This window comes from Pseudoalteromonas rubra (genome assembly GCF_005886805.2).
In the GTDB taxonomy this organism is placed as follows: domain Bacteria; phylum Pseudomonadota; class Gammaproteobacteria; order Enterobacterales; family Alteromonadaceae; genus Pseudoalteromonas; species Pseudoalteromonas rubra_D.
Window position 1 is genome coordinate 3629777 of sequence record NZ_CP045429.1, and the last position, 115343, is coordinate 3745119.

A 115343-nucleotide genomic window follows, 5' to 3' on the forward strand; every position below is an offset into this window, starting at 1 on the left:
ATGAAGTTGGCCAGGTCGTGTCATCCACCAGCGCACCGTTTGGCAAGGGTTACAATCCCAGAGTGAATTACAAAGAAATGCTGATGAGTAAAAACCTGCTAGAGAATGCGGCCAACTCTATGGGCATGACAGCCAAAGCGTTTGGCCGTCCAAAAGTGCGTCTGACTGAGCAAACCTCAATCCTGAAAATTGAGATCACCGGGGCCAGCCCGCGTATCGCCGAGAAAAAAGCCTGGGCTTTATACAACGCATTGCAGGACCAGCTTGATCATCTTCGCGCCGATGAAGTCCAGCGTCGTGATGCCAGCATCAAGTCAGTATTAGATCAGTACAGAGAGCGACTTAATCTTACCCGCAGCAACATTACCGATTTTCAGCAACGCTCTTTGCTGATCAGCCGGGATCAGCTTGACCAGCAAATGCGTACGCTGACAAACCTGAAAGAACAGGTTGCCATCGTTAAAGCCGAAATTGGCCGTGCTGAGTATTTTGTCGGCCAGCTCAGTGTCGATTTAGGCGTATCCCCTTCCATGGCGGGTCAGGCCTTTGTCCTGCAATCTGATGGTGAGTTCAGAGCCTATTTGTCTGAACTGGATAAAAGTGCCGCTCAATTAAGCGAATACCGCTCTCGCTGGGACGATGGTCATCCCATGGTAAAAGCGGAGCTGGCGCGTTTCGAGCAGTCAAAACTGGCGCTCAGAACCCGCTCGGAAGGTCTGGTCGGGATCAATGCAGCCCATGCATTTCACACCACAGATCTGGCGTCTAACCCGAATCGCGCACAACTGTTTGCAGATCTGATCAGCGCGTTTGCCGCCAAAAAAGGGTCTGAAGCAAAATTGATTGAGCTGGAAAATGAAGTTCAGTTACTCAATGAAAAGCTCAAAGTGTACGCCAGAGAAGCTGCCGAGCTGGAGCGCCTGGAGCGTGAATTTGATTTGGCAAAAGCGGTGTTCACCTCAGCGGTGGCGCGTCTCGAAGCCGGTAAAGCGGATATTTTTGCATCGTACCCGGTGATCCAGCTGATGTCACCACCGTCGTTGCCTGTGAACTCGTTCTCACCGAAAAAGTCCATTGCCGTAGCCGCAGCACTGGCCGCAATGATCTTCTTATCAATGGGCGTGCTAATGATCAACAAACGCCGGGTGATCATTTCCGCTGTGATGAAACAGCCAGACTAGCCGGAGGCAAGCATGCTATTCACCGCCTATTTACCCTTCAAGGACAAGCGCTTTATCAGCACAGAAGAAAAATTGGTCTGGGCGGGTCTGGTGCTTACCTACCCCACTTTTATGCTGGGCATGCTGTACGTGATGGGCTCCATCATCGGCTGGTTGATTTTTATGGTGGTCTTAATGCGCTGCTATCTGGACCTGCGTGCTAAGCCTCGCCCACTGTCACCGATGATATGGATGTGGATCATCGCCATGTTACTGATGCTCGTGGCTTTGCTAGTCGCACACAGCGAATGGTCTTTGGGCACCGGACAAACCATTAAGTCCACCATTGGCTGGATGAAGGGCTGGGCACTGCTGGCTATTTTTCCTGTCATTGCGGCACTTGCAAAAATTCGCAAAGAAGTGGTGATCCGCGGGGTCTGTATTGTCGCCATTCACACGCTGATTTTCTCTTTTATTTCAGTGGCATTTTATGTCGTCAAGTTACCCGGTGATATTTTCCTGTCGCCATTGAAGGTCATCGGCGGACCAGGGGAAAGCTTTTTCATGGTCAGCTTTTACGGCATTAACCCCGAGACGGGCGCCGGGCGTTGGCGCTTCTTTACACCCTGGGCTCCGGCGGCCGGATTTATGGCCTGCATTTACTTGGTCTTTTGTCTGCAAGAAACAAATAGCCGAATTCGCCGTTGGGCCATTGCTGGCTGCTGGGCCATGCTATTGTTATCGCAATCCCGCGCTGGCATCGCCATTTTCATTATGCTGTTTCCATTGGTGCTGTTCAGCGATAAGTTTAAAGAGCCCTGGATGCTGCTACTGCTTGGGATTACCATCCCTATCATATTGCTACTCGGTGAACCCATCTACAATTCAATCATGGATTCTTACGAGGCCGTGAAACAACAGCGCCCGGGCTCTACCAGAGTGCGCAAAGCGCTGGCCAACATTGCCATTCAACGCTGGCAGGCAGAAGCGCCTATCTGGGGCCATGGCATTGTTGAGCGCGGGCCCAAAATGGTGGAATTTATGCCGATTGGCTCACACCACAGCTGGTATGGGCTGTTGTTTGTCAAAGGTATGGTTGGCGCGGTTGCGCTGGCTGTCCCTATGCTGGTTTCGAGTGTCTATTTGCTGTGGGCATCGCAAGATTCAAAAACAGCGCAGACTGCGCTGTGTCTGATGGCAGTGTTGGTCTGCTACAGCTTTTTTGAGAATTTGGAGATCCTGTCGTATCTCTACTGGCCTGCCCTGTTGTGGTTTGGTTTTGCATTTAGCAACAAACGCTCATCAATGGCAATGTAACGGGTGGCTGCGCGCTTCAGCGAGTTAGCAGTGAGCTGAGGCACGCCGTACACTTCGACCTCACAGTTATGACGGCTGCGAATACGCTCGGCGAGTAAGTCAAAGTCGCCATCCCCGGTCAGCAACACCACCACATCACAATGTGGCGCACACTCCATGGCATCCAGGGTGATCCCCACATCCCAGTCACATTTGGCCGAGCCATCGGCGCGCTGAATATAGGGCTTTTGTTTAACCTCAAAGCCGATGGCTCTGAGAATATTCTGAAACTGTTGCTGCTTAGGCGCGTTGGGCTCGCTGGAATAGGCCAAAGCACGATACAAAGTGCGGTCTTTTAATACCGTCTCCCAGAAGCCGTTATAATCAAAGCTTCTGCCATAAGCCTGCCTGGTGGTGTAGTAAATGTTCTGGACATCGACCAGAATGGCGATTTTTTTCATGCTGTTACGGACCTTTTAGGTTCATTCATGATGACGGCCGTGCACCACACTGAGTGTCAATGAATGCATTTATGCCCTCGTAATAAAATTGCTTGCCCAGCTCGGGCTGTTGCGTGATTGCTTTACCCAGTGCAGCCAGTAACGTGTCCGGGTTCCAGGCTTGCAGACACTGGCTATCAACCCCATGCGGTGGATTCAGTTTGAGCGCATCAAGAAAGCCAAATAAATAACCCTGGCAACCCTGCCTGAGTGCACTGTGCTGCTCGGAGCGACAGTCATCGACAAAGTGCATAAGCCGACTTGGCTGATAAGCCTCACTATGAAAACTTAACCAGGCCAACGTAAAGATCACTCTTACCCGCACATTAGGCTCCCTCTCATCAGGCTGCGTATCGGCTGCATAATGACCCTACTATATCACAGACCCCTGCCAGTGGGGGTCATAAATAAGACGTTAAAAATTCACAACGTTTACATTCCCAATACACTTGTTCCCCGGATAATCCCGCGTTTCGTTTAATTACCAAGGAAACTACTATGACCTATTCTCTACGAATACTGTCTCTGGGCCTGGTGCTGACGCTCGGTCAGGCACACGCCCACACCGAAGGGCTGGCAGTCCACCCCTATTTGCAATCTGCAACCCCGACCAGCATCTGGATCAAATGGGAAACCAGCAGTGGTGATGAGTCCATTGTAGAATGGGGCACCACCGCTGAGCTGGGCCAGCAAGCCAGCGGCACCAGTGAAACCGGTTATCTGCTGAGTCGTATCCATGAGGTCCAATTAACAAATCTTGCACCGGATAGCGTGTATTTCTACCGGGTCAGAACCGGTGATACTTACAGCCATATTCACCAGTTCAGAACCCCACCGCTGGCCTCTGCCGAGAAGAGCAGCCGTATTCTGGCAGTCAGTGACATGCAGCGAGACTCGGGGAACCCGGGCAAATTTGGCGAGATCATTAATCAGGGTGTATTGCCTTATGTGCAACAGGCATTGGGACTTGCGTTACACGATGGCCTGAATATGACCCTGATCCCCGGCGATTTAGTCGACAATGGCCAGGATTACAACAGCTGGCGCACCAGCTTCTTTTCCCCCATTGCAGCGCTGGCCAGCTCCGTGCCGCTGTATCCTGCCCCCGGCAATCACGAGCGTGATACTCCAACCTACTTTAAATACTTCCGGCTGCCAGAAAACGGCACACCCGGCTATGAAGAACACTGGTGGTATCAGGACCATTCCAATATCCGGGTGCTGTCACTCGACACCAATACCAATTACCGTATTGATGAACAGCTCGTCTGGCTGGATAAAGTACTGGCTGAAACCTGTCTGCGTGCGCAAACCGATTTTGTCTTCGCGCAGATGCACCACCCGCATAAATCTGAAATGTGGATTGCCGGTGAGACCGATTACAGCGGCAAAATTGTTGAACGCCTTGAGGCCTTTTCAACGCGCTGCAACAAACCGAGTATTCACTTTTTTGGCCACACTCACGCCTATTCTCGCGGCACCAGCCGAGATCACAATCACACTATGGTGAATGTGGCTTCCGCAGGGGGCAACCTGGATTACTTTGGCGAGTTTGCCCAGCGCGACTACACGGAATTCTCTGTCAGTGAAGACGAATATGGCTTTGTGGTAGTAGATGTTACCGCCGGTGACAATCCGGCTTTCGAACTTAAACGCATTTCAATGGGCGATGAGCAGGTGCCACTGAACAGTCAGATCAAGGACACACTGACTGTAAGGTTAAACAACACTGCACCGTTTACGCCTGAAATATTGGCCCCCACAGGACAAGTCCCGGCCAGTTGTGCCAACGCAGTCGCAACCTTATTTGCAGATCCCGATAAAGATCTGTTTGGTGCTGCGCACTGGCAATTGAGCAGTCACTGCGATGACTTCAGCCAGCCGCTGATCGATACCTGGTATCAGCATGAAAATATCTGGGATGGGGTTGATACCCGTGCAGGCCTCGCACCTAACCGCTTTGCACTGGGTCAGCTCACGCCTGGCGCGCAGTATTGCGTTCGCATGCGCATGCGAGACCGCTCGCTGGCCTGGAGTGACTGGTCACAACCGCAGTCATTTACCACCACTGATAGCGCACAACTGACCGACAACCTGCTACAAAACCCAGGCGCAGAACTGGGCACCGACAGCTGGCTAGGTGAAGGGCCGTTGGAAAGCCTGACAGATAAAGCCTGTGGTTCCGTTTCCCCTTATCAGGGTGAACGCTTCTTTGCCGTCGGTGGTGTTTGTGATAATGAACGCCAAAGCGGACGCGCATATCAGCGTGTTGATGTCAGCAACTGGGCTGCCAATATTGACAATGGCACCCTAAAAGCCCTGTACTCGGGCATGCTACGTAGCTGGGGTGGCAGCGATATTCCCGCGTTTGCCCTTGAATTTCGTGATGCAGATCTGGCGCTGTTGAGCAGCACACCTGAAGTTAAAGGCGGGACTGCCAGCTGGCAGGCCTATGTCCAGGAAGCGCCGCTGCCCACCAATACCCGTTATATCGATTTCGTCCTGACAGGCCAGCGTACCAGTGGTACCGACAATGATAGCTATTTTGACAACTTAGCACTCAAGCTGGCCGAGCAAAGTGACTGCGCCACAGTGTCGGATCAGGGACCTGCTGGCGTGGCGGAAGAATACATTACTCAGCAACCAGGCAACTCAGCCAATCTGCTGCAAAACCCGGGTGCTGAAGCCGGTATCCAGGGCTGGAGCGGCGCAGGTCCCATAGAGTCTCTGACAGCTCAACAATGTGACTCTATTCCCCCTGCGACTGGCGAGCGGTTTTTTGCCGTCGGTGGCGTGTGTACAGGGGAGTCGGCTCAGGGCCAGATCAGTCAGACACTGTCTGTGCAGCACTACAGCCGATTAATCGAAGCAGGCCGGGTCAGCGTCAGTTATGGCGGTCAACTTCGCAATTACAGTGGTAAGGATGTGCCCGCCATTCAGCTGCGTTTCCTCGATAACCGTCGTCAATGGGTGAGTGACAGTGAAAAGCTCGACACAACGGCTGCACAGTGGACAAGCGTATCCGGGCAAACACAGCTACCCAAGGGCACAGCCTATATTGAGTTTGTCCTACAAGGGACGCGTAATCAGGGCAGCGACAATGACAGCTACTTTGATGATTTAATATTACAAGTGCTTGTTGATTAAGCCATCCGCCGCCGATCCACATCGGCGGCATCTTGAACTTTTCGCATCATGACACTTTTTTGATTGTTTTTTACACTTTCCCGGTCCGGTATCTGATACATTCAATTTGCGTAAAAATCATCCCATTTACGTCCCCTCATTTTATACAACATAAAAAGGAAGTGTTTATGGAACACAATAAAAAGCAATCAGGCGAACATATCGCCACCTCACGACGTCATTTTCTCAAATCATCCCTGGCTATGGGCGGTGCCGTTGGTGCAGCCCCACTGATGCTCAGCAACCCCGCTGCCGCCAGTCCTCAGTATGGTCAGTATCACAAAGTGTATGCCGACGACCCCAGATATCTCTCTATGCTCACCGGTTCTAACCTGAGGTTTCCCAATCAGCCTGGCTATATCGCGGCATGCAGCTCTGCCCATGAAGTGTACATGGCTGCCACAGAGGCCGTGGCAAATAACCTCAGGCTCACTGTGCGCTCTGGGGGACATTGCTATGAAGGCTTTGTGGTGAATGATCAGGGTGTGGTTATTGACCTCAGCAATATGGATCGAGTCTATCGCAGCGATGATCACTATGTCGTTGAAGCAGGCGCTTCTTTAGGACATACCTATAAAACCCTGTTTAAGGAATTTGGCGTGATCATTCCTGGCGGCTCCTGCTTTGGCGTCGGTGTTGGTGGTCACGTTTGCGGTGGCGGATTCGGCATTCATTCCAGACAATACGGACTCAGCAGTGACTACCTGGTGGGAGTGGAATTAATCACCTTTGATCAATGGGGCGGACAGGCCAACTATCCGCGCAGCTATTTTAAAGGTCAATCAGCAAAAGCTGACGAAATTGTCTGGGCACATCAGGGTGGTGGGGGAGGCAACTTCGGCATAGTGACTAAGTATTTCTTCAAAGACCTGCCCCCTGTGCCGGCATATATCCACCTACAGGAAATTGCCCTGCCCTGGCACTTGTTCGATTATAATCAGTTCGCCCAGCTACTGCGTAATTATGGCGAATTCTGGTACACACATAACGGCCCCGATAGCCGATTTAATGCATTACACACTTCCATGGCACTACCCAACTCAGTGGCTGGCAGCGGCGACATTCGACTATCCCTGTATTGTAGTGGCGATCCTGCCCTGATTGATGAATTTATCGATGCCTTGTTTACCCCAGAACAACTCACGGAGGCAAAAAAGGGGCTACGTACCACCAATCATATGGGCTTGCAGGAACAGGAAAACGCCCCTCAACGTCCGGTGCCGCCGGGCAGTTATTTTAGCATGCCCTGGTGGTATGGCACTCAGTATGGCGCTGGGACACTGGTTGGCGCACGGGGTAAGAATAAATCGGCTTATATGAAACAGCCTTTTCCCGACACACAAATTCAAACACTCTGGCAAACACTGCGCCATGGCGACTACCTGAGCCCAGGCGGCATGCTACAGTTGTCTTCTTATGGCGGCCAGATCAACGCGATATCGGATACCGACACTGCCGTTTCCCACCGCGATTCCATTATGAAACTTCAGTATCAAACCTACTGGTTTGATGCGGCCCAGGACCCCTATCACATAGGCTGGATCAATGGCTTTTATCATGCCATGTACGGCGCTAAGGGGCCGCTGGCCGACGAAGTGATGGATGGCTGTTATGTGAATTATGCCGATGTCGATATCCCGAACTGGCAGCATTTATATTACAAACACAACTATGCTAAACTTCAACAAGTTAAACGCAAGCTAGATCCTCATAACAAGCTCAACCATGCTCAGTCTATAGAGGTTTAGCAGATTATTTTGAGGCCTTCCATGGCCTCTTTCTGCCACTGCTCTACTTAGCTTGTGTCATATAGTCCAGAGTAAACTGGGTGAGTGCCTGTGTGCCCAATTTAAACGCAGATTCATCTGCCATAAAATAAGGGGAATGATTGCTGGCCGCATTTCGGGGGTCAATGCCTTTTGCCGTTCCGCCCAGAAAAACGAACAACCCGGGTACTTCCATGGCGTAAAATGAGAAGTCTTCGGCCCCCGTCACTTTAGGCATTTCAATCATACCCTGTTTACCAAACACCTTCTCTAACGTTGGTAACATTTGCTCAGTCAGAGCCGGATCGTTCACGGTTACCGGATAACCCTCGATGATATTCACTTCTGCGGTGTTGCCAGAAGCCTGTGCAATGTGCTCCGCTGTGTGGGTAATTTTATCGAAGATCTGTGCCCGGTTGTCCATGTCAAAGTTACGAATGGTCCCCACCATATTCACCTCTTCGGGAATAATGTTATTACGCACCCCACCGGCAATTTTGCCAAATGACACAATAGCTGGCTCTTTGGTGATATTGATCTGACGGCTGACGATATGATTCACCCCGGAGACAATTTGCGCAGCGGCGGCAATGGGATCGGCACCTGCCCAGGGGGTGGAACCATGGGTTTGCTCTCCTTTCACACTGATCTCAAAACGATCGGCACTGGCCATAGTCGGGCCACTGCGATACCCCAGCTGACCGACATTGAGCTTAGAGGTAATGTGTAAACCAAATGCCACTTCCGGCTGATACTTTTTAAAAATCCCCTCTTTGAGCATCAACTCAGCCCCGCCTTCTTCCCCTTCTGGTGCGCCTTCTTCAGCAGGCTGAAAAACAAACATCACGTTACCGGCCAACTCACCACGCATCCCTGCCAGCACCTCAGCGGCGCCCATTAACATGGCGACATGGGTGTCATGCCCGCAGGCATGCATAATGCCAACATCCACCCCACGGTAATTGGTCGTCTTAGTCGATTTAAACGCCAGGTCGTTCTTCTCAGTCACCGGCAGTGCATCCATATCGGCACGCAACATGACTGTGGGCCCTGGCTTCGCGCCTTTCAATATGCCTACCACACCGGTATAAGCAATCCCGGGTTCCACTTCCATACCCAGTGATTTAAGATGCTTAGCCACCTTAGCTGCGGTTCGCACCTCCCGGTTACCCAGCTCCGGGTTCTGGTGAATATCCCGACGCCACTCAATCACTTTAGGTTCAACCTGTTTTAGCAAACTGGCATGATCCGATGCCAGGGCAGGCATGCTCAATGCGCCCAGAATCGACGCCAGACTCAGAATAGATTTGTTCATTTCCCTTCCTTTTATATTTGTTATTAGTCGCCATCCAAAATAACAGACAAAATCATTAGGAGAAGAGATTTGCGACAGAGCCTGGGTGAGTGCGATGAGCTAGTCTGAACAAGCGGGATGATAGTAATCGCACTTGGCTCAATCGAGGCTTATTCCGCGCCATACAGCCACAACTTGTGGCTGTGACAGATACCGCCAAGGCAATTCTGACTAAACCTTGAATTTGAGTTTGAATTTTAATTGCCAAAAACTTTGACAATAAGTTCATTGTTACCAATTCAGGTGCCTATGACACAGCGTTGCCATGGAGCTGAAGGGTCTAAGAGCCAAGATTTAAACGAATATCTTCAGATTCAATCTGGCGGGTATCCCACGCTTATACTTTGCCGGGTTATGGGAGTCAGATCCGGTGCTTACTACGATTGGTGTAAGCGGCTAGCACAAGTAATAGATGCAGAAATGCTTCGCCTTTTTCGCCGTATAAAGGCGCTATTTAAAGAGAGCAGGCAAAGCCTGAGATCCCGTCAAATGATGAAACAGCTTCTTAAGGAAGGCTCCAAAATTGGGCGTTTTAAAGTACCCCGTTTGACGAAAAAGTTAGGGCTTGTCGTAAGGCAAAGGCAAGCCTACAAAGTGACGACTCATAGCAAACATAACACTCAAATTGTAGATAATGTTTCGGCAGGCAGCTTAATTTATCAGCACCGAATGGTGCGTGGGCGAATAACTTGACTTATTTGCGCACGGCTCAGGGTTGAATATACTTGGCTCTTGTTATGGATTTACATTTTCGTCGCATTATTGGTTGGGCTTTAAGCAAGCGAATGACCGTTTAGTTGGTAGAACAAACTTTACATATGCCAATCAATCTGAGGAAACCACCAAAAGGAGATATATTTCATAGTAATAGAGGTTCACAGTACACAAGTATATGTTATCAGACGTTACTAACGAAGCTCGGGTTTATTGCTTCAATGAGCGGCAAAGAAGCGTGCCTCAATAATGCAGTTGTCGAGCGTTTTTTTGGAAGTTTAAAAATGAATGATTGCTAAATGTTGGGCATTCAAAATGTTATTCTATGCGCTCTGATGTAGAGAAATACATCAGATATTACAACAAGATCAGACTGCACTGTCTCGCTGGATGATATGAGTCCAATCGAGTATGTAAATTATAAATAGAAAGCATCCGGTTGGATTTGACCAGTACAAAACCACAAATATAAAAAATCCGACCTGTTTTAGCCGGATTTTTTAGCTTAATAAGAGGTGAATTCAGAAGCGGCCCTAGGCCTAGCACACGCACCCGATAAGCAATCTGTTATTAATAGCACAATACAAATTGACGCAGTTTATGATCTCAGGGCAGACTACCATCCTCGCTGCCGCCTGAGGTGATAACACAACGTCCGAATTGACAGCCCACTACAATTCAACATTACGAATCCCTCATAAAGTGGCCCCCAACAAGGGATATACCTACCGAGTTAGGGCTCTATTCATACCTCAACGATACTACTGGCTGACTTTTAAGCATTTTCTTAATAGGTATCAAAGTTGCGACAACCACAATAGCCGATATTAGGAACATTACAAAAATGATCATACTAACCAAAACAACCTGCCCGGTCCCTAGCAAAGCACCAAGCATAGACGCGATCGTTCCCCCCAAAATAGCGCCAGGGATCAGGCCGAACGACATTTGAGAAATACTTGATTTGAGGAAACCCATAATAATTTTCTCATCCGGTATTCCTAACGCCCTCCTAACTCCAATCTCTTGGGTTTTTCGTATTATTGAATTAGACATTACACCATATATTCCACTCAAGGCCAGTAAGAGAGCAATCAGAGCCAGCAATAGAAATATTTTACTAACAAAACCCACACTCGCGGTATTCTGATCTATCCGTTCTCGATATGATTTCATTGAGAAAGCAGCTACATTTGGATCAATTTGATTGAGTACCTTTCTCAAGCTTTGGACCAGTGTTTGAGGGTGAGAATTCAACTCCATTGCGACAAACAAGCCTTCTCTGGATTGTTGGCTAAATGGTCTAAAAACAGTTGGAGAATTTGCCACTTCAGAGAATGGCTCACCTTGAATGGTATTTTTTACGACTCCAGAAATTGTAATCCAGTTAACCCCATCACCATCATTCTGAACAACCCTTAGCCTTTTACCAATAGCACTTTCACCATTGAAGTACCTCTTAGAGAATGATTCCGTTACTATTGCCGTACTTTTATTATAACCAATGTCACTACTATCAAAATAGCGCCCCTCCACAAGCTTTACGCCAATTTTATCTAATGAGCCAACAGTAACAGAAGTATAATTAATCCGAGGATAACTGTCTGATGTATCATAAATTTGGCCTTCTATAGCCATAGTGGGTCTCCAGGAATAGATCCCCGGAATTTCCGACATCACGGCAACTTTACCCATGCCGTTTTGGTTTTCTAACCGCTCTTGTAATTGGTGGACAAAAGCCGTTTTTTTCTCACCACTGTTATAAGATTCATCTGGTAATCGAATCCTCGCTGTATAAAACTCATCCACATCTGCACCATAATCTGCATTAGTAGCAAACCATGTACCAATGACCATTACACCCGCGGCAATTAATAATGTACTAGAGAGAAAAATCTGGCTAATAGTGATTATTTTCGCAAGTCGACTAGATTTACGACTTAATGCGCCTCGGGTACCATCTCTCAAAACACTATTAAAATCTCCACCAGTGGATTTAAGAGCGGGCAATAAACCAGTAACGACAACTGTGAATAGTACGAACATGAAGAAAACAACTAAGGTGTACGCATCAATCCCCATCTTCCACCAGAAAAGTGGCTTATCATCACTAAATGTTGCTGTAACGGCCTCAGTTTGACGCAAACCAATTGCGACAGCCAGCAAACCGAGCCCTCCCCCAACAGAACAAATGATAATACTGTCCCACATCATTTGCATAACTAGCCGAGCTTTAGGTGCCCCCAGGGCTACACGAATCGCAGTTTCCTTTGTCCTTTCAAGCGCACGGACAAACAGCAAATTACTCACATTTATTGCTGCTAATATAAGTAAGCCTGTTCCAGCGATATAAAGTGCGATTAGAAAGCTGTTAGCATCTTGGCCAAGTGCAGCCAGTGGCAAAGAGGTAAAATAAGCGCCCACACCCGCGTTAGTATAAGGGTACAGCTCCGCATTTCGCTTCATAATAAGAGACAGCGCAGCCTGAGACTTTTCTTTATCTGAATTGGGCAAAATCCGCGCTAGCATATAACCTGTGCTGCTGCCCCTTGGACTTGAAAAATCAGGCTTTAGTGGTAACCAAATTTCAGCTGTGCTTGGAAAGTAGTACCCTTTAGGCATTACACCAACAATTCGGGTTGATTGGTTATTAACTGTAAACATCTGATCAATGACATTTTCATTGCCACCAAAATATGACATCCACATATCATAGCCAATCACAGCAACAGGTTCCGATCCTAATTTATCGTCCGACTCCAAAAACCCCCTACCTAAAAGGGGCTCTACCCTTGTAAATTTGAACATATTAGATTCGGTTTTAATGACATTGAACTGCCTAGCGCCATCTCTTCCAGTAACATTTCCAATAGTTTGCTGATAGATAACAAACTCTTTGAAACCCTGAAGATTTTCTCTAATATCACGGCTATCTTGAATATCAAGGTCACCACCTTGATTCCATACTCCGTTTAGCGCACGGTCAAAAACAACAATCTCATGTCCATTTTCAAATGCAAGTGGCTTAGAAGCCATGGTATGTAAAAATGAAAATATATAAACACTGATCGCTAACCCAGAAGCCATTACCATAATTGTTAATAGAGTAAATTTCGGCTTTTTAAACAACATCCTAATAGCGTATTTAAACTCTTTCCAAGACGGCATAATCAACTCTCCTCTATCAATTGAGCCCGCTTGCCAAGTGATTTTTCTGGTGTTTTGACAACCTCATCACTGACTAATTTACCGTCTAAGATATTAATTACTCTCTTTGTCATAGCTGCTGACTTTGGATCGTGCGTTACCATACAGATAGTGGCACCGGCTTTATTCAGCTCGAGTAGCAAATCCATAATCGCAGATGCATTTTTAGAATCCAGGTTACCTGTTGGTTCGTCCGCTAATATAATAGTAGGAGAGCCTGCGATTGCCCTCGCTATCGCTACCCTTTGTTGCTGACCGCCAGACAATTGGGAAGGGAAATGCTTCGCGCGATGCTCCATACCCACTTTTTTAAGAGCTTCACTCACTAACGCTGCACGTTCAGTTTTGTTTATATCGTGGCGATAATCGAGAGGTAATTCAACATTGTCTTCTACACTCAAATCACTAATCAAATTAAACGACTGAAAAATAAATCCTATTTCTTTATTCCGGATCGCAGAACGCTCAGAATTTGAGAGTGATTTTGTATCATAGCCTGCTATTTTATATTCACCTCCACTGAAAGTGTCCAGCAACCCCATTAAAGAGAGCAAGGTAGATTTTCCTCCCCCTGAAGGGCCTGTTATAGACACGAAGTCACCCTTATTTATTGAGAGAGAAATATCACTCAAAGCATGTGTTTCAACTTCATCAGTCAAAAAGATTTTTTGTATTTTTTTTAATTCTATAATTGACGTGTCTGTCATATTCCTTTCCTCAATTAATCAGTACCTTCTCATACATTTCCCATTGTGATGGGTCTGAAACTACTATTCTATCGCCTATATTTAAGCCACTTATGATTTGTACTTCACCTACTGAACCTACACCAAATTTCACACGGGTACGCTCGACAAACCGACCATCCGATGACTCTTTATATACATAGGCATCACTTTGGCTTTGAGTGTAAATTGGTTTTTTTACATATAGTGCTTGATCTATATTTGATACAGTAATAATTCCATCAACTGTTAAATCTGGTATTGCGTCTGGTGATAAAGGTAAGTCTAGCTCCACGTCAATTTGCACTTTTCCATTTATTACTGAAGGTGCGACCCTAGCAACTTCCCCTGTCATTTTGTAATTTCTTGTGTCAATAGTAACCAGCTGACCAATTGTGACGGATCGGACCTGAAGCTCTGGAATTTGAAGCTCAGCTATTAGTTCTTCTTTTTGAGCAAGTTTCGCTATATTGTCACCAATACGGACTCTTTGACCACTTTCAATTGCCACATTTTGAACAACACTGTCCATCGTCGCTATGACGGACAAATTATCAACTTGATCTTGGGCACGCTCAGCTATCTTTTTCATTTTTTTCAACCGAGCCTTGAGAGCTTGAAGTTGTGCTTGGTTATTTTCCAGCATCTTCTCATATCGTTTTTGCTGAATTTTCCACCGCTTCTCAGATTGTAATGTTTCTAAACGATTTTTTAAAAAATCAACCTCAGCTACAACTCCTAAATTCTTCTCTCGCAATTGAATCTGACTATTATATTGAACCTTGCTTTTTTCAAAATCGAGTTTTGCATTGAGAACCACTGCCTCTAAGTCTAATAAAGCCGACTCCCCTGCAATTTCACTCGCTATTGCGTCAGCTTCAATGGCCTCTAGTTCCCACTGTGTCTCTTTCAACTTCTGCACAAGTTCTGGATTATCTAGTTTGGCAATCAAGTCACCTTTTTTAACTATATTGCCAGGCTTAACATATAAAGTTTCTACGCGCCCATCTACATTTGAAGCTAGCCAATTAATTTCTTTCGGTTTTAACACACCGCTTCCTCTGACGGAAACAGTAAACCTTCCATTTTTTACTTCACTAAAAACAACCCTGTCAGCATCTGCAACATAAATATCATCAGAAATGAGGTTACTAATAAAGTAGAAAACCAAAAACGCAATAAAAAACACTGGTATATACCAATATTTTTTAATCACCCCCCGCTCTTTCTTTTGTCTAACTATATCCATAAAAACTCTTCTAAATAAAAACTTAACACAAAACACCTCCCATTGCGGGAGGTGTCTTTAAAGATATAACTATCTATCAATTAAAATATTTCATAATGATTAGAGTTCATTAATGAACGATTTGTGAAACGATAGTAAAGTTGAGACAAAGAAATCATTGTATTATTAATAATTCGTGGAGTTTTACTATCACTTCTTGCATACGGACTATGGCACCCTCCTCTAAACTTAGGCACAAAGAACGTATTCAAAGATACTGAATCAGCTGTTATGCCTGTCGCACAATGATAGGCTGCATTTGGTATCATAACCGCATCACCGGGGTTAAGTATGATGTCATAATAGTTTTCAGGTTTAATCCATGGATTCCCTTTTTTATTCTCTTCAGCAGGAATATCATGGTTCAGTGGCAAATTAACATAGTGCTTAGACGATATCTCATCATTTACTTGGGTTTTAAATATTATAATTCTTTTTTGACCATGTAACTGAACTAAGAAATTATCAAAGAAATCGATATGCAAGGTACCAGGAGACATACCAAGCCACATATAACTAAGCTGATGTCTATGCAACTTTGCCACATCGCCCTTAACGAGATTTTTATTTAAAACCCTTTTTGCGTTGAGATTTGCATATAGAGTCGACTTTTCAGCGAGATCTAAATACCTTTCATTTCCCACAACACCATCAGTTCGAGAAATAAACTCAGACATATCTATACGCCGGCTATTAAATACCCCGTTCTTTAACTTGATATCAGTATTAACAGGTACCTTACTATGGTGCTTGGCTAAATAATCCATGGACCAGTCAAACACCGATTCATCGAATAACTCTCTCCCAGGCACCGAACGAATTTCTCCCTGTCTGAACAACTCTGGCAGGTCGCTTAAAGATCCTACTTCTTGTAACATTTTTGCACTCCATCTATAACCTATTGAAGCAATTTATTTACCATACCTTTATCACGCTTCAAAATCATCAAAAAAACAGCACTCGCCTAAAGATAATTAACGACTATCTAAAGGCAAGATCCACACTATTGCATTAATTTCAATTATATAATTAACATAATCAATACTTATCTAAGTTCTCGTATGCACATTAAGAACATACTTGGCAGCTTATTTTTTAAATTGACATTGAATTAATTAATTTATCAGAAATCAATTTTAAACTTGCCCCTTTTAAAATCGTATAGTGATCCGCAGGTACCACATCGATAGTCATGCCTCCCGTGGAGAACTTAGCCCAATGCTTCAACGGACTAGACTCATCCTCATTGACTTCTTCTGATGCCATTATCAAACTTAACTTACCTTGATAAGGTTTTGGATGATATTGACTCAAAGCTTGAGTATTTGCCCTATAGTTAAGCCAGCGTTTTCTAAACTCATTTAAATCAAGGTCCATTGATAAAGTGTTGGACGATTGTAGTTTCTTAAGCGCCCCTTCTATTTCATTATCATCAACAGTATCGTTCTCACTTTCCCAAGCAAAATCATCAGTCCCTTCGTTTAATATCGATACCTCACGGACAAAACTGCCAAATAAACTAGCCTCGTTTAAATCATTATCTTTTATCTCATGATCATATGGGTAGCTATCAATTAAGTTCAGACTTTGTACACTCACTCCCATTTTTTCTAACTGCTGAGCAACCTCAAATGCAATCACTCCACCCATAGACCAACCCATCAGGTTTACTGGCTGATGTTGGTTTAATGACTTTATGGCGTATGCATAATGTGCCGCTAGCAGTTCAATTGTTCGACTTTCACCACCATTTAAATTGCTTGGCAATTGCAGTCCATAAATGGGCCTATCCTGTCCCAATCGACGTGCGAGCTCAACATATGCGGTTACTTCACCAGAAACTGGGTGAATACAAAATAGAGGCGATAGACCGCCCTTTGACTGGAATGTGACGAGCGACTTTCCTGCATTAAGCTCATCAACTTTAGGTAATAACCTGTCATCATCTCCCTTATCTTTCCTGCGTTTAGTAAACATCCCCAAGATCTTTTCAAGGACCCCTTTTTCCTCTTTAACTTCGGCCAATTCCACGTCACCAAAATACTGCTCACCTTCAACAACTTTATCTTCAGATGTTTTAATTGAAGTTGCTAAGTTTTTCAGTGTTGCATCTTCAAATAAATTGACCAAATTTACGTTAACGCCAAATTTCATTCGAATTTCAGATTTTAAGGTCATAGCTAAGATTGAATGACCACCACGCTTAAAGAAGTCATCACCCATAGAGGTTACTTTGTAGTTAAGAAGTCTTCCCCATATTTCAGCTAGCTCCTGCTCAAATCCATCGTTGATTGGAATAATTGAAGCCTCGTCATCAAAACGCTCAGCACTAGGTAGTGGTAACTTAGATTTATCCACCTTGCCATTGACATTTTTCGGTAACTCATCCATGAAAACGATCGCACTTGGTAACATATAAACAGGAATTACTTGTTTTAGCGCTTCTAATAGTTCGCTTTCTGTTAACTCCGCAGACTCACTTAAAACAACATAAGCAATAATATGCTGATTTTGAGATACTTCTTGTGTTTGAATAAAAGTTTGCTGAACCTCATTCAGGTTATTAATTGCTTTTGCTACTTCTCCAAGCTCGACACGGAAACCTCTAATGCTAATTTGGTCATCCATACGGCCCAAAAACTCGAGCTCGCCATTCTTGCGGTATCTGACGAGGTCTCCCGAGTGGTAGAGCTTTTCTTGATCGTTGAAGGGGCTGGCTATAAATCGCTGCTCTGTTTCTTCTAGCGCATTTATGTAGCCTTGGGAAAGGTTCATGCCGCCAATATAAAGCTCACCAACAACACCTACCGGCACCGGAGACAGAGCACTATCTAATACATAGACTTGGACGCCATCGATTGGGGAACCAATGGATGGTGTTTCTTGAGATTCTTCAATTGAAGGGACTACCGTGAAAGTTGTAGCGACAGTATTTTCAGCTGGCCCGTATACATTATAAAGCTTAAATGATGCACTTGCTGAAGGCGCTTTTGTGAGTGCTGCGCCACCTGTAATTACCGCTCTTAGTTCAGGTGTCTCTGGCCATTCTTCATTAAGGCAAGCTTCGGTGAGAGGTGTCGCCATTTGAGCGATCGTAATCTCGCTCTGTGTCAATGCATCAATTAAATCGTTCGGAGATTTTGTAACTTCATCACTCAAAATATATACGCTTGCTCCAGATATTAGATAAACCCATATCTCGAGCATAGACGCATCAAATGAGGCACCTGCTATTTGAGAAGCTCGGTCCTTAGATGTAACTTTAAACTCTCTTTTTTGCCAATTCACAAGGTTCATCAGTGCCTTATGCTGCACCGAAACATTTTTAGGATTGCCAGTAGAGCCTGAAGTCGAAATAACATAGACCAAGCTATTCATGTCTATTTTACGGGCCGGTGCGATATTAGAATGAGCCGTTATTTCTTCTTCGGCGATATCTAAATGAATAACCTGCGATATGTCATCAGGTAACAGATCATTAAATTCCGATTTAGTTACCACCACACTAGAATTTGAGTTATCTATTATGTGTTTTATTCGGGCTTTTGGATTCTTAATATCTAAAGGTAAGAACGCAGCCCCTACCTTTAAAGTTGCAATAAAGCTCACGATCATATCCATAGAGCGGTTCAATGCGATCGCGACGATATCTCCGGAACCAATTTTTTTGCTACTGAAGTAATTAGCTAATTGGTTTGAACGCTCATCAACTTGACGATAAGTCATCATCTTATGATCTTCAACCAAGGCTATTGAGTCGGGACTCTGCAGGGCTTGCTGTTCAAATAAACAACAAACATCCTCCGCAGATGGCTGGACTACTTCTCCTTTACCCCAAATATTTATGATCTGCTCATATTCATCTGGCGTCAGTAGTGACACTTTAGAGATAGGCTTGTCTATATCCTCCACTAAGTTATGCAGCAGATTTTCAAAGTGTGACACCATACGCTTGATTGTAATTCTGTCGAACAGATCTACGTTATATTCAAATGCAGCATTAAGGCCCCCATTATCTTCATGCATAACAAGAGTTAAATCGACTTTTGAGGTTTTGTTTTCAAGCGCAACTGTGCTTAAACGTAATCCAGGCAACTCTATGTCTCCGGTAGGAGCATTCTGTAAAACAAACATCACTTGAAAAATAGGTGAGCGATGCCAGCGGTGATCTGGACTAACTAACTGGACTAATTGAGCAAAAGGCAGATCCTGATGCTCATATGCACCTATCGCCATATCCCTAACACGCACCACTAACTCATTAAACGTCGGGTCGCCCTCTAAATCTGTGCGCATTGGTAGCATATTGACAAAAAAGCCTATGATATTTTCCAGCTCTTCTTGATTTCGGTTCGCAACAGGCGTTCCAACAACAATATCATTTTGCCCACTATATTTACTAAGCAGTATTTTGAAAGCACCCATTAACACCATAAACATAGTGGCATTATTTTTAACCGCAATTGATTTTAGTTTCGCAGTGCATGTTTCATTGATATGAAACTCAACTACGTCTCCATCCAAGCTCTGGTTCGGCCTTCTTGGTCTATCAGTCGGCAAGTTTATCTCTTTGGGCGCATCTTTGAGTTGTTGTAACCAGTATTGACGAAGCTGTATAAGAAAACCAAAGCGAAGCCTTTGCATTTGCCAAACTGAGAAATCACCATACTGAACACTGATGCTTTTTAGCAGGCTGGGGCGCTGCTCAATGTAGGCGCGATAAAATTCAGATAATTCATCAAACAGAATTCCCATTGACCAACCGTCTGTAATGATATGGTGAATATTGAAAAGCAACACATGTTCTGTTTGAGAATACCGCACTAGATTTATTCTAAATAAGGGGCCTGTAATAAGATTAAAAGGCTGTTGTGACTCTTCATTTAAGAATGTTTTTAGGTGCGATTCTTTTTGTTCATCAGTAATCGTGTCCAAGTTGGTCTGCACGATTATTGCTGGTTTTGCCGCAGAAATAACCTGAAAAACGTTATGCTGTTGGTCAATACTGAATGTAGTACGAAGAATTTCATGACGCTGTATCAATTGATCAAACGCATACTGCAGCGCAGCTACGTCCAGGTTACCACTAAGGCGATAGGCACCGGGCACATTGTAGGTCGGTGTATTAGGATCGAGTTGCTCTAAAAATAACAGTCTTTGTTGTGAGAAAGACGGTGTTATATTCTCTCTTTCTGAATCTTGTAGTACGACGATAGGTGATGAAGCTGCTTTATTTTCATCCCAACGCTTGTTATCAACCCCTTTAGCCAAAGCTGCTATCGTTGGCTCGTCAAATAGACTTTTCACAGGTAACTCAGTCTTTAGCACACCTTCAATTCGGGAAACCACTTTTGTAACCAGTAATGAGTGCCCGCCCAATGAAAAGAAGTTATCGTGAATTCCAACTTCCGTAATACCTAAAACGTCACCCCAGATTGAAGCGATAATTTCTTCTGTTGGTGTCGAAGCATGTATCAACTCAGCATCAGTCGAGACTTCTTTTGGAATAACCAATGCATTACGATCAATCTTTCCATTATTTGTCAGAGGAATACTATCTAAAAATACAAATTGAGCCGGGAGCATAAATGCTGGTAAACGAGTTTGTAAAAACGCTCTTACTTCTTGAGCTGTTTTTTTATTGCCAGCTAAAAATTCAATAAATGCGACTAATTTTGTTTCACCATTCGATGATGTATCAGTTATCACCACTGCTTTTGATATGGCGTTATATTCATACAGAGCAGCTTCTACTTCAGCTAATTCTATGCGGTACCCTCTAAGGCTAACTTGATGATCAACCCTTCCAATGAAGTCTATATCTCCATTATCAAGTAACCTTACTTTATCTCCTGTTTTATATAACCTAACTTTTTCGCCTTCCCCTGGGAGTGATATCGACTCAAACTGAGTTTTTGAAAGTTCCGGTTGATTTCTAAACTGAGCCGTTAAGCCAACACCGCCAACATACAGGTCACCAATAACACCGGGGGGAACAACCTGTAAATGTTTGTCTAACACCAAAGCTCTTACATTATTTATAGGCTTTCCGATTGGTGGTTTCATCGCTTTGCTCATATAATGGCTAAGCTCTTTGTAGCTCGTTACGACCGTATTTTCCGACGGACCATATAAGTTATACAGTTTGAAAGGTGTTTTCGGTGTTGGCAGATGGTGCAGCGTATCACCGCCGGTTAATACTGACTTTAGAGGCGTATCAGATGGCCACGTTGCGTCCAATATCGAACTCACTAACGGCGTCGGTACAAATGCAATGGTGATTTCATTGTCTTGTAGCCACTTGACTAACAAAGAAGGCGACCTTTTGATATCAGCATCAGCAATATAGATACTTGCTCCTTGGGTAAAATAAGCCCAAGTTTCTAAAATTACTGCATCAAACGATACTCCAGCTAATTGAGTACTTCGGTCATTTTCTGTGATCTTGAACTGTTCTTGTTGCCAGTGCACTAAATTACTCAACGCCTTGTGAGATATCTCAACACCTTTTGGTTTTCCTGTAGAGCCCGAAGTATATACAACGTATGCAATAGCTTCAGGGTCTAAAGAAACTGGCGGTCGAGCTTTCAAATCCGTGCTAGCTGTTATTGCCACATCTATCACGTGAGCAAAGTCCGAACATAAAGACGTATACTGCTGTGTACTTAAAACAACCTTGGCATTTGCATCTTTAAGAATGTATGACAGTCGCTCTTTTGGACTATTAATATCCATCAATAGGAAAGCAGCACCAGATTTTGTTATAGCAAGCATGCTGGCGATTAGATCTGAAGAGCTCTCCATACAAACAGCAATGACATCTCCTGTTGTTACATTTTGCTGCTGCAACAGCTTCGAGATATTGTCAACCTTATCAGCTAGCGCCTGATAACTACTTGATCCAGAGCTATCGACTACCGCAACAGCATCCGGTCTTTCTTGAACTTGCTGTTCAAACCTTTGAAATTCATTTCCGGCAGGGATTTCTACCACCTTCCCCTGACTCCAATCAGAAATGATATCTTGAACTTCTTCATCGCTCATTAAAGATAACTGAGAGACAAGTGAATCTGGAGACGCTATCCCTTCAATTAATACTCTTTGATAATGATTTAATAAACGCTGAATTGTTGGAGCATCAAATAGCTCGGTACTATATTCAACCGCAATTTGGACCGAATCTGCTTTTTGTACTACGTCTATGCTAAGGTCGAACTTAGATGTCCTTACCTCAGTTGGAATGTAATGAATCCTTTCATCAACGCTGGCTGAATCTTCACTAAAAGAGAACATAGTGTTAATCAGTGGGGTCTTACCAGATCGCCGTTCAATACCAACTTCATCAACTAAACGGTCAAATGGCAACTCCTGGTTAGCAAAAGCAGCTAAATTTGATTCTCTTACTCTTGATAGTAATTCGGAAAAGCTGGGGTCACCAGACAGATCCGTTCTTAGTGGCAAAGTATTGATAAACAGGCCAATAAGTGGTTGTAACTCTTCCCTGGTCCGACTGGATACTGGGGTACCCACAACTATATCTGTGCTGCCGCTGTATCTAGACATTAAGGCATTAAATGCTGTGAAATACACCATAAATGCAGAAGCATTATATTCGCTAGCTATCTTTTTAACATTATCCGCAACATCAAAAGGGATATTGATAGCAATACTTGCTCCTGCCTGAGTAAGTGCGCCATGACGATGATAATCTACTGGTAAGGTCAGTGAATTAGGAGCACTATCTAAGTAAGACTTCCAAAACTCAATCTGCCCCTCTAGTTGCTCGGATGAAACACTGTCTTTTATCCACTCTGAAAAGTCAGCGTATTGTATAGTTAGTTTTTTTAACGGTGCTTCAGAACCTTCTAAGGCATGCTCGTAAATCGAAATCAACTCATCGATTAGTACTTTGAATGACCATGCATCACCAATAATGTGATGAATAGCAATAAAGAGAACAAAGTCATCTTCACTGATATTGATAATAGAAATACGAAGCAGTGGTCCAGTACGTAAATCAAACGGTTTTTGTGCTTCTCTATCAACAATTGCCTCAATTTCTGAATCAATACTTGACGCATCTGAATCCAACAGATCAAATAAATCAACTTTAACGTCAAGCTCTGACTGAATTATTTGTACAGGCTCTCCATCTACCTCATCGAAGTGAGTGCGTAAGATTTCATGGCGCATTACCACCTTATTAATGCTCTCCTCAAGAACATTAAAATCAAGTTTGCTCTTGATCCGGATTGCAAAAGGCATGTTATATGTTGCGTTACCTGGATCTAAACGATCTATAAGCCAAAGCCTTTTCTGTGCATCAGATTGAGCATAGTAAGGCTTGTTCTCTCGCACCTTGATAGTTGTTTTTTTAGGTAATGCGATACCTTTTTTTGCAAGTGTTAGTTCCAGTAATTTCTGTCTTTCTATTGTCATTATTTTTTCTCTCAATATAAAAGTGAATGACTATTTAGCTTCCATTTTTAAGTTGTTCTCGTTCAGAATAGGCATCTAAAAATCATCATCCTGCTCCTCAAGCAGCAACATAACTTCCTCTAAAGGTAAGTCCGCAACCAAGTCGTATACCCATGCAATGTCATTAACAATCTCGCTGCCACCTAGGCAATCTTCGATTAAATTAGTTAATCCCAATACATTGGGTTCGATAAAAAATTGACGTAAAGTGATATTACATTTAAAGACACTTTGTACTTTCGATAGAATTCGAACTGCAAGCACCGAGTGCCCACCTAGTGCGAAAAAGTTGTCATTTATACTTAGGTGATCTAAATGGAGCACTTGTCGCCAGATATTTGAAATTAGAATTTGTGCTGAAGTTTGCGCGGTGTTCTCGACTTCGTCTTCATTAGACTTTGTCAATCTCAATAGTGCATGACTATCCACTTTGCCATTGGGTGTAAGCGGCATCTCATCTATAAACGTCAGTGTCTGCGGCATCATGTAATGAGGCACTGCCGCTGCCAATGCTTTTCGAAGCGCTACGATGACCTCTGCGTTGTCCTGCGCAACCCCTTCGCTGCGTGTTAAAAACGCCACCAGTTTCGGCGTCTCTGCCTCACTGTTATCCAGTAAAACCACCGCTGAATTGACCTGAGCATGGCGTTTTAAGTGGTACTCAATCTCCCCCAGCTCAATGCGATAACCGCGATATTTAACCTGGTTATCTGCCCGTCCAATGTAAATGAGTTCTCCCCACTCATCGTACCTAACCAAATCCCCTGTACGATATATTCGGCTGCCTGCTTCACCACTAAAAGGGTTATCAATAAAGCGCGTCGCTGTCAGCTCTGCCTTGCCTAAATACCCGCTCGCCAAACCTGCGCCACCAATGTAAAGCTCTCCTTCTGCCCCAAATGGCACCAGCCGCTGCTCGCCATCACAAATATAATGTGCATAGTTCGCAAGCCCTCGCCCTAACGTGATGGCCTCCCCCGCATTTCGGGTATTCATCTCCTTTACCAACGAGTAAATGGTGCACTCTGTCGGACCATAGCAATTCCACAGCGAAATAGGATGCGCCATGAACTGCTTCAATAAGTCCTCCGTTAACGCTTCTCCGGCCGTCAGTGCCACTAAATCCGTTTTACCTCGCCACTGTGTGGCCAGCAGCTGCTTCCATCGCGATGGCGTCGCCTGCATCAGATCAATGTCATGGCGACAAAGCAGCTCATTGATCAAGACCGCGTCCATCTTCTCGGCTTCACTGGCGATAACGCAGCGCCCCCCGCTGGTTAAGCACCCTGCCCATTCAAAGAACGCTATATCAAATGCAACACTGGCCAATAAAAGCCAGGTCTGACCGCTTTCTATGGGCAGTTTGTCGTGCATTGCGGCCAATAAATTGGCTGCTGAGCCATGCTCGATCACCACACCTTTTGGTTGCCCCGTCGAGCCTGAAGTATAAATAATGTAAGCACTGCGACTGAGATCATGACCGGCATATCCCGCTTCCAACGGCACATAGGACGCTAACGCCTGCTGCTGTGTTAACTCGTCCAGGACGATTGCCTGAAGGTTCGTAAAAAAGCCCACATAACCTTGCTGGGTGATGACGTGAGTGATGCCACTATCGGCAACAATGTAATTCAGTCGTTCCTGCGGATAATTGGGGTCAAGTGGGACATACGTCCCCCCCGCCTTCAGGACGGCAAACAGCGCAATTAACATCTGTGGTGAGCTTTCAAGGCACACACCAATGATGGTCTCTGGGCCAACTCCTTGCTCAACCAGGTATGCTGCCAGCTGCCCTGCCTGTTGATTGAAATCAGCATAGCTCAGTGTTTGCTCACCATATATCAGCGCCGTGGCATCCGGGGTTTTACTTGCTTGTGCTTCAATCAGCGCATCCACAGTGAGAGTTGGTGCATCGAGGCTTGCGCCCGCATTCAGGGTATTGACTAAGTAATGCGTCTCATCCTCTGATAACATCGCCAGTGCACTGAGTGGCGCGGTTTCTGATACCACCATCGCTTTTGTTAATGCCATGAAGTGCTGCGCCATCGCTTCAATGGTGCCCTGCTCAAACAAGGCGTCGTTATACTCAAACTCAAATTCAAGCCCACGAGGCGTCTCGGTAATATTCAACGCCAGCTCATACATCGCATAAGCCGTATGTCCTTTACGCTGTACTAAGGTCGCATCACCCAGCTCCACACGCTCTGGCCTCGCCACATTCATACTCAGCATGATTTGAAACAATGGCGCATGGGCATTACTGCGCTCAGGGTTCAAGCGCTCCACTAATAAATCAAACGGGATATCCTGGTGCGCCATCGCCTCGACATTCACGGCCTTCACCAAAGCCAGGTAATCCCGCACTGTCAGCGCTTCTGAAAACTCAACACGCAACACCAAGGTATTGACGAAAAAACCAATTAAATCGGTAAATTGCTGACGCGGACGGTTGGCCACCGGGGTACCCACAACGATGTCCTGGCTATGACTATAACGGGATAAGAATAAACAAAACGCCCCATGTAACAGCATAAACAAGGTCACATCGTTGTTGTTTGCGCAGGCATTTAAGCGTTCATGCCATTCATTATCTAAATTAAAACGATGGCTGGCACCCTGATAACCCAGTTGTTGACCACGACTTTTCGCCAACGGTAACGTATGCACAGGGGGGGCACCTGCAAGCTTGTGTTCCCAATACGAGAGTTGAGATGCCAACACCTCCCCTGTAAAGCGCTGCCGTTGCCAGCAAGCGTAATCTCGGTACTGTGTCTGCAGCGGTGCAAACTGCGTATTCCCGTTACTGATGGCCTGGTAATGCGCAGCAAACTCCTGTTGTAATAGCTCTAAAGACCAGCCATCACTGACAATATGATGTACCTGGTACATTAACATACCACGCTCATCCCCCAGGTGGAGGTAACACGCTCGCAGCATGACATCGTGTGCTAAGTCGAAGACCTGATGTGCACTGTGCTGAAGACGTTGTGTTATTTCTCGCTGTTGCTGCTGTGCTGATAAGGCGCTCAAGTCCACATATGTCAGCGTAAAGTTGGGCACGTCGTTAACGTGTCTGTAAAACCCTTCCGAATCAGCTTGAGCAATAAACACCGTACGTAGCGACTCATGTCGGGCAATGATGGTTTCAAAAGCTGCCGCTGCAACGTCCAGGTCTAATGTGCCCTGTACTTCAAATAGCTCAGATAAGTTGTAATGAGGACTCCCCCCATCCAGCGCATCCACCAGAGCCAGACGTTGTTCAGAAAAAGAGAGCAAAGAAGCGGTGTCAGTGCTGTCGACCGGGGGACGCTCACTATCTCTGCCCGCACTTTTAACCGCCGCACTGACTCCGGCAATCGTGGGCTCAATGAAAAAGTGGCTCATATTCAAATCAGCATCAAAACACTGGCTTATCTCACTGACAATTTGCATCGCCAGCAAAGAGTGACCTTTCAGTGCAAAGAAATCATCATAAATACTGATCCGATCAAGCTGGAGCTTACTTTGCCACAACGCTTGAATCTGACGCTCGACATCACACCTTGGGGCAGTGAAAACCGAGCGGTCAACCGCGCCAGTTAACGCCAGCAGTGCATGACTATCCACTTTGCCATTGGGTGTAAGCGGCATCTCATCTATAAACGTCAGTGTCTGCGGCATCATGTAATGAGGCACTGCCGCTGCCAATGCTTTTCGAAGCGCTACGATGACCTCTGCGTTGTCCTGCGCAACCCCTTCGCTGCGTGTTAAAAACGCCACCAGTTTCGGCGTCTCTGCCTCACTGTTATCCAGTAAAACCACCGCTGAATTGACCTGAGCATGACGTTTTAAGTGGTACTCAATCTCCCCCAGCTCAATGCGATAACCGCGATATTTAACCTGGTTATCTGCCCGCCCAATGTAGATGATTTCTCCCCGCTCATCGTACCTAACCAAATCCCCTGTACGATATATTCGGCTGCCTGCTTCATCACTAAAAGGGTTATCAATAAAGCGCGTCGCTGTCAGCTCTGCCTTGCCTAAATACCCGCTCGCCAAACCTGCGCCACCAATGTAAAGCTCTCCTTCTGCCCCAAATGGCACCAGCCGCTGCTCGCCATCACAAATATAATGTGCATAGTTCGCAAGCCCTCGCCCTAACGTGATGGCCTCCCCCGCATTTCGGGTATTCATCTCCTTTACCAACGAGTAAATGGTGCACTCTGTCGGACCATAGCAATTCCACAGCGAAATAGGATGCGCCATGAACTGCTTCAATAAGTCCTCCGTTAACGCTTCTCCGGCCGTCAGTGCCACTAAATCCGTTTTACCTCGCCACTGTGTGGCCAGCAGCTGCTTCCATCGCGATGGCGTCGCCTGCATCAGATCAATGTCATGGCGACAAAGCAGCTCATTGATCAAGACCGCGTCCATCTTCTCGGCTTCACTGGCGATAACGCAGCGCCCCCCGCTGGTTAAGCACCCTGCCCATTCAAAGAACGCTATATCAAATGCAACACTGGCCAATAAAAGCCAGGTCTGACCGCTTTCTATGGGCAGTTTGTCGTGCATTGCGGCCAATAAATTGGCTGCTGAGCCATGCTCGATCACCACACCTTTTGGTTGCCCCGTCGAGCCTGAAGTATAAATAATGTAAGCACTGCGACTGAGATCATGACCGGCATATCCCGCTTCCAACGGCACATAGGACGCTAACGCCTGCTGCTGTGTTAACTCGTCCAGGACGATTGCCTGAAGGTTCGTAAAAAAGCCCACATAACCTTGCTGGGTGATGACGTGAGTGATGCCACTATCGGCAACAATGTAATTCAGTCGTTCCTGCGGATAATTGGGGTCAAGTGGGACATACGTCCCCCCCGCCTTCAGGACGGCAAACAGCGCAATTAACATCTGTGGTGAGCTTTCAAGGCACACACCAATGATGGTCTCTGGGCCAACTCCTTGCTCAACCAGGTATGCTGCCAGCTGCCCTGCCTGTTGATTGAAATCAGCATAGCTCAGTGTTTGCTCACCATATATCAGCGCCGTGGCATCCGGGGTTTTACTTGCTTGTGCTTCAATCAGCGCATCCACAGTGAGAGTTGGTGCATCGAGGCTTGCGCCCGCATTCAGGGTATTGACTAAGTAATGCGTCTCATCCTCTGATAACATCGCCAGTGCACTGAGTGGCGCGGTTTCTGATACCACCATCGCTTTTGTTAATGCCATGAAGTGCTGCGCCATCGCTTCAATGGTGCCCTGCTCAAACAAGGCGTCGTTATACTCAAACTCAAATTCAAGCCCACGAGGCGTCTCGGTAATATTCAACGCCAGCTCATACATCGCATAAGCCGTATGTCCTTTACGCTGTACTAAGGTCGCATCACCCAGCTCCACACGCTCTGGCCTCGCCACATTCATACTCAGCATGATTTGAAACAATGGCGCATGGGCATTACTGCGCTCAGGGTTCAAGCGCTCCACTAATAAATCAAACGGGATATCCTGGTGCGCCATCGCCTCGACATTCACGGCCTTCACCAAAGCCAGGTAATCCCGCACTGTCAGCGCTTCTGAAAACTCAACACGCAACACCAAGGTATTGACGAAAAAACCAATTAAATCGGTAAATTGCTGACGCGGACGGTTGGCCACCGGGGTACCCACAACGATGTCCTGGCTATGACTATAACGGGATAAGAATAAACAAAACGCCCCATGTAACAGCATAAACAAGGTCACATCGTTGTTGTTTGCGCAGGCATTTAAGCGTTCATGCCATTCATTATCTAAATTAAAACGATGGCTGGCACCCTGATAACCCAGTTGTTGACCACGACTTTTCGCCAACGGTAACGTATGCACAGGGGGGGCACCTGCAAGCTTGTGTTCCCAATACGAGAGTTGAGATGCCAACACCTCCCCTGTAAAGCGCTGCCGTTGCCAGCAAGCGTAATCTCGGTACTGTGTCTGCAGCGGTGCAAACTGCGTATTCCCGTTACTGATGGCCTGGTAATGCGCAGCAAACTCCTGTTGTAATAGCTCTAAAGACCAGCCATCACTGACAATATGATGTACCTGGTACATTAACATACCACGCTCATCCCCCAGGTGGAGGTAACACGCTCGCAGCATGACATCGTGTGCTAAGTCGAAGACCTGATGTGCACTGTGCTGAAGACGTTGTGTTATTTCTCGCTGTTGCTGCTGTGCTGATAAGGCGCTCAAGTCCACATATGTCAGCGTAAAGTTGGGCACGTCGTTAACGTGTCTGTAAAACCCTTCCGAATCAGCTTGAGCAATAAACACCGTACGTAGCGACTCATGTCGGGCAATGATGGTTTCAAAAGCTGCCGCTGCAACGTCCAGGTCTAATGTGCCCTGTACTTCAAATAGCTCAGATAAGTTGTAATGAGGACTCCCCCCATCCAGCGCATCCACCAGAGCCAGACGTTGTTCAGAAAAAGAGAGCAAAGAAGCGGTGTCAGTGCTGTCGACCGGGGGACGCTCACTATCTCTGCCCGCACTTTTAACCGCCGCACTGACTCCGGCAATCGTGGGCTCAATGAAAAAGTGGCTCATATTCAAATCAGCATCAAAACACTGGCTTATCTCACTGACAATTTGCATCGCCAGCAAAGAGTGACCTTTCAGTGCAAAGAAATCATCATAAATACTGATCCGATCAAGCTGGAGCTTACTTTGCCACAACGCTTGAATCTGACGCTCGACATCACACCTTGGGGCAGTGAAAACCGAGCGGTCAACCGCGCCAGTTAACGCCAGCAGTGCATGACTATCCACTTTGCCATTGGGTGTAAGCGGCATCTCATCTATAAACGTCAGTGTCTGCGGCATCATGTAATGAGGCACTGCCGCTGCCAATGCTTTTCGAAGCGCTACGATGACCTCTGCGTTGTCCTGCGCAACCCCTTCGCTGCGTGTTAAAAACGCCACCAGTTTCGGCGTCTCTGCCTCACTGTTATCCAGTAAAACCACCGCTGAATTGACCTGAGCATGGCGTTTTAAGTGGTGCTCAATCTCCCCCAGCTCAATGCGATAACCGCGATATTTAACCTGGTTATCTGCCCGTCCAATGTAAATGAGTTCTCCCCGCTCATCGTACCTAACCAAATCTCCTGTACGATATATTCGGCTGCCTGCTTCATCACTAAAAGGGTTATCAATAAAGCGCGTCGCTGTCAGCTCTGCCTTGCCTAAATACCCGCTCGCCAAACCTGCGCCACCAATGTAAAGCTCTCCTTCTGCCCCAAATGGCACCAGCCGCTGCTCGCCATCACAAATATAATGTGCATAGTTCGCAAGCCCTCGCCCTAACGTGATGGCCTCCCCCGCATTTCGGGTATTCATCTCCTTTACCAACGAGTAAATGGTGCACTCTGTCGGACCATAGCAATTCCACAGCGAAATAGGATGCGCCATGAACTGCTTCAATAAGTCCTCCGTTAACGCTTCTCCGGCCGTCAGTGCCACTAAATCCGTTTTACCTCGCCACTGTGTGGCCAGCAGCTGCTTCCATCGCGATGGCGTCGCCTGCATCAGATCAATGTCATGGCGACAAAGCAGCTCATTGATCAAGACCGCGTCCATCTTCTCGGCTTCACTGGCGATAACGCAGCGCCCCCCGCTGGTTAAGCACCCTGCCCATTCAAAGAACGCTATATCAAATGCAACACTGGCCAATAAAAGCCAGGTCTGACCGCTTTCTATGGGCAGTTTGTCGTGCATTGCGGCCAATAAATTGGCTGCTGAGCCATGCTCGATCACCACACCTTTTGGTTGCCCCGTCGAGCCTGAAGTATAAATAATGTAAGCACTGCGACTGAGATCATGACCGGCATATCCCGCTTCCAACGGCACATAGGACGCTAACGCCTGCTGCTGTGTTAACTCGTCCAGGACGATTGCCTGAAGGTTCGTAAAAAAGCCCACATAACCTTGCTGGGTGATGACGTGAGTGATGCCACTATCGGCAACAATGTAATTCAGTCGTTCCTGCGGATAATTGGGGTCAAGTGGGACATACGTCCCCCCCGCCTTCAGGACGGCAAACAGCGCAATTAACATCTGTGGTGAGCTTTCAAGGCACACACCAATGATGGTCTCTGGGCCAACTCCTTGCTCAACCAGGTATGCTGCCAGCTGCCCTGCCTGTTGATTGAAATCAGCATAGCTCAGTGTTTGCTCACCATATATCAGCGCCGTGGCATCCGGGGTTTTACTTGCTTGTGCTTCAATCAGCGCATCCACAGTGAGAGTTGGTGCATCGAGGCTTGCGCCCGCATTCAGGGTATTGACTAAGTAATGCGTCTCATCCTCTGATAACATCGCCAGTGCACTGAGTGGCGCGGTTTCTGATACCACCATCGCTTTTGTTAATGCCATGAAGTGCTGCGCCATCGCTTCAATGGTGCCCTGCTCAAACAAGGCGTCGTTATACTCAAACTCAAATTCAAGCCCACGAGGCGTCTCGGTAATATTCAACGCCAGCTCATACATCGCATAAGCCGTATGCCCTTTACGCTGTACTAAGGTCGCATCACCCAGCTCCACACGCTCTGGCCTCGCCACATTCATACTCAACATGATTTGAAACAATGGCGCATGGGCATTGCTGCGCTCAGGGTTCAAGCGCTCCACTAATAAATCAAACGGGATATCCTGGTGCGCCATCGCCTCGACATTCACGGCCTTCACCAAAGTCAGGTAATCCCGCACTGTCAGCGCTTCTGAAAACTCAACACGCAACACCAAGGTATTGACGAAAAAGCCAATTAAATCGGTAAATTGCTGACGCGGGCGGTTGGCCACAGGGGTACCCACAACGATGTCCTGGCTATGACTATAACGGGATAAGAATAAACAAAACGCCCCATGTAACAGCATAAACAAGGTCACATCGTTGTTATTTGCGCAGGCATTTAAGCGTTCATGCCATTCATTATCTAAATTAAAACGATGGCTGGCACCCTGATAACCCAGTTGTTGACCACGACTTTTCGCCAACGGTAACGTATGCACAGGGGGGGCACCTGCAAGCTTGTGTTCCCAATACGAGAGTTGAGATGCCAACACCTCCCCTGTAAAGCGCTGCCGTTGCCAGCAAGCGTAATCTCGGTACTGTGTCTGCAGCGGTGCAAACTGCGTATTCCCGTTACTGATGGCCTGGTAATGCGCAGCAAACTCCTGTTGTAATAGCTCTAAAGACCAGCCATCACTGACAATATGATGTACCTGGTACATTAACATACCACGCTCATCCCCCAGGTGGAGGTAACACGCTCGCAGCATGACATCGTGTGCTAAGTCGAAGACCTGATGTGCACTGTGCTGAAGACGTTGTGTTATTTCTCGCTGTTGCTGCTGTGCTGATAAGGCGCTCAAGTCCACATATGTCAGCGTAAAGTTGGGCACGTCGTTAACGTGTCTGTAAAACCCTTCCGAATCAGCTTGAGCAATAAACACCGTACGTAGCGACTCATGTCGGGCAATGATGGTTTCAAAAGCTGCCGCTGCAACGTCCAGGTCTAATGTGCCCTGTACTTCAAATAGCTCAGATAAGTTGTAATGAGGACTCCCCCCATCCAGCGCATCCACCAGAGCCAGACGTTGTTCAGAAAAAGAGAGCAAAGAAGCGGTGTCAGTGCTGTCGACCGGGGGACGCTCACTATCTCTGCCCGCACTTTTAACCGCCGCACTGACTCCGGCAATCGTGGGCTCAATGAAAAAGTGGCTCATATTCAAATCAGCATCAAAACACTGGCTTATCTCACTGACAATTTGCATCGCCAGCAAAGAGTCACCTTTCAGTGCAAAGAAATCATCATAAATACTGATCCGTTCAAGCTGGAGTTTACTTTGCCACAACGCTTGAATCTGACGCTCCACGGCACACCTTGGGGCTGCAAAGGTGCAAACTGTCGCTAAACCTGACAAGTCCAAAGTCGCTTCAGTTTTCCCTTTGTCTTTGCGGCTTTGATCGAGCCACTGTTGACTCACTCCTACAAACACCGCCGGTATCATATGATGAGGGATCCTTCGCTCTAGATGCTCTCTTAATAACGGGATAGCTTCATCATCTGAATAGCCAGTTCCATGGCTTAATACAAAATAAGCAACCAGGCTTTTACGGCTCTCAATACTTGCAGGAATAACTTGAACATCATTTAGTAACTCACTCGCATCCAAACATTTTTCTATTTCAGCGATTTCATCGCCACGCAAGTGAGCGCCCCCCAAACTTTGCCTTATTTCACTGATTTTCTCAGTTGTTGAGCTAAGAAGTTCTGCCACTTTCTCAGCATTGTCATAATGTGATCCTGCTCCTTTTTCCTCCACATTATTCCAACACTGGGTCAAAGAAGCCTCGTCTTGCCATAATACTTCCGAAAGCAGTGAGCTGTACCTTGCCAATATAGACTGCACTGTTGCTTCACAAAACAACTCTGCATCATATTGAATACTAACAACGACTCCAAAATCTCTAGCCTCCACTTGCAAAACCAGATCAAACTTTGTTGTCGATAAAGAATGATCAACCTCTTCAACTTCAAGCCCATGCAGTGAGAACGCTTCTTGTTGAGAAGGAATAGAAATAAACATTACATTTACCAACGGTATTTCGTCGTCAGTACGTTGAATATCTAGTTCATTGATCAATTGTTCAAAAGGTAAGTCTTGATGTGAAATAGCCGAAAGCACAGAGTCATTGACACTGTCAATTAGCGCATGGAACGTTGCACTAGAGTCAACAGAGCTGCGTAAAACCAGTGTATTAACAAAAAAACCTACGACATTTTCCAGGGCTTCTTCTCTTCGGTTATTTACTGGCGTTCCAACTATAATGTCGTGTTTTTTACTAATTAAAGACAGTATTGCTTTAAAACATGCAAGGTAGACAACAAATGGAGTTGCATTTGTCTGCTGGCTTAACGTTGTAACTCTATTGTCTATTTCAATTGGAAGTACACAAGAGACGTTCGCACTTCTACGAGTTCTGTTTGTCGGTGGCTCAAAGTCACGGCCCAGTGATAACTTCTCGGGTGGGTCGCTTAACTTATGTTTCCAATAATTGAGACTCTCAGCTAAATATTGCTGATTCACCGTTTTTTGTTCCCATTGTGCGTAATCTGCATATTGATAGCGCAAGTCTTCTAATGGACTCTCCTTTCCAGCTATAAATGCGCCATACAGCGTGCCGATCTCACGACCAATTAAGTCCAGAGACCACTGATCAACAGCAATATGATGAATTACTATATGCAGTACATATTCGTTCTCTTTAAACTGTGTAAGCGTTGCCCTAATAACTGGCCCGCTACTAATATCAAAAGGCTGATTTGTTTCTTTCTCTACCTGACGCCTTAACTCTTCTTCTCTCAACTCAAGCGGGATATTCTCTGCACTTTTTTGCTTTAGTTTAAACCCTGAAAAGTCAGCAACCTTTTGATATGGTTCACCATTAAATTCTGAATAATGTGTTCTTAAAATATGATGTCGCTCAACTACGCAATTTAGACTTTTGTTCAACGCAGCAATATCTAGCTCACCTTTAATATAGAAAACTTGAGATATATTATAAGCACTCGACATAGGGTTTAACTGGTCGATAAACCACATTCTCTGTTGAGAAAAAGACAGCGCTAAGTTATTTGTACCCCGACTTGATTGAAGCTGAGTACCTGCACCTATAAAAATACCTTTACTTTCTAAAATTCTCGTAAATAACAGCTCATGTTCAGGTGATAAAGGTGAAACATCGGATGTTCTGTTAGCCATAATAGTATTCCTTACCCTACATGATATCTATTTAACAACACTGTTCGGTGATATGTTCTCTTCCTCACCATGGTGAGTAATTAAACTATTCACATCAGCATCAGACAGATTTGCAATATGTAGATAGGCTTCAACTAGCGCTTCAGCTATTTCTGCACCGCCACATAACAAAATCAATTCGCTACTTAACCCTTCGATGGTCGGCTTAGCAAAAAACGACTTCAATGGAATTTCAAGCTGTAACTTATTTGCCAATTCAGACAGCATATTCACGGCTAAAAGTGAATGCCCTCCGAGTGCAAAAAAGTCTTGGTCAATGCCGATGGCATCAACACCTAATGCAGCTTTCCATGCGTCAGCAAGAAACTTTTCTGTAACCGTAGAAGGCGCAATCAATTTATCTATTGATTGCGTCAAATTAGGTTCAGGTAATGCTGCTTTATCTACTTTTCCATTCAGCGTAAGAGGAAGCTCTTCTAATACAACAAACGTACTGGGAATCATGTAAGAGGGTAAGGTATCTTTAAGCTGAGTCCTCAACTCTTCTATCACAAGTTCATTGCTAACGGCCGCATGGTCAGCAATGAGAATGTAAGCAACCAGGAGCACATTGGAACTCTGCTGCTTGTCATCAAGTTTAGAAACGTTCTTTTTAACAACCACGGCAGAGACAACGTGAGCATGTTTTTCAAGCTGGAATACTATTTCTCCAGCTTCAATCCTAAAACCATTGAACTTAATCTGGTCATCATTTCTCCCTTTGAATTCCAACTGTCCATCTTTTGACCAACAAACCAAATCACCAGTTTTATACATTGCTTGTGAATACTTACGATTAAATCGATCAACAGTAAAACTCTGATGAGTTAAATTTGGTCGATTATAATATCCACGAGCAACACCAAGTCCGCTAATATATAATTCACCAATGCTTCCTTTTGGAGCTAATTGACCAAAAATGTCCGTAATATAAACTTGAGTGCCATTGATTGGCTTACCGACAGGGACTGTATTTTCTGTTGCTTTATCAAAACTAGCCCAAGTTGAGTAGGTCGTCGCTTCAGAGGGGCCATACAGGTTACACACCCTCCTCTCCCCCTCAAGTGCAAGTAAATCTCGCAACAATACTGGTGGTAGCGCTTCACCAGCCAAATTAATGACTTTTACACTTTTCGGAAGCGCATTATGTTCATACAATGCTCTGCCAACAGACGGCACGGTGTTTATAAGAGTAATATGATCATATGGAGCGTCAATTAACGACAGAGCATCGGTTACGATGCAAACACTGCCGCCATTACATATAGGCACCAGTAGCTCGAAAACAGATAAATCAAAGCTCAACGCAGTCGATGCCAGCACCGACTTCAGTTCATCTTGAGTATAAGATTTTGAAGCCCAATGTATCATAGCAGTAGCATTTCCATGCTCTATCGCTACAGCTTTGGGTTTTCCGGTAGAGCCCGATGTATAAATCAAGTAAGCCAAATCACTTGCAGACGGTTCCTCAGCTCTAGCTTGATTTATATCATTAGGTTGATATTCTGAATTTATACTATCTTCGATATGTATAACTTCACTGCTTTCGGCTAACCATTGATAATCTTCACTTAATAAGCTGGTCAACGTAACCCGAAGCCCACTATCTTGAATTATGTACTCTATGCGTTTCTTGGTAAACTTAGGATCTAATGGTACATAGGCAGCGCCCGCTTTAAGAATCCCCAGCAATCCCACTAGCATGTTGATGCCACGGTCTATGTATAAGCCAACTAAATCACCTTTTTGTACACCTTTACTTCGCAGTAATATAGCGGTTTGCTCTACTCGTTCATGTAGCTCAGAGTAAGTCACTGCTGTGTCATTAAACTCTGCTGCTATATGGTCAGGAGTTTTCGCTAGCTGAGCGGAAAGTAATGAAATAATTGATTGGTTTGTATCTATTTCGCTCTTTGCAGAGTTGAGTGTGCTAATCAGATCATATTGCTCTGCTGATGTCAGCATAACTAAGTCAGATAACTTACCCTCACTGAAGTTCAAGACACTTTTTGCCAGAGAATCAAGATGAAGCCCAAACCTAATGACCGTGTCCCGGTCGAACAAATCCGTATTATATTCAAAATCGAAAACAAGCTTCTCTTCTTGTGTCACATTGAGACTAAGATCATATTTTGCATTTACACTCGCATCATTGATGTTCTCAACTTCAACCCCAGTCATTCTCACCTGGTGACTATGCACTTTAGATTCTAAATTTAATAAAATTTGGAATAAGGGTGAATAACGCACATCACGCACTGGGTTTATTTGTTCAACCAAGTGCTCAAATGAAATATCTTGGTGCTTCAGCGCATTCAGGTTTACAGACTTAACACTCTGAAAATATTCGCGTACGCTAGCCCGCTCCTCAATTTGCGTACGTAAAACCAATGTATTAATGAAACAACCAACCATTGGTTCAAGTTCTTTTTGTGCACGATTGGCAACTGGCGTGCCAATAACAATATCTTTCTGCCCACTATGCTTGGCAAGCAATATCGCCAATAGCCCATGAACTAACATAAACAAGGTTATATTATTCTTTTGAGCAAACGCGATTAAATCCTTAGATATTTTTTCATCTAATGCAAAACGATGACTATCGCCATTAAAAGATTGGCTGTCGGGTCGCTCTCTATCAAGCGGTAAACAATGTACCGGAGGTAAATCGATCAGCGCTTTCTTCCAATAATCCAGCTGTTCAAAGTACTCTGCACTTTCCAGCCAACTACGCTGCCAAATTGCAAAGTCAACATATTGAATTTCCAGAGGTGGAAGTTGATGAAAGTCGTTAGACAAGAGAGCATTATAGTTATTGACAAACTCATTAAAAATAAGGTCTAGAGACCAACCATCGGCAGCAATATGGTGCACATTGATCAAGATGACGGTATCAACACTTGAGCATGTTAATATAGTAACTTTTATCATTAAGTCTTCAGCAAGATTAAACTCATACTGAATATCATCTTCTATTGCAGACTTGATTAATTCTTGCTGTTTTTCGGCTGGTAAAAAAGAAAGATCCTGCCGATAAAATTCAAAGCATTGGTTCGAAATTACCTTTTGCTCAACACCATAGTTACTATCAACATATACTGTCCGAAGTATTTCATGTCTATTGATTAATTCACGAAAAGATTTTTCAGCAACCTCATAATTAAAACTCCCTTTTAACTTAAATGCAGATGGCATGTTAAATTGCGCGCTTCCACCTTCAAACCGATCAATAAACCATAAGCGTTGCTGAGAAAAAGATGTTGGAATACGCTCATACTTCTCAGCTCTTGGGGTGATTGGAGAGCGAATAGGTTTACAGCCTGAATTTATAATTTTATCTGCCATCTCCTTCAATGATGATGACTCAAAAATATCTATTATTGATATCTCCACATTGAAGGTTGAGCGGATTTCCCCTATTAACCTTAATGATAATAATGAATGCCCCCCTAACATGAAGAAATCAGAGTCCTGTTTAATTTCCTCAACCGAAATATTTAGCAGCTTTCCCCAGATTTCAGCAAGTGACTGTTCACTGTCACTCAGTGGTAAGTTTGCATCTATCGATACCTTAAAGCCGCTAGGATCTGGCAGCGCCATTTTATCTACTTTACCATTGGAGTTTATCGGTAAGGAGGGAACAGCGATGACAATCGCAGGTATCATATAATTAGGAATAGAGCCTTTGAGCTGCATTCTCACTTGCTCAGTGAGCTCATGAGAATTTAAATCCGATGCCTCGGAACAAATATAAGCAACCAAGCCCTTTCCATCAGTAGACGCATTATCTGTTCTCATCAAAATAACGGCTGCTGACGTAATCCATTCCAGTTGAGTTAAGTTGTACTCAACTTCCGATAGCTCTACTCGAATCCCATTGAGCTGCACCTGATCGTCAACTCTCCCTACGTAATGTAATGCTCCATCAGCAGTTTGTCTCACCAAATCTCCGGTGCGATAGAGTCTCTCTTGTACTTGGGTATTGTTTGGATTATCAATAAAATTAGCCGATGTTAACTCGGTATTTTGGTAGTAACCACGAGCTAAACACCCACCACCAATATACAACTCACCGACAACCCCTAATGGCACTGGGCGCAGCTCTGAATCAAAAATATAGCCATTGCGATTGGGACCGAACTCACCAAGTGTAACCCTATCAGACATTGCACCTGATATTGCCGTGATCACCCCCTCAGTCGGCCCATAAGCATTAATAAGCAGACACGAAAACTGCTGCGCATACCACTGTTCTACCAGAGCTTTTGGTACAGCTTCTCCGCCAACAAACATAAGTCTTAGTTGACTCTGTCTGATAATATTCGACCACTCACCCTCGGTCAGAGTTTGCATCAATAATGCAGGTGGCAGATCCGCAACTGTGATACTTTCGTCAAATATATAATTCAAAGGGTCAATCTGACTCTTAACCATGCCCGATTTATCATAAATATGACAGCAAGCACCACTTGCTAACGCCATAAACAGCTGTTCCAAAGAAGGATCGAACCCAATAGAGGAAAAACTTAATATGCGATCACTGTTAGTTATCTGGTACTGTTCAACCATCCCCGTAATATGCATCGCAAGTGCTTTATGCTCAACCATTACCCCTTTTGGTTCGCCAGTGCTTCCTGAAGTAAAAATGACATATGCCAGTTGTTCTAAATCCTTTTTACTATTCTCAAGATTTGAGACAGACTCAGCTTCCACCTCTTTTTCGATGAGATTAAAATTTAGAGTTCGGCATGTATCATTATTCGTGAAGTCATCAGCTGTTTTTTCATGGACAACAAGTAAATTAGGCGCTGCGCGACGAAGTAGCTTTGATTTTCTTTGCTCTGGTTGGTTTGCTTCAATCGGAAAATAAACTCCACCAGCTTTAAAAATCGCAAGCACAGTTATTACCCAATCAATAGAGGGCTCTAAACATACTCCAACCAATACTTCGTTACCAGTTTCATTGGTCGAGATTAAATATCTAGCTAGCTGATTGGACTTATCATTTACTTCTTTATAAGAAACTGTTTCACCCTGATAAACAACCGCTTTACTATCAGGTTTATCCATCGCAATTTTTTCGAATAACTGACAAACACTAGAAGTTTTATCAGTGGTCAATAGCGAGCCTTTTAAGCACTTAGACAAATTTTGTTCTTCGGTATCGCTTAACATCTTAATATCAAGCAAACTTTCAGCAGAACCTAGCAAACAATTCAGAATATTTTGATAGTGTTCGCTCATCCTTGTTATTGTTTCACATGAAAACAAATCCGTATTGTATTCAAAATTGAAACTTACCCCATCATGAACTTCATTAGCGTCAAGGCTAAGATCAAATTGCGCAGTTGAATGACTTACATCCGTTTCTTCATACCTTTCAAATGAAAAACCTTCATTACTACTAGTAGTATTTGTAGCCAGATTCAAACCAAACATAATCTGAATAACTGGGGAATACTGGGTACTTCTTACAGGATTTAAGTGCTCAACAATCATTTCAAAAGGAATATCTTTATTTAAATGAGCATCCAATACTGTACTTTTTACCTCTTGGAAAAAGTCTTGCGTACTTTTCTTGGAGTCACAATCGACTCTTAAAACCAAAGTGTCTACAAAGAGGCCAACCATGGCTTCTAGCTCTTTTTGGCTTCTATTCGCATTAGGTGTGCCAATAACAACGTCAGACTTGTTGCTATATCGAGAAATAAGAATTGAAAAAGCCGCATATAACACCATGTATAGTGTCATTTGGTTATCAACTGCTAACTTTTTGAGTTGTTCCAATGTCGCTTTATTGATGAAAAACTCTACACTATCACCATTAAATGTTTGCAGTGCTGGTCGTTCATAGTCCAGGGGCAGCTCATGAACAACTGGAATGTTATTCAATTTATTTTGCCAATACGCTAGTTGCTTATTGGTATCTTTGCCACTCAGTAACTTGTTTTGCCAATGAGCGTAATCAATATATTGAATAGGTAAAGGTAGTATTTCATCTACTTTCCCTTCCTGGACAGATTGATATTGTTGAATAAATTCCGCATAGATTATCCCGAGAGACCAGCCATCTGAAGCTATATGGTGACTATTGGTAACTAAGATAACTTGATCTTTTTCAGTTCGAATAGCCGTTGCCCTGAACATAAGGTCTCTATCAAGCGCAAAAGGCTTGTTAAGGTCTTGCGCTATGACTTCATCAATCGCCTTCTGCCTGTTCGCTTGTGGCATATCGAGTAAATTAACTTTGGTTAATTTGAAGTCACTTCCGTTTAGGACGCTTTGATAAACTTCCCTTGTTTCTTCATCAAATTGGTATACGGTACGAAGAGACTCATGACGTTCGATGATGCGTTGAAATGCAACTTCTGCGATCGCTTCATCAAATTCACCAGTAATTTTAATAAATTGGGGGATTTGATACTGTAAACTGCTGCCATTTAACTGATCAATGAACCAAAGGCGTCTTTGAGCAAAGGACAACTGATAGCCATCTTTGCTCCTATCAACTCTTTGTAAAGGTAGCTGAACTTCATCACCATCGGATTTGCGGCGATGCTCTGTAATATATTCGCTCAATAGGGCTACAGTCGGGGCAACAAAGACACTTGATAGAGGCAACTGTATTGACATTAACTGCTTTATACGCGACAACATTTTTGTGATTAGCAGTGAATGTCCGCCTAGTTTAAAGAAGTTTGCATTAATATCGATTTGCTTGTGGCCTAATACATCACACCAAATACCCAATAATGTTGACTCTTGTGAATTTCGGGGTGGTGTTAGTTGCTCTGACTCTTGACCCATTTCAGGAGTGGTGGTGATCAACTTCTGTCTATCAATCTTATTACTCGTATTGAGAGGCATACTGTCTAGAAACACAAACTGAGTAGGGATCATATATTCAGGACAATGTGCTGACATCCACGCTCTTAAGCTTTCACTATCCTCTTTACTCCTGTGCGCAATATAGGCAACCAATCGACTCGCCTCTCCCTCGAGCAAGAGTACTGCACAATGAGTAATCGCAGGGTGTTGAAGCAAAATAACCTCAATTTCAGAGGTTTCAATGCGATAACCTCTAAACTTAATTTGATTGTCAACTCGACCACGATATTCAATTTGCCCATTATTCAAATAGCGACCATAGTCTCCAGTCTTATATAACTTAAACGAACAGTCTTTATTAAAGGGGTTATCAATGAATTTTTCAGCGGTAAGCTCGGTTCTATTCCAGTAGCCCTTACCTACAGTTGGCCCCCCTATGACAATCTCCCCGTATAGCCCATGAGGCAGTACTTGATTAGATTCATCTAAAATGTAGACATACATACCAGCATTCGGCAGCCCAATAGGAACCCTGTCCAGGCTTTGCCCTGCAACTGCTAACTCCGAAAGTTCGGCAGTCGTCGCACTGACCGTGGTCTCTGTTGGTCCATAGGTATTTAGCAGCCGGACAGATTTGCCAAACATCTCTAACCACTTATTCACCAAATGAAGGGGAGCAGCTTCGCCACCAATAATGACTAACTTAACTGCGGCTGGTAATTTACGAGCAACACTTTCATCGCTCAGATAGGCAACCAACTCGTTCCAAAATGACGTTGGCAAGTTAATTACTGTCAGTTTATTCCTATCAACTTCGTCCAAAAAGCGATCCATTGTTGCAATCATTTCTTCGTTTCGAAGGTATAAACTTGCCCCGCTAATTAAACTCGGAAAGATTTCTTCACAGCTTGTGTCAAAACTAATAGAAGAAAATTGTAGAACTTTGTCTTCGCTGTTAAGACTAAACTTCTCTGTGGCATTGTGGGCGTAATGACACAGACAGCTATGAGGGATCATTACCCCTTTAGGGGTGCCAGTCGTGCCTGAGGTATAAATAATATAGGCTAAGTCTTCTGGCCTTGTATTGAAAATTTGCTCTTGCGAACTTAACCCACTCTCTTGTCCCTCATCAGCCACTAACCAAGCACACGGCATCTCTTGTTGTTGCAACTTTAGCGAAAGCTCATGATTTGTCAGAACTTGTGAAATACCCGCATCTTTAATAATAAAATCAATACGTGTAAAAGGTAATTTGGGGTCTAAAGGTACATAACATGCACCCAATTTCCATACTGCGAACAAGCTTGCAATGTAATCTACAGAACGTTCAAAGTAGAGGCCGACTCGATCATGTTGCCGCACTCCATTAGCCTGCAATTGTTGGCTAAGTTGATTGATGCGCAGGTCCAACTGAGCATAAGTGATGCTATCATCACCACTAACGATTGCGGTCTTAGTTGGGGATCTACTGATACTGGCGTACACAAGTTCATATACACTGTTTTGTGAGCGTGGTAGTGCAGACTCTCCTCGCGCACTTTCCAGCACCTTAGCGCGTCCAGTATCAGAAATAATATCGAATTGAGATAGCTTCTTATTCGGGTTTTCAACAATACTTTTCAATAATTGCTCATAACAACTGGCAAAGCTTTGCATTGTGTCCTGTGAAAACAAAGACGAGTTATACTCAAAAGCAACCACTAAACGATCAACCAACTTACTGACATTCAGGTTTAAATCTAATTTAGAGGCACCATTGTCCCCACTTAGCAAAGTCACATATTGTGTTACCTTGCCTGTCGGCCATGGTGTATTTTGAAAATCAAAACCCGCCTGGAAGAGAATATTACGACTGGGATCTCTATCCGGGTTGACAGCTTCCACTATCGAGGCTATCGCGACATCAGCATTATCATAATCAGATAAACAGTGATGCTTAACTTTATTCAAGAAACTCAAAAAGCTAGGGTCTTCGCCAAAGCTAGCTCTCATCGGTAGAACATTAGAGAAAAGCCCCAATAATCCCCAAGAATCCTGTTCACTTCGATTAGCTGTAGCAACACCTAATACAATATCTTTTTGCCCTGACAGCTTACCCAGCAATACGTAAAATGTGGCGAGCATTGTCATAAAAAATGTAGCCTCGTGCCGTTTACCGAGGCTGTCTAATTTGCTGGTCAACTCTCTGTCGATAGGTAACTCAACGATAGCGCCTTGTGTCGAAACGATGCTTGGCCTTGCATGATCAGTCGGTAGCTCTAATGTCGGTTCAATATCAGATAACCGACTTTGCCAATATTTCAGCTGCTCTTCTACAACAGCATCCGTAGAGCGTTTTCTTTGACGACGCACAAAGTCACCAAATGATTTTGGTAGCACCTCCAGCTTGGGAGTAGTTCCCTCCGTATATGAAACATAAAGATCTGAAAACTCTTTAAGAAAGACACCAATGGACCAACCATCAAAAATGATATGGTGAACGGTGAAAAGCAAGACATTCAACTCTTCTTCTATTTGAACCAACTCAAATCGGTAAAGCGGGCCTTTGGCAAAATTAAATGGTTGTTGCGACTGTTTGGCACTCAGTGCTAAGACCTTTTCCTGCCAATCACCCTCAGCCCGAAAGTCAGCCTTAGATATCTTGATTTCAACATCTTTTTTATCCTGAACCTTTTGAACAGGAAGATCATTTTTCATTAAAATAACTGAGCGTAAGGTATCATGCCTGGCCACTATCTCATTGACCGCGCTGACAACAGCTTGTCTATTCAGCTTTCCATGAAGACAAAAAGCCAAGGCAATATTAAAAGCAGTGCTAGTTAAATCCAGGTTCTGTTGAAACCACATAGACAGCTGTTCACTTGATAGTGGGTAAACTGATTTAGCAGCTACTTTCGACTTTAATATTTTTGCCAATGCTTCGCGCTTTTCCTGCGCCGTCATATTATTAATATTATTATGATCCATATGACACCTTCTTAAATTAGAGCTAGCAATTCTTTATTAATTGCATCTATTATTTTTCGACGTTGTGTATTTATAAAAAAATGATCACCGTCATACATTTCCAATTTGTAAGTGGTCGCAGCATGAAGCTGCCACTTCTCAAGGCGTTCAAAAGAAATGCGCTTATCTTGTGTGCCACCAAAAACCGTCATTGGAACTTCCAATGGTTCTATCGTCTGACACGTATAAGACTCGCAAATACGCATATCAGAACGTAAAATTGGAAGTGCATAGGTAATTAATTCAGGGTTTTTTAGCACCTCAGAAGGTATGCCATTTAGCTTTAATAACGCTCTTAGAAACTCTTTATAACTCAGGTCACTGATACAATTAGGCTCTCGTATATGAGGAGCACCAGCAGCGGAGATAAACAAAGAGTCAGGTCGAACTCCCGCGCACTTCCACAGGGCCCTAGTCAATTCGAAAGCAATATATGCACCCATACTGTGGCCAAAAAAAACAAATGGCTTATCAAGATAAGGTAAAATTTGCTTTCGCAACTGTTCAACAAGTTCAATTAAATCAGTTAATAACAATTCATCTGAACGAGATTCTCGGCCTGGGTAGTGTATAGCTACAACCTCAATATCAGGTGGTAATAGGTTGCCCCAATCTTTGTAAACAGCCGGCCCTGAGCCGGCATAAGGAAAACAAAAAATACGGCAGCTTGCGTCCGGCCTTGGCTGAAAAACTCTCAGCCACTTGGACTTGTAACTTGTACTCGCATTCATCAAGTCATTCACCATTACTAGTTCACTTCATCAGTTATCGACTCATTCCACTGAAAAGCCTTTCTTCGCACAGAGTGAGACGTATTGGTTACATCTTGAATAATACGGCCGTCATTAAACCTGATAATTCGATCGGCAACATTGAAGTAGTAATCGTCATGACTGATAACAATCACTGTCTTCCCTTTTGCTTTTAGTTCAGGGAGAAGGTCATGGTAGAAAATATCTTTAAATACCGGATCTTGATCTGCCGCCCACTCATCAAAGACATAAATATTTCTATCTTCAATAAATGAGATGAGCAATGCCAGACGCTTACGTTGACCAGATGACAATTCCACAGTGGACAACTTCCCATCTTCAACAGAAACTTTATCTGTCAGGCCGAGCTTAATCAGATACTCCTGCACTTTACTATCACCGGTCTTATTAAGCAGGCCGTAAAGATTTTTAAATAAGTAATAATCAGAGAAAATTGCAGAAATATTCTGACGATAATCATCCCTATTACTATTATCAATTGGCGTATTGTTTAATAAAACCTCACCACTTGATGGAGTGTAAAGTCCCGTTAAAAGCTTAACAAAACTGCTTTTACCACAACCATTTCCACCGATTACAAAAATGACTTCTCCAGCACCAATGCGCAATGATAAGGGACCTATTGAAAATCCCTTTTCACTGTCATTTTCTTTTTGGTATTTATATTCAACTTCGTTGAACTCTAGGCTATTAAACTCTGTCGGTTTATAGGGCTTACTGTCAGCTGATTTGACGTCTGTCTCTTTGAGGCTAGATAAGGACAAATTCAATGAATTTATTTTATCCATTGCCACGTCAGCCTGATGAAACATGGGGATCGAGCCTACACTTGTAGTAATTGGCACTCTCATATAAAGAGCCATTAATACGAACCCCGTGAGAACACTTGTTTCATAAAATGTCACTAACGGCGCTACAAACACAATTAAGCCTATGAGCGCTGAATAAATAAACTGCCCATAAGAGTCCGCAATCGCAAACACCTTATGCCAGCCCCAAGCTACATTCATCATCTCATCAGCAGTCGTGGTTAACTCTTGCTCGTAGAAATTATCTCTTCTGCTGCGCTGTAACTTTAATTCCTTGTTACCGTTGATGAGACAGTTGTAATGGTCAACTAGATCATCCCACTTAACTCGGCCATCTTGGAGCAATGGTCTCGTTTTTCTGGCAATAGCCTCATAAGTAATTACACCGATAGTAAATACAGCAAGATACGCAAGAGCCAGAGACCAAGAAAGCCAAAATAAATAACCGAAGCAAGCCAGAATGACAGCGAGATTAGTGCACAGTACAGGGAACTCGGTTAGTGCCTCGGCAACCGTATGAATATCCTCAGTCAATGTTGCCATTAACTTCGATGAACCATGTTTTTCCAATTCACTGTAAGGAGAAGCTAAGAGCTGTTTACACAGCTCTAGTCTCCATTTTTTAACCGCCTTTACTGACAGCTTTAGTAAAAGTAAGCGAGATACCAACCCGGCTAGCAACGCTACCGAAGTTCCTCCCAAAAACAACCACACGAATAGTGTTAGAGGGTTAGAAATTTCCGAAATAGTGTCATTGATTACCGCAATAACTAACGTGCTTGCCGTACCACTTACTATGCCAGCAATAACCGAGAATATAAGTAACCCCGGTGAAAACTTGATTAAAAATGGTAGAACTTTCATTTTATTAATCTCATTATTAATATATTAAATAAGCTTCACTATTATTAGGATTATGCTTCAGCTTCTGCATCCGCAAATTCAGCTAATAATGATTCCACTTCATCAACAGAAAGTTCATCAATATTATCAAGTATCCCTTCAGCACCATCGCCACTATCCTGTTCATCGGTATCAAAACTCTGATTTAGAATTTGGTCGCGGATTACTTTCGATAACTCTTTAATACTGCACCCTTTAAGCAAGTTATTCGTCTGAACAACAGCATCAATACTAACTTCAAGGCGATGCTTTAACTCAAGAGCTACAATTGAGTCGAGACCTATAGCAGTTAAAGAGATATTCATATCCAGTGTTTCAGGGTTGATCATCATCGTTTGACAGACAACTCGGTGTATTGTCTTTTGAAGTAGCTCAAGCTGACGTTCACTATCAAGTTCTATAAGATGGCCAGCTACGACTCGATTATGCTTGTCACTTTCACCTTCATCTTGCTCAGGCATTAAATCAGATAAGTAAGGTAAGCTTGCCAAATGAGGGAAACATTTACCCCATAACGACCAATTCATAGGCAGCGTAGCAATAATTCCTTTTTGCTGTGTTGAAATTAAATCCTCCAATAGGTTCATACCATCGATGAGTGGGATCATACCCATCCCATGCTCAAGAAGGTTTTCAAGGTTATGGGCCGCAGAAGCCATACCAACTTCAGCCCATGGCCCCCACCCTATGCTTAGCGCGGCTTTTCCTTGATAGTTTCTGTGCGCAGCGAGACATTCCAAGAATGCATTTGCCGCTGCATAATTTGATTGACCAGTTGAACCAATAGCGGAAGCCAACGATGAGAACATCACAAAAAAATCTAACTCATCTTCACCGGTCAACGTGTGCAGATGCCATGCACCGTCTATTTTCGCAGGCATGACATTACGGATCTGCGCTTCATCCAATTGAGTGAGCAGACCATTGTCTAGTATCCCAGCTGCATGCATAATCCCACGCAATGGAGGCATATCTGTACGAATAAATTTCAATAATTCAGCTACTTGCTCTTGGCTAGAGACATCTACTGCCCTCACTTCACAGCGAGTTCCTAGATTTTCCATGTAGGCAATTTCTGACATTGCTGTTTCACTAGGACGCCTCCGCCCAAGTAATACAATATTCTTCGCTCCTCTTTGGGCCATGTACTTAGCAATACTTAGCCCTAATCCACCAAGTCCACCGGTTATTATGTAAGTAGCATCCGCTTTAAATGCGGTGTTTTCTTGTTTATCTTGGGCTATATCTCCAACTGGGAATTCAACAGTAATATTTGACCCTGCCCCTTTCATCAAACCAGTAGCCAGCTCAGGGAGCTCTACACTTATCGAAGAATTACTAGCCGTTAATTTTTCTTCCGCGAGTAACTGAATAATGTCTTTTAAAATTGTAATGACTTTTTCTGGATGAGTTCTCTCCAGGTGGTGTATATCACAAGAGAAAAGTGACGAATAACCCGAGAGATTAAAGTTATTTAAATTTGCTTCCACACCAGATTCATTAACAGCCAAGTCGATATAACGACCAAAGCTATTTACTCCCTGGGTCGCTTTAGCAAAATCAAATCCACTCACACAGTTCGCAAAAACATGCACGCCATCTCCAGCTGTACCATGTTTGATTTCCTCAAATACACTTGGATTTGTGGCATCAAACACATGATCTGCACCTAGACTTCTAACCGTAGCGATCTTTTTAGAGTTCGCAGTCGCATAAACAACAGCACCAAGGTGCTTAGCTATTTGAACTGCTGCATGACCATAAACAGAGTCAGCACCATGAATTAGAACGCTTTCTCCACTTTCAAGTTTTACTAACTCTTTCAAAGTAAACATAGAAAGTACAAAAGGTCTGTAAGAAGAGAACCCTTTATCATTGATATGGTTAGGAAGAGGCGCTAAGCGAGACACATCAACATTTGAATGCGATGCAAGCTTGCCATCTGTTACTGCAACAACCTTATCACCTACAGCGAAATCTTTTACTCCAGTACCAAGGTGTACAATTTCACCAGAGCAAAGCTCTCCGTTACACTCAAGCTCAGAAGTATATTTCAGGTTATCCAATACCTTCCAAGCAGGTATAGTTGCTTTATTTACCCGAATTTCTACTTCACCAACGCTTGGCGTCCGTCTTTTGCTTTCAGATAAATGAGTAACAACACTGCCCTCTTGTCGACTAACCAACACATTAAATGATTCTTTGGTATCAAATGGCAGCGCCTGTGCATTGCTATTGCTTTCTTGATGACTTAGCTTGTGAGGCTCTAAGCGCGCAACGTATCTGTCTCCCCCCCTGAGCACAACTTGATCTTCTTCATTATCAGAGTAAATCTCTTCACAAAGCAGTGACACCTCCAACGGTGAACTACTTTCACTAAGGTCAATACGGCAGCAACGGAACTCAGGGTGCTCAATTGCAATTCCTTTAGCAAACCCTAGTAACGGAGATTGTGCGACTGACAAATGCTCCAGTTCGCCAGCGGCTTGCGCACCTGCGGTTACTAACCACAATCTAGGCCTACCTGGAATACCCACTTTCGAAATAGCTTGAATTGCATATGCAACGCTCAGTACGCCACATGTAAGATCTTCGGTAATAGTATCTATATTCGTATCTTCACTCGGAGCCGCATTTAAACTCCATAGATGAATGATGCCCTTGCAGTTTTTATTTGGTGCTGTAAAGAAATCATTGATTACCTTTTCAAAATCTGCTGTCGAAGAAGAGCGGATAGTAAATTCATTTTCAGATTGCACACCGAATTCTGATCCAGACTTAACCATACATACTTGCTGATTATTATCCTGCATCCAGCTTCGAACCAAATCCCCAGTACTGCCTTCATCAGCAAAAACAAGCCACGCACCAGACTCTTTCTCATTACTCTGATACGTTGATTCACGCTCTTTTAATTGCCACTCGACATCAAAAAGCCAATTCTTCGGCTCAGTTGGTATATTACTAGTGCTATCAGACGCCAATGAGTTTTGTTTTAAAGCAATCCCTTCGGCAATAGCAAGCACTTGACCCTCTGCATTCAATATCCATGAATCAACTGTCACAGCTTTATCTTGCTTACTTTCACGCATTTTTGAGTAAACATACTCTGCATGCTCTAGTGATTTGAAAAGCTTAATGTCCCCAATAGATGAAATTTCAAATTGATTTGCTCTGCCTCCCAGGCACGTCAAACCAGTCTGCTCCACAGCCTCAAATATTAAGGGATGGAATAAATACTGTTCCATATCACCTATTGACGCAGACGTGTCTATTTTTGCCAGTGCACTTTGATTTTTAATCCAAATAGTATCTAAAACTTGCAAAGCCGAACTATATTCAATGCCCACTTCTTGTATTTTGTTATAGAAAACACTGCCATCAAGTAAGTCATCTGGAGTCTCTTGTAGTGCCAGTATATTAAGCGGCTCAGGTTGCTCATTTCGCTTATCTGCACTTGTTACATCAGCAGAAATTGAACTGATCCAGTTTTCCGATTTACCCTCACTTGCTTCAGATTGATAGGAAAACAACGCCTTTTTCAAGCCTTTTTCATCTTCCAGTATTGATACTTGGTATGCGTGAGTGCTTTCACCAACTTGCAATGAAGCTAGACTATGGAAATTAATTCCACTTAACCCACTCATTTGCACTTTGCCAGCCTCTTCGTATGCGGCTGCTAAAGCAATTTCGAGTAAGATACCACTTGATAATTTGCTTTGACCGTTGACTTGTGGGCCTTTTACAAATGGGACAACTTGCTCATCAAGTAACACTTCCCATGTTGGGCTCGCAACAGGCATCTTGTTCGTAAGTAATGGGTGATAACTTGCTTGGAATAGGCCTTTTTGAAATGGCCCGTCTATCCAATATGCTTTTCTATCCCATTGATAATTAGGTATCGTTCTTAAGAACTTCCCTTTAATATTTAAGACAGACCAGTTATTGAACTTACGCTTGGTGTATAGTGCTGACAGTGTCAAATAGATAGATTTTTGATCGTCGTTTTCTTTATTTAATGTATTAAGAACAGTACCTTCTAGATCGACATTTTTGAGTGTACGAGTTGTGGCACCACTCACTACCGGGTGAGCTCCGACTTCCATAAACAGATCAAAGTCTGCTTTGGCAAGGGTTTCTATTGCAGCTGAAAAGGAAACCTTGTCACGTAAATTATCTCCCCAATAATTTGCATCCAGCAGCATGCCCTCACTAACCCAATCACCAGTGACCGTAGACACCATTGGCACTTTCCCCTGGCGAGGCTTAATATTAGCTAGCTGATCAACGAGTTCTTTTTTGAGTGGTTCCATCTGAGGGCTATGGAATGCGTAGTTAACCGGTAACGGGATCACTGTAATCCCATCACTTTGCAGCATATCAATTAAATTATCTACGCCTTCTGTATCACCTGAAATAACAACAGTGCCTGGCGCATTGACAGCAGCAATAGATACCCGATTTTCATAAGGCAGCAAGGCTTTTTCAATCTCTGCAACTGAAGCCTCCACGCTCACCATACGACCGTGACCAGTTGCTTTTTGCATAATGCGCGCACGATTGGCAATCAAGAAGCAAGCGTCTTCAAAGCTGAGAGACTCAGAAACGTATGCTGCCGCTATCTCACCCACACTATGACCTACAACGGCATCTGGCGTAATTCCGTATGACTCAAATAACTTTGCTAACGCCACTTGCACAGCAAATATTGCCGGTTGAGCATATTCAGTATCATTTAGCTTAGAATCTGACTCATCAGCCATTAATACTTCAATCAGTGACCAGGATGTATGCTTTGACAGCTCTTTATCGCACTGTTCAATAAAGCTACGATAAGCAGGTTCTTTATTGAATAATGTTCTACCCATCGCCCACCACTGTGAACCTTGACCAGAAAAAACATAGGCCAATTTAGAAGCAGAACTTTCTTTATTCATGTACCCATAAACAATGTCAGCATGATGGTTTACGCTACTATAAGACTCTAAAGCCTCTGCAATCTCGTTCTTATCAAACCCAACCACTGCAAGCCTATGCTCAAAGTGAGTACGATTTTCAGTGAGCGTATGGTAAACGTCATCCAATGAGTTCTCAGCGGAACTGTCCAGCAAATAATCAGCCATTGCTTGAGCATTTGCTTTCAAAGAAGCCAAACTGTTACCACTTAAAGGTAAAACATGAATGCGCTTGTGGTCGTCAGTGGTATCTAGCTCTGCATGAGGTAGTTCATGACTTGTATAATTATTTTCTTCTAATACCAGGTGAACATTTGTGCCGCCGACACCGAAGCTATTAACCCCAGCAAGAGCAGGTCTCGCATACTCAGGTAATTCCCCAATCTCAGTTTGAACATTTACACGTAATTCATCGAACGGGATTAACGGGTTTGGGTTGTTGAAATTCAGGCTTGCAGGAATTACCCGATTCTTCAAGATGAGCGCTGTTTTTATCAAGCTTGCGATCCCCGCAGCTGATTCAGCGTGGCCTATATTTGTTTTTACTGAGCCAATTGCACATTCAGTGCCTTCAACTGCACCAATCTTCAAAACTTCACCTAAGGCATTGACCTCTATGGGGTCGCCCAATGCAGTGCCTGTACCGTGTGCTTCAACATAGTTTAACTGACCAGGTGCAATTCCAGCATCTTCACATGCACTCAAGACGACTCGTTGTTGTGCCTCGCCATTAGGAGCAGAAATACCACTACTTTTACCATCCTGGTTGGATGCAGTGCCTTTAATTACCGCATAGATCGGATCATTATCAGCTTTTGCTTTAGATAGGGGTTTTAATAAAACTAATCCAGCACCTTCGGAACGAACATACCCATTAGCACTACTATCAAAGGCTTTACAGCGACCATCTAGCGCCATCATGCCCGCCTTTGACAACGACATAGTAACGATTGGTGACAATAAAATATTCACCCCGCCAGCCAATGCCATCTCACATTCACCAAGGCGCATGCTATTACATGCCATGTGTACTGCACTTAACGATGATGAACATGCCGTATCTATTGCCAATGCTGGACCGCGTAAGTCCATGAAATGTGAAATCCTACTTGCGGCATTTGTCAAAGCACTACCTAAACCAGCATAAGCATCAACTGAATTTTGTTCGCTGAACTGCATATGTGCATAGTCACTACCTGAGATACCAACAAAGACACCTGTTTTAGATTCGGCAATGCTTTCAGGTACAATGCCAGCGTCTTCAAAAGTTTCCCAACCAAGCTCCATCATCAACCTATGCGCAGGGTCCATGCGTTTAGCTTCTCTCACCGAGAGGTTGAAGAAGTTTCGATCAAGTTGGTCAATGCCTTTTAAGAACCCGCCTCTTTTTGTTGCCAGCTTGCCTACTGCGAGTGGGTTTTCATGATATAACGCTTCAACATCCCAACGCTCCAACGGGACAGTAGCAACTGACTCAAGACCATTACATAAATTTTCCCAATACTCTGCTGGCGTATTAGCATCAGGGAAGCGACAGCTCATACCTATGATTGCAATCGGCTCGTTTTGATTGTATTGGTTAATTTTATCCAATGAGAATTCAAGGTTTTCAGCGGCAAGACCTTGAACAGCAGACTCACCTCCACTCATTTTCTCAATTTTTGCAGATAGTTCTCTAATCGTTAGCTTTTCGCTGAGTAATGTAGGAGGGGGAGTGTATGCATAAGTTACTTCAATACTGCGAATTAATTTTTTTACTTCCTCAGTATTTAACGCACATTCAGAAAAGGACTGACTGTGACTTATTTCTTCGACCTTCTTGCCACTTAGCATTGCTATCTGTTCAATCAGCCACGCTTCCATGTTACTAATCGTTTCTTCAGCAGACTCAGCATTAGAAGATTGATCAACAGCTTGTTCAACGCTGTTATGTATAGTATTAGCTTGCCAAGCATGTATGACTTTGAATTGGTTGGTGAGGAATTTTTCTCGACAAATACTACGCTGAATTTTTCCACTTGTCGTTTTAGGTATACCTCTGTGCATCAATGAAATGCTGTATGGTAGAATTTCATGCTCAGCAACAATACGATCGCGTATTGCATTAACAATGGCTTCATATTCAGATTCTGAATATGTCCCTTTCTTCTTTTCAAGCTTAGATACAACAACTAAGCGCTCTTCATCTTCTACATCTATCGAAAATGCAGCTGTATTATTTTTAGAAATGTATTCATGAGCACATTCTACTGTGTCTTCAATGTCACAAGCGTGGAAATTACCGCCTCGGATCAAAATAACATCTTTTAATCGACCACAAACAAAAAGCTCTCCTTGATAAAGAAAGCCTAGATCACCCGTTCTCAAATATTCAAGCGGGCTATCTTCATTGGCAATTCTTGCTGAGAAAATCTCGTGACTCTGCTCGTCATTATTCCAATATCCTTGTGCAACGCTTTCACCACCGACCCAAATTTCCCCAACCTCTAAGTCTGGCTTTTGTTTATGCGTGTCAGCGTCAACAATTTTAACTTTATAATCACCAATTACTTTGCCGGAAGATGCTATCGCTCTCGAGTTTTCATTTTGTGATTCGCAAATTACAGCACGATTATCTTTCAAAGCATCAATATCGAAATAATGGGCAATCGTCGGCTTTGACATTTCGCTACATGTAACCATTAATGTCGCTTCAGCAAGTCCGTAAGCAGGTTGAAATGCCACACTATTGAAATGGCAACTCGCAAATTTCTCACTAAACTCTCGGATCGTAGATGCTCTAACAGGCTCGGCAGCATTACCTGCATAGCGAAGGTGAGATAAATCAAGAGAATCTAATTCTTCGTCAGATATGTTTCTTACACAAAGATCATATGCAAAATTAGGAGCAATTGTGCCCTCAGCTTTAAAATCACTGATCGCTTGCAACCAGCGAAGTGGTTTTTGCACAAAAGAATCTGGTGACATAAGAATTCCATGATAGCCACCAAATAAAGATTTTAAGATACCAAAAATGAGACCCATATCATGGAAGTTAGGGATCCAACTGACAAAACTATTTAGCTGAAATTCGCTATCAAGAATATTAGAGTGGTGCATCAAGTTCTTGTGACTTACCATTACACCTTTGGGAGTCCCTGTAGAACCTGAACTATATTGGATAAAAGCTAAATCATTTTCATCTAATTCAGGTTCAACCCACTGCTTTTCAATAGAAAAATCTACATCTTCAAAATTTAATAGCGTGTTTTTTTCAACGTCGATAGCATGGGCTGATAAATTCTGAGAGATCGTTTTTACGGTTAAAATAACCGAAGCGCCAGAATCATCTAATATACGATTTAAGCGCTCATGTCCAAATCCTGATTTAGGCACACTTGAAGGAACTGCTACCACCCCAGCATATAGACAGCCTAAAAATGCACTAACAAACTCCAATCCCGCTCGATAAAGCAATACGACTCGATCGCCTTTACTCGCATGCTTCTGTAAATATACCGCAATACATCGAGCTTGCTGATCAAGCTCTGCAAAGGAAATTGATGTTTCATCTCTGTTTTCAGATCTTGAATAATATTTCAGCAATGTATAGGCAAGGTCTGTATTCCGCTCTACAGCATATTGCTGCGTTAATTGAACCAGTGTTTTATGTGGCTTAAACGTGGAGGTCATTCTATTGCTCACTCTAAAGTATGATATTACTCATTCCATAAAGGCAAGAAAAACTTCAGTCTCGAATATATGGAATTTTTATTATTTGTTTTTAATCCTGCTTAAAACGCTGAAAAAACCACAAAAAAACAATCACAAAAATGACACTAAAACTAAGAAAATCACCTTATAAACCTAGCAAGCATATAAGTTATAATTTTTATAAGACTTTACAAAAACCAAGAAAAGTCATTAAAAAAATGACTTAAAAAGACAAGTAAAGCTCACTCATTTAAAGATGTGATAGCGAACCTTAAAAAATAGAAAAGAAGTGACAGTGAATAAGCCAATAAATCCTTTTTTATTAAGTAAGTTCCTAATTGCAGCCTTGCATTTCACTTTAAACACTCAAAACCATAAGGTTCATCATGCATCAAACTAAAAATTCAGCAAATTCATCATGCAGTATTAAATGTTGAAATTCAATTACCCAAATGGGGAGGCTCAGCAACAATAAAAACATCACACAACACCAAAAGAAACAATTAAGATAAAACAACGAGTAAAAATTAACATTTTATCAAAAAAATAAAATTGCATATTGCCCCCCTTACTCAATTGCAAATAAAGGGATAATGACTTATTTTGATAACTATTAAGTCGTCGTCTTAATATGAAAGAGCAGATTAGAAAACCTCACCATCAATGGGCTGTCGACAAATGATACATCTGCCTTGGTATTTTCTGGCGTATGCATCTATACATCTTATTCAGAGGCTGTTTTAAACATGAAGTAGGCGCGTTATAGCGTGTTTTGTGGTTTGCTTTGCCCTGCTGAGCCAGATAGTCTTGCAATCAACACTGACAGTAAGACTGTCTGACCTTGTAGCGGGGCCAAAAAGAAGGATTGAATGTATGACATCAAACATATCTAATAAGACTCTTTACTAGACTCAGCTCTTAGGTGAGCCGCATCTTAAACCCAATCGATATAGCGCAAACCCTAGCGCACATAAGTTTAAAACCACAGAAGCCTGAAATAAGCATTCGTGACAATTACGGATCCGCAATCAAAAGGAAAGTCAGCTTAAGTATTTTCAGAAATCCTTCCGAAGGCGCTTGGGGCTGCTGTATTGATAGTTCGCGTCATCATACAGCTCTTACTAACAATGCTGGCACGCCGGGTTTTCTGCACTATACGTGTACCTGCACGACTGCATTTCACAAAATGGCAGAATGCATTTGTGTGATAACAAAGCGACTCAAGCGAATAAATACCAATGTACATTCACGCACCAGGCCAGCATGACTGAGAACAGACCTTTACACTTACTATCGTTTTCCGGTGGCTATGTATGATTTTCGAAGGTTTTAGACTCACGATTGAGACCCTGGGGGATAAAAGTACATTGCTAGCAATACAGACGAAAATAAATGACAGGAAAGAGCATGTTTGCTCTGTACAGGGTCAGGGTCAAGAGGGAGAGCACGCAAAATCATGATTAAATAGTTTTAAAATTCAAAAACTTAGATTTATTCATAACATTTTAATTCATCAAATTACAGAACACTATGAGTGTTTCCCTTGCATTTTGTTCGAATACACCACCTTATTGTCATATCAGCTTTCATATTGGCGCAGCCTCAAACAGCTCGCGCCAACGTACCATTAATTGCAACAATACTAATCAGAGTTAATAACTAAACTGATTCGAACAAAAACCATACAAAGAAATCAATTAGCGTAAAAATCGCAACAAAAAAAATTATGAAATTTTTACTAAAAGTAAGTTTCAGGAGAGAAATCTCGCTGAACAGGTGCATAAGTCACCACATTTTGAACGAAAAACACATTTTTTGCTTGTCAAAAGTGCAGCTTAAAAGCCAGAAGAAAGTGTGGTAATGACAATCATAGTTCACCTCGCGTCGTATGGGGTACACTGGATATATGTATACAATCACAGTAGACAATAGAGGTTAACTTATAGCCAACGCGTTCATCTCGGCCACTTTTGAAGTTGAACTTTACATTGTGCATCTTTTCTCTTTCCAGAAGCGTAGAGCAAATACAAGTGGTATGCTGCGTCAATATATAAAGAAAGGTATTGATTTGAGACAAATAATTGATAAAAATTTCGATGTCGTGATAAATTTCCATCGAAACCACCACCAGATGCTTGCAATTGATGAGTTCAGTCATTGAGAAATACGGTGTATTTAAAACCTTATGTGCTGATTGCGCTGGAATATTCGGAGGCTCTCAATGTAGCCACTTGTAGTGGTCTAATAGATCCGGACACATTGACAAGAGACAATAATGTCAAACATCGCGCTCTCCTTGGCAACGCAAAAACGACAATACAATTCATACCCTAAAGAAATTAAAGAAGTGGCTGCCACCTTAGTCAGTGAACAAGGTTATGCAGTAGCTCAAACAGCAGAAGCAGTAGGCGTCAGTACCCGTTTTCTTTACACGTGGAAGGAACATATTGAACAAGAGCAGGCTGCACAGCTCGCTGGATGATATGAGTCCAATCGAGCATGAAAATGACAAAAAGAAGTATTCGCTTGGATTTGACCAGTACAGTGAATTAGTTACAAAAAACCCGGCTTATATAAGCCGGGTTTTTCAGTTCATTCAGAAGTAGCGATTACTTCTTCTTCACTGCCTTTTTGTTAGGCAGGTCAGTGATTGAACCTTCAAAGATCTCAGCCGCCAGGCCGATTGACTCGTTCAGCGTTGGGTGAGCGTGGATAGTCAGTGCCACGTCTTCTGCGTCTGCACCCATCTCAACTGCCAGGCCGATCTCGCCCAGCATTTCACCAGCGTTGATACCAACCATAGCACCACCGATCACGCGACCAGTCTCTTTGTCGAAGATCATCTTAGTCTGACCTTCAGTACGTGCAGAAGCAATCGCACGACCAGATGCAGCCCACGGGAATACCGCAGTTTCGATGCTCAGACCTTGCTCTTTCGCTTCTTTCTCAGTCACACCCACCCATGCGATTTCTGGGTCTGTGTAGGCGATTGAAGGAATGCACTTAGGATCGAAGTAGTGTTTCTTACCAGAAATCACTTCAGCAGCAACGTGTGCTTCGTGAACCGCTTTGTGCGCAAGCATAGGCTGACCTACGATGTCACCAATCGCGTAGATGTGGTTTACGTTAGTCTTCATTTGCTTGTCAGTATTGATGAAGCCACGCTCGTCAACCGCAACGCCCGCTTTGTCTGCGTCAAGCAGTTTACCGTTAGGTGTACGACCAACAGCAACCAATACTTTGTCGTAACGTACCTGGCCTTCTGGTGCTTGCTTGCCTTCAAACGATACATAAATACCGTCTTCTTTCGCTTCAACTGCAACAACCTTAGTAGACAGCATCACGTTGAACTTGTCTTTAACGTACTTCTGGTAAATCTTGATAACGTCTTTGTCAGCCGCAGGTACCAGCTGGTCTGCAAATTCAACTACGTCGATTTGCGAGCCCAGTGCACGGTATACCGTACCCATTTCAAGACCAATGATACCACCACCCAGAACAAGTAGCTTTTCTGGTACGTCTTTCAGCTCAAGCGCGCCAGTTGAGTCAATGATACGCTCATCTTGTGGGATGAAAGGCAGGTTAACAGGCTGAGAGCCCGCAGCGATGATGGCGTTGTCGAAGTTTACTGTTGTTGTGCCGTCTGCACCTTCAACCGCGATAGAGTTAGAGCCGGTGAATTTACCGTAGCCGCTAACTACTTTAACTTTACGCATTTTCGCCATGCCAGACAGACCGCCTGTCAGCTGACCAATTACAGACTCTTTCCAGCTACGGATTTTGTCCAGGTCGATTTGAGGAGCACCGAAAGTCACACCGTGTGAAGCCATTTCAGCCGCGTCGTCGATTACCTTAGCAACGTGTAAAAGTGCTTTTGAAGGAATACAACCTACGTTCAAGCACACACCACCCAGGGTATCGCGAGATTCGATCAATGTAACTTCTAAACCTAGGTCTGCTGCACGGAATGCTGCAGAGTAACCACCAGGACCACCGCCTAGTACAACAACTTGAGTTTTGATTTCGTTGCTCATGTTATTACCTTAACTATTATTCGAACGGGACTCTACTCGAGTGAGTATCCGCACCCAATTGTGCCTGATCATCGGCAAGCGCTGCCACCAACAATCAGAGAGAGTTTTTTGTTGCGCGAAAGTGTATCATTCGCACCCACAGATGTCCCGCCCAAATATCAGACAGGACAGTAAAAATATGACAAAACCGCATAACCTGAGTCATGCGGTTTTGCTTTGGCTTACATTACCAGCTGACGAATGTCGCTCAGGTAATTGGCCAGGGTCACAGTAAAGCGGGCTGCCAACGCACCGTCAATAACACGGTGGTCGTATGAACAGCTCAGCGGCACCATCAGGCGCGGCTCAAACTCTTTACCATTCCACTTCGGCTTCATCTCAGACTTAGACACCCCTAAGATAGCAACTTCTGGTGCATTCACGATTGGCGTAAATGCCGTACCACCGATACCACCCAGGCTCGAGATAGTGAAGCAACCACCCTGCATGTCAGCCGCAGTCAGCTTACCTTCGCGGGCCTTCTTAGATACGTCCATCAGCTCGCGAGACAGCTCGATGATGCCTTTCTTGTTGACGTCTTTGAAGACAGGCACAACCAGGCCATTTGGCGTATCTACCGCCACACCGATGTTCACATACTTCTTCAGGATCAGGCTTTCACCATCTTCTGAAAGTGATGAGTTAAAGGTTGGGAACTCTTCCAACGCTTTCGCTGCGGCTTTCATCACGAATACCAATGGGGTGATCTTCACGCCCATTTTCTTCTTCTCAGCCAGTACATTCTGTTCTTTACGGAATGCTTCCAGTGTGGTGATGTCAGCTTCATCGAACTGAGTCACGTGCGGGATCTGAACCCAGTTACGGTGCAAGTTAGCGCCAGAGATCTTCTGGATGCGAGACAGTTTCTTCTCTTCGACTTCACCAAATTTACTGAAGTCGACTTTTGGCCAAGGGATCAGACCCAGTTCACCACCACCTGAGTTACCGCCTTTGCTGATCTCGCCAGACTCAACCTTACGAACCAGTTCTTTCACATAGTTCTGAACGTCTTCTTTCAGAACACGGTTCTTACGACCTGTGCCTTTAACGCGTGCCAGGTTAACACCAAACTCGCGCGCCAGACGACGTACTACAGGCGATGCATGCGCATAATCATCATTGGCCACAAACTCGTCTTTCGCTGCACTTGGTGCAGGCGCTGCTGCAGGTGCCGCTTTTGCCGCAGGAGCCGGTGCTGCTGCAGGCGCTGATGCTGCCGGTGCTGGTGCCGTTGCCGAAACCGTTTCAAAAACAAAGATCAATGAACCGGTTGAGACTTTATCGCCAGCCGCCACTTTGATTTCTTTGACTGTACCGGCAAATGGCGCTGGCACTTCCATTGAGGCTTTGTCGCCCTCTACGGTGATCAGCGACTGCTCTTCTTCAACGCTGTCGCCCACAGCAACCATGATTTCAGTGACTTCAACTTCATCGCCACCGATATCCGGTACCTGTACTTCCTGCAGTGAAGGTGTCGCTTCAACAGGAGCTGCCGCTGGTGCGGTTTCAGCTGCAACGGGGGCTGCTGCACCCGCTGTTTCAAATACAAAGACTAAACTGCCCGTTGCGACTTTGCCGCCAATTTCAACTTTGATTTCTTTGACTGTGCCAGCAAATGGCGCTGGTACTTCCATTGACGCCTTGTCGCCTTCAACGGTGATCAAAGATTGCTCAGCTTCAACACTGTCGCCAACCGCAACCAGGATTTCAGTGACTTCAACTTCGTCGCCACCAATGTCTGGCACGTGAACTTCTTTCACTTCAGCAGTTGCCGGTGCAGGCGCAGCAGCAGCCGGAGCTGCTACTGGTGCCGCTTCAGCAGCAGGCGCTTCGCCCGCTGCTTCAAAAACCATGATCAATGAGCCAGTCGATACTTTATCGCCTTCGCTGATTTTGATTTCTTTAACCGTACCCGCTTGCGCAGCAGGCACTTCCATTGACGCTTTGTCGCCTTCAACGGTGATCAACGACTGCTCTTCTTCTACCGTGTCGCCAACGCTGACCAAAATCTCGGTTACTTCAACTTCATCGGCGCCAATATCTGGTACATGAATTTCGATTGCCATCACTTAGCCTCTTATGCGTAAAGTGGGTTGGTTTTGGTTGTGTCGATATCAAATTTCTTGATAGCGTCTGTTACTACTGATTTCTCAACTTTGCCTTGCTTAACCAGCTCGCTTAGTGCAGCAACTACGACATAGCCTGCATTCACTTCAAAGTGACGACGCAGGTTTTCACGGCTGTCTGAACGACCATAACCGTCAGTGCCCAGCACCTTGTATGACTCGCTTGGCATGAAAGCACGAACCTGATCGGCATAGCTCTTCATGTAGTCAGTGGCAGCAATTGCAGGCGCTTTGCTCAATACCGTTGTGATGTAAGGCACTTTTTGCTCTGCATCCGGGTTCAGCATGTTGAAACGCTCAGCGTCCTGACCGTCACGTGCCAGCTCGTTGAATGAAGTCACAGAGAATACGTCTGATGCAATGCCGTAATCGTCGCTCAGGATCTGCGCGGCTTTACGTACTTCATTCAGGATGGTACCTGAACCCATCAGCTGTACTTGGGCCTTATCGCCTGTATAGCTTTCGAGCTTGTAGATACCTTTACGGATACCGTCTTCTGCACCATCAGGCATCGCTGGCTGATGGTAGTTTTCGTTCATCAGTGTCAGGTAGTAGAAGATGTTTTCCTGCTCCGGGCCGTACATACGACGAATACCGTCTTGCAGAATAACCGCTACTTCAAACGCGAACGTTGGGTCGTAAGAAATACAGTTCGGGATCGTGCCCGCCTGAATGTGCGAGTGACCATCTTCGTGCTGCAACCCTTCACCGTTGAGCGTTGTACGACCTGCTGTTGCACCTAGCAAGAAGCCACGTGCCTGCTGGTCGCCCGCCATCCACGCCATGTCGCCAACACGTTGGAAACCGAACATAGAGTAGTAGATGTAGAACGGGATCATTGGCAGATCATTGGTGCTGTAAGACGTTGCCGCAGCCACCCATGAAGACATTGCACCCAGCTCGTTGATACCTTCTTGCAGTACCTGACCAGACGTCGCTTCTTTATAGTAAGAAACAATGTCGCGATCCTGAGGCGTGTAGTTCTGACCGTGTGGGTTATAAATACCAATCTGACGGAACAGGCCTTCCATACCGAAAGTACGCGCTTCATCGGCAATGATAGGCACGATGTTTTTACCTACGCCCTTGTCTTTCAGCAGGATGTTCAACGCACGCACATAGGCCATAGTGGTTGAGATATCACGCTTTTGCTCTTCAAGCAGCGGCTTGAACGCATCCAGCTCTGGCAGCGTTAGTGCTTCTGTGAAGTTAGGCAGACGCTGTGGCGTGTAACCATGCAGTGATTTACGACGGGCATGCAGGTATTCATACTCTGCAGAGCCTTCTTCCAGTGTCAGGTAAGGCAGGTCTTTGATTTTCTCGTCAGATACCAAATCTTCCAGGCCCAGACGTGAACGCAGGTGCTCAACGTGCGTCATGTCCATTTTCTTCACCTGGTGGGCGATGTTTTTACCTTCCGCCGCTTCACCCATGCCGTAACCTTTTACAGTCTTAGCCAGGATCACAGTCGGACGACCTTTGGTGTCTTGTGCCGCTTTAAACGCAGCAAACAGTTTAGAAGGCTCATGACCACCACGCTTAAGCGCAAAGATCTCTTCGTCTGTCATGTCAGCAACCAGTGCAGCAGTCTCCGGGTAACGACCGAAGAAGTGCTCACGTACATACGCGCCATCTTTGGCTTTATACGTTTGGTAGTCGCCGTCGATGGTTTCATTCATCAGCTGCAACAGTTTACCTGTGGTGTCTTTCGCCAGAAGCTTATCCCAGCCTGAACCCCACACGACTTTAATCACATTCCAGCCAGCACCTTTGAACAGACCTTCCAGTTCCTGGATGATCTTACCATTACCCATTACCGGGCCATCCAAACGCTGGAGGTTACAGTTGATCAGATAACACAGGTTATCCAGCTTCTCACGGGCCGCAAAAGAAATCGCACCACGAGATTCCGGCTCATCCATTTCACCGTCGCCCAGAAAAGCGTAAACACGCTGCTCGGCAGTGTCTTTCAGGCCACGACCGTCAAGGTATTTCAGGAAACGCGCCTGATAGATAGAAGCGATTGGACCCAGACCCATAGATACGGTCGGGAACTGCCAGAATTCAGGCATCAGTTTAGGGTGCGGGTAAGAAGACAGACCTTTACCGTCTACTTCCTGACGGAAGTTATCCAGCTGCTCTGCAGTCAGACGGCCTTCAACGAATGCACGGGCATAAATACCTGGTGAAATGTGACCCTGATAGTAAACCAGGTCGCCGCCGTCTTTTTCATTCGGTGCGCGGAAGAAATGGTTGAAACACATTTCATAAAACGCTGCTGACGACTGGTACGACGCCATATGTCCGCCCAGCTCCAGATCTTTCTTGGAAGCGCGCAGTACGATCATGATCGCATTCCAGCGGATGATTGAGCGAATACGACGCTCAAGATTCACATCCCCCGGATAGGCAGGTTCCTGATCTGCCGGGATAGTGTTGACATAGTTGGTCGTAATGCCCGTTGGCATATCAACGCCATCCAGACGCGCCTGCTCAAGTACCTGCTCAAGCAGGTATTGTGCGCGCTCTACGCCTTCTTCTTTTACAACCGACTCAAGCGCCTGCAACCACTCTTTGGTTTCTAGCGCGTCTACGTCAAATTTATTGACTTCAGACATATGGAGTGTTCCTTATGTTTAAAATACGAATTTATTCTATAGCGTTAGCTTACGGCTCTGTTTTATATATTACTGCGCTTTGGTACGACGCAAGCTGCGCTCAATACGCGAGCGCTCTCGTCCAGCTTCCAGCAACGCCTCCTCAATAAAGGCTAAGTGTGCGTTACTGGCCAGTCGTGCCTGCTCAGGCTTGCCTTCGATCACCGCGTTTTTTAACACTTCTCGATGGTGAGCAAGCTGTTCACTGGCATCCGGCTTTTGCACCAGCACCGTTAAGTTCTGCAATACATTTTGTTCCAGTAAAGACTGCATACCCCGCATCAGGTGCAGCAACACCACGTTATGTGATGCTTCTGCTACGGTAAAATGGAAAGTGTTGATGGCTCTGGCTTTTTGCACCAGGTCATCACCAACACTGGCAATGTCATCAAAGCTCTGTTCCACTTTATCGAGATCGGTTTGCGTACCACGCATGGCTGCATAATAAGCTGCGATGCCCTCCAGGGCATGACGAAACTCCAGCAAATCAAACTGTGACTCGGGGTGTTTACTGATCAACTCAAATAAGGGATCAGTCAGACCTTCCTCAAGCTGATTTTTCACATAAGTGCCGCCACCCTGACGTCGGGTAACCAGCCCTTTAGCTTCAAGCTTTTGAATTGCCTCACGCAATGAAGGTCGCGACACTTCAAATTGCTTGGCCAGCTCACGCTCCGGCGGCAGCTTTTCACCTGGCATCAATGACCCTTCGAGGATCATGTTTTCCAGTTGTTCCAGAATCACATCTGATAGTTTCGCTGCTTTTATCTTTAAAGACATTGATTAAACGCCGAGTTTATTGGTGAACCCCCAAGCCAGCTGTACATGCACTGCCTGTCAAAACACAGGCAAGGCGCTGATCCAGCTCACTCTTTACTTAAACAGATCCGGTAAGCCCAACCCTAAAGGTAAATTGGTCATACCAAATTTGTGCACTACGTTATCAAAATCAAGCGCAACTGTCAAAATTCGGCGCTTTGCGGCTAAAAGTAATACAGAAAAGCCCGCGCAAAGTGACTAAACTTTATACAAGTTAAATGATTTAAAAAAGGAAAATAAAATGGTCAGACCAGATAGAAAAACCAACTATAGGGTTACGTCATACTTGTCCAGGGGACACATCTGTGAGGCTGTGAAAATAGCAGTATGGTTATTAGGCTGCGAGTTGGGCCCGCATGGAGAAGACGTAAAATTTCAAAGCTTAAGGAGGGCAACGCACTGGCAACCGGAGATATTAGGCAGCCAGTGCATTATTTAGTTAGGCACTAACGCTCAGAATGGACACTCTGGGATAACCGGACGTACTTGGGTAATAACGGATCCATGTTTTTTTCCCAGACAGGGCGGCAGCCAAAGCAATGGCAACCCATGCGTCGGTCTTCGCATCGCCCACTTTACCCAGTTCAAGCCAGTTATCATGAGATTCAATACGGATCAAAGCCAAACCGCCTGAGTTAACATACACTTTGGTCACTTTGGGGTAGGTATCTACGTAGCTATTTGCCTGTGCTTTAAAACCAGCCACAGATAAGATGAGAAGTGCGAGTACTAAAACTATATTTTTCATTATTAGATTTCCTTGTTTGTTATTATTTGCACCGCGTTATTATGTGCACCGCGCACTATACTTATCCGTGCCTATTAGATCAACAAAAAACACAAAAAACAAAATCAAATTGCTTAAATATCAAAAAGTTGCCATTACTAGGTGGCATAAAGCACCACCTCCAATAACAGGCACAAAGCAATACACGTTTACTTCTGTGTATGTTAAAGTCCGTCCCGAAGCTAATAACAAAGGAAATACAATGAAAAAGCTCATAACAGCAGCATGTACGCTACTTCTTTCTGGTCAGGTGTATGCTGGTGCGCAAACCAGCCTTGGCCAGATTCAAACAATCTATGTGAATAACAGCTGGACTATGGTTCACGGCAGCAGCATCACTGGCAACCCGGACGGCTGCTCAAACCCAGAGTACTATGCAATCGTTCCTTCTCACCCTAACTACAATGCGATGCATGCCACCTTGCTGGCTGCCAAATTTGCGGGAAAGAAGGTTCGTTTTTGGGTTAGCGGTTGTTCAGGTCAAAATAACAGACACCCAAGAATTCACAGCATCTGGGTATATTAAAACCAAGCTGATGGGGTTTTTTACGCCCCATCACTGTCGCCCAGATTGATATAGAGTCTCAGCGCGTCCTTATGTTGAATGCCGTCTTCAATGATAGGCTCGGCGTAATGACACACAAAATGATCCTTAACCACACTGCCTACTCTAAACCCCAAACGCTGATAGTAGGTTAACTGATAACCAAACGTCCCCGTGCTCAGCTCTGCCCGAATGACCTGTTTCTCAACTAGCTCTGCCAGCACATATTTCAGCAGTTCAGTGCCAATCCCCAGCTGTTGGAAAGCAGGAAGTACAGACACATTAAAAATCTCAACACACGACGCGTTTTTTGGCCCAACCACACAGGCAGCAACAATCTGTCTTTGTGCTTTGACAACATAGCACCAGGCATCCTGCATATACTGACGAATGTTATGCTCCGAAGGATCCGCCTCGAGTAACAAAGCCAGGGGGACTTGTGAAGCAGTGATTTCTGTACAGAACAATTTAACTTCCTTATTTTATGAGCCAGTAAATGCTACTCCTTTGTAACCCTATTAAACAGCGGATGCAATTGTGACGATGGCGTTCAGTATATTTACTTAACATATCAACATGAACCTTTTTCAGGTAAAAACGATACACAACAAAGTAGAGATGCGCTAATGTGAATCTTCACACAAAAAGTTAACAACAAGGTAAAGGAATAGCATGAAAACCTCATTTGTCGCACTCACCATGCTCACCCTGGCCAGTACCAGTCAGGGCGCTGAGCTGACCCAATCTGACTTTAACCGCTATCTGGATTTTAACTGGGGCGAATGCCCGGCGCAGTTTCAATCCGCAGATGGCAAAAACACCTGTACGCTGGCCGACATGCCTCTCAACTGGCAGGCACCCGACGGCAAAAACATCTCCGTGCTGGTCTCAAAATACCCTGCAAAATCGGCAAACAGTAAAGGACACATTTGGCTGTTACAGGGAGGTCCTGGTGGATCAGGGAGCTTTTTTGTGCAGCAGTTAAACACCACCTTGGCGCCTTTTACCGAACACTATGATTTATTCGTACTGGAACATCGCGGTGTTGGCTGGTCGACTCACCTGGCCTGCAGTAACCCGGTTGTCAGCGATTATGCTCAGTATGCCAAAACTTGTTTTGATGATCTCCATCAGCAATGGGGCGATGACCTGTTTGAGTTTAATACCACAGCAGCGGCGCGAGATCTGGAGTATGTGATCGGCAAAAGTAAAGTGCGAGACTGGCAACCCAGCTATGTGTATGGTGTCTCTTATGGCACGCTGTGGGCACAAAGATTCAGTCAAATTGCCCCAACCGGTGCTCAGGCCATTATTCTCGACTCCGTGCTGCCACCTGCCGAATTTGGTAGTGACCTTTGGGATGAAAACTTTAACGCGACACTGGACGATTTGTTAGCCTACTGCCAGCTTGATACAAGGTGCCAGTCGCGATTAAATTTCAGCTCACTGCAGCAGCTCAAAGCGCGTCTTGATGACATTTTTACCGCCCAGAGTTGCGCGGGACTGGATTTTGACCGCCAGGCACTGCAAATGCTTTCGATCCTCGGCTTGTCACGCTCGGTAGAACAAATACTCATACCCACACTACATCGTCTAAATCGTTGCAACAGCAACGACGTAATAGCACTGAATAACCTGCATAATTTTGTCTTTAAAGGCCTGGGCAGGCAGATCATGCAACTCCCGGCAAAAGACCCGTTCGGGTTTTCACAGGTGGTCTCAAAGCTCATTACACACAACGAAATTAATCATGTGCAACGCGATTTGCATAGCAAGCAAGCTTATTGCCAGGACGCCATTGCCTGCTACCCGGATTTTATGAACTACCGGATTCACCTGGACAAGCAGGTTTGGGGTAATCGTTACACTGACCCCTACGTGTATCAACCCATGCACCATTACATGCCAACACTCGCGCTCAATGGCGATTTAGACCCGCAAACGCCACATACCTATATATCACTGATCCAAGACGCCTTTACTAACATTAATCAGCGTTATGTTGAGCTTCCACAAACCCATCATGGGGTACTTTTTGTCAGCCACACCCATGACGCCAGTACCAGCACCTGTGGCGCAGAGATCATGAAAAATTTTATTGAAGATATCTGGAGCCAACCGGATACCGGCTGTATCGCGCATTTGCAGGGCCTCAACTTTACCGCTTCCGCGATGGCAAGCCATGTACTGTTCGGTACTCCAGATGCCTTTGATGGCCAGCCTGAGATCATGTCAGAGGTCGACATTATGCAGTTAAAGCAATCTGATCCAGCCGCATTTGTGCAGGCCTACGCCACCTTTATGCCGCTAATAGATTTCTGATTAAATTTATTTGCGATTAACACCATGACTGAAACCGCATTATCCGGTTTCAGCCATGGGCTCGCAGGGTATATCAAAATCAACATGATAGTGTTCATCATGACGAACCCAGGACGGTTTTTTAGAAAACTGAATATGGGTTTTCAGATATTCCCCATATTGTGTACTGAACAAGTTTGGCTGTAGTTTAGGATCAAAAATAACGCGCCACAGATCGTGGCCACGACGCTTGGCCTGTTTGTGCAATACAACAATATGCGCCGCCATCGCTGCATAATCTATCTCCAGGCCGTCAAACTGATCATGCTCATCAAACTCAATGAGATAACCAAACTTGTTGAACGGATGCGTGGGTAAATGCACTGACTGACCAGCTTCATCAATGACTGGCGTCATAAAATCTACTGATAAACCATTGCGATGGGTTTTGTGTGGCCTGAACCGCCCACCTTCGGCAAAGCCTGTCTCTGCGTACTTATAGACTTTATCTGGGTGTGTAGTTTCCAGCGCCTGATAAGAGGCTGTCACAATTTCATACACCTCTGAATGCACATAGGTGCGCCCTGCCAGGCGTGCAAGCTGACTGTAACCTTCGAAGTTGTTCCCGGTGTATGGCAGTTCAACCCCGCCGCTCAACGAGCCCCGTGCCGTTGTGCCATAGCAAATGCTGGTTTTAGCGTGCGCCAGCACAGGTTTAAGCATCATTAATAGCAATAAATAGTGATATTTCATCACGCCAACATAGCTGTCTTAAGCTGAATAATTACTGACAAAAGCAGATGCTTTTCTTGCTAAAAATGTACCGTTAATCGCTAATTTGCAATGTTCAGCTGGGCCTAATATCCACAGACCCAGCAGTTTTAAAGGGTTTAAGGGAAAGTAACTCTCAGTGGTGTCAGTTTAAACGCCCCCTGCTTTGCCTCGTTAAGGCCCGTCAAAGCAATAAAGCTGGCTTGAGTTTGGCGCTGATATTCATGCTCAGCATAGCCAAGCTGTTTTGCCTGTTCGGGACTACCAAGAAGGTTGTGTTCAAAAGCAAAGTTCATCAACCAATACGTCTCACCGTCACGGTAATAGGTATTACGGTTAAGAAATGCCCCATGCTGCAATGGAATGTCCCAGGCAATTTTTGTCTGTATCTGCTCCGAACCTGGCGCACTTTGGTAACTTAGCGTGAAAAAGGGTGCCAAAAAAGCTTTGGCATTTTCACGCAGCGACCCCAGCTCGTAAACCGGATTTGCCCAGTTCCAGACACCGAAGTCGGTTGCCGTAACATTCAAACCGTCTTGCACAACGTCCTCTTTAAACAACAAACGGGTGATATAACCATCTAGTATTAGCTCTCCCTTGATAGGCAAGATCAGATGTTCAATATCCGCCCAGGGTCCACCATAGCCAGGGTGATCGCCATGACTGTAGTCACAATCCCCAAACCGTGAGTTGAGGCAATACACAATCTCATTGTCAGCTGAAACCTGATTGAGATCGCTGGGGTGCTGCATCTTCAGCTCATAAGGAAGGTGGTTTGCATCATTGTGCTGCAATAAGTTCAACAGTTCAGTTCGACTATAAGATAATTGGGTTAAAAACCTCTGCAACTTCCCCCCAATCAGTCGATCGCTATTTACCCATATATTCAGGGGGTTACTGTCTTGCAACCGGGCCAGTGCCTCACGCACGGGCAAATCTGCTGCCCAGGCTTGTCGCTGGCTCTGACCGCGCTCAGGGAAAAAAGCACCACAGTGTAAAGAGCGCTCACCTGAGTAGATATCAAAAAACACAAACTCCAGATCGCTTGCCGCGAAACGCGCCCTAAGATGCGGCTCCCCTTGCTTCTCTATAACATCAAAACCGAGAAATCGTAACGAGGGGTCTGGGGCCAAAGCGGATTGACTGAGTAAATGCTCGCTCTGTGCACCACTGTGGGTGTTCAGTGCCACGCTACATTCGTTTTCCACCAGATGAATACTGGCCAGACTCGCGTGACTGAATACTAAAGTAGTCAAAAAGAAAAAACGTGATAAAACTGTCATGATCTAGTCCTTGAAGTGATTAAATGTTTTTCAGCAGCCATACACTGCTCCCGATAATGCAGCACTGCGTTACTACCGAGCTGAAATTTAACAGCACACAACACAAACCACACACCAATAAATTAACATTCAACCACCAATCTTAACAATTCAAACCATGAAGCTCATAACGCGCTGTTGCTGCCTGTGCAAATCTGGGGGGGGACAGATGATGAGATGATTGTCGTCTTGCGGAAGTCTCGGCAGGGTAACAGACTCTTTAAAAAGAAAGAGTCTGACGGCGCAGCCAATAGGCTCGTTTATCCATAAAGTCATGTCTAACGGTAAGAATGAGGCAAATTACTTCACCCCACTTTACTTGCTTCTACCGCATCCAAAGTAATGCAAAGGTAGATTTATTCGGCTCAACGCGCGAAAGACAGGAGGTTGAACCCAACTTATCCGAGTTGTAACTGCCGCGGGCAACCCAACAATGCGTCGTACCATAGAGGTCAATCTGCCAGCCCACCTGATAGTTGCTGCGATACACATCATCATCCCAGGCCAGATAGTCTGGATTCACACAGCCGACTTTAGCCGTACTGGCGTCATCATAATCGGTGCGACAGCTTGGGATCTCTCTCAGCTCTTTCATGTAATCACCTCGGTCAAGGAAGCCCCATGAAAACCGGATCAGATCTAGCTCTTGCATTGTCAGGTTGTCAGCAAAGGCATTTTTATTGTTATTACAACCGGCTCCCACTGGACAAGCTATTTGCTCTCGTGCATCCGCAAAACGGCTTAAATCGCCCTGATACAACCACAACTTAGTCGGTGCAAGAGGATTAGTTTCAGGGACTGTACCGTAATCTGAAATGCGGGCTTTGCCCCCCGGCTCCGTATTTGGGTAACTTCCAACCAATGTCCAGCCGCCACCGTGGGTGGTCATATCACAGTACACTGAGAGTGGTTCGTCGTTATCATCGACAATCTGATACACGCCATCACCATTGCTGACACCGGCATCCAAAATTTGCTGGCAGGTTCTGAATGCTTCATCAGCCGCATTCGCCATGCCCCAGTCCCCCGCACCGCCATCGTCACTGTGCCAGCTGCCCTGATAATGTCCTGATGTACCCCGGTGGCCAGAAAAATATTGACTCTGACCTGATACTAGATCGCTCACTTCAAAACGAATACTGGTGCCATTCGAGCTAGTGGAGCCAGACAGAATTTTGTTCTCTGTCGCGGCGATAAAGTGTCTGCTAAATCCCTGCATCGTAAAATCAAAGGTCAGCTCATTGACCAGTACACCATTGTGATGGTTATCCATATTGAGTAAGTAGGTGCCATCGAATTGTGTCGATGCCTGATCCGCAAAAGCGCTGCCGCTAAGTACAGCGAGTGATAGTAAAGTCCGATAAGAGCTCATAGTTAAATCCTTAACTTATAAAGAAAATGTACTTTAAAGTCATTTGTTTCACTATTCAATACAAATAGACAATGATAAATACCCTATTCCTTAGGTGATAATTTAGACTCCTCCAACCTCCCCTGCTTCTCCATTATGTTTTCATAATTATGTATTACGGTTCGATGTAATTATCATGACTAGGCATTGACTCTTGATACACACACTCTCAGACGACGCCAGCCCGGACCCGTTTCCAGCCATTACCCCTCAGCAGCTGGGCGCCACTTCGTTCAGAGCTGACTATGGCGTTAAATATGCGTATGTCAGCGGCGGTATGTATCGGGGCATCGCCTCATCAACACTGGTGATTGCCATGGCACAAGCGGGCTTATTAAGCTTTTTTGGCTCAGGTGGCTTGTCTGTTGATGTCGTTGAGCATGCGCTAAATGAAATACAAAACACGCTCACAGAGGAACAGAGCTTTGGTCTCAACCTAGTCTGCAACCTGACTCGCCCAGAGCAAGAACTGGCCCTGGTAGAACTGTGTCTGAAACGCCAGGTTCGTTGTCTGGAAGCCGCAGCCTTTATTCGCATTACCCCGGCATTGGTGCTGTATCGCCTGCGTGGTCTGACGCGAAATGAGCAGGGCCAGATAGTGTCGGCCAATAAGCTGATGGCCAAAGTGTCACGCCCCGAAGTCGCCAGTGTGTTTTTAAGCCCGGCCCCGGACAATATCGTTGCCCAATTGCTGGCAAAGAAACACATCACTTTAGAGCAGGCCGAGTTGAGTAAACACATTGCCATGTGTGACGACCTGTGTGTAGAGGCTGACTCCGGCGGTCATACCGATCAAGGAATGCCAGCGGTGCTGCTGCCTGCCATGCAACAGTTGCGCGACACACTCAGTGCGCAGTATCAATTCAACACTGCGCCCCGGGTTGGGCTGGCCGGTGGCATTGGTACGCCGACCTCCGCCGCAGCCGCGTTTATGATGGGGGCGGACTTTATCCTGACCGGTTCAATTAACCAATGCACGGTCGAAGCCGACACCTCTGCGGCAGTAAAAACCCTGTTGCAAGACATTAATGTTCAGGACACCGACTATGCCCCTGCCGGAGATATGTTTGAACTGGGTGCCAAAGTACAGGTACTGAAAAAAGGCGTATTTTTTCCAGCCCGGGCACAAAAGCTGTATCAGCTTTATCAGCACTATCCCTCTCTGGATGCCATCCCTACGGTGCAGCGTAGTCAACTTGAAAACAAGGTGTTTAAAAAGACCTTTAATCAAATCTGGCAAGAGACCAGTCAGTACTTACATCAGCAAGGACGCAGTGCGGAAGTAACGCGCGCAGAGCAGGAACCTAAATACAAGATGGCGCGCGTATTTCGCTGGTATTTTGCCCACTCAATGAAGCTGGCATTTGCAGGAGAGACGCAGGAGCGGGTCAATTTTCAGGTTCATACCGGACCTGCACTGGGGGCATTTAATCAGTGGGTCAAAGGCACAGCACTTGAATCCTGGCAGCAGCGCCATGTCGCCGATATTGCCCAGCAGCTCATGACGGCTACCGCCGCCCTGCTGACGACCCGGACCCGCCTCTGGCTGGCCCCTGAACACGTCGATTAACCATACAGACGAGGCAAAAATGAAAAGTTATTTATTTCCCGGACAAGGCGCACAATACGTTGGCATGGGTAAAGCCTGGTTTGAGTTGTTTCCCGAGCAAACCCAGACAGCCAGTGAGATTCTGGGTTACTGCATTAAAACCTTATGTCTTGACGACCCACATAACCAGCTGAACCAGACCGAGTACACTCAGCCTGCCCTGTATGTGGTCAGTGCCCTAGCGTTTTTGGCCCATCAGCAGCGCGACCCGATCCCTGCAGATTTTATGGCCGGGCACAGTTTGGGCGAATACACTGCGCTATTTGCTGCCGGCGCAGTGTCTTTTGAAGATGGCCTGCGACTGGTACAACAACGAGGTGCCCTAATGAGTCAGGTAGACGGTGGCGCGATGGCCGCGGTGCTGGCGTTAGACGAAGCCACGATCAGAACCTGTCTGACAGAGCATCAACTGGAAACACTGGACATTGCCAATCTGAACAGCCCTAAGCAAAGCGTACTGTCAGGCCTAAATAACGACATCAGTCGCGCACAACAAGCCATTGAGCTGGCCGGAGGACGGTTTATTAGGCTCAACACCAGCGGCGCATTTCACTCTCGCTATATGGCCGGTGTACAGGCTGACTTTGCACGCTGCGTGGCAGAGGTTGAATTCAAAGCGCCCAGCGTGCCGGTGATTGCCAATGTCAGTGCACGGCCCTACCAGGATCACACTATCCAGTCGCAGCTAATCGCCCAGCTTACCGGTTCCGTGCGCTGGACTGACAGCATTGCCTATCTGCTGGCTCAGGGTGACATGACTTTTGTCGAACTGGGACCAAAGAAAATCCTCACCAAATTGGTAGCTGAGATTAAGCAGCAAGCAGCCAGCTTGCCTGCATCTAATGCAGCTAAGACCACGACATTGACGGACCCTACAGCACAACAAATAGAACGCTGGAACCAGTCCCATGGTGTTGGCACTCAGATCAGAGTCGCTCATCTTGGCGAGCCCTTGCGCACACGGACCCCAGCTATGCTGTTGTTCGGTCACCGCCCCGCGGTGTATGTCGAAGGTGTTCAGGGCTATATCGCACTCGACGAAGCCACACCGCTGTAACTAAAGACAAGATTATGCCCCGGCACAGGCCGGACACAGAATAACGACCCAACTTTTGGACTGAAACGATGAAATACTATATTGGCCTTGCCACCTCCTTTCATGATCCTGCCATTGCGATTGTCAATCAGCAGGGTGACGTGATTTTTGCCGAAGACGCCGAGCGTTTTCTGGGCTACAAACGTGGTCTGTACTGCCTGCCGGATAACCCCTATTACATCGAGGAAGTGCTTAAAACCTATTGCAGTGACTGCACCGAGCTGGTGATCGCAAAAACCTGGAGCAAAGGCCGCGAGAAAAGTACCAACATTCTTGAAAATGTGGTGCTGAGCATACTCGAGACTTTCTCGTTTAATATCGACGTGAACACCCGCGATATCAAGGATCAGTTCTACTTTGCCAGAGCCTCACAGGCAGCTGCGGGACGCACCTTGTCACGCTTTTTTGAAGCCTCATGCCGCAACTTTATCGTGGGTAACTACCGCAATAAAAAGCCCACTGAAGTACGCTATTTCGATCACCACCTCACACATGCCGCCAATGCCTGTTTTAACAGCCCATTCAGCGAAGCGTCGTGCCTGGTGGTAGACGGCATGGGTGAGAAAAGCAGCATCGACTACTTCACCTACAAAGATGGCAAGATCACACCTGCACCCATCAAGGTAAAGCGCTCGTTCAAAAGTCTGGGCCTGTTTTACACCATTATTTGTGAAAACCTGGGCTTCGATCCACTCAAGGGCGAAGAATGGAAGGTGATGGGCCTGGCGCCTTATGGTAAAAAAGATCAGAAGATTTATGATCTACTGCGCGCCTCTTTGCAGGTGAAAAACGGCAACTTCGTGGTACCGAAAAACCTTAATGCCATCATGAAAGAGATCAAAGCCATGGCGCGCGAGCCGGGCGAATCCATCGAAGCCTACAAAGATTTTGCCTACACCGGACAACTGGTATTCAGCGAAATCTTTATGGATCTGATCGATGCCATCTACGAGCATGCCCCGTCGAAAAACCTCGCAATTTCCGGCGGCTGCGCACTGAACTCCTCCTTTATGGGCACCGCGCTGGCGAAATCCAAATTTGACAACATCTTTGTGCCATCCGCCCCGGCAGATGATGGCAATGCCATTGGTGCCGCCTTGTTGTGCTACCAGCAGGATAACCCAAGCTGGCAGCCTTCTACGCAAATTCAGAGCCCCTACACCGGCTCAGAAGTGAAGCAAAAGTCACTGGATAAACTGCACCGTTACAGCCACCTAAAGGCCACCGACTACGGCGAAGACGTATACAAGAAAACCGCAGAATTCCTGGCTCAGGGGAAGATCATCGGCTGGGCGCAAGGTCGTGCTGAGTTTGGTCCACGCTCTTTGGGCAACCGCTCAATCCTCGCCAACCCATGTCTGGTGGACATTAAAGACACCGTGAACGCCCGGGTTAAGTTCCGCGAAGAATTCCGCCCGTTTGCACCGTCGATCCTGCATGAATATGGCGACGAGTACTTTGAGGATTACCAGGAATCTCCATACATGGAGCGTACTTTGGTGTTTAAAGAAGCGGTGCGCGATAAAGTCCCAGGCGTAGTGCATGTCGACAACACAGGTCGCCTGCAAAGCGTGAAAAAGGAATGGAACGCGCCATACTACAAACTAATCGACAGTTTCCGTGAAATCACTGGCGTGCCGGTGCTACTAAACACCAGCTTTAACATCATGGGTAAGCCCATTGTCCATTCCGTTGAGGACATGCTGGCGGTGTTCCTGATGTCAGGCATTGATGTGCTGGTGATCAACAACACCATTTACGAGAAGTAACCCAGTGGCAGCCACGGTATCCAGGTGGCTGCCCGATTGAGAAAGACCCGCGCAACGCTCAAGCAACAGCGTCCGCGCAGCCCGACTAGACGTTTATCGAGACAGACCATGACAAGCAAACACAACCCGCAGACTCCCACTCAGCCAGACAAGACACCGGATATTGCCATCGTCGGCCTGTCTCTGCGTTTTCCGGGCGCCGATAACAAACATCAGTTCTGGCACAACCTCAGTCATAAAATCAGCAGTATCAGCGAAGTGCCCGTTGAACGTTGGGACTGGAAAAAATACTACGACCCAAGGCCTGGTAAAAACGCACAAAAGAGCATCAGCAAATGGGGGGGATTTATTGGCGATATCGCCGGGTTTGATGCCGGTTTTTTTGCTATCTCACCCAAAGAAGCGCAGAGTATGGATCCCCAGCAGCGCCTGAGCATGGAGCTGGCCTGGGCCTGCTTTGAAGATGCGGGCCTCAGGCCATCGCAGTTTAAAAATACCGCTACAGGTGTCTATCTGGGGTGCAGCAACACCGACTACCAGGAGTTTTCGACCGGTAATATCGACCCGCACTTTCTGACCGGTATGTCGACCGGTGTGTTTGCCAACCGCATCTCGCACTATTTTAATTTCCAGGGGCCGAGTGAAACCGTCGATACTGCCTGCTCTTCGTCTTTGGTGGCCATTCACAAAGCTATGAATGACTTTCGCTCCGGCGAGATCAGTGCGGCGCTGGTTGGTGGCGTCAACTTACTGATCACCAAAAACCGCTATGTCAGCTTTAGTAAGCTGGGCGTGCTGTCACCTCAGGGGCGCTGCAAAACCCTGGATGCCGAGGCCGATGGCTATGTTCGTGGCGAAGGCGTTGGCATGGTGTTGTTGCTGCCGGTAGAGACTGCCAAAACGCTAAATGCGACCATCTATGGCATCATCAAAGGCAGCGCTGTGGGACACTCAGGTAAAACCAATACTCTGACCTCACCGAACCCATTTTCGCAGTCGCGGGTGATCCAGCAGGCCATCGACAATGCCCAGCTTGGCTCTGATCAGATTGGCTTTGTCGAATTACATGGCACCGGCACCGTACTGGGCGACCCACTAGAGATCCAGGGCCTGAAGCGCGCCTTTCGCGCCAGTAAACAGAAAACGCCCGGTGCACCTTGCTATCTCAGCACCGTGAAAACCAATATCGGCCATTTAGAGTCGGCTGCAGGTATTGCCGGAGTGATCAAAACCTTGCTGGCCTTTGAGCATGAACAGGTGCCGCCGCTGCAAAACTTTGCGACGCTTAATCCGAAAATCTCTCTGGAGAAATCGCCGTTTAAGTTAGCGACCGAATGTATGCCCTGGCCGGGCGAGCAGCGCCTTGCCGGGATATCTTCATTTGGCTTTGCCGGGGTAAATGCCCATGTGATCTTAGAATCACCAAAACGCCTCAACCCAGAGCGCCCAGCGTTAGACACCGCCCTGCCGATCGTGCTGTCGGCCAGGACCCGAACCGCCCTCACGCAGCGTGCCGCAGATTTGCTTGCCTCTCTTGGATCGGATAACTCGGTTGAGCTGCAGGATTTAAGTTATACGCTCACAGTGGGCCGGGAGTCGATGAAACATCGAATGGGATTTGCAGCGGACTCGCTGGCCTCCCTCAAAGCGCAACTGAGCAAGTTTGTTTCAGGTGAAGCTGGTGACTGGCACTATAGCAAAGTTGCCGCCACTACAGAGCAGGTCGAAGTCACACACGATACACTCGATGCACGCATAACCGGCTGGGTACGGGGCGATGTCATCGACTGGCAAACCAGCTATAGCGACCTCAGCCCACAACGGATCAGTTTGCCTGCCTATCCATTTGAGCATAAACCTTACTGGCTCGCTGCAGAAGACGAAGCACAGCCCTCACATTTACACCCACTGCTGCATCGTAGTATGCCGGCACTGGGCGAGCTGCTCTTTGCCAGTGACTTTACGGGGAATGAGCCCTTTTTACGTGACCATCAGGTACAGGGGCAGGCCTTGCTGCCCGGCGTCTGTACACTTGAAATGGTGCATGCGGCCATGACCTTGTCTGGCCAGCTAACGGATAGTCAGTCACTGCGACTGAGCCAGGTGAGCTGGCTCAGACCTGTGACCATCGACGCGCAGAGCAGCCCCGTTTATTTGTCGCTAAAACAAACCGGTGACCGGGTGACATTTGAGTTATGGCGTGAAGCAAACGATGTTCGTCAGGTATATGCCAGCGGTCAGGCAGAGGTCACTGAGCACAGCGTCACAACACAAGACATTACCGCGCTGTCTGACTCCCACACAGTCGCGACCACTGAGTTATATCAACAATTTAGCGCAGCAGGCGTGAACTATGGCCCGGCGTTTCAGCGCCTGACGACATTATGTGTTGCGGGTCAAAAGGCACAAGGCACACTGGCCCCGATAAACGCCCCGGATTTTGCCTTTGCGCCAGAGCAACTCGACAGTGCCCTGCATACATTGTTGGGCTTTGCAGAGAAAGCCCAGCCGGGACTACCCTTTGCACTGGAGCAGGCTGAATTACTCGCGCCACTCCCGTCTGATAAAACCTTGATAGTCTGTGCGACCCAACATACCCATGCAGATGCCAGCAGCCAGAGATTTGATGTGGTTCTGTGCGATGAACAAGGTGTGGTGTATGTGCATCTGCGTGGCTTTTCGACCCGCTCAATGGCGCACGATGCCGATGCGACCCAGCTGTTTACGGTACTCCCTGGCTGGCAGCACCTGACAGCACCGCCGTCAGCTGAAACGACTCAAAGCAACTTTGATTATCAGGGGCCTGCGTCACTTAAGCCAGCTTGGTGTACGGACTCGGCGCAACCTGCTGATCACCTGTTGTGGGTCGCCAAAGACGAGTACGCAGATCCACTTACACTGTTTACTCACCTCAAAACCCTGATCGAACAAGGTAAAGGCACAGAGCCGCTGGCCATCACTTTGCTCACCTTCCAGACACAGCAAGTGCATGACGAAACCGTCGATGCACGCGGCGCCGGGCTGATTGGGTTGCTGCAAAGCGTGGCTCAGGAATACCCTCGCTGGCAAGTTCGCGTTGTCGACTTGAGTGCTGAATGCAAAGAAGAGACAAACCACTGGCAACAGGCGACGCGCTTGCCAGCGGGCTTCTATGCGCACCGCGACGATATTTGGCATCACTTCAGCGCCTGCGAACATACCTACCTGGATTCAGGTAAGTCAGCCTATCGCCAGGATGGCGTCTATCTGGTGCTGGGCGGCGCAGGGGGTCTGGGTCAGGTCTGGAGTGAATGGATGATCCGCCAGCATCAGGCACAAATTGTCTGGGTTGGTCGCCGCGCGCTGAATGAAGACATTGAGCAGGCTATCAACCGACTGGGGGAATTAGGCCCTGCACCGCATTATATTCAGGCCGATGCCTGCGATGAAGCGGCCATGAAAGACGTAATGTACACCATTAAGCAAGACTATGGGCAACTCCATGGCGTGGTGCATTCCGTCTTACACCTGGAAGATCAGAGCCTGGCCAACATGGACGACGCTCAGTTCCTGAGAGCTTATCAGGCCAAACAGACCAGTGGTGAAACCCTGCTTAGCGTGTGTAAAGATCAGTCGCTCGACTTTGTACTGCTGTTCTCTTCAATGCAATCTTTCTCGCCTGCTCCTGGCCAAAGTAATTACGCTGCGGGCTGTCAGTATCTGGATAGTCTGGCCCGCTCGGCCAGTGCTGAACTGCCCATTAAGGTGGTTAACTGGGGTTACTGGGGCGACGTTGGCCGGGTCAGTGACCCGTTTTATCAGCGTAAGATGCGCCAGGCCGGGATTGGCTCTATCGACGCGCAAGCAGGCATGACGGCGCTGGCAAAGTTCATGTCCTCTTCGCTGACGCAGGTGGGCGTGGTGAAAATGACACCAGAGCGAGCACAAGCGGCGCTGGTGCGCAGCAGTTATTCTTCAGAATGTCGCTATAACGCATTCCAGCCTGAACTGGCCGCGCCGGCGCTGGCGCTCGATACTCAATCCGCTGACACCGAGATACTTTATACGCTGTGTCAGGCGCTGATTAGTGCAGGCTGGCAACATCCGGCTGAGCGCACCGAGGTGCTATCAGACTTGCCAGACTATTTTGCATTATGGTGGCAGGAAACCGCACGCTACCTGAGCGAGGCCGGTTTACTACAAGACGACGAGCTCACTCTGCCGGGGCCTCCAGCCGAGCAGACTGTGCTGGCTCAGGAAGATTATGCACTGCTCAACGCCGCACTGGCGGCACTGCCCGAAATTTTATCCGGCCAGCGTAAAGCCACTGATGTGCTGTTTCCCGGCGGCTCACTGGCTCTGGTTGAATCAGTATACCGGGATAACCCGGTGGCCATGCACGCCAACCAGGCACTGGTTACTCAGCTTACCCACTACCTGAGCAGCCTGGGTGAACAACCCGTGCGGATCCTGGAGATTGGTGCAGGTACCGGCGGCACCACGCGCACAGTGCTGCCCGAATTACGCAATTTTAATGTCACTGAATACGCTTACACCGACTTATCGCAGGCCTTTTTCAGCCATGCCAAAGCACAATTTCAGCCAGACTATCCTTTTGTACAGACCGCCTATTTTGACGTCAGCAAGCCACTTTCGGAACAACAAATTGACTTAGCCAGCTATGACGTGGTGATTGCCACCAATGTGCTGCACGCCACCGCCGACATGCTGAGTACACTGAATAACGCCAAGGCCTGCCTGAAGCGCGGTGGCCTGCTGTTGATCAACGAAGTCACTCAGCCATCGCTGTTTACTCAGCTGACCTTTGGCCTGCTCGAAGGCTGGTGGCTGAGCAAAGACACCACGCTGCGCTTGCCAGGCTCACCTTTATTGTCGCAGCCGCGCTGGCAGCAGTTATTAAGCAGCAATGGCTTTACTCTTGCAACCTCTGCCACAGACGCTCAATCGCCGCAGCAAGTGCTGTGCGCGCAAAGTAATGGCCGGTTAGTACAGCAACGTCCAAAACCGGTTCAGCAAGAAACACTAATTTCAAACCCCAATACAGCAATGCAACAGCCCGAACAAACACCGACCGACTCGCAGCCTGCAGCAGACAGCGCAACCCTGAGCGACTTCGTTGCCCAAACCCTCTCGGGGATCGCCAGCCAGGCGCTAAGCATGACAGCGGATGAATTAGACCCGGATGACTCATTTGCCGATTACGGCGTGGATTCGATCCTGGCCATTCAGATCCTCGATGAGATCAACGCTCGCTTTACTCTGAGCCTGCCACCCACCTTGTTGTTCGACTTTCCCTCCATCGCAACGCTGAGCGTACACATAGTGGCTGAGCACAGCGATAAGGCAACGGCTCTCATGCACAAAGCGCAGCCAGCCATGGCGACTGCGCAACAGGCTCCACCTGTATCGGTTCAAACAGCTACGGATAAAGTGAAACCGGTTAATAATCCCAGTCAAAACGCAATGGACAAAATTGCCATCGTGGGCATGAGTGGTCAGTTTGGTGATGCCAGCAATGTCGACGAGTTCTGGGAAATGCTGAGCAACAAACGCACCTCGGTACGTGCGCAGCAACGTTGGGACCTGAGCAACTTGTCACCCGAGGCACAAAATTGGTGTCGCTACGCCAGCTTGCTGGATGACATCGCCAGCTTTGACGCGCCGTTTTTCTCCATCACACCGCAAGAAGCTGAGGTGATGGATCCGCAGCAGCGACTGTTTTTGCAAGAAGCCTACCGGGCGCTGGAAGACGCTAATATGATCACCCGGGCTGCGGGCAGCAATACCGGCGTTTATCTGGGCTGTGCGCAGGGCGACTACGCCTCGCTGGCACCTCAGGATGCCCCCGCGCAATTGTTCTGGGGCAATGCTGGTTCAGTGATCCCGGCACGGGTTTCTTATTATCTGAACCTGAAAGGGCCAGCACTGGCCATAGACACTGCCTGCTCGTCGTCACTGGTAGCCATGCACAGTGCCTGTCAGGCGCTGAAAAACGGCGAAATAGACGCAGCATTGGCTGGGGGCGTTACCACCTTATGCACGTCACAGTTTTCACAACATGCCGGCAAGGCGGGCATGCTCAGTGCCGACGGCACTTGCTATACTTTTGATGACAGAGCCAATGGCTTTGTGCCAGGAGAAGGTGTCGGTGTGGTGGTATTAAAACGCCTGAGCGATGCCGAGCGTGATGGCGATCATATTCTGGGGGTTATTTTAGCTTCAGCCACCAACCAGGACGGCACCACCAGCGGGATCACGGCACCCAGTTCGGTTTCTCAGCAGCAGTTACATAGCCGTATATATGAGCAATTTGATATCGCCCCGGACTCCCTTAGCCTGATTGAGGCCCATGGCACCGGGACTAAGCTCGGTGACCCCATTGAATTTCAGGCCCTGACCCGGGCATTTCGTACAGCGACCCAGCGCAGCCAGTTCTGTGCACTGGGCTCGGTCAAAACCAACATCGGCCACTGCCTGACCGCCGCAGGCGTCGCCGGTGTGATCAAAACCGTGCTGGCCATGCAGCACAAAACCATTCCTGCTTCGCTGCATTATCAGCAGGGCAACAGCCATATCGACTGGCAGGATACGCCGTTTTATGTCGCCCAGGATACGCAGCCCTGGACTGTGCCGGATGACCAGCCACGTCGCGCTGGTGTCAGCTCATTTGGTTTCAGTGGTACCAATGCCCACCTGATCCTTGAAGAATATCAGCCGACAGAAACCACTGTGCGAGCAGGCAGCGCTAAGCCGGTGATCATTGCACTATCAGCCAAATCTCCCGAAGTGCTGCGTGACAAAGCCCGCAAACTAACGGACTGGCTCGCGCAGGCGCAACTGGATGACAGCGCACTGGAGGCGCTGGCTTATACGCTGCAAATCGCGCGCGATGCCATGGACTGTCGTATGGCTTTTGTTGCCCACTCGCTGACACAGGTGCACACCCAACTAAGTGACTTTGCTAATCAACAAGCTGGCACCTATAAACAGGGCAACAGTAAACAAGGCAAAGCCATTTTAGCGGCGCTGGATAAAGACGATTTTAACCGCTGGACGCAAGCCGGTGAGCTCAGCAAGCTACTCGCTTTATGGGTGGTCGGTGCCGAACTCGACTGGTCTGCATTTTACCCAGCTCAGCCGACCTTACTGCGCCTGCCGACGTATCCGTTTGCCAGCACTCCATACTGGCTCAGCGGGGCACCCAAACTCACACAAGTGAATCCACAACCGGCCCCAACAGTGGTCACAGAAGATTCGCTGTTGCACCTCACCCCACAATGGCAACCACTGGATGTGACTTCACAGGCAAGCTGGTCTGGTAAACGCCAGGTCATCGCTGTGGCACCACACAACGACATGCCAAATGCCATTGTGCTGCAAGATACATCGGGTGACACAGCACAGCGTATTGAGGCACTAACCCTCGCCCTGATAGCGCACATCAAACAGCTTGCCAGCACCACCGAGCCTTTACTTATCCAGCTACTCGTGCCTGCGAGTGAACCTCTGTTGATGGCGCTGGCTGGGGTGCTGAAAACCGCCGCACTGGAGCATCATTTACTGAATATTCAGCTGGTACAAAGCGATACGCCTGCACAATATGCAGCACAACTTGCGCAGGTAAGCCAGTATACCCAGCACAAAGTGCTGCGTTTTACTCAGGGTCAGTGCGAGATACAAACACTGACGCCACAACACAGCGATGTGCCCACTTTGATGCCATGGAAAGAAAATGGCCTGTATCTAATCACGGGTGGCCTTGGCCAGCTCGGCCAGAGCTTCGTCAAAGAGATCCTGGCCCATACTCGCCATGCTCAGGTTATTATCACGGGCCGTCGCACCGCACCTGAGTCGCTCAGCGACCTGGGAGATACAAGTCGAATTCATTATTACCAAACTGATATCAGCACTCAAACCCAGTGCACTGAGCTGCTTAAACTTATTGCAGCGCAACACGGTGCTCTGACCGGGGTTTTGCACAGCGCCGGTGTGATTGACGATCAACTGATTGCAAGCAAAACTCCGCAGGCGGTCCAGCGCGTGCTGGCACCCAAAGTATCCGGAGTGATGGCACTGGATGAGGCCAGCAAAGCATTACCGCTGGATTTCTTTATCTGCTTTTCATCCATTGCTGCGTGCTTTGGTAACCCGGGTCAGGCCGATTATGCCACCGCTAATGCCTTCATGGATGCCTATATGATCAAGCGCCAGCAATGGGGTGAACAAGGTCAGCGCCATGGTTTGAGCCTGTCCGTAAACTGGCCGCTGTGGGCACAAGGTGGCATGCAAATGGACGCCGTTAAGCAGAATTTGCTGCGCTCGCAGGGCCTTGCCGCCATGCCTGATGAGCTGGGCCTGAAGGCCTTCTACCAGTTGTTTAGCGAGCCGCATACACAGCAGTGCTTTTTATACGGTAATCCGGGCAAGCTCACACGCTGGATAACCCCACAAACCAGGATTCAAACTCCGAGCACCCCGCCACAGGGCGCAACCACGCTGAGTGATAGCGCTTTAATGGACCACCTTAAAGCCGTGGTGGCGCAAGTCAGTAAACTGCCGGTGGAAGAGCTCGACAGCGACCTCGACTTCCGGGATATGGGCTTTGATTCCATTATGCTGATGTCCGTGGTACAGCAGCTTGAGGCCGATCCTCAACTTGGCCTGGACGCCCTGCCACCAGCATTGTTATTTGAGGTGAAAACCCTCAACCAGCTGCATGCTTACCTTGTTAAACAGCAACCCAATATCGCCGCAGTAAAGGTTACACACGAGGATCCGGTAACCCGACAAACGCCTTTAGGATCACTGCCGCTGTCAAAAGCCCAGCAGGGTCTGTGGCTGCTGCACAAGCAAAACCCGGCGCTGTGCAGCTACAATATCCCGTTGGTTTTCGAGCTTGCCAGCCTGGACGTTGCCCTTATGCAGCAAGCACTAGACAGCCTCTGCCAGCGCCATCCTGTGCTGCGTCTGCGTATTCACGAAACAGACGGTCGACCCACTCAACAGATCCACCCTGATGCAATCCGGATTGAACAAACGTCTTTGGCACCGACCTCTCAGGCTGCCCTGATTGATGCAATACAACAAACCATTGCGACGCCTTTTGATCTGTCAGGCCCACTGCTGCGCGCAACTGCCTGGCAAGTGGCGTCGGGCGCTCAGTCACGGCATGTGATGGTGATTGTGCTGCACCATCTGATCATTGACGGGGTCTCCGCCACCCAGCTGTTGTCTCAGCTGTGGCAGGCCTATCATGAAGGCATCCCAGCGGCAGCGCCCGACCAGGGCTTTTTCGACTACCTTGACTGGGAGCAACAGCTGCTAGCCAGCCCAAGTGCTGAGACGCTGAAACAATTCTGGCAGCAGTCTCTGAACCCTACGCACGCACCGCTGACCTTACCCGGTAAGCGCACGACGGAGATCTGCCCGGACGAGCCAAGCAGTGCGCGCGTGACGCTCAGCTTGCCAGTCAGCACAGAGCAGCAACTCGAGCAGTTTTTAACCCGTCACAAGCTTAGCACCTCAGTGTTTTTCTTAACCGTGTTTCAGGCATTACTGAGCCGTCTCACTGGTCGCAGTGAGCTGATACTGGGTACGCCGGTGATGCAACGACCCAAAGCCAGTATGGCGCAGTCACTGGGCCTGTTTGTCAATCAATTGCCACTGCCACTGACACGTACTAACAGCATAGATTTTGTCGGTCAGGCCCGGGCTAATCAGACACAACTGGACGCCGTGATCAGTCACAGCGCCCTGCCCTTGTCTGAGCTACTCAGTGCCGTCAATGCCCCGCGTACACCGGGTACTCACCCGCTGTTTCAGATTGGCTATGCCTGTCATAATTTTATTCAGGCCGACTGGGTAGAAGACAATCAGGCGCTACTGGGCGCACTGTGGCAGGAATTCCAGCAAGATGCCGAACTGGACCTAAGCCTGGAGGTTACCCCGCTGGGTGGTACCCATCAGCTGGCCTTTAAATTTGCGACCCGCACTTATGAGCGCCATACCGTACAAACCCTGGCAGATAACTATCTGCAGCTGCTGGAAGACGTACTGCTGCGCGGTGACTTGCCACCTGGCGGCCAGCGTCAGCCACAAACACCGAGCGCAAAATCCGCTACTTTAGTTGACAGCTTCACCTTACAGGCCGCACAGCACCCGACCCAGACGGCGGTCTCGTTTGCCGGTGCCACGCTGAGTTATCAGGCACTGGAGCAGCAGGCCAACCAGCTGGCCCATACTTTAATTGCCAGAGGTGCGCGGCCCGGCAGCCGAATTGCCCTGGTATTGCGCCCGGGTGTGGAGATGATAGTTGCCATGCTGGCGGTGCTGAAAACCGGTAGCGCCTACGTGCCAGTAGACCCTAACTCACCAGAGGACAGAGCACGCTTTATTCTGGCCGATGCCGATCCAGCACTGATACTGATAAGCGACGATCTGACGCCGCCTGTCGCGCACAGTCAGGCGTACCGCCTCAGTGACTGCCTGCAAAGCAGCGCTATGGCGCCCGTCACTGCCCCGGGGATACCTCTGGCACCTCAGGCGCTGGCCTATATTATTTATACCTCGGGCTCTACAGGTCAGCCCAAAGGCGTGCTGGTTGAACATCACAACATTACTGCATTGCTTAGCAACACCCAGCCAGGGTTTGGTTTTAATGCCCAGGATACTTGGTGCCTGTTCCATTCGTTTGCATTTGATTTCTCGGTGTGGGAGATCTGGGGCGCGCTGGCGCATGGCGGCAAACTAGTAATTGTGGATGACGCGTGCAAAAAAGACAGCGCTGCGTTCGCGCGCTTTATTCACGATAACCAGATAAGCATCTTAAATCAGACACCATCGGCGTTTTATCCGCTGATGACACATTTGCTGGCGCAACCGGCGCTGACGCATTCTCTGCGCACCGTGATTTTTGGCGGTGAAGCACTGGAGCTGAGTAAACTCACCCCCTGGTTTGAAGCAGCGCAGCCGTTACCCAGACTGGTCAACATGTATGGCATCACGGAAACCACAGTGCATGTCACCGAGATGCTTATCACCCGCGACTTGGTCGAACAAAACCCGGGGAAAAGCATCATAGGCCAGCCACTGCCGGGTTACCGCCTTTACTTGCTAGATGAACAACACAACCCTGTCGCTGCGGGTCAGCCCGGCGAATTGTATGTTGGAGGCTGTGGCGTCAGTCGGGGTTATCATCAAAGAGCAGTGCTGACCGCAGAGCGCTTTATCCCTAATCCGCTCGCCGGGCAAAGCAAGGAGCGCCTCTATCGTACCGGCGATCTGGCGCGCCTTAATGCGCAGGGCCAGTATGAATATCTGGGCCGCTGCGACGATCAGGTTCAGATCCGTGGACACCGTATTGAGCTGGGCGAAGTACAGCATGCCCTGCTGACCAACCCGGCTATTGACGATGCCTGCGTGCTGGCTGCCAGCAAACGCCATGGTGAAGTGCTGGTGGCCTACCTGGTCACCCAGGTGCCGCTTTCCGATGAAACCATTCGTGCCGAGTTATTAAAGGTTGTGCCCGAATACATGGTGCCGGCGTATTTTGTCTCAGTGCCCGCGCTGCCTCTGACCAACAATGGCAAAGTCGATAAACAGGCGCTGCTCAGCCAGTTGCCGTTTAACTCACACACAGCGCAGGCCGGGCGCTCAGCCATGGAGGTAAGCCACAGTGCAGCGACCCCCACAGTGCAAGATTTGCAGGCTGAGATCTCAGCCGTCTGGTGTGATGTGCTGGAAGTGGATCAGGTTGCGCCGGATGCGCCCTTTTTCACGGTCGGGGGCAATTCCCTGCTGGCCAATGTACTGGCCACCAAACTGAGCACCAGGTTCAATATCGATCTGCCGCTGACGGAAGTGTTTCAGTACAGCACCATTAATGCCCAGTGCGATTATTTATCGACCAAAGTCACCACTCCAATTGCAGCGCCTGTACGCGCGCCAGAGCCGGTCTATCCTGTAAAGCCGACAACCGCCAATCAGGCCATTGCCATGATAGGTTTGTCCTGTCATTACCCGGACTCTCAGGACGCGCAGACATTCTGGCAAAACCTCATTGAAGGCAAAAACTTTGTTCGCCATAGTCAGCGCGCCGAGTCAGACGCAGCTATGATCTGGCTCGATACCTGGGTAGAGGGTCAGGATGCATTCGATCCCGGCTTTTTTAATCTCTCTGAAAAACAAGCTCGTACCATGAGCTATGCACAGCGACAGCTATTGCTGCATGCCTGGAAAGCGGTTGAAGATGCTGGTTATCGCAACGATCAGATCCCCAATACCGGCGTGTATATTTCCGCCTCTGGCGGCGATCTGACCGATCTTAACCTGCATGACAAGTTCAGCAACGGGGAATTTTTCCTTAACGCCGAAGACTATGTTGCGTCAACGCTGAATCAGCCAGGCACGCTGCCAACCAGTATTTCCTATCATCTCGGTCTGACCGGCCCGAGCCTGTTTGTGCATTCCAATTGTTCCTCATCCCTGAGCGCACTGGCACTGGCCTGCTCGGCGCTCAAAGCCGGTGAAATTGACTATGCCATTGTCGGCGCTGCCTGTTTATTCCCGCAGCGCACCACAGGATACAAAATAGAAAAAGGCCTCAACTTTGCCCCCGATGCGCGCTGCAAAGTCTTTGATGCCCAAGCCGATGGCATGATAGGCGGCAATGGCGTCTCTGTGGTGGTGCTCAAACGGGCCGATGAGGCAACCCAGGATAGCGATCACATTTACAGCCTGATTAAGGCGGTGAAGGTGAACAACGATGGTAAAAACAAGGCGGGTTTCTTTGCCCCGGGCACCGAAGGCCAGATGCAGGTGATCACCCAGGCACTACAAAGCGCCGATGTTTCACCGGCAAGTATCAGTTATGTCGAAGCCCATGGCACTGGCACTGCACTGGGTGACCCCATTGAATTTGCTGCGCTGCAACAGGTTTATCAGCAGCATAGCGATGATAAACAATACTGTGGGCTGGGTGCCGTAAAATCGAATCTGGGCCACACAGACACCCTGGCAGGGCTTACCGGACTGGTGAAAACCAGCTTGTCACTGCACCACAAGCTGCTACCCGGCACCTTGCACTACAACGAACCGAATCCACACCTCGACCTGGCCAGCTCTCCATTCTACATTGTTGACAGCACTCGCCTGTGGGAAACGCCTCTGTTGCCAAGGCGGGCTGCGGTCAGCTCATTCGGTATTGGTGGCACCAATGCCCACGCCATTTTGGAAGAAGCACCGGTGCAACCTAGTCAAAGCACGTTGAGCAACTTGCCTTCCATCGTCGTGCTATCAGCTACGACCCCTGAGGTACTGCAACGTCAGGTCAGTGAGCTGCTGAACTGGCTTGAGGGTACCCTGTGCGATGATGCGCTGAGAGTCAGCCTGGCCTACACCTTGCAAACCGGTCGCCAGGTGATGGCGCATCGCGCAGGCTTTGTGGTGTCTTCTCTGAACGAGCTTAAAACCCAGTTGACGAATTATCTGGCAAGGAGTGAACAAGCACCTTTGAACCCAGTTCCCGTTGGTACACCGGCCAGCTGGCTGGCACAGGGCAACTATCAGGCTATTCTGAGTTACTGGCTGGACACTGGCTTTCAAAACTGGGACTTTCTGTATCAGGGAGAGCAGGTAAGCAAGCTAAGTCTGCCGACTTATCCTTTTGATCTGAAGCCTTATACGCTCGGCCTGAGTCAGGCTCAGACAGAAGACCCGGTCGCGTGCACACTAAGTGTACCCAAGTGGCACACTCAGCCGGTGAACACAGACAGTAGTACCGCAGCGCCAGACAGCACGGCGTCACACTGTGTGGTGCTGTGTGACCTGCCTGACTTTGAGGTCGCAGGCGCCATCACTCAATCACTTAGCTCAAGTCATTACGCACCAGAGCAGCAGCTCAATGATTATGCGACCCAGCTGCTCAACATAGTGCAGCCACTTGCGAAAACCAGGCAACCGACCCTGCTACAGCTAGTGATAGGCAACACCCAAACCGAGCCGTTGGCTAACCTCAACAGCTGCCTGCATGGCTTACTAAAAACCGCCAGCATTGAACACCCGATGCTGCGCACACAACTGCTGCTCGTCGATCCAACATTGACCATTGATGCGTTGCAAACCCTGCTGAGCGATAACCGCAACGCGCCTGACTCTATCATCGCCTATGAGGGTAGCACCCGCACAGTACTGGACTACCAGCCACTGTGCGATGCCAGTCCGGTCAGTCCGTGGCAACCTGATGGCGTGTATCTGATCACCGGGGGGCTCGGGGGCATTGGCCACCACTTTATCGCCGAACTTGCCACTTTGCCGTTTGCCACCACCGTGATAATCACAGGTCGCAGAGCCGCTGACGACGCTCAGGTACAGGCACAACTGCGCAACCTCAGACAAGATCAGATTAAACTGGTTTATCGACAACTGGATGTTGCACAGAAGATGAATGTCCTGCTGCTGGTACGGGACATAGTACGCGAATTTGGCACACTCCATGGTGTGATCCATGCGGCCGGCATCGTGCAGGATACCCTGCTGTGCAACAAAACTCCGACCTCCTTTGCGCAAGTGCTGGCTCCTAAAGTCACGGGCGTGGTGGCGCTGGATGAAGCCACAGCGGATCTGCCGCTAAACTTCTTTGCCTGCTTTGCCGGGCTCAGTGGTGTACACGGCGCAGCCTCTCAGTGTGACTATGCCACGGCCAATGCGTTTCTCGACAGCTATATGCAGCAACGTCATATCCGGGTTGCCCGTGGTGAGCGTCACGGCCTGAGCGCCAGTATTGACTGGCCTTTCTGGCAAGACGGCGGTATGCAGCGCAGTGCGCAGTTTACCCACACAGATACTGCGATGCCTACTAACAGTGGCATCGATGCATTTTACCGGGCACTACAACAGCCTCAGACGTTGGTGCAATACATCCCAACAGAGCCAGCCATTGAGCAGCAAAACGCTTCCGCCATTGCAACACCAGCAGCCCAGTTTACCAGTGAAGCAGCACTTGACGCTGCGCTGACAGAGCAGCTGAACACTATGGTGGCGGCTTTACTCGGCGTGCAACCGGATACACTGGACGGAGATACCGATCTGGGCGAATTTGGCGCGGATTCCATCGCCTTCATTACCTTTATCAATCAGCTCAATAGTCGCTATCAGCTTGAGCTGTCACCCAGTGTGCTGTTTATGCACTCGACCCTGAACAGCCTCAGAGCCCATATTATCGCCGAATATGGCGATACGCTGATCGCCACGAATAACGAGTCGCAAACAAGCTCAACGGATACAGAAGCAGAACGAGCTCCTGTAAATGCGTCAAACGATGAAGCAATCGCCATTGTTGGGATCAGTGCCGCCTTCCCCAAAGCGAGTGACCTCGACGAATTCTGGCACAATCTGAGCACAGGCAAAGACTGTGTGACCCGCCACGACTGGCCACAGCCGCAAAACAGCGAGCTCAGCTGGCCCGGCGAAATTAACTGGCTGGGCCGCCTGCGACGCGACACCGAGTTCGATCCCTTATTCTTCAATATTGCCCCGGCAGAGTGCGAGCGCATTCAGTTACAAGAAAGCCTGCTGATGATGCATGTCTGGCAGTGTATTGAGAATGCCGGATACGATCCCAAATCGCTGGCAGGCACCAGCACCGGGTTATTTATTGGCTGTCAGTCCGGGTATCACGAAGGGCTGATCACCTCCCCCGCATTCGCGCCGAACCGCATGAGCTACTTCCTCGACCTGCACGGCCCGAGCGAAGGGGTAGATACCACCTGTTCATCATCGCTGGTTGCCGTACACAAGGCCATGGCAGCCATTCGTATGGGTGAGTGTGAGCAAGCCATTGTTGGCGGCGTCAATATCATAGACACCCCCACCGCCTCTGTGGCCATGCAGGAGATAGGTGCACTGTCGCCGGACGGGCGATGCAAAACCTTTGCAGCCGATGCAGATGGTATCGTTCGGGGTGAGGGCGTTGGCATGATCATGCTGAAAAAGCGCTCGGCAGCCGAGCGCGATCAGGACGCCATTTACGCCACTTTGCTGGGGTCGGCGGTTAATCATGGCGGAAAATCACAGGGCTTTACCGTACCAAACGCCCGGGCACAAACTCAGCTGCTGGACAAAGCCTGGCGCAACGCCAACATCGACCCGGCTACACTCAGCTACATCGAATGCCATGGCACCGGCACCACACTCGGCGATCCGGTTGAACTCGATGCGCTCAAAGCAGCCTTTAATGCGCATCAGTGGCCGACGCAGTGTGCGCTGGGCTCAGTGAAAAGTAACATAGGCCATACCGAAATTGCCGCCGGTATCGCAGGTCTCATCAAGGTTGTTTTGCAACTTAAGCATCAGACTCTGGTGCCGTCGCTCCATGTGCAGGCACTTAACCCCTATCTGGCGCTCGAGGGGACGCCGCTCACGGTACAAACTCAGGCGCAGCCCTGGGAGCACGGCGATACCCCCCGCCGGGCAGCCGTCAGTGCCTTTGGGATAAGTGGCGTGAATGCCCATGTGGTACTCGAAGAGTATCAGCCGAACATCACAGCGCCACACTCAGCTCAGCCAGACACCCCGGCGATGGTGGTGCTCTCAGCCACCAGCAAAGCGGCGCTGGGACAAAAAGTTGCGGAGCTTGCCAACCACATCGCGACTTTACCTGACACGCCTGAGGTACTGGCACAGCTGGCCGCGACCTTAGCACTGGGCCGCACCGCTCAGGCGTACAGACTCGGCTGGGTGGTGTCCTCACTGAGCGAGCTGTGCATAGCCCTGGGTGAGGCCATGCCTGAACAAGCCCAAAAAGTTAGCCATAACATCAGCGAGCAGCTAACAGCAGAGCAGTTGCTGACTTTGCATCAAACCAAAGAATATGCAGCCATAGTGCGTCTGTGGCAATCCGGCAAAGTCGCGAGCTGGCAACCGCTTTACCCAACTGCTTTGCCAAAACTGCACCTGCCTGGGACATCTTTTATCAGCAAAAAAGCGGTTGAGACTGAACAAACAAATCCCTGGCTGCTGCTCGACAACCAATTTCAACCAGCGGCACTCAATCTGCCTGAGGACTGGCAGGCATCGCTGAATGCACAGCTGGCACACAGACACATTCTGCTGGTATCAGACACTCAGGCGCAACAGGCAACACTCCGTGCACAGCTGCAAACAACAGGCAGTAAGATAACTTCGCTGTGCTTTGATCAGCTAGACAACTCAGCGCTGGATCCGGAAAATCTGCCGGATACCACTTTTGTCCTGGGCTCAGGCTCGTTGTCTGAACCTGAGCAACAAATAAAACCTCTGTTCGAGCTGATGCAACTGACCGCCCGTTATGACAATCACGCAATGCAGCTGTTTTATGGCACCCAGACCGATCCGCAAACAGAAACCCGGGACGACCTGAGTGCCCTGCTGCGTTGCTACAACCTGCGCAATCCACAACATAGCTGGACTTTGCTAGAGCAGCTTGGTGAGACTGATTGCCTGAGCGACATGTTGCTACAAGAGTTTGCCTGCACACTACTGAGCACCGCTGAGCACCAACCGAATCAGGTGCAATACCGCGATGGTGCGCGATTTGCGCTACAACTGACGCAACTGCCAGACGCAAACGACACGGCACAATCTGAGTATGAAATACGTCGCGGTGGCACCTATCTGCTCGCCGGTGCGCTGGGCGAACTGGGCATGGCGCTGAGCCAGCGTTTGCTGGAAGACTGCGATGCGACCCTCATTTTACTGGGCAGACGCGATGAGCAAGCAGTGCAGCCACAACTAACCCAACTCAGAGACGTGGGCAATGGCACAGTGCATTACCTGGCGTGTGATATTGCCGACGGCCAACAACTGGAACAACTCAGTGCCTTACTGAGCGACAAGGCATTACAGCTCAACGGCGTGTTCCACCTGGGCACCACCTACACGGAAGAAGAAAACGACTGGGCCGACTTCGCCCGCTCGATGCAGGTCAAAGTGCAAGGCACTCAGCAGCTGGATGCCCTGTTGAGCAGCTACGAGCTGGACTTTTTTGTGCTGTTCTCTTCCATGGCCGTGTTTGGCAGCCTGAATCATCTGTCGTATTCATACGCCAATGGCTTTCAGAACGCCTTTGCCCGAGCCCGGAACCAAATGGTTGAGGTGCAGCAGCGCCATGGTCAGACCCTGGCAATTAACTGGGGCTACTGGCATTCAGATGACCCGCTAAAAAGCATCGAGAACAGCTTTGCCGAGAAAAAAGGCTACCAGTTAATCCAGATGTCGGATGCCTTTGCGCAGCTGCCTAAATTACTTAGCGCCGGGCGCAGTACCCTGGCTACCATCTGCACCACAGAGCCGGAGCGTATCATGCACAACACTGCGGCACTGTTACAGCGTAAACGCCTGACGCAACCCCGCCTTGAGCACGGAACAGATGAGGTACCTGACGCGTCTGGGGATATCGCCGCTACCGTGGTGAGCATTGTTGGCCAGGTACTGGGGATCGCTCCCGACGAGCTGGATCTGAATTGCGATCTGTATGATTATGGCTTCGACTCCATCTCATTGCTAAAAACCTTCCAGCAGCTCAAAACCCGCCTCAATATTGATATTCAGGCCGACGCCTTTAAGAACATGAATACCATCCAGGCGCTGATCGACGAAATCGACAAGGCCCATGGCCAGACTCAATCTGATGACGATGCGTCATTGCCTGAGTTTATCGTCGATGCGGGCATTGATCTGCCGACACTGCCCGATGAAATCACGCATGCCTATGAGGGTGATGCCCGTCATGTGCTGCTCACTGGTGCAACCGGCTTTTTAGGCGGTCACCTGCTGGCAGAGCTGTTGGCCACCACCGAAGCAAAGATATACTGCCTGGTGCGTGCCAGCTCCGTTGAGCAGGCACGCAGCCGGATTGCCGATAATGCCAAACAGTATGCGCAGACTCTGGACCTGGATCGTATTGTGCCTGTCCCGGGTGATATGGAGCAATCCCGCTTAGGCGTATCCGACGAGCACTGGACACGACTGTGCCGGGACATCCAGCATGTGGTGCATACGGCGTCATATGTGAACCATATCCAGCCCTACTTTGCCTTTAAAAAGTCGGTGGCTGGTACCAATGCCCTGCTCAAACTGTGCTGCACGGACACGCTGAAGATGATCCACTTTGTCTCCAGCACCACGGCCAGCACCCAGATAAAAGACTCGCACTTTTCAGTCAACCCGCGAGAATCCTTTATTCCAACAGACGAAGCGGCCTTACTGTGCAGCGGGTACGGACAGTCAAAATGGGTGCAGGAAGAAAACATTCGTCAGGCATCACTCATAGGTGTGCCCTACACGGTTTACCGCTTTTCGGAAATCTCAGGCTCATCAACAAGTGGCATTGGCAACACGGATGATGTCTTCCACCGCATCCTGAAAATGATGCTCAGCATAGAGGTACGCCCAACTGAAAGCCCGTACATGCTGGATATCATTCCGGTTGACCGCGCGGCCACATGTATCGTTGCAGGCATGAGTGACCCGCAAAAACGCAACCAGGTCTATCACGTGGCAAACCCAGCGCCACTGAGCATCGCAACCTTCTATGACTTTGCCGCTGAGCGGGGCCTGCGCTTTACCCACACGGATAAAGCGGAGTTCATTCGTGCCTGTGAAGCCTACGCGGCCCAGCGGGAAGGCAAAGATCAGGTCATTATGCAGGGCTTATTGTCATCACGCCCCGGTTACGACGAATATCTGTTTGAAGCGTATTTTATGCCGATGGACCCCTACGATAAGGACAACTTCATCGCACTGACCGAGCGCTATGACATCACGCTGGGCGACTGGGAGAGTTTGTTTGATACTTACTTTACCCAGTGGCTGGAAGACAGACACTATCGGGAGATCTGGCAGGAGAGTTAAGTGAATAACAAAGCGGGCTTTATGCCCGCTTTGCATTTAGTAATTCATAACTAGACCGGGACACTCAACAGATAAAGCAGCTGAGTCAACGACCCTTGGGTTATCGCGGCATCGGCCTGCTCGACCACCTTAGGTTTGCCATGAACTGCGACGCCTAGCCCGGCAGCAGCCATCATGATTAAATCATTGGCGCCGTCGCCCATGGCCACGGTTTGTTTAGATGCAATACCAAACTGTTCAGCCAGAGATTTAAGCACCTCGGCTTTTTTACTGCCATCAACGACCTCGCCCAGTACTTTACCAGTCAGCTTATCGTCGGCAATTTCCAATGTGTTAGCAAAGACCGCATCCAGCTGCAACGGCGCTTTTAGCGCCTCGGCAAACCAGGTAAAGCCACCAGAGGCAATCGCCAGATGCCAGTGATGTGCTTTGAGCACCGCACACAGCTGGGCAACGCCCTCCATCAGCGGCAGGTTGTCTTTGAGCTGCTGAATGAGCGGCAACTCGACGCCAGACAGCTTAGCAACACGCTGATACAAACTGTCGTTAAACGCCAGTTGCCCAGCCATGGCCTGTGCGGTCACCGCTGCAACCTCATCATACACCCCGGCCAGTCTGGCAATTTCATCAATACACTCGATGGTGATTACCGTGGAGTCCATATCCATTACCAGTAACCCGGGCTTAAGCAAACTGGGCGGCTGGCTGATAGCCGCACCTTGCAGGCCACGCTGAGCCGCTAAAGCGCGAATGGGTGCGCGCACATCGCGTGCCGAATGCGTGTAAATAACCAGGCCAGGCGTCATCGTTGCTGTTGGCTGATACAGTGCCAGTCTGGTGACCTCAATATCCGCCTGCTGACACAAACGCAGAACCTCCAGGACATCCGCCTCATTGAGCTCAGCGCCAAAAAAACATAGGTACTGACCATCTTCGGACAGCGGGCTGCTGCCAGGTCTCAGTTGATCATCGTTTTCAATGTGGTACCAATTTGCTACAGTGAGGCACTGCTGAGCAGGCTCAGCCGTGGCACGCAACTGGATTGACGCGAGTGACTTTGACATGGATACTCCTGATTGGGGTCATATCCGGCTCATTGAGCCGATGTGTGAATACTTGCTTGGTAACGGTATGCGCCCTTTTTAACATCTTAATCGTGGCATGTCAGCAGGCAAACAAGATCTATGAAAAATACACAAGCCCTTGAAACCCTTTCTTCTTCACGCAATCGGCGACTACTGCGTCTGCTCATCGCTGCGGTGTGCTTTTTAACCATTACCTGGCTGGCATTTAACACCAGTTTTCGCTCCCATCAGCTGTTACACAGCAATGCCGACCACGCTGGCCGCAGCCTGACTAAGCAATTGGCTCTGAATGCTGCTCTGCCAATGAGCCGCATGGATACGCCCCAGCTCAGAGCCCTGAGCAACCACCTCGCCAGTGACGACTATGTGCTGTCTGTCAGACTCTATAACCATCAGGGCCAGTTTATTATTGGTAATGATGGCCAGAGTGCGCCGCCTCAGATAACCGATTTACCTCGCCACCTACCCGGACTGGCTCAGTCAAAACAGCCCATTGTTGAACCCATTTATGACGCAGAGCAGCAACCCATAGGCTTTGTCAGCGTCGAATACTTAACAGAAGCTGCGATGGCACAAAGCCATAGACATTTTCATGAACTGGGTCGCGTGGTACTGCTGATGCTGGGCATTGCCTGTATTTTTACCTGGCAGGTAGGGCGCGCACTGAAACGCTGGGAAGTGAAACGTCAGATCCGCAATAACACTGAGGATCAAAAATAAATCTCGCAAAAAACTTAGAGGTACGTACGTTTAAATATGCCGGGTAGATTGCCAGCGTGCGCTAACCACTACCACCTTATTTCATCTACTTTCTATACTCCTGACACGGCGCATTGTTCTCTCCTTCCTTAAACCAGATAACGCCGGTGCGCTTAAATGTCCTCAGCAGTGTGCAAGTGAGGGTCTGCCAAATAATGCCATTACATAAACACCAAAATACTCATCTGATCAGCATCCCAAAAAACGAAAAAGTCAAATTTAATTATTTCGTGATTAGAAATTATTCAGAATCAAATGCTCTTTGTCTTTTAAAGTAATTTCGTAAAAAAGCAAAATTTTACGCTCATAACACCCGATTAGTTGCTTAAATCTCGCACATGCAAATTGAGCATAAAACCACCCAATATACCGTTTTTGTAAATCAAAATGTTAAATAGTTTAACTTTAAGAAAAAATACATTTGAAAAAAAGAAAGCTATCATATTACTATCCGTCTCAATCTAGGAACACGATACCAATAAAGGTACGAGAAAACGGAGCACTTCGATCACCCAAATTTAACTCTCAAACTGCAAGTAAATAGACAAAAAAAACGTGACCAGTTGCGCCAGTAAAGTCGACTTGACCTTACGCACAGCTGCAACCTTGTACGTTCAAATTCTGCACCTCACCGGTGTATTAAACTGGGTCAAAAATATGAAAATGACATTGAAAAAGACTCTGCTTGGTATAGCGACACTCGCCTCCTCCTTTGTATCGGCGGCAACATCAGCATCAAACGACTATACCTTGCTAGAAGCCGATCCCGTCAATCCAATCTCGGTATCGCAAAAAAGCGGGCTTGTTTTTGCCTTAAACATTCCAGACGACCATCTCGAAATTTTTCAACCTAAGGACGGCAAACTAACGCAATGTGGCTCCATCAAAGTGGGTATGCGTCCCGTGTCACTCGCTTTGGTATCAGAAACCAGACACAGCGCCTCCTTGTGGGTTGTCAATCAACTGTCCGACAGTATCAACATCGTTGATGTCGCACTCTCCGATTGTTCTGGCCGGGTTGTTGACACCATCGCAACGGGCGACGAACCAAAGGATATTATACTCGCCAACACACCAGCCGGTAAGCGGCTACTCGTTACCATGGCCCACCGCGGACAAAACCACCCGGATCCAGGTGCCAGAGATGGCTTTGATTTAGTCAGAACACCGACACAAAATGCACAGCTTGACCGTCCCGCCGGTCTTGCAGATGTGGTTATTTACCACCCCCAAACGCGTGAAGCAGAACAGGTCATTAATTTAACAACAACCGCACCACGCGCGATCACTTTGGCACCCGCAGATGCCCAGGGAGTGCACCATCAAGTGTACGTAGCAGGCTATCACACAGGTAACCGAACATCGGTGGTTGCCGCAGAAACAACTCGAGGCGCCGCCATCGAACACCTGCACCATCTGATGGAACATGGGGACGTTACTGAGGATGCCAATGGCTTGCTGGTTGTTACTAAGCCTGACATCAAAATGTATGGCGGTACGCCTGCCGTTAAGGGGATTGGACGCTGTATGCCAGATCCCAGACCTGCGATGCAACGTCGACATGAGTTGCAGCTTTGCGCCCAGACCGATCAAAACCACAATCTGATCGCGTTTTTGCCTCAGGACACTGGTCGCGTGACGCCGGAATGTTCATGCACAGACTCTTCAGGACAAATCCAGCCCGTGATCAGTCAAATGGTGAAGTACTTTGACGATCCAAAGGTGTGCGGCGAGTACTTCGATACCAGCATTAACGGCTGCTGGCTGGATCAGGATCCGGCATACAGTCAGGAACAAACTCCGGTTATGGCTTGGAACGATTTAATGAAGTTCACTTTGCCAGACGAGGATGTCTTTGCTCTCACTTTCAATGAACAAGGACAGCTCACCGAAGAGCATGCCTTCTCGGGAGTTGGCCATATTTTATACGACATGGCGACTCACCCCAAATCAGGGGCTGTCTACGTGGTTAACCAAGACGCAAATAACATGACGCGATTTGAAGGGTTTGGCCACTTCGCAAACTCAACAGTGCGTGGCCGTCTTGCAATTAGCCAATTGAGTATTCTGGATCAAGACTCAGTCATGGTGAAGGATCTCAACGACCACTTACAGAAAGAGGTGCATGGCAATAGCTGGAAGCGCTCACTGGCCTTTCCCGTTGCAATTGATATTACTCATAAAAAAGACCAGAGAGGTCGCTTAGCAAATAATCAAACGCTATTCATAGCCGCGCTGGGTTCTGACAAGCTAGCCTATGTAGATACCCAAGATCTCGACCGGGACGGTACTTTTAACCGGCATATCAAATCGTTGAATTTGACAAATAAAAGGCAAAATTATGACAGCGCTATCATGGCCGGACCAGTTGGACTTACCATTGATCATAAACGGCAACGTCTCTACGTTATGGCGCGCTTCAGCAATGAACTGATTGAAGTCGATATCAGGCGTAAAAAGCCAAAAATAATTGCTCGTCACGCTTTGCACAACCCAGAACCTTTCCTGGTACAAAAGGGCAGATCAACCCTCTACAATGCAACTGAAATGTCGACCAATGGTGCACAGGCATGTGCCAGCTGCCATATTTTTGGTGACAGCGATAGCCTGGCCTGGGATTTAAGTAATCCGGATGCCAGCACAATTAACAACTATGGCCCATTTGTCTCTCCACCTCAGATAGGCTTTGTCTCTGATCTGGCGGTCGATCCATGGCAAACCGATCCTAAACGCGCCGCTGTTAACCCAGATTTTAGAGCGATTAAAGGCCCCATGATCACCCAACCTCTGAGAGGCATCGCCAACCACGGTGCAACGCATTGGCGTGGGGACCGGGTTCGCCGCGTTCAGTTCACCTATGGTGAACAGCCAGATACGGGTGCATTTGACGAACGCAGCTCGATCATAGAATTTGACGAAGCCGTTGTAGGGTTGCTGGGTTCTGAGCAACCACTTGAAACCAATAAGTTTGAATATCTGGCCGATTACCTGTTAAAGATCAGCTATCCACCTAACCCAATCCGTAATCTAGACAACTCTCTCACTGAATTACAACAGGCTGGCCGTGCTGCGTTTTTCGGCTGTGTCAGCATGACGGATGAACAGTTTGCGAACCGACAGTGTATTGGCACCAATGGTCAGTTGGTTGATATAGACCCACAAACAGAGCAGTGTGAATGCTACGGTAACCCGGTTCGTTACGTCATGGATCGTTTTTCCTACGTAGGAGAATTGGCTGAGGCTTGGTTGGATGTTGAAGTCGCCGACAATGCACTCAATGACCGCAATGCAGTTGCCCAGTTACAACAACGTCTGAGCTTGTTAAAAATGGAAGCTCAGATTGTGGGACAACTTCAGACTCAGCCGTTATCCAGTCTCGCATTTGCGGGCAACCAAGCTGCTAACAATTATCAGGCACAGGTTTATAACCTGATTCAATTGGATCAAATCCAGAATTGGCTTGCAGGTCACACTTATCCCGAAGAGCGAGTTGGCCTGTTAGGGTTTATCGATTTTGTTCAGACACTGGATGCTCAGCACAACACCACAGTGTTAGCTGACTTACTCGATCAACTCAGCTTCACAGATATGCCTACCGAACAACAAGCGCAATTCACCGACCCAACTCAGGTGGTTAGCGCACTGGAGACCCTGTGGGGGGATGCAAACATCAGTCGTCGCCCGGTCATTGATGCCAGATTACCAGCAGGTCAGGAACAAAATATCCTGGGTACCTGTGCGGTCAGACAAACAAAAAACAGTTGTGCACTGCGCATTGCCGACAGCTTGACAACATGTCAGGGTTGTCACGTATTGGACCCCCATGCCAATGCCGAGTTTGGTGTCGAAAAACCGGGACTGTTTGGGACCAGCGGCGAATACTCATTCTCTAATATCCCTCAGGTATTCAAAGTGCCACATCTGAGAAACTTGTATAAGCGGACGGGTAAATTCGGTCAGCCCTATGAATTTGATATGTTCGTGGGCCAGAGTGTCTTTGGCATATACAAAGGCGGGTTCTTCGATAGAAATCCGCAGCACGAAGGTGCCTCGATCCGTGGTTACGGGTATTCTCATGATGGGTCCGCCGACACACTGCATCGCTTTGCGGGGCTTCTGGACTTTTTACGTCGTCCAGCCGGGACACTGGGTGGCGATGATGTGCGCGGTAACCCAGATGCATTTGATGCCTTTGTGCCACTCAACCCACAACAGTGTTTAACTCAGGTCGCCCATCAGGCCGGTGACTTCTTTGCCAAGTTAGGCGCAGATAAGTCGACCTTACTACCATTGGCTCTGGCTGCATCCTCAGGTGACAAAACAGCTGCCAAACAAGTCGTCGAGACAGTACTGAGCAGTCCTGCTATCCATTCAGATCAACGTTGGCAAACCATTGCTCGCGGCGCATTGCATGCCTTGCAGCAACAAAAACCGGTTACCAGTGCGCTCGGAGCCCCCATCGTAGAAGCAGTGACTGCATCTTTAGTTTGTCCGAATCCCCCCAGTGCAGAGATGATGCCACTGTGTTTTCAGCTCGGCTCTACCCTTGAATATGGCGAGAAAGACGGTGTGTGCTATCCAAGCGGGTTGCTCGAACGCGAAGCTGGCGAAGCATTTATGATGGCATTTGATACCAACCTCAAACCCATGGTTGGGCGCCAGCTAACGCTAACCAGCGCCCCCTCAGAAACGTTGCTGGCAGACTTCAAAGCTATGACCGCAGCGGCAGCCGAAGGCCATTGTGATCTAGCGGGTAATAATGGCTTTGGAGGGTATGTGATGACGGTTGCAGCTGCCGAAGCGCCACTTGAGTCAATTGTGGAAACAGATGTGGGGACTGCTCTCACCGTTAGCCAATTACTTGCCAACCGGGTACCTGCAACCTTTGTGTGTTACCCGCCGAAACCGAATCAGGATGAAGCACGTCGCTCAGTACTGGATCGAGATTCAGATGGCATTGCTAACGCATTAGATCAGTCCATGGATAGGAATTAAGAATGCTAAATCACCCGTGCTTTTCTAAACTGGCAGGCCAGGAGGCGCCTGCTCACTTGGTTGAATTACTACAATGGCGCAGCGATAAGTTTGCGTCTCAGCCTGCTTACCATTTTGTGAGCGGGCCAGGCAAACCGGTTCAATCGCTCACCTATGGCGAGCTCTTTACGGCAGCGCAACAGCTGGCAGTAAAATTACAGCGTCAGGGGGCATGCAATGAGCGAGTCATCTTGCTCAGCGAACCCGGCCTGGATTATATAATCTCCTTTTGGGGCTGTGTATTGGCGGGGGCTATTGCAGTGCCCGCATTCCCGCCAGTTATTGCCAGGTTGGAACAGACCTTGCCCAGGATCGAAGCGATCATTTGTGACTGCCAGCCAAAATATGCGCTGGCTTCAGACAAACTGTTGAGCAAGCGATCAAAAATCACTACAAAATCAGAGGTTTTTGCTACCCTAAGCTGGTTGAGTGTACGCGAACCAGCACAGCCCAAACAAGCACAAACCGACTGGCAGCCAGTGGCACCTTCTCCCCATGCCACAGCCTTTTTGCAATATACATCAGGCTCCACTTCCACCCCCAAAGGGGTGGAGGTCAGCCATGCTAACCTTATTCACAACTCACAGGCCATTTTTCAGGCACTAGATGGAGACAATACCTTTGTCTCCTGGCTACCGCCTTATCACGATATGGGCCTGATCGGTAACATCATACAAGTTGTATACGGTGGTGGCTGGGGCTACTTTATGGCACCTAACACGTTTTTGCGTTACCCACAGTTATGGTTAGAGCTCATTTCAACCCATCGCGCGCGCGTCTCTGTGGCGCCTAACTTTGGTTATCAGCATTGCGTCAATAAGCTTACTGATGAACAAGTTAACGCTTTGGATTTGAGTTGCTGGCAACATGCACTGTCCGGTGCCGAGCCCGTTCGCTTCGCCACTATCCAGGCATTTCAGAAACGTTTTGCCCCGGCAGGCTTTTCCGAGGCCACTTTTCAGCCTTGTTATGGCCTCGCAGAGGCTACATTGATCGTGTCCGGCGGTAAGCCAAAACACCGCGCGAGAAAACTCAACCTCGACAGCCAAGCGCTGCAAGCTGGACAGGTGCTCACTGCACAGCACCCTTTAAATGCCATTGAATCTGTAGCCTGTGGCAAAGCAGCACTGGATACCGAGATCGCCATCGTTAACCCAGACAGCTGTGAGCGTGTTTCTGGGCAACGCGTAGGTGAAATCTGGGTGAATGCGCCAGGCGTTGCCAAAGGGTACTGGCAAAAACCCGACATATCACAAGCCACATTTCATGCTCATATTCGCAATGAAGCTGACAAAACCTATTTGCGCACCGGCGATTTGGGATTCATTGACGAACACGGTGAGCTACACATTACCGGCCGAAAGAAAGACCTGATTGTGCTGCGGGGCAAAAACTATTTTCCCAATGACATTGAAAACATCGCACAGCAGAGCTACGAAGGTGCCATCGGCAAAGCCATCGCGTTCAGTATTACTATGGCAGGGCAAGAAGAGCTGGTGGTTTTGCTCGAAGCAAACACCACCAATGAGGATGCACTGGTAGACCTGGTTGCGCGGGCCCGCCAACGCCTTGCTGAGCCGCCTCTGGCCCTGACACCTTATGCCGTATTAGCAGTAAAAAGTGGCGCGATACCACAAACATCAAGTGGAAAATTACAACGCTTTCAGGCCAAAGAGTCGTTCTTAACTTTTGCAATGCCTTGCTTATTCGCCAGTGTTGTCGCGCACGACCTTGAAACCACGGTCGCACAGGACAGCCCTGACAAACAACCCAAAGACTTGCTGCTGAGCCAGTTGGATGCCCTAAAAGCAGAGCCAGTAGAGGTGACGGCGAGCCCCACATTCGCCGACCTGGCGCTGCAGTTTGACGTGGTTTGCCAGCTGGATAACATGATAAGCACACGCTTTGCCACGCAGAGCCACCTCTGTGCTCTGTTGCAAAATCCAACTTTGTCGCATTGGCTTGCCCTGCTGGAAACAGCCGACACGAGCTCATCCTCACCTCATCAGAGCATTACAAAAACGCAGATCCGTACTCAGCTAATACACCAGCTAGCTCAGCTCACAGGCTTGCCTGCAAGTCATATTAACCTAAACCTTAGCTTTAGTGAGCTGGGTCTGGACTCAGGCAACAGTGTTAAACTGGCAAAAGCACTCGGGGAAACATTCGGGCTGACACTGTCAGACACATTTGTCTGGGAGGCACCCACTGTCGAGCAGGCTATTGAACTACTTAGCCAACAATTATCTGGCCCGACTCCAGTTGCAGCGGCTACGCAAACTTCCCATTCACAGTCAGATAACGGAGCCATTGCAATCATTGGCATGGCTTGTCGCTTTCCACAGGCCAATGATCTCAGCGAGTTTTGGCAATTATTATGCTCTCAGCGCGATGCCATTACTCAGGTGTCGCCTGATCGCTGGCCAGACATGAGTATGGTGAAAACCAAAAGTGGCTATAGTGTTCCCTTGCTTGGTGGTTTCCTCGACCAGGTCGATGGATTCGAACCCCAAATTTTTGGCATTTCACACCGTGAAGCCAGTAAAATGGATCCCCAGCACCGCTTATTGCTCGAAAACAGCTGGCAGGCACTCGAGCATGCAGGCATTGCTCCTAAGTCAATTGCAGGCAGCAAAACGGGCGTATTTGTCTCCAGTGGGCCTCAGGAATACTGGCAACTGCAAAGCCAGAATCTCGCAGAGCTGGATATTCACAGCTGTACCGGCGGCTCTCAAGCCGTTGCCGCAAATAGAATTTCCTATTGTCTTAACTTAACCGGCCCGTCGCTGACAATCGATACTGCCTGTTCCGGTTCCCTCGTCGCAGTGCATCAGGCCTGTGAAAGCCTGCGCTGCGGCGAATCAACCATGGCACTTGCGGGTGGCGTTAATTTGATGCTTAAACCCGATCTCACCGTTGCCTTCACCGAAGCTCAAATGCTATCACCGCGTGGCCGGTGTGCCACATTTGACCAACATGCCGATGGCTATGTCAGGGGTGAGGGGTGTGGCATAGTTGTCCTGAAGCGCCTGACTGATGCCTTACGTGATGGAGATCCAATTCTGGCACAGATTGCAGGCTCAGCGGTAGGACATGATGGTAAAAGCAATGGTCTGACGGCCCCGAACCCGCAAGCACAGCACCAGGTCATCGAGCAAGCGCTCACAAACAGTGGACTCTGTGCGAGTCAGGTTGGGTTGATTGAAGCGCACGGTACAGGCACACCTCTTGGCGACCCCATTGAGGCTAAAGTACTGGCTAACATATACAATTCTCGTCAGACGCCAACCAGATGGCTTAGCTCAGTGAAAGCCAACATAGGACACCTGGAATCTGCTGCGGGCATCGCCGGCTTGATCAAAGCGGTTATGTGTGTCCAGCACGGCAAAGTCCCCGGCCAGTTACATTGTGCAAACCCCACTGAACGGATCGACTGGGAGCATGCTGAACTGACGATCCCAAGCCACACACAAGCCTGGTCAGAAGCGCATAACAACCCCAGAACCGCAGCTGTCAGTTCTTTTGGCTTTGGCGGCACCATCGCTCATCTGCTAGTGACTCAAGCGCCGGATGATCATCGAGAGTGTGCAGCTCCCGAAACTCCGCAGTTACTTCAGCTATCTGCACGTACGCCAGCTTCTGTGTCCGCTCAAGCGAATGCAATCAGGCACTTCATCGACCAAAACCCGGATATTACTCTGCCTGATATTTGCCACACACTGTCAGGCGCCAGAGACACTTTTGAGCATCGCTTCAGCACTGTGGTTGACTCAATGCAAGCTTTGTCTCAGGCGTTGAGCGACCTGGAGCAGTCAGATCACAGTGTCACTCAGCCCGTAACATCGGACAGTAACAAAGTTGTCTTTTGCTTTTCTGGGCAAGGCAGTCAGTTTACTGCGATGGGGAAAACCCTGCTCAACCAGCCGGTGTTTAAAAAAACCTTTGCACAATGCAACAGACTGTTCGCCCAGCATGCGCAATGCGAGTTGTCACTGGTCGAGCTATTGCACGAGGACACAGATCCAACCTTGCTGCGCAACACTGCTATTCAGCAGCCTTTAATATTCGCGCTTCAAGCCAGTTTAGACAGCCTCTGGAAAGCACAAGGTGTCACTCCGGATTTGGTTCTGGGTCACAGCCTGGGTGAAATAGCAGCCATGTATAGCGCACAAAGTTTATCCCTGTCTGATGCCATGCAGCTAGCAATCAAACGTGGCCACCTGATGGCACAAGCGCCCACTGAGGGCGCCATGCTCGCCTGCTTAGGTGAAGAAAGTGCTCTGACAAAGCTGACTCACACACTCAATGAACACCTCTGGCTAGCCGCTGATAACGCCCCAGGTAACCGGGTCTTTGCGGGACCACGTGCCCAACTGGAGGCCCTGAAGCAATCACTGCCCATGACAGTAGAAGGCTCGTGGTTACCAGTCTCCGGTGCGTTTCATACCCCGATGATGGCTGATGCTGCGGCGCAATTGCAGCAGTTTGCAGAGCAGTTCGAGTTTGCCAAACCCGCCATTCCGGTTATCTCATCGGTCACCTCTGAGATACTCACTCAGCGACCCGATGGCGCGTATTTGGCCAGACAAATGAGGGAACCGGTTCAGTTCAAACGTGCTGTGGAAAGGGCCTTAGTGCACCAGGGCAAACTTTTTATTGAGTTGGGCCCAGGACGGACTTTGCTTAATTTCGCCTTAAAAACAGCACAAATTAATAGTCAATCCATTCACGGCTTCCCGTCCATTGTAAAACGTCAGGATGCGTATTCAGCGCAGCTGGTTTCATTGGGAAAACTGTGGCAACTCGGATACCCGGTAACAACGACCCCACATTCACACTCAACAGGAAAACGTATAAATATGCCATCGTACCAATTTGACAGAGATTCGTATTGGAATCAGCCAGAAACAGCTGAGCCTGTAGCCCAAACGAGGCCAGCTACCCCACCAGCCGGCCAGGAAAGCTCGCTTATGCAGGCTGCTTTGTCTTTATTCCAATCTCAGTCTGCCGTGCTACAAAGCCTTGCAGGTCAGCCTCAATCTACGGCACATGCCATGACTGCCACGCAGGTACAAGCACAAGCAACCTCTTCTCAGAATACTGCGATAACGCAGCCGGCTCCTGCTGCGCAAGTTAGTCGTGAGTCTAGCCATGCAACATTGGTGTCGTTGCTTGCCTCTATCGCAGGCTGTGCACCAAGCGACATTCATGATAACGATAAATTGCATAGCCAGCTGGGGCTCGATTCATTAATGGTGAAACAGCTCACTAAACAACTGAAACAAACGTGGCCCGAACTAAGTCAGTTCAAAGCGGAACAACTAGAACAGGACCCGAGTGTGGCTGAGCTAGTGGCAATTGTTGATGCGCAGCTAAATCCTCATCCAACTCAGGTAACAGCGTCACTACCGAATGCCGCGATGAGTTGGCAGGCTCAAGCGCCAGCCCAAGCAGAAGCGACCGAGGAGTCACATACCGTTGTCCCGGAAACTGACTTTGAACAATCGGAGGAGTATCAGACTCACATCGCACGTCTCAACATGATCAATGCAATTGGCGAAAACCCCTATGGACGGATCCATCAGGGACTTAACTCTGGCCGGGCAACCCTGAATGATGTGGACGTGCTGAACTTTGCCTCATTTAACTATTCTGGTTTATCTAACCACCCGGAAGTCATCGCAGCTACTCAGGCGGCCGTTGCACACTACGGTACATCTCCTTCTGCAACGCCTCTGTTATTTGGCGAAACCCCACTGCATCATGAATTGGAATCCGAAATTGCCGATTACCTGGGCTGTGAGGCCTCTGTGGTATTTGCCAGTGGTCACAGCACCAGTGTGGCTGTGATTGGACACATTATGGACAAACAGGACTTGGTGATCCATGACCAGTGGATCCATGACTGTGCGGTACGCGGCGCGATGCTATCTGGTGCGCAACGTCGTTCATTTGGCCATGATGACTGGGCCGAACTAGACAAGATCCTCAGCAAAATCCGCAAGTATTATCGCCGCGTCTTGATAGTCATTGAGGGAGTCTACAGTCAGGACGGTGATATTGGTAATCTGCCAGAGTTTATCCGTATTAAGAAGCAACACAACTGTATGCTGATGATAGACGAGGCTCACTCCATTGGCGTACTCGGCAAAACCGGCGCCGGCGCTGGTGAATACTACGATGTAGTGCGAAGTGACGTCGACATCTGGATGGGGACTTTAAGTAAAGGACTCGGCAGTTGCGGCGGCTACATTGCGGCGTCCAAAAACTTCATTCAATTTCTGAAATATACCACGCCATTGCTTATTTTTAGCACAGGTATCACCCCAGCGAATGCTGCCGCGGCCCTGGAAGCAATCCGGGTGCTAAGACGCGAGCCTGAGCGTCTGGAAAAACTTAAGAGCAATGCAGCCTGGTTCCTCGCCAGGGCACAGGAGCTTGGGTTTGACTGCGGCCCAACAACGCATTCTCCCATTATCCCAATCATTGTCGGGGAGTGGGAAGTTGCCATGCTCTTGTCTGCCAGGCTGCGCGAGAAACACATCAATGTTATGCCAATCGGCTACCCCGCAGTAGAAAAGCATCGTTGTCGACTGCGTTTCTTTATGAACGTTGAGCATACCCGTGAAGAACTGGAATTTGCGCTGCAATCCCTGCTGAGTGAAATGACCCAACTTAAAACAGAACAATTACCCGAAACAGAAAGTGTATGAGGCAATAATGGATTCAAATACAACATATGACGCCCTGGTTACCGGGGCAACAGGTTTTATCGGCAATCACATGGTGCATACTTTGCTAGAGGCGAACAAAAAAGTGCGCGTTCTGGTGCGCCAATCGCCAAAATGTAAAGTGCTTGAAGGCCTGCCGGTTGATATTGTCTATGGCACACTGGAAGATCGGGAAACCCTGATCGCAGCGGCGCAAAACGTCAAAGTGATTTATAACTGTGCCGGTCTCTCCTCTGACTGGGCTGCTGATGACGCATTTTTTGCTGCCAATATCCGTGGTGTAGAAAACGTTCTGGCTGCGCTGGAACATTCTGACGCCGAACGCCTGATCCACATCAGTACATCTGATGTATACGGTTACCCTAAGTCGCCAGTGTCGGAAGATTATGGTCCGCAAAATATTGGCCTGCCTTATAACCGCAGCAAAGCCGAAGGTGAAGAAGTGATCTGGCGCGCAGTTCAAGAGCGTGATGTGCCGGTGACGGTGTTTCGTCCCGCATCCGTATACGGTCCCAGATCCATGGAATGGGTAGTAGAAATAAGCCGCCTGATGCTAAATAAGGAAATGGTCTTGCTAGATGGGGGACATTCTCATGCAGGCTTAGTGTATGTGCGTAACCTTACCGAGGCAATGCTACGTGCGGCTGATATACCAGCCGCAGCAGGACAGGCATACAATATCCGGGATGAAGGTGAGCATTCTTGGAAAGACTTTGTAGAGGGGATGGGGCAATGCTTTAAACCTCAACACTGGAAGTGTATGAAAGTCCCCGCGAGCCTTGCCTTTGGCTTTGGCTACCTGATGGAGAAAATCTATGCGTTGCTCAATATCAAGTCTCGCCCGCTGCTAACGCGCCATGCCGTGCACTTGCTCAGCAGAAATCAAGGCTTTCCAATTCATAAAGCTAAATCAGAACTGGGGTTCGAAAGCTGGGTCAGCTTTGAAGCAGGCATGGAGTTAACGCGTGAATGGATGCGCTCAGAAGAAGGTAAAACCTGTATTGCTCCTGAGACTCAGAAGCGGGAAGCCTATTTATGAACCAATTGCTGTTCGAACAGCCAACCCGCTTGCCAGCCCAGCCGAGGCCCTCACCGGCTGACCAATGGTTCGTCGGGTTGGGCCAAAATCCGGCGGCGACGCTGAGATTATATGCCTTTCCTTTTGCCGGCGGTGATGTGAGCGCTTTTTACCATTGGCGAAACAGGTTGCCTGAACATATAGAATTGGTATGTGTGCAGTTACCTGGCCGAGGCAAACGGGCAACAGAGCAAATTGCGGATAGCTTCGATGCGTATCTGGCACCGCTCTCCCAGCTCATCGAACAGCAAAACATGCCTTTTGCATTTGTCGGTTACAGCATGGGCGCTTTGCTGGCCTATGCGGTTATTGGCCACTTGGCTGAAAACGGTATGGCCTTGCCACAGCACTTTTTTGCTTTGGCATGCTGTCCACCAACACGACACACTTTTCGCTGGCAGGAAATGTCGGACGGCGAATTGATGAACATCTTGCGCAGATCCGATCCCAAATGGATGGCTGATGTATCTGAACAGGAACTGCAGGGGCACTTGAGTGTACTCAGACCTGATTTACATCAATGCCAGCACTTCGTGCAACATGGTGCACATCCGGAGATCAACATACCGATAACCACCATTGCAGGCACCGAAGACCAATTGGCCATGCCGCACGACATGGCTATGTGGCATCGACTCACCCGACAATCGTGTATCAACCACCGACTGAAAGGGGGACATTTTTTTATGTTTCACACTTCATCGCATGCTTTGCTGCACATTTTATCAAAAGCACTGGCATTACCGGCAAGCTCAACACGCGTCGTGCCATTCACACACTTTAATTCGAAGGAAACTTATTCATGAACGCAACTCAGAAACTTTCCAAGGCCCAGCTATACAGCGCCATTTACGATTACTTCGCAGCTGGTATGTTTGCCTTACCAATACTCACGGCCTGGTATCTTGCCGGCCCCTTACAGGAAGCACACACTCTGTTTGGTGCCACAGGAGATTACCCTCAGTTTTCAGGCTTTCATTTGCTATTTGCTAATTTATTTGGTGGCTTCGCCATCATGTGGTCGACGTTGAGGATCGTCAAACGAGAGCCCATTTTTGGCATGTGCGATGGCTACCTCAGACTGTATTACGGCAGCTTAATGTGCCTCTATGTATTTGCCTTCGACACCAGCCGTATTCTGTACTTATTCATCCTGATTGAGTTTTTCTGGAGTTCAGTACAGCTGACTTTATATTACAAAGCGAAAAAAGAGCAAACAAACGGATTTGCAGCTGCCGCGGCCGCATAAAACCCGAACACTAACAAGGAAACGTCAATGAACATAGAAAAATTCTTGATGCTGGATGAGATAGTCTCTGTTTCGGATGATCGCAGCAGCTTAACTGCGTACAGCGCGGTGCCAAGCACTGCGCCTTTATTTGAAGAACACTTTCCAGACGCCCCTATTTTTCCCGGCGTACTGTTGACCGAGGTAATGGCGCAAGCCGCAGGCCACCTCACTATGGTCAACAACAACTTTGAAGCCATGGCCATTCTGGCAAAGATAAATAAAGGTAAGTTCATAGGCATCGTTCAGCCTGGGGACAAATTGCGCTGCAAAGCGATACTCACAAAATGCGAGCGCGGCTTTTCTCTGTGCGATGTCCGTTTATTCAATAACGAGCAACTCTGTGCAAGTGCAGAACTTAGAATGAAGGTACTGCCCTTCCCCACAGACAATGCCAAACAGCTGCTCATAGAGCGCCACAACAAACTACGCCAATGTTTAACTTCAAATCCGGATATTGAGTACACTGTATGATTGATTCAACGACTATGCCAGCAACCTCCTATCAACCCGATGCGTTGCCTACGTTCGTAGATATTTTAACTAAAAGAGCTAGCAAAAATGCAGATGATACCGCACTGGTCTTTTTACAAGACGGGGAGCAACAACAAACTCCGATGACATATCGTATGTTGCATGATCAGGCCCAGCAATTCGCGTGCGGCTTACGTGCACAGGTCGCAAGAGATGACAGAGTCATACTGCTTTTTCAGTCTTCCTACGAGTTCGCGGTGGCATTTTTGGGCTGTATGTACGCCGGGGTGATTTCGATCCCCTTACCAATCCCCGGTCGACGTAAAAGTGAGTGGACGCGTATGCAAAGCATTGTTGAAAATGCAGACTGCAAGCTCATTGTGTCCATCGAAAAGCTACTCCCCAGGCTTCACAAGCATGAAGCGACGCACTTTGAGAGCACGCTCGGTAAATATGTGTCTTATGAGACACTCGCCTCCCACCCTGAGCGCTCTGACTTTATTCCGGTGGTCACACAAGGTAGCGACATCGCCTTTTTACAATATACGTCCGGCTCAACTGGTGCGCCAAAAGGGGTGGCGTTGACCCACGATAATCTGATAGAGAATCAACTCCTGCTCAAAAAAGGGTTCCGTAATTATGGTAACTCGGTGTACCTGTCCTGGTTGCCACTCTTCCATGATATGGGCCTGATCGGTAACTTCATGCAGGCCATTTATATTGCTCAGCCGTTTATTTTTATGGCTCCCAATGCATTTTTACAAAAACCTTATCGGTGGCTTAAAGCCATCTCAGATTATCGAGTTCGGGTATCTGGTGCCCCCAACTTTGCTTATCAACTGTGCGTCGATAAGATCACTGATAGCGAGCTGGAAACACTCGACTTATCGAGTTGGGAGGTCGCATTCAATGGTGCCGAACCTGTCAGAGCCAGCACGCTCAAGCAATTTGCAGAGAGGTTTAAACGCTGTGGGTTCAAAGCCGATGCACTGTACCCATGCTATGGCACCGCAGAGTCAACATTGATCATCAGTGGTGCGATAGAAGCTTCGGAGCCAGTTCTGTTGCATGCAGACAGAAGTAGCTATGAACAGGGACGGATTGTGCCACTTCAAACGCAAAATGAAGAGAGTATCGTATTGGTCGCCAGCGGCACACCACTCATCGAAAACTCCATCGCCATTGTTTGTCCGGATACCCAGACAAAACATGATGAATTGCACATAGGAGAAATCTGGCTTACCAGTCCGTGTAATGCACCGGG

The 115343-nt window shown here is 47.6% G+C and carries 43 protein-coding genes (2 of these 43 running past the window's edge); 20 read left to right on the forward strand and 23 right to left on the reverse strand.

Annotated features, from left to right (window positions below; all coding sequences use genetic code 11):
* Together CWC22_RS15785 and CWC22_RS15790 are read left to right on the forward strand one after the other, a co-directional pair.
* Positions 1 to 1181, forward strand: the 3' portion of a protein-coding gene (locus tag CWC22_RS15785; protein WP_138538537.1) for a GumC family protein. It extends 211 nt beyond the left edge of the window; only the last 1181 of its 1392 coding nucleotides appear in the window; the start codon falls outside the window, past its left edge; it ends in the stop codon at positions 1179 to 1181.
* A 12-nt stretch (positions 1182 to 1193) separates the two neighbouring features.
* Positions 1194 to 2477, forward strand: coding sequence for an O-antigen ligase family protein (locus tag CWC22_RS15790; RefSeq protein WP_138538536.1), 1284 nt, complete (start codon positions 1194 to 1196; stop codon positions 2475 to 2477).
* Here the strand turns inward: CWC22_RS15790 and CWC22_RS15795 are convergent.
* Both CWC22_RS15795 and CWC22_RS15800 read right to left on the reverse strand, forming a co-directional pair.
* Positions 2411 to 2917: an NYN domain-containing protein gene (locus CWC22_RS15795; protein ID WP_010384104.1), complete on the reverse strand. Its 507-nt coding sequence runs from the start codon at positions 2915 to 2917 to the stop codon at positions 2411 to 2413. The genes CWC22_RS15790 and CWC22_RS15795 overlap by 67 nt on opposite strands.
* A gap of 25 nt (positions 2918 to 2942) precedes the next feature.
* Entirely contained in the window at positions 2943 to 3281 is a 339-nt protein-coding gene (locus tag CWC22_RS15800) for a hypothetical protein (RefSeq protein ID WP_125562972.1), read from the reverse strand.
* Between the two features lie 173 nt (positions 3282 to 3454).
* On the opposite strand from CWC22_RS15800, the gene CWC22_RS15805 reads away from it, so the two are divergent.
* The gene (locus CWC22_RS15805) at positions 3455 to 6103 is read left to right on the forward strand and encodes a purple acid phosphatase family protein (protein WP_138538535.1); all 2649 of its coding nucleotides are present in this window, start codon (positions 3455 to 3457) and stop codon (positions 6101 to 6103) included.
* A 167-nt stretch (positions 6104 to 6270) separates the two neighbouring features.
* Complete coding sequence (locus tag CWC22_RS15810) at positions 6271 to 7890, forward strand: FAD-binding protein (protein ID WP_138538534.1); 1620 nt, start codon at positions 6271 to 6273, stop codon at positions 7888 to 7890.
* A 43-nt stretch (positions 7891 to 7933) separates the two neighbouring features.
* Here CWC22_RS15810 and CWC22_RS15815 read toward each other — a convergent pair whose 3' ends face one another.
* Complete coding sequence (locus CWC22_RS15815; protein ID WP_138538533.1) at positions 7934 to 9223, reverse strand: amidohydrolase; 1290 nt, start codon at positions 9221 to 9223, stop codon at positions 7934 to 7936.
* Between the two features lie 459 nt (positions 9224 to 9682).
* On the opposite strand from CWC22_RS15815, the gene CWC22_RS24630 reads away from it, so the two are divergent.
* Entirely contained in the window at positions 9683 to 9955 is a 273-nt protein-coding gene (locus tag CWC22_RS24630; protein ID WP_419144619.1) for an IS3 family transposase, read from the forward strand.
* Positions 9956 to 10717: 762 nt separating this feature from the next.
* Here CWC22_RS24630 and CWC22_RS15830 read toward each other — a convergent pair.
* From CWC22_RS15830 to CWC22_RS15875, 10 genes are all read right to left on the reverse strand, one after another.
* Positions 10718 to 13144 (reverse strand): ABC transporter permease, encoded by a 2427-nt coding sequence (locus tag CWC22_RS15830; RefSeq protein WP_138538530.1) that lies wholly within the window; start codon positions 13142 to 13144, stop codon positions 10718 to 10720.
* A 2-nt stretch (positions 13145 to 13146) separates the two neighbouring features.
* Positions 13147 to 13890, reverse strand: coding sequence for an ABC transporter ATP-binding protein (locus CWC22_RS15835; protein ID WP_138538529.1), 744 nt, complete (start codon positions 13888 to 13890; stop codon positions 13147 to 13149).
* A gap of 10 nt (positions 13891 to 13900) precedes the next feature.
* Positions 13901 to 15157 (reverse strand): efflux RND transporter periplasmic adaptor subunit, encoded by a 1257-nt coding sequence (locus CWC22_RS15840; protein ID WP_125560647.1) that lies wholly within the window; start codon positions 15155 to 15157, stop codon positions 13901 to 13903.
* 80 nt (positions 15158 to 15237) lie between these two features.
* Positions 15238 to 16074 carry a cupin-like domain-containing protein gene (locus tag CWC22_RS15845; protein ID WP_138538528.1) on the reverse strand — a complete coding sequence of 279 codons (837 nt, stop codon included), beginning with the start codon at positions 16072 to 16074 and terminating at the stop codon, positions 15238 to 15240.
* 217 nt (positions 16075 to 16291) lie between these two features.
* A complete protein-coding gene (locus tag CWC22_RS15850; protein ID WP_138538527.1) occupies positions 16292 to 23635 on the reverse strand; it encodes an amino acid adenylation domain-containing protein in 7344 nt (2447 codons plus the stop codon).
* Between the two features lie 75 nt (positions 23636 to 23710).
* A complete protein-coding gene (locus CWC22_RS15855) occupies positions 23711 to 35452 on the reverse strand; it encodes a non-ribosomal peptide synthetase (protein WP_195879830.1) in 11742 nt (3913 codons plus the stop codon).
* 27 nt (positions 35453 to 35479) lie between these two features.
* On the reverse strand, positions 35480 to 45286 hold the full coding sequence (locus tag CWC22_RS15860; protein ID WP_138538765.1) for a non-ribosomal peptide synthetase: 9807 nt from the start codon (positions 45284 to 45286) through the stop codon (positions 35480 to 35482).
* Between the two features lie 11 nt (positions 45287 to 45297).
* Positions 45298 to 46056, reverse strand: a complete 759-nt coding sequence (locus tag CWC22_RS15865) for a thioesterase II family protein (RefSeq protein WP_164517546.1) — start codon at positions 46054 to 46056, stop codon at positions 45298 to 45300.
* A gap of 17 nt (positions 46057 to 46073) precedes the next feature.
* Positions 46074 to 47771: a cyclic peptide export ABC transporter gene (locus CWC22_RS15870; RefSeq protein WP_138538764.1), complete on the reverse strand. Its 1698-nt coding sequence runs from the start codon at positions 47769 to 47771 to the stop codon at positions 46074 to 46076.
* 50 nt (positions 47772 to 47821) lie between these two features.
* On the reverse strand, positions 47822 to 56437 hold the full coding sequence (locus CWC22_RS15875; protein WP_138538763.1) for a type I polyketide synthase: 8616 nt from the start codon (positions 56435 to 56437) through the stop codon (positions 47822 to 47824).
* Between the two features lie 2296 nt (positions 56438 to 58733).
* Here CWC22_RS15875 and CWC22_RS15880 point away from each other — a divergent pair.
* Positions 58734 to 58940, forward strand: coding sequence for a transposase (locus tag CWC22_RS15880; protein WP_138538762.1), 207 nt, complete (start codon positions 58734 to 58736; stop codon positions 58938 to 58940).
* A gap of 127 nt (positions 58941 to 59067) precedes the next feature.
* Here the strand turns inward: CWC22_RS15880 and lpdA are convergent, their stop codons facing one another.
* From lpdA to CWC22_RS15905, 5 genes are all read right to left on the reverse strand, one after another.
* A complete protein-coding gene (gene lpdA / locus CWC22_RS15885) occupies positions 59068 to 60492 on the reverse strand; it encodes a dihydrolipoyl dehydrogenase (protein WP_010384093.1) in 1425 nt (474 codons plus the stop codon).
* A gap of 221 nt (positions 60493 to 60713) precedes the next feature.
* The gene (aceF, locus tag CWC22_RS15890; RefSeq protein WP_138538761.1) at positions 60714 to 62597 is read right to left on the reverse strand and encodes a pyruvate dehydrogenase complex dihydrolipoyllysine-residue acetyltransferase; all 1884 of its coding nucleotides are present in this window, start codon (positions 62595 to 62597) and stop codon (positions 60714 to 60716) included.
* A gap of 11 nt (positions 62598 to 62608) precedes the next feature.
* Entirely contained in the window at positions 62609 to 65275 is a 2667-nt protein-coding gene (gene aceE, locus CWC22_RS15895) for a pyruvate dehydrogenase (acetyl-transferring), homodimeric type (protein WP_138538760.1), read from the reverse strand.
* A 69-nt stretch (positions 65276 to 65344) separates the two neighbouring features.
* Positions 65345 to 66094 carry a pyruvate dehydrogenase complex transcriptional repressor PdhR gene (pdhR, locus tag CWC22_RS15900; protein ID WP_010384087.1) on the reverse strand — a complete coding sequence of 250 codons (750 nt, stop codon included), beginning with the start codon at positions 66092 to 66094 and terminating at the stop codon, positions 65345 to 65347.
* Positions 66095 to 66572: 478 nt separating this feature from the next.
* Positions 66573 to 66881 carry a hypothetical protein gene (locus CWC22_RS15905; RefSeq protein ID WP_138538759.1) on the reverse strand — a complete coding sequence of 103 codons (309 nt, stop codon included), beginning with the start codon at positions 66879 to 66881 and terminating at the stop codon, positions 66573 to 66575.
* Between the two features lie 241 nt (positions 66882 to 67122).
* Between CWC22_RS15905 and CWC22_RS15910 the strand changes: the two genes are divergently transcribed.
* Positions 67123 to 67446, forward strand: a complete 324-nt coding sequence (locus tag CWC22_RS15910; protein WP_125560670.1) for a hypothetical protein — start codon at positions 67123 to 67125, stop codon at positions 67444 to 67446.
* Between the two features lie 20 nt (positions 67447 to 67466).
* Here CWC22_RS15910 and CWC22_RS15915 read toward each other — a convergent pair whose 3' ends face one another.
* Positions 67467 to 67931, reverse strand: a complete 465-nt coding sequence (locus CWC22_RS15915) for a GNAT family N-acetyltransferase (RefSeq protein ID WP_171045091.1) — start codon at positions 67929 to 67931, stop codon at positions 67467 to 67469.
* Positions 67932 to 68136: 205 nt separating this feature from the next.
* Between CWC22_RS15915 and CWC22_RS15920 the strand changes: the two genes are divergently transcribed.
* Positions 68137 to 69786, forward strand: coding sequence for an alpha/beta fold hydrolase (locus CWC22_RS15920; protein WP_138538758.1), 1650 nt, complete (start codon positions 68137 to 68139; stop codon positions 69784 to 69786).
* 39 nt (positions 69787 to 69825) lie between these two features.
* On the opposite strand, the gene CWC22_RS15925 is transcribed toward CWC22_RS15920, so the two are convergent.
* The 3 genes from CWC22_RS15925 to CWC22_RS15935 form a co-directional block, all read right to left on the reverse strand.
* Positions 69826 to 70518, reverse strand: coding sequence for a penicillin-insensitive murein endopeptidase (locus CWC22_RS15925; RefSeq protein ID WP_138538757.1), 693 nt, complete (start codon positions 70516 to 70518; stop codon positions 69826 to 69828).
* A 137-nt stretch (positions 70519 to 70655) separates the two neighbouring features.
* Positions 70656 to 71819: a hypothetical protein gene (locus CWC22_RS15930; protein ID WP_138538756.1), complete on the reverse strand. Its 1164-nt coding sequence runs from the start codon at positions 71817 to 71819 to the stop codon at positions 70656 to 70658.
* A 364-nt stretch (positions 71820 to 72183) separates the two neighbouring features.
* Positions 72184 to 73230 (reverse strand): fibrinogen-like YCDxxxxGGGW domain-containing protein, encoded by a 1047-nt coding sequence (locus CWC22_RS15935; RefSeq protein ID WP_138538755.1) that lies wholly within the window; start codon positions 73228 to 73230, stop codon positions 72184 to 72186.
* Positions 73231 to 73423: 193 nt separating this feature from the next.
* Here CWC22_RS15935 and CWC22_RS15940 point away from each other — a divergent pair, with 193 nt between their 5' ends.
* From CWC22_RS15940 to CWC22_RS15955, 4 genes are all read left to right on the forward strand, one after another.
* Positions 73424 to 74839 (forward strand): PfaD family polyunsaturated fatty acid/polyketide biosynthesis protein, encoded by a 1416-nt coding sequence (locus CWC22_RS15940; RefSeq protein ID WP_138538754.1) that lies wholly within the window; start codon positions 73424 to 73426, stop codon positions 74837 to 74839.
* Between the two features lie 19 nt (positions 74840 to 74858).
* Positions 74859 to 75935, forward strand: a complete 1077-nt coding sequence (gene fabD, locus CWC22_RS15945; RefSeq protein ID WP_138538753.1) for an ACP S-malonyltransferase — start codon at positions 74859 to 74861, stop codon at positions 75933 to 75935.
* 68 nt (positions 75936 to 76003) lie between these two features.
* On the forward strand, positions 76004 to 77743 hold the full coding sequence (locus tag CWC22_RS15950; protein WP_010384070.1) for a carbamoyltransferase: 1740 nt from the start codon (positions 76004 to 76006) through the stop codon (positions 77741 to 77743).
* Between the two features lie 108 nt (positions 77744 to 77851).
* Complete coding sequence (locus CWC22_RS15955; protein ID WP_138538752.1) at positions 77852 to 97630, forward strand: non-ribosomal peptide synthetase; 19779 nt, start codon at positions 77852 to 77854, stop codon at positions 97628 to 97630.
* Positions 97631 to 97680: 50 nt separating this feature from the next.
* On the opposite strand, the gene serB is transcribed toward CWC22_RS15955, so the two are convergent.
* Positions 97681 to 98694: a phosphoserine phosphatase SerB gene (gene serB / locus CWC22_RS15960; protein WP_138538751.1), complete on the reverse strand. Its 1014-nt coding sequence runs from the start codon at positions 98692 to 98694 to the stop codon at positions 97681 to 97683.
* 120 nt (positions 98695 to 98814) lie between these two features.
* On the opposite strand from serB, the gene CWC22_RS15965 reads away from it, so the two are divergent.
* The 8 genes from CWC22_RS15965 to CWC22_RS16000 form a co-directional block, all read left to right on the forward strand.
* On the forward strand, positions 98815 to 99435 hold the full coding sequence (locus tag CWC22_RS15965; RefSeq protein WP_138538750.1) for an AhpA/YtjB family protein: 621 nt from the start codon (positions 98815 to 98817) through the stop codon (positions 99433 to 99435).
* A gap of 696 nt (positions 99436 to 100131) precedes the next feature.
* The gene (locus tag CWC22_RS15970) at positions 100132 to 104469 is read left to right on the forward strand and encodes a YncE family protein (protein ID WP_138538749.1); all 4338 of its coding nucleotides are present in this window, start codon (positions 100132 to 100134) and stop codon (positions 104467 to 104469) included.
* Between the two features lie 2 nt (positions 104470 to 104471).
* On the forward strand, positions 104472 to 111221 hold the full coding sequence (locus tag CWC22_RS15975) for a type I polyketide synthase (RefSeq protein ID WP_138538748.1): 6750 nt from the start codon (positions 104472 to 104474) through the stop codon (positions 111219 to 111221).
* Positions 111222 to 111228: 7 nt separating this feature from the next.
* The gene (locus tag CWC22_RS15980) at positions 111229 to 112278 is read left to right on the forward strand and encodes an NAD-dependent epimerase/dehydratase family protein (protein ID WP_138538747.1); all 1050 of its coding nucleotides are present in this window, start codon (positions 111229 to 111231) and stop codon (positions 112276 to 112278) included.
* The gene (locus CWC22_RS15985; RefSeq protein WP_125560703.1) at positions 112275 to 113123 is read left to right on the forward strand and encodes a thioesterase II family protein; all 849 of its coding nucleotides are present in this window, start codon (positions 112275 to 112277) and stop codon (positions 113121 to 113123) included. The genes CWC22_RS15980 and CWC22_RS15985 overlap by 4 nt, the downstream gene beginning before the upstream one ends.
* Positions 113120 to 113566, forward strand: coding sequence for a hypothetical protein (locus CWC22_RS15990; protein WP_125560705.1), 447 nt, complete (start codon positions 113120 to 113122; stop codon positions 113564 to 113566). Before CWC22_RS15985 ends, CWC22_RS15990 begins: the two co-directional genes overlap by 4 nt.
* Positions 113567 to 113593: 27 nt before the next feature.
* Entirely contained in the window at positions 113594 to 114079 is a 486-nt protein-coding gene (locus CWC22_RS15995; protein ID WP_138538746.1) for a 3-hydroxyacyl-ACP dehydratase FabZ family protein, read from the forward strand.
* Positions 114076 to 115343, forward strand: the 5' portion of a protein-coding gene (locus CWC22_RS16000) for a fatty acyl-AMP ligase (RefSeq protein ID WP_125560710.1). Its footprint extends 505 nt past the window's final position; only the first 1268 of its 1773 coding nucleotides appear in the window; it begins with the start codon at positions 114076 to 114078; the stop codon falls past the right edge of the window. Before CWC22_RS15995 ends, CWC22_RS16000 begins: the two co-directional genes overlap by 4 nt.

What these genes read in the sequence shown, in the direction of transcription:
- CWC22_RS15790 (WP_138538536.1), top strand. Translation starts at nt 1,194, where the DNA reads ATGCTATTCACCGCCTATTTACCCTTCAAGGACAAGCGCTTTATCAGC.
- CWC22_RS15795 (WP_010384104.1), bottom strand. Translation starts at nt 2,917, where the DNA reads ATGAAAAAAATCGCCATTCTGGTCGATGTCCAGAACATTTACTACACC.
- CWC22_RS15805 (WP_138538535.1), top strand. Translation starts at nt 3,455, where the DNA reads ATGACCTATTCTCTACGAATACTGTCTCTGGGCCTGGTGCTGACGCTC.
- CWC22_RS15810 (WP_138538534.1), top strand. Translation starts at nt 6,271, where the DNA reads ATGGAACACAATAAAAAGCAATCAGGCGAACATATCGCCACCTCACGA.
- CWC22_RS15815 (WP_138538533.1), bottom strand. Translation starts at nt 9,223, where the DNA reads ATGAACAAATCTATTCTGAGTCTGGCGTCGATTCTGGGCGCATTGAGC.
- CWC22_RS24630 (WP_419144619.1), top strand. Translation starts at nt 9,683, where the DNA reads ATGCTTCGCCTTTTTCGCCGTATAAAGGCGCTATTTAAAGAGAGCAGG.
- CWC22_RS15830 (WP_138538530.1), bottom strand. Translation starts at nt 13,144, where the DNA reads ATGCCGTCTTGGAAAGAGTTTAAATACGCTATTAGGATGTTGTTTAAA.
- CWC22_RS15835 (WP_138538529.1), bottom strand. Translation starts at nt 13,890, where the DNA reads ATGACAGACACGTCAATTATAGAATTAAAAAAAATACAAAAAATCTTT.
- CWC22_RS15840 (WP_125560647.1), bottom strand. Translation starts at nt 15,157, where the DNA reads ATGGATATAGTTAGACAAAAGAAAGAGCGGGGGGTGATTAAAAAATAT.
- CWC22_RS15845 (WP_138538528.1), bottom strand. Translation starts at nt 16,074, where the DNA reads ATGTTACAAGAAGTAGGATCTTTAAGCGACCTGCCAGAGTTGTTCAGA.
- CWC22_RS15850 (WP_138538527.1), bottom strand. Translation starts at nt 23,635, where the DNA reads ATGACAATAGAAAGACAGAAATTACTGGAACTAACACTTGCAAAAAAA.
- CWC22_RS15855 (WP_195879830.1), bottom strand. Translation starts at nt 35,452, where the DNA reads ATGGCTAACAGAACATCCGATGTTTCACCTTTATCACCTGAACATGAG.
- CWC22_RS15860 (WP_138538765.1), bottom strand. Translation starts at nt 45,286, where the DNA reads ATGGATCATAATAATATTAATAATATGACGGCGCAGGAAAAGCGCGAA.
- CWC22_RS15865 (WP_164517546.1), bottom strand. Translation starts at nt 46,056, where the DNA reads ATGAATGCGAGTACAAGTTACAAGTCCAAGTGGCTGAGAGTTTTTCAG.
- CWC22_RS15870 (WP_138538764.1), bottom strand. Translation starts at nt 47,771, where the DNA reads ATGAAAGTTCTACCATTTTTAATCAAGTTTTCACCGGGGTTACTTATA.
- CWC22_RS15875 (WP_138538763.1), bottom strand. Translation starts at nt 56,437, where the DNA reads ATGACCTCCACGTTTAAGCCACATAAAACACTGGTTCAATTAACGCAG.
- CWC22_RS15880 (WP_138538762.1), top strand. Translation starts at nt 58,734, where the DNA reads ATGTCAAACATCGCGCTCTCCTTGGCAACGCAAAAACGACAATACAAT.
- lpdA (WP_010384093.1), bottom strand. Translation starts at nt 60,492, where the DNA reads ATGAGCAACGAAATCAAAACTCAAGTTGTTGTACTAGGCGGTGGTCCT.
- aceF (WP_138538761.1), bottom strand. Translation starts at nt 62,597, where the DNA reads ATGGCAATCGAAATTCATGTACCAGATATTGGCGCCGATGAAGTTGAA.
- aceE (WP_138538760.1), bottom strand. Translation starts at nt 65,275, where the DNA reads ATGTCTGAAGTCAATAAATTTGACGTAGACGCGCTAGAAACCAAAGAG.
- pdhR (WP_010384087.1), bottom strand. Translation starts at nt 66,094, where the DNA reads ATGTCTTTAAAGATAAAAGCAGCGAAACTATCAGATGTGATTCTGGAA.
- CWC22_RS15905 (WP_138538759.1), bottom strand. Translation starts at nt 66,881, where the DNA reads ATGAAAAATATAGTTTTAGTACTCGCACTTCTCATCTTATCTGTGGCT.
- CWC22_RS15910 (WP_125560670.1), top strand. Translation starts at nt 67,123, where the DNA reads ATGAAAAAGCTCATAACAGCAGCATGTACGCTACTTCTTTCTGGTCAG.
- CWC22_RS15920 (WP_138538758.1), top strand. Translation starts at nt 68,137, where the DNA reads ATGAAAACCTCATTTGTCGCACTCACCATGCTCACCCTGGCCAGTACC.
- CWC22_RS15925 (WP_138538757.1), bottom strand. Translation starts at nt 70,518, where the DNA reads ATGAAATATCACTATTTATTGCTATTAATGATGCTTAAACCTGTGCTG.
- CWC22_RS15930 (WP_138538756.1), bottom strand. Translation starts at nt 71,819, where the DNA reads ATGACAGTTTTATCACGTTTTTTCTTTTTGACTACTTTAGTATTCAGT.
- CWC22_RS15935 (WP_138538755.1), bottom strand. Translation starts at nt 73,230, where the DNA reads ATGAGCTCTTATCGGACTTTACTATCACTCGCTGTACTTAGCGGCAGC.
- fabD (WP_138538753.1), top strand. Translation starts at nt 74,859, where the DNA reads ATGAAAAGTTATTTATTTCCCGGACAAGGCGCACAATACGTTGGCATG.
- CWC22_RS15950 (WP_010384070.1), top strand. Translation starts at nt 76,004, where the DNA reads ATGAAATACTATATTGGCCTTGCCACCTCCTTTCATGATCCTGCCATT.
- CWC22_RS15955 (WP_138538752.1), top strand. Translation starts at nt 77,852, where the DNA reads ATGACAAGCAAACACAACCCGCAGACTCCCACTCAGCCAGACAAGACA.
- serB (WP_138538751.1), bottom strand. Translation starts at nt 98,694, where the DNA reads ATGTCAAAGTCACTCGCGTCAATCCAGTTGCGTGCCACGGCTGAGCCT.
- CWC22_RS15965 (WP_138538750.1), top strand. Translation starts at nt 98,815, where the DNA reads ATGAAAAATACACAAGCCCTTGAAACCCTTTCTTCTTCACGCAATCGG.
- CWC22_RS15970 (WP_138538749.1), top strand. Translation starts at nt 100,132, where the DNA reads ATGAAAATGACATTGAAAAAGACTCTGCTTGGTATAGCGACACTCGCC.
- CWC22_RS15975 (WP_138538748.1), top strand. Translation starts at nt 104,472, where the DNA reads ATGCTAAATCACCCGTGCTTTTCTAAACTGGCAGGCCAGGAGGCGCCT.
- CWC22_RS15980 (WP_138538747.1), top strand. Translation starts at nt 111,229, where the DNA reads ATGGATTCAAATACAACATATGACGCCCTGGTTACCGGGGCAACAGGT.
- CWC22_RS15985 (WP_125560703.1), top strand. Translation starts at nt 112,275, where the DNA reads ATGAACCAATTGCTGTTCGAACAGCCAACCCGCTTGCCAGCCCAGCCG.
- CWC22_RS15990 (WP_125560705.1), top strand. Translation starts at nt 113,120, where the DNA reads ATGAACGCAACTCAGAAACTTTCCAAGGCCCAGCTATACAGCGCCATT.
- CWC22_RS15995 (WP_138538746.1), top strand. Translation starts at nt 113,594, where the DNA reads ATGAACATAGAAAAATTCTTGATGCTGGATGAGATAGTCTCTGTTTCG.